Raw genomic sequence first — 108,631 nt, 5'->3', positions numbered from 1 at the left:
ACACGGAACGTTGCGCTTTGCGGTGAGTTGTTAGTGAAGTTCACAAACGAGGGTGCAACGATGAAAACCATGACATGCAAAGAACTCGGCGGAAAGTGTGATCAGAAACTCACGGCCGGCTCCTGGGACGAAATTGTGAAGATGATGACAAAGCACGTGATGGAAAAACACCCGGACGTGGCCAAGGAAATGGAAAAGATGCACAAACAAGACCCGAAAAAGTGGGCCAAGGAAATGAAACCAAAATGGGACGCGACTCCTGACAAATAGCAGAAACGCCTCCAGCCGGCTTTGTTAGCCATAGAGCAATTCGGGGCCGGATGCGACATCGGAGAGCCTAAACTAAGACGCTTCTCAGGGCTGTAACATGCCGCGATACTTCTTCGACATCTACGACGGCGCTGAGACAACGGTCGATGAGACCGGGGTTGTCTGCAATGCGCTATCTGAAGTGAGCGATCACGCTGTAGACGTCCTTCCGGACATAGCACGAGACGAGTTGCCTGACGGTCCCAATCGGATTTTCTGGGTCAAGGTTCGCGGCGAGGACGGCGAACATGTCTATCGTGCGACACTGGCCCTTTCGTCCGCATGGCTTGTCGACGATACGGACGGCCGCAACCAGCCTGGCGAGGACTTAGCAATCGCCGCATTGAGGCGCACGAGTGCACAGATCAAGGCGATTAGACGCGATTTGGCCGAAGACGGTTTTATGGAGCAAATGCAGGAGATCGACTCCTTGATCGGCGTGGCTCAGCTTGAAACGGATCGATTGCTGAAGAGAACTTCACTTAAAGCGACAAACTAGAACTCGGACTCAGCTATGCGGTTGACCACGCCTTCATCGGCATGCTCTCGACCGGCCAGCTAGGTCACGCTCGACCCACCAGTGTCTCGAACGCTGCTGCGCCACCGACACGATTGATCATTCAAGCGGGGCCGGCAATTTTGTCGCAGCGATCTCATCTCTGAGAGAAGTGATATCTCTTCCTTCGAGCCGCTGGAAAACAGCTCGATCAATGTGCTGGCGATCTCTTGTGCGTCGAGCGACTCATGGTCGAGGGACCCATCCACGCATACTTGATCGAACACGCGTTGAAGGATCGCCATATCACTTGGGTAAAAAGTGGAAGTACCGAGGTAACGTGTGAGCATCTCTTTCGCCTCATAAAGGGGCGAGAGTGCGTTGTTCGCTCTCAATCAGCGGCGCCCTTTACGTGGCCGCTGACGAAGGTGATTACAGCTCGCATGGGCCGGAAGAGTCAATGATCCTAATTCGATATGATCAGCTCCTTCTCCGGCTGGCCCTTGCCGCCTGCCACCGAATAGTTCAGCGAAACCTCGTCCGTGGTGAAGCCCGCGAACGTCTCGCGGATGGTATCCTCCTATTATTCAGGTCACGGTCATACTCGCCTTCTATATTGTCGTACTATATCGGTGTCCGATGGGAACGTAGGATTTGGCATATGGACGCCGCCGACAAGGCAGCACGGATCGTTCGGACGATTAATTGGCCGGGCTTATAGTCCGGTCTTTTTATTGTGTGTGGAACCGGATTTTGAACTGACCCGCTCATGTCTGTCACATCAATGCCTCGCGGGTCGGCTGGTCGGCCGGGTGTGGCGACGGACTCGTGCGCCGATCTGGTGGCGATCTGAGGTTGGCTCAACTGGCGGCTTCCGACGATTGATAACGCGTGACGGCGATGCCGCAAGCATAAGCCTCAGCGTCGACAAGCTTCAAAGCGTTGTCCGGAGCGTTCTTTTCGAAGATCGACAATCCGTCGCCCAACACCGCTGAATTGACGTAGAACTGGAACTCGTCGACCAGCCGCTCGGCAATCAACGCAGCGGCGAAACCTGCCCCGCCGAAGGCGACGATATTGCCGCCCGGCTCGCGCTTCAGCGCCGCGACCTCGGCGGCCAGCGGCAGTTTGGCCATCTCCACATTAGGACCGGTTACGTTGTGACCAGACTTGGAAAAAACGATCTTGCGTATCTCAACGATGCGGTGCGCGAAAGCGAAGGGCGAATTGCGGGGAAATCTCCGCGCTATCTTGGTCCAGTGATCAAGATAGCCCCCAGCGATTTTGCTGCTGAGCACAATGCAATCGGCTTCCTCGAAGAAGCGGTTGAATCGCGCTAGCAGCGCATCCGTCCAGGTCAGTTCCGGGCTCCAGTCCCACACTTGCCATTCGGGGCCTTCCCCAGCACGACCGACGTAGCCGTCGACCGATGTCTGCATGTGAAGGATCAGCTTTCTCATCAGCATTTCTCCGGGTTGCTTACCAGCCAGAATCTAGCCACCGCCTCGGATTGCGCTCGGACGACGCATCGACGCTCCGAGATTACCAACTGGAACTAGCCAATCGGTTAGAAGTTCCCTCGGCGTGGTTGACCAGACTTGCACCGCGTTTGTTGATCCAGACGAGGTGCGATCGTCGCAAGGCTTGCGGTAGCGGGAGACTGTCGGTTGGGGTGCTCGCCCAACCCTTTGCCGTGGCGTTACCGGCCGTGATCAAAACGTATCGAATGGTGTGGTCAGTGAGATTTCCGTCGAACTCGGCATCGATGAGCAAAGCGGCGCCGGCTCCTATAATTAACTCGTTAACAGCCGGCCTCTTCCCTCGCTCTATGCTCGACAACTCAGATCGGCACCACTCAGCTTCAAGGTCGCTGGCTTAGCAAAGTGCGGAAGGCCAACACCAGCGAACTCGAGAAGCGGGCGGCGGCTTGAATCGAATCCGTTCAGTAACCGTTGTTCGTCACGACCATATGCTTGTGATGATGCCGACGCCCTGAATCGTAGAACGCCTGCTGATCGTGATGGCGATGATGCAGGCGCTGTCCATTATCGTTGATGATTTTTTCGGCATGGTGGTGGCGGTGGTGATGACCAGTAGAAATGACCACTTCCGCCGATTGAGCAGGAATGGCAAACAGAAGCGCCATGGCGCTGGAAATAATAATCATTTTCATAAGTTGTTTCCTTGGGGCCTATGACGATAGGCATAGTTCAACGCGCCCTTCGTCGATCGGTTCCTCCGACAAATTGAAATCCCAAGCCCACACGCGCTCGCGACGACGTAGGGAGCGCTTACCCGCTGTAGATTCGGATGCGCGCTTGGACGCGACGTTCTGGATGGCATCCTCTTGGGCGCGGCTCGCAATGCCGGAGCCGTCGTTTTTCAGCCTTGGCGCGCGGTGGAGATTACCAGCGATGGCGAGAACCGCTGTCCGGATCACCAGCAAGGACGACCAGGCAGTTATCGTTGCGCCAGTCGTGATTGCCGCGCATGGCTCCTGGGAGCAGGGGAAGCTTCCAACCAATCTCCCAAAAAGCAGTGCGCCTCACGATCCCTTTGGCCTCAAGGCCCATTTCAAGGGAGCTTCGCTTGCCCGAGACTTCATGCCCCTGCTGGTATTTACGGGCGGCTATGGCGGCATGGTCTGGGCAGACCACGACAGGACAGGATGTCGCTGTCATGCTGCGTACGCCGCGATCTGTTGACCAGGCTACGTGAAAACGGCGCGGCCTCGTCGGCAGGCCAAGCCGTTCACGCGCACATCCTCGCTTCGTGTCCTGGTGCAGTTTTCACGATCGGAGGCGCCACGCTCGATGGCGAATGGCTCGCCGCCGGCGGCATCTCCATGGCCTTGCAGTCCAACTGGTTATTCGCCAGCGAATTGGCGAGGTTCGACCGATGGGATCGAGCGGCGCGCATTGCCGCCGGCAGTCGCTATTCAAAAGTCTGGAACACACAATTCGCAACGCGCATTCGCGCCGCCGCTGTGTTGGCATGCATTGCCGTGCTGCCTCACTCCACTGCGGTGATTAAGGCTTTCATCGGTTGGTCCCCAGTAGTCTGACGAGCGGAGCCAGATTGACTGGCAAAACGAAGGTACTGCCAAATCCAAGATGATCGCTCAAATGGTGTTCGATAAGGGCCGGATGAGGAGTCTCCTTGAGCATTGACGTGATCCCGTAGCGGACGAGCGACGCAAATTAACACGCTCGCGCGAGGGAGGTTCCCTGGTGTCTTTCACACTCGGAGAGCTGGTGACCGCTTCGGCTCGCCACGCCGCCAAACGCATCGAATTACATGTTGGAGGCGCGTGGCTCACGCGATTGCCCCGGGCGGTACGCAGGTGTCTGCCTCACTTTGAATTCGGTGACTGGCTTCGCGTCGAGCGATGTCAAATCCGCACTGAATTCAAAATCCGCGCTGAAGTTGGCGAAGCCTCGCTAGCCCCGCAATCGGATTTTGGCTGTGCTCATGACACATGTGGCACGGCCAAATCCAGTCGCATTTCCTTGGCGATCATGAAGCCGGCGGCGAGATAGACGCCTTCGCCGGCATCAGAGGAATGAAGGACAGCTTTCGTGCAGCCGATCGTTCTCAAATAATCGATGCCAGCCTGCACCAGAGCGGCCGCTACTCCGTTTCGCCGGGCCGTAGGTTCGACGAAGACGCTCCAGATATAGCCATGCTTGCGGAAGGACGGCACTGTGACGTCGGGGTAGGGAAGATGTTCGACCTGGCAAGCCAGCGATCCCAAGGGAACTCCGTCCATCTCAGCGAAGAAAGTCGCCAGCGCATAATGCCTACGCCCTGACATGATGAAGTCCAGGGTGACGTCTTCGGCGTCGCCCTTGATGTTGATCGGGTCGACGCCATAGCTTTCCCACAACGCCCGATAGTGACGGATCAAGGTGTGGTCGTCGGCCGGGCTGCCCTTTCGAATGGTGTAAGTCATCGCGCTACAACGCCGGGATCTTCAGGCCGTTCCAACATGTGGCTCCCTCAGATCGGCGGAAATGGCGGAACGATGGCCGGTCGACGCCGTTCTCCATTGGTTGGGACAATGCGAGTGATCGGAGCCGTCATGTCGATAAATGTCGCCGTCTTTGTTGGGAGCCTGCGCAAGGCGTCGTTCACGCGCAAGGTAGCCAATGCACTGATCGAACTTGCCCCGCCCAATTTGCGCTGCCGGCTGGTCGAAATCGGCGATGAAGATCTGGAAGGCGACAAACCGGCGCCTTGGGCGCGCTTGCGGCGCGATGTTGCCGCCGCTGACGCCTTTCTGTTCCTGACGCCCGAATACAACCGTTCGATCCCGGCCTGCTTGAAGAATGCGCTCGACGTCGCTTCCCGTCCCGAGGGCAAAAACGTGTGGGCCGGCAAGCCGGCCGCCATTGTCAGTGTCACGCCCTACAAGCTGGGCGCCTTTGGCGCCAATCATGCGCTTCGCCAGGCATTGGTTTTTCTCAACGTCCCGGCCATGCAGCAGCCGGAAGCCTATATTGGCGACGCCGGCTCCCTGTTCGACAAGGCCGGTAAGCTGACGAACCAGAAGACCAAGGTCTTCCTGGGCAAGTTCCTGACGGCCTTCGAACAGTGGGTTTCGACGCTCCGCGATGCTGGTTCGATTGGCGGCTTCGATGGCTTCATGGCGCAACGCGAAAAGATCGCCGCCGCCTATTCGAGCGGCGACGCGACCTTGCTCGATGCCATCGTCGCCCGGGAAGGAAAAGCCACCTTCTTCCCGCCAACCGGCGGTTCGGTTTCTGGCGCCGCAAAGGTGGCGGCGCGGTATGACAGCGATGCGAAAGCGTTCTCGGCGGGCAATCATACGACGCTGCAGATGCTGCAGGCGCAAGCTTCGCAGGACGTTGCCTTCTGGACTGGCTTCCAGGATTTCGACGGCAAGATTGGCGGACACGCGGCCAAGATGAAGCTGCGCATCACGGAGATATTTCGATGGGACGGTGGGGGCTGGAAGCTGGTTCACCGGCATGCGGATCCTGCTTCATCGCAAAAACCCAAATAACCGGAAACGATGTCGCCTCGCCTTGGTGGGCGACGTTCAAGACAATCCGGGATCCTGCAGCTTGGTCAGTTGTTTCTCAGTTTCATCCACAGCTGTGGCCAGCAGCCTGTCGAAGTCGATCATGGCTTCCGAATGCCCATGGTCGGCGATGGATTTTCGAAGGATGCGAATTGCAAGGATTGCGTCCGCCATCGCCTGTTCGATGCTTTTCACCATGATCTCAGATCCTCGCTTTGCAAACGGCTCGCGGAAGTACGTGCGTCTCGGTCTACTGACAGATTGTACGACAAAACAAACCACATCCCCCTCACCAATTTGATTTTGCAGGCACCATCCTTGGCGCTGGTTGGGATGACCCCCAGGAGCTGGATAGCTTCACCGATGCGTTCGAACATAGGGAACGGCAGGCCGCCCAAAAGGCGCTGCAATGATGCCGGGAAGCTAGTAGTCCCTAGTTGAGATGGAGACCCGCTATGACGTCAAGGCGGCGGCGTGTCAAAGGCCTCTTGTTCTGGCCAAATACGGTTTGGAGCCTTTGCGGTATGCATAGCCGACCCATTCATCGCGCGTCCGTGACTTGATCTCAACCAACGGTCCGCAGAGCATTCTTGTTCCAATGGAACTATCTGAAATGCGGATGTCCTTTTTCCCGCCGCGGTAACAACGGGTGTGATCACAAAGCAAAACTGCAACACGACAGGATTCATTTTCGCTGGTCAGCTGCCAGGAACTTGATGAGTTCTCCGACGAGTTCTTCCGGCGCCTCTTCGGCCATATGATGTCCACAATCGAGCCCACGACCATGCGGTTCGCGCGACCAGGCGCGCCAGACTGCCAGGACATCGCCGTACAATGCTTCCATATCGTCTCGGAGGGACCATAGAACGAGCAGCGGGCAGGCAACACGCCGGCCTGCACGGCGATCCGCCTCATCGTGATCGCGATCGATACCAAGGCCTGCCCGATAGTCTTCGAGCATCGTGTGAACCGTTGCCGGATCGTGGATTGCTGCCCGATAGTCCTCATAGGCTTCGTGGCCCATCTGCTCCGCGGAGCCACCGTACCAGGCATCGGGGTCGGCAAGGATGGCTCGCTCGGGTTTGTCCGGCTGAGCGAAGAAGAACCAGTGCCACCAGTCCTGCGCAAACCGCGCATTGCACCGTTCCAGCGCTTCGACGATCGGCACTCCATCGAGGATGACAAGGCGTTCAATCGCCTCGGGATGATCCATCGCCGCGCGGAATGCGGTGTAGCTGCCTCGGTCATGGCAACAATGGCGAAGCGTTCAAAGCCTAGCTTGTGCATCAGGGCAACGCAGTCCCTGGCTTTGGCGGGCTTCGAAGACCCGGCGTGATCGGGTGTATCGTGTGGTTTGGAGGATTGACCAAAACCGCGAAGATCGGGACAGACCACAGTATGGTTCTGTGCCAGCTGCGGCGCGACGCGGTGCCACGTCGCGTGGGTTCTGGGATGTCCGTGCAACAGCAAGACCGGTGGACCGGAGCCACCATGACGAACGCGCAACGTCGCCTCCGGCAGTTCGATCATCTCCAGCGTGAAGCCTGCGAACATGCAGCCAGTCCTCGGAGTGAGTCAGCATCATCGTGGGGCACCCACAGTCTCAGGGTGTATCACTCATATTCGTCGTGGCGGCGCACCCAACCCTGGCGTTCACCCTTCTCGTTGCGGCCCTTGGGCGTCAGGTCGAGATAATTATAGGCGCCGATCAAGAGATCGCCGCCGCGCGCATAGGACGAATAGGTATGGAAGATGTCGCCGTCTTCATCCTTGATGAAAACGCTGATGCCCGGCGCCTCGCCTTCATGCGTCTTGCCACCTGCTTCGTAGTTGTACATCGTGTTGCCGTCAGCGATGTCTTCCCTGGTGAAGGATACCTGATAGTCGCGGCCTACCCATATGTCGGCTTCTGTGGCCAGCCAGGCGGCGATTCCTCAAAACTTTGCTGCCGCCCATAAGGTGTCTGGTCGAGAAGGGAATAGGCGTCCGTGAGTGCTTCAGTGCCGCGCGCGTAGACTGAGTAGGTGTGGAAAACGTCGTCGTCGAGCCGGAAAAAAACGCTAAGGCCGTGCTCTTCACCCTTCATGCCATTCGGACCCTTCCTTGCCTTCATCTCTGCAAAGTTTCGATAATTGTATTCGATCGGCGCCACGGTCTCGTCCAGGGTGACGTGAAAGTCGTAGTTGAAATCGCTGCCGAATGAAGAATACCAGGGAGCGCCCCACCCCTTTTCCGCTTTGTAGGCTTCGAGTTTGGCCAGCGGGGCGCGAGAAACAAGTGCGAAGGTCGTGTCATGATCGTACAGCGCCGACAGATCGCCCAGGGAGTTCACATAAGAGGTGCACCCCGAACAGCCTTTGTCCCACGCGGGGTCGAACATGAAGTGATAGACAACGAGTTGCCGGCGTCCTTCGAACAAGTCTTTCAAATTCCGCCTGCCGGACGAGGTGTCGAAGACATAGTCCTTTTCGATCTTCACCATCGGAAGCCGGCGGCGTTCGGCATTTATGCGATCGCGGTGTTTGGTGAGCTCTTTTTCATGCGCCTGCAAAACGACCCGCTTGGCGAGCCACTTATCCTGCAATGCGACTGGGGGATGTGGAGTTGTGCTTGTCATCTCAAAACCTCGCGAATGTTCCGTTTTGTCGTGGCTGTCAAATCCCGCCATTGGCCAATTGGCTCACAAGTTGCTTCGTGACCATGGTTCGAAGAGGCTCATCGCAGTCGTGCTTTCGATCACGACGAGAACACGCGTACGGCTATACTTGTGAAGAAGGACGCACTTTCGGTTGATCTTGTGCCCAGCCACATTCGAGTTTGAACGCGCAGCACAAGCGATTGTTCCTGCCGTTCTGCTGGCGGAAATGGCGAAGACCACCGACCGCGTCGTGCTGATCGAGGACACGTGCGAACTCCAGTGTGCTGCGCCCAATCTGGTGGCGCTGCGCACCAAGGATGGTGTCGCCTCGCTTGCCGATCTGGTGAAATCGTCGCTGCGGCTTTGCCCCGACCGCATCCCGATCGGCAAGGTGCGTGGGGCACCTAGTTCTGCCTTGTCCTCGAGGATAGCCTTCTCGCGCGCTTTCATCGCTGCAATTTCCGTACGCAGATCGTCCATCTCTGGTCTTGCCGTCCATCTCTGGTCTTGCCAGTGTTGAGGGCGACCAGACACGCGGCCATTTGCAAGCCTTGTGCGCGGCGCATTGCGATGACTTTTTCAGTTCATCCAGCTTGCGTCGGGCTATTTCGTGCAGCCGCCCGACCCCGCTGAATTTTTCGGGATCAACGCATCAAGGTTTTGCAAGCTGGGTTCGATCTCCCCAAGAGCTTTGTCGTAGGGCATCAGATAGGCGTCGTCCCTCGGTGATGACAAAACCGCGTTGGCCGGTTTCGGCGTCCTGAAGCAACGATGGTACCTTATCCATCGCCGCCAGTGCGGTCATCGAATGCTCGACCATGACATGAGCCTGACGCGCCGCGGCATTGAATTCGTAGGTGACGACACAACTGATAGCGAGCGCCACCACTAACGGCATCGATCGCAACATAAAGGCTGGGTGGAGGAGTGCCTTGAGGCGGGTTGCCGCCATGCTTTCTCCAGTGTACGCGAAGTGCTTTGGCAACATAGCGCGCATGGCTGAGCGAGACGAGCAGCACGGCAAGCGTGGGCACGTCTGAATGGCATTCCCTCGACGCGGCATGTTTTGGCCGGCGCTTGCAACTCGTCGGTTTCCGACCGCGGATCCGTGAGCGCCGACGGGCGATGGGAACTGGGGAGTATTCGCGACCACGTTGTGCCTCAGCGTCAAGCAGAATCCAAATCTTGTCTTCGACTCGCAAACGACCTCTCATGCATGGAAGCCCTCCAGTGCATTCGCTGCCAGCCAGTCGGAACAGGAACCGCTGGCTGTCCGGCGCGTTCCAGAGGATGCGAATCCGTAAATCCCAAACCCGATCGCGGTGCAGGCAACCAGAAGGAGCGAGCCGTGGTTGAAGACCTCAAGACCAAAACGAATGACGCGCGTCAGGGCGAAACCAGTGGCCACATGAGATGGGTTTTAGGAATATCGTTAGCTGCGGTGGTCGTCGGCTTTTCCGCAACTTATTTCTGGACCCGCTTTGCATAGCACACAACCCGCCGCGCTATACCAATTGGAGATTTTTCAATGGCCAACACCCATCCAAGGACCACCGCATTTCCGACCAGGAAGCTTTGCGCATTGCCGAGCGGACCGACGTGTCCCCACAGCAGGCCGTTGCGGCACTGGAGTATCAGGCGCGATCGGTGGCTGGCGATGGCTCGCGGCTCACAATCATGTTCAAACTGCTCCGCCGTCCGCCCGCTGGAGGTCCATCAGCCAAGGTTCGCGCTGGGCGTCCAAACCTGATGGGTTGATGTCGCTAGGGGCAAGATTAAGAGCGCCGAAGTGACATGGCGCCAATAGCGTGTCGCTTCTCTAAATTGATGTCCAGGGGATGAGTGTTTGCGACAATCGGATCGCCGCGAACGACGATGTCTTGCAAGAGATACTGCATGCTGCAAAGCTCCTCAGTGTTAGAACTCACGGATATGGACATCGCTCATAGATCCATCCAATTCCTTGCCCGACGGAGATGTAGGGGCGCCGGTTCTGCCAGCGGCCTCCGCAAGCGCTCATGATTTCATTCCCCGACGCCACGAAGCCCCCAAGCCGGCACTCGTGCCCCGATATTGGCGGGCGTGCGCTGTGGTCGGTTGATCGCGGCGTGTCCCCAATCATCGGCACGGCAATCCACAATGGCGGTCATGTCCGCGAGGAAACGCTTGAGTTGATGGCACTGGCGTACGACGAACGCCTGCGCGAGGAAGATCCCTTCACGGACATGGTGATCCGCGACGTACCCAACCGCGTCGTTTTCCATCGTTCGCGCTTTGAGATCGATCTTAATCGCGAGCGCGACGGCGCAGTGTATCTGACGCCGGAACAGGCGTGGGGCCTCAAGGTGTGGCGAGTGGCGCCGCCAAGCCAAATCGTCGAGGGTTCGCTGCGGGTGCACGACGCGTACTATGCGATGCTACGGCAGATGCTGAGCGGCATCGAAGCAGACCATGGCCGCTTCGTCCTCCTCGACATCCACAGCTACAACCATCGCCGCGCCGGGCCGGATGGGCCCCCTACCAATCCGGAGGCCGCGCCCGACATCAACATCGGCACCTCCTCAATGGACCGCGCCCGCTGGGCGCATATCGTTGATCCTTTCATCGATGCCCTCCGCGCCTTCGTGTTTTGCGGCCGACGGTTGGATGTGCGCGAGAATGTTGCCTTCCAGGGCCGTGGCGAACAGACGCGTTTCGTGCATGAGAATTTCCCCACGACCGGATGCGCCATCGCCATCGAATTCAAGAAGTTCTTCATGGACGAGTGGACGGGTGAGCCGGATCTCGAAGCCTTGGCGGCGATGCGAGCGATGATCACGGCAACGCTGCCGTTGCTTGAGGGGCGATTGCTGACCGTACCATGAACAAAGCCGCCGCCAAATCCGATCAGGCGTTGTTGGCCGATATCCTCGCCGCACTCGAATCCGGACAGCCCATCCGCCGCGATCTGGGAAATGGCGGCCGGCTGCACATCGACAGGCCGTTGCCATTTCTGTGCGTGCATATGACGCGACGAAACGACTCGGCCGCCCGCGACGTGGTTTCCGCAAGCGCATCATATCTGATCGCGCGCAATCTGCGTACCGCCGCGATGATAGCCGACGCTGTCGGCGCGGCCATGACCAAGCGCTTCGGTGCGTTCGTGCTGCTCGATATCGGCGAGTTGGAGCGCGACCGGATGAGCGGGGATGCACCCTATCTGCCGCCCTTCGAGGTCTTCCTGACGGCTTCGCCGGAGCCTCCCGTGCAGGCAGCGCTGTCAGCGCTTGCGGCGGGAATAGAAGGCGTCGACGCTAGGTTCCGCCGGCCGCGGATCGAGCGCCTGGCCGGCGACCAGCACGCGAAGCTTGCCCGGCTGCTGCCGAAATTCCCCTGTGTGACCCTTCGCTTCGCGCCGATCTACCGGGTGCCGGAATCCGACGCGATCTATCCCGAACTGCGCAAGCGGTTGATCGCCAATATGGTCGACGCCGGGCTTCAGGCTATGGCCGCGTACGTCACGGCTACCAAGGCAATGGCGCTGTCGACCCATCGCTCGCTCGGCCGGCGCGCGTTCGTCAATGCCGTCAGCCGCGCTGACAAGGCGATGGACGAGATCGCCACCTCGTTCGACTTCCTGCTCGCAGTGACGCCGATCAATGCTGGCGCGGCCTGGGCGGAGTTCAAGGCGGGCGGCTTCGCGAAAGCGCCGCGCTTTCTCTATCGTCCGCTGACGGTTCAGGTCGAGTTTCAGAAGAGGGCGCTATTCTCGATCGGGCTCGACCATTTCGAGGATCCGGTCCTGCTCGATCTCTATCGCGAGAAACAGCAGGAACTGGATCTGCAACTGTCGATGCTGACAGCTCGCGAAACGCCGCGCTTCCTCGAATTTAGCCGGGCGCTCTACGGCCCTGTCGAGCCGTCCTTGCTGGAGGCCGCAAACGATATTCTCACCGCGACTGCCCGCAAGCGCGTCGCAAAGCCTGGCGACGATGACGTGGGTTCGGCCTTCGTGGAACGCAAGGCGCTGGCGATGATCAATGGCTATACCGGCCAGAATGGAGACTTCGCAGCCATTGTCGAGATGCGCGACGATCTGCCGGCCGGACTGATGGTCTCCAACGGACGTCTGCTGATTGCGCGCAGCACCGTGATGTCGCGCGGGCGCGTCGAGGCGCTGCTCAGCCATGAGGTAGGAGTGCATCTGCTGACCTATTTCAATGGCTCAGCGCAGGGGCTGCGGCTGTTCCGCTCGGGGCTTGCCGGCTATGAGGGTGCGCAGGAGGGACTAGCCGTGCTGGCGGAGTTTCTGGTGGGGGGCATGACCGTGGCGCGGCTGCGCCTGATCGCCGCCCGCGTCGTTGGCTGCGCCGCGATGCTGGATGGCGCGAGCTTTCCTGAAACCTTCGCCTCGCTGGTGCGCGAGCACGGCTTTGCCGAAACCCAGGCATTCAACCTCACTTTGCGGCTCTATCGGGGCGGCGGTTTGGTCAAGGACGCGATCTATCTGCGCGGACTGCTTGAAGTGCTGCATCATCTGCGCAGCGGCGGCTCGCTCGATCCGTTCTGGATGGGTAAGATCGCCGCCACCCATTTCAGTGTCATGCAGGAATTGAGCGCACGCGGCCTGCTCAAGACGCCGCAGTTCAGGCCTGCTTTCCTCACTCACCCGCAGGCCGAGGCACGCCTTGCCTCCGCTCGCGCCGGTCTCAGTCCCATCCAAATGCTGGTCTAGGAGCCTCCCATGCGCATCGCATTCTTCGTCAATTCGATCGAAGGTGAGACCCCGATCTACACCACCACCTTGCTGGCGCTGGCGGCGCTCGGCCGCGGGCACGACATCTGTTACGTCACGCCCGGCGATTTCGTTCTACGGCCCGACGACAGTCTGATGGTGCGGGCGCTGACCCTGCCGGGAGCCAGCTACAAGAAAGCCGAGACCCTTCACAAGGACCTGCAGGGGGACAAGACGGTCATTGAAACCATCGACGTGGCGGATATCGACGTTCTGTTTCTTCGCAACGATCCATCGCTGGACGCCGCCGAAAGGCCCTGGGCCGCGCAGGTCGGAACCATGTTCGGGCGGCTTGCAGCGCCACGCGGCGTACTGGTAGTCAATGATCCGGACGGGTTGGCCGGGGCGCAGAACAAGCTCTATTTTCAGGACTTTCCGGCGATCGTGCGGCCGACCACGCTGATATCGAAGAACATCGAGGAAATCCGCGCCTTCATCGACGATCAGCGCAAAGGCGTCATCGTCAAACCTCTGCAGGGGTCGGGCGGCAGGCACGTCTTCAAGATCACATCTCCAAAGGATGCCAACCTCAACCAGATCTTCGAAGCGGTCAGCGGAGAAGGTTATCTCATCGTCCAGGCCTTCATCCCGGAAGCCGCCGAAGGCGATATCCGATTTTTCCTGATGAATGGCCGGCCGCTGCGACGGGAGGGCAAATACGCAGCCTTTCGCCGTGTGCCCGCCAAGGGCGAAATCCGGTCCAACATCCATGCCAATGGGACGCCACAGCGGGTCGACATCACGCCTGAAATTCTCGCCATCGCCGAGACGGTGCGGCCCAAGCTCATCCATGACGGCATGTTTCTGGTGGGGCTCGATATCGTCGGATCAAAGATCCTTGAGATCAACGTCTTCACCCCAGGCGGGCTCGACAACATTTCGCAAATGTACAAGACCAACTTTTCCGAAAGCGTCATCGCGGCGCTGGAGGAGAAGATCGCCATGCGCGCGGCCTATGGGCGCTCGGTGACCAATCGGGAGTTGAATACGCTTTAGAAACAGCATCGCCGCCGTTGCTGATGCAGCAATGCTTAGCGTCACGGTACGCGGTACCGAATGTGGACACCTTTTGCTTTGCACCGGTTCCGCGCTGGTTTTCAGCAAATGGTACTATGGCAGGCTGTCGCTTGGAGTTTTTTGTCACGGTGGAGAGTTAGTATCGCGATTGGGCGCGGGGAGGCGGCAGCATGAAAACTAAATCGGCAAGTCCGGTCGTCGGGCCATCAAAGCCACGGCTGCTCGGTTGTGCTGGGACCCGTCTGATCACTGGCGCATCTGATGATGATCCCAGCGGCCTCGCGACCTATTCCCAGACCGGCGCACAGTTCGGGTTCGGCCTAACCTGGACCATGCTGTTCACCTACCCGCTGATGTCGGTGGTGCAGGAAATCAGCGCCCGTATTGGGCGAACAACCGGGCGCGGCATCGCCGGTAACATGCGCGTTTTTTATTCCAATTGGCTCCTGCTGTCGGTCGTCGTGCTGCTGCTCCTCGCCAACATCATCAACATCGGCGCCGATCTTGGCGCCATAGGGTGATGCCCTGAAGCTCATCATCGGGGGGCCAGCTCTCCTCTACGTCGTGCTCTTCGGCGCTATCTCCGTCGTGCTGCAGATCTTCCTCAAATACAGCCACTACGTCTCCGTTCTGAAGTGGCTGACCCTGTCCCTGTTCGCCTATTTTGGCATGGTGTTGTTTGTGCACGTGCCGTGGAACGAGGTCGCGAACGGCCTGTTCATTCCCAGATTCACGCTCGATGCGCCGTTCTGGACCGCGGTGGTCGCGATTTTCGGCACGACCATCAGCCCTTACCTGTTCTTTTGGCAGGCTTCACAGGAGGTTGAAGACCAGAAGGCAAAACCTCTGCGCGAACCCCTCAAGAAAGCACCGGAACAAGTCGAAAACGCAATTCAGCGCATTCGGCTGGATACCTACGTCGGCATGGCGTTTTCCAACATTGTCGCTCTCGCGATCATGATCACGGCTGGCGCTACCCTTCACGCCAAGGGCACTACTGACATCGAATCTACCAGCCAGGCGCCGAAGCGCTCGGCCGGTCGCCGGCGTGTTCGCGCTCGCCATTTTCGCAGTGGGCGTCATTGGGACAGGGGCTGCTGGCAATCCCGGTCCTCGCCGGCTCGGCTGGGTACGCGTTGGGCGAAGCCCGTAAGTGGCCGGTGGGGCTCGAGCGCAAGCCATTGCAGGCCAAAGCTTTCTACGCCACGATCGCGATCGCCACGCTGATTGGCGCGTGCCTCAATTTCACGCCCATCAACCCCATCAAGGCTTTTTATTGGAGCGCCGTGGTCAATGGCGGCGTCGCGGTGCCTGTCATAGCGGTGATGATGCTGATGACGGCGCGGAGCGACGTTATGGGCCGAGTGACTGTGCCGCTGGCCATGCGCTGGATCGGCTGGCTGGCAACCGCCGTGATGGTGGCGGCGGCGGCGGTGATGATTGTCCTGCTCTTCGTTTAATTTGCCCGTTGGCCGTCAAGCACTTTTGCGCTTGCGCGTCCAGCCGTTAGAGGATGTAGCCTGCTTCCGCGGGGCGGGGCGGCGCTGGACAGCTTCGGTCAAAACCATAGCAGTGACGCTGCGCACGCTGACCCTCGGCAAGCCGCAGGTTACCGACGTGCCGTGAGGATGCGCGGGCGGTCAAAGGCAGTCACCTTCCACGTTTTCGATCCGAAACACATCGAGGACGTCCTTGATCGTGACCTGCCAAGCGTTTGGAGGGAGGAGGAGGCGCAGGAAGTTGCAGAGAACAGGCGACGTGGTGCCAACAAGGCCGCCCTAACGCGTGCGGGCAAGGGCAGCGGCGAGGTTCGCGTTTCCAGGAATAACCGGAAAGATGACGCTCCCCGGCCTAAGTTGACGGGCTGGGACGCCTTCGAGGACGAGGGACTGCTGCGCTAACATTGGCCTTGACCGGGGGGTCATTCGTTCGTTTGCGAACCGAGCGTTGGCGTTGGCTCACCCGGAACGCCGACGCCCGAGAAGGCTGGCAAGCAATTTTCGGCCGCCCTTGCGCGGGACAAGATCAATATCGCTGACAAGCTTTGCCCCACCCTTGCGCCGCTCCAACGTGATCTTTCGGCTGTGGTAGGCTTCCAACTCGACCCGATGCGCAACACTGATGATGGTGACCTTCGGCAATTCGTGGATGATGGTCTCCATCATTTTGTCCTGGCTCTTCTCATCGAGTGCTGCCGTCGCTTCATCCAGCACAATGATGTCTGGAGCATGCAAGAGGAGGCGCGCAAACGCGAGCCGCTGCTTTTCGCCACCCGATAGGGTTTGGTCCCATGGCGCATCCTCCTCGATCCTGTCTCTCAGATGACCGAGTCCCACCTTGTCGAGGGCAGCCTTGATCTCGTCCAGCGTCCAGTTGTCGGCGGCGCCGGGATAGGCCGTTGCACGGCGCAGCGTGCCCGAGGGGATGTAGGGACGTTGCGGCAGCATGAACATTCGCTTGTCAGGATGGAAATTGACGCTGCCGCCGCCCCACGGCCATAGGCCAGCGATGGCCCGCACCAGTGTGCTCTTGCCCGAACCGGATTCGCCGGCGACCAGCACCCGCTCGCCCGATTCGATCACGACCTCGGTCTCCCTGACCACGGCTGTGCCGTCGTCGAGCGACACGGAGAGATTTTTCAGGCTGAGCATTGCGTCGCCTTCGGTTTCGCCGTGGCTGATGCGTCCCAGAGCTTGGCTCTGTTCCGCGCGCTCAAGCCCGTCGAGCGACATCATCAGCGAAGCGATGCGCCGCGCCGAAGCGTTCCAATCGGCGAGACGCGGGTAGTTGTCGACCAGCCATCCGAACGCGCCCTGCACGATGGCGAAGGCGGAGGCAGCTTGCATGACCTGTCCAAGCGTCATGCTGCCTTCGAGAAATTTTGGAGCACAAAGCAAGACCGGCACGACCGGCGCAAACAGGCTCGATCCCTGCGACACCAGAGCCGTGCGCATGTGCTGGCCCGTAAGCAGTGCCCATTGCTTGAGCACATGGCCAAAAGTGTTGTCGATGCCGCTGCGCTCCTCCTCCTCGCCGCCGAGCAGTGCGATGCTCTCGCCGTTTTCCCGCACGCGCGACAGCGTGTAGCGGAATTCGGCTTCCACCTGATTCTTCTCCTCGGAGAGCTCGATGAAATGGCGGCCGATGACCACCATCGAGGTGGAGGTGATGGCGGCATAGATCACGGCCGTGACGACGAGGAAGCCGGGAATGGTGACATTCGAGCCTCCGATCGGCAGGGTGAGCGCGCCGCCGATCGTCCAGAGCACCACGATGAAGGTCGAGGCCGAAAGAAATGCCGAAATGACACCGGCGATGAAATCCACGGGCGACTCCGTGGCAATCCGCAAATCTTCCGCGATGCGGGCTTCGGGGTTCTGGTGGTCGCCGCTGATGAGGTTCAACTGATAATAGCGGCCGTTAGCCAGCCAGCGTCCGATGACCGAAGTGGTAAGCCAGGAACGCCAGCGGCGCTGAATGGTCATGCGAATGAAGACTTGCGCAACGACGAGGCTTGCGTTGCCAGCCACGAGCGGCAGGAAAACGACGCTGAGGAAATAGACCGTGTGGGCATTGCGTTGCTCGATTGCGTCGAAAATTGCGCGGTTCCAGACGTTGATCCCATACTGGAAACCGACATTGATGCCGATCAAGGCCAACAGGCCGATTGTGCAAGGCCAGGCGAGCCGATCGCCGTGCCGGCTCCAGTAGCCGCGCGAGCTGATCCAGAACCGCTTCAGCAGGTATTTCTTGCGCGCCTGCTCGACCTGCTCGGGCGTCATCTTCGGATCGGGTTCGATGGCATCAGGTGGCGGCATGGCCTCGCCGAGCACGTCGGACGCGATTTCGACAAGGGGCTCTGCCTGCAGGCGCGGCTTCTTGTTACCGCGTGGCTTGGCGCTGTTGGCCGGTTTCGGTTTGGATTTAGCTTCGGACATTCGGCCGATAACGGCTTAGAAATCAAAAGGTTTCATGATATCCGCTCAAGAAGGCGAATAGACCGAGGCTATGTCTGGCCTGGGCCGATCGAAGGTCTTCTTGAGGATCGTGCTGAGAAGTTCGCCGCCGACCACCGATCGCGCCAAGGATCGCTTGGGTCTCTATCCGGCACGCCTGCCCAAGGCGAGTCCGACATTCCACCGTTTTCGGAACTGGCGAAGATGGTTGGACAAACGAAAGAGCCGTACAACGATCAGAGGTAACGACAACGATGGCTCAACTTCGGTGACGGCTTACATCTCGCTGTTCTGAATAATTCCCGCTTCGCCATCCTGAATATGCGTGCGCGAGACCGTTGACCTTTTGAGCCGGACGCCCTGGCCGCCATGGATCGTCTCGCCATCACTCAGAAAGGCAACCCCAGTTCGAGCGCCGATCGCATCGCAACCAGCATGTCGCCGGCCGGAATGCGCTTGCCCTTCTCGAAATCCCGAACGGTTCCCTCGCTGACCTGCGCTTTGGCGCCAAGCCTGGCTTGTGACCAGTCCAGCAGGGCCTGCGCCGCTCGGCATTGCTCCACAGTCAATTGGGTCACAAACTTCTCCTCAAGCGGCTCTGTGCGCGCTTGGCCTAAGCGACCTTGCGCTTCGAGGTGCTCTTTTTAGGTGTCTTTAAGCCCTCCTGTTTGAGGCTCTTCTTGAGTACCTCGGCCAGATTGATGACATTTTCTTTCGGCTTGGGCACCGCCTTCGGTGGCGACTTGCCCTTGCGCTTCGCGTCAATCATGGCAATCAGCGCATCTTCGTAGGTGTCCTCGAATTTCGAGGGATCGAAAGTGGTCACCTTTTTGTCGATGAGCATGCCGGCGATTTCGAGCAGCTCAGGATCGTATTTCGCCTTGGTCAGACCATCGAAGACACTCTCCTCGGAGACCATCTCATTGTGGTTTCGCAGCTCGGTCATCACCATGCCCTTGCCATATGGCTGGATCACAACTTCCCGGCCGCGCTGATAGAGCACGATGCAGGAGCGGGCTGTGACGCCCTTGCTCTTCATTGCATCGCGGATCACTCCGTAGGCCTCGACGGCCGCGCCGTCGGCTGGAATGAGGTAGTAGGGTTTTTCGAGATAGCGAGTATCGATCTCGTTGATCGCTACAAACTCACCGACCTCCAGCGTGTGATCCGACGTGAGCTTGAGCGCCTTGATGTCGTCGGGCTCGATCTGAAGGAACTCATCCTTCTCGACCTCGAACCCCTTCACCTGGTCCTCGGTTTCGACGGTCTTTCCTGTCTTTTCGTCAGCATAGACACTTTTGACGGGAAGGCCGTCCTTGCGGTTCAAGATCTTGAAATGGATCTTCGAGGCCTCGCTGGTGGCACCGACAATCTTCACGCCACATGTGACCAAACCAACTTTCAAGAAGCCCTTCCAGGCAGCACGCGGCGCGACCATTTTGTTCATCCTTTTTCTGGTCAGGGCAAACGAGTTTCGGTTCAAATCGTTCCTCAAAGGGGCAGGTGTAGCCGGCTCGTTCCACAAAGGTCCGCCGGAGGCTGGACGTCCGATTGCTGTGCGGTGATTGTGGTGATCACTCAGATAAGGTGCTTAAGCAGCCGTTTTGTCGCGGCAAGGATCAACTTTTTCCTCGGATGCACGTTGTGCCCAGCAACCGAGGAGACAGCCATGCCCACTGGGACAAAAACCGACACCTCCAAGACCGTACAAAGGCAGCTGCGAATCCAGAACAAGGTGGATGCTGATGATCGGGCCAAGTCGAAATCGAAACCGGCCGGCGCGATGCAGGCCGGTGCGCGAAAATATCCGGCGCCGCCGTTTCCAAAGCAGCATCACCCGAAACCCGGCCAAGAAGCAGAGATCAAACCAGCTCCGCTCTACGATGCGCCGTTCTGGCGTGGCTCTGCTAAGCTCGAGAGCAAGATTGCCCTGGTCACAGGCGGCGACTCCGGTATTGGGCGAGCAGTCGCGGTCCTTTTCGCACGCGAGGGCGCCGATGTTGCGATTGTGTATTTATCGGAGGATGACGACGCGGAGCTGACGAAGCAGGCGGTTGAGGCCGAAGGCCGCCGCTGTATCATTGTCCGCGGCGATGTTGCGGACCGTGCTTTTTGCCGCAAAGCTGTGGCCAATACGGTCAAGCAACTGGGAGGGCTCGATGTCCTCGTCAACAACGCAGCCTTCCAGGTGCATTCGACCGATTTTGCCGACCTGACGGAGGAGCATTTCGACACCACCCTGAAGACCAACCTCTACGGCTATTTCCATATGGCCCAGGAGGCGGTCGCGCATATGAAGCCCGGATCGGCGATCGTCAACACCGGTTCGACAACGGGGATCAACGGCTCGAAGGAGCTGATCGACTACTCGATGACCAAGGGTGGCATTCACGCCTTCACAAGGGCCCTATCGGGCAACCTCATCGACAAAGGCATTCGCGTCAACGCGGTCGCACCCGGTCCGGTTTGGACGCCGCTCAACCCCTCGGAGAAGCAGGCCAGTTCGGCTCCAACCACACCACCATCCTGACCCAGGACGGCAACGGCAACATCGCCGCCGGCGTGCAGGTTGGCCACGGCTGCGATGCCAACGTCAGCCAGGGCGGCAGCGGCAACGTCGCCGCTTTCGTCCAGGCCTGCCCGTAGACAGCAGTGCCGGCCGGGTGGCCGCGGAACGATTTCGCGGCCACGGCCACCGAACGCCAAGGAGACGAACCATGCCCCGCATCGTCAAGCATTCCCGCTCCGTCATAACGGCACTCGCCCTGGTCTTAGTCTCGGCCGGCGCGCTGGCGACCATGGCCACCGCCGACCAGTCCGTCGAACCGGTGCGCTGCGAGATCCGCGCCACGCCGCAAGGCGGCATGGTCTCGCTGGAGGCGCTCGCCCATGCCGACAGAAACGTGAGCGGCACCTATTCCTTCCATGTCGAAAGCGCCGGCCGGTCCGGCGGCACCAATATCGAGCAGGGCGGCGCCTTCAGCGCCGCGCCCGGCAAGCCTGCCACGCTCGGCGCTGTCACGCTCGACGCGAAGGGCGCTGTCTTCGACGCCAGGCTCAAGGTCACGGTCGATGGCAAGAGCATCGGCTGCGCCGAGCGGGTCGGCGGCGCGACCTGATCGCATCGCTAGATTTACGAACAGGGCGTCGGCATTCGGCGCCCCTTTCTATGTGGGCCAAGCGAGGAGAAAAAATGACTGAACGACAGCTGAACGACCGATTCCAGCAGGGTTCAGCCACGAGATGAGAAGGTTGGCCATAGGCTGAGGCAGCCGGAAAATGGAGATCAAGATGACCCGCAATATGTTCAAAACCCTTACCGCCGCTCTCGTTGCCGGCGGCATCGGCCAGGCGGCGCTGTCCGCACCGGCTTATGCGGGCGGCTGGGTTTCGGTGACATTTGCTCCTGACAACGCCCGCGACGCCGGCGCCCTGGCGACTGGCCTGCGCGTCTATTCGCTCTATCGCGGCCTGCGCGGCGCCAGCATCCGCCAGTTGGGACACGGCAACGCCGCCGGCATCGGGCAAAACGGCGGCGGCAATCTGGGCATCATCCAGCAGGAGGGCAACGGCCATTCCGCCACCCTGCAGCAGAACGGCAATGACAACGCCTACGGCATTTTCCAGTTCGGCAGAAACACCGACGCGAATGTTGTTCAGAACGGCGATGGCGGCGGCGGCGCCACCTTCAGCTACGGTTGGTAGCAGGCGAAGACCAATCGAGACTTGGCCCGGAGATTATCGTTGCGCGTCGCCAGCGGCTCGCTTGCCTGTGGCGGCTCAGCGCCGACCTCAAGGGGCCTCCTCGCTATCCAACTTGGAGCATGAAGGTGCACCTGTTGAAGCCCTCGGAATTGCTCGAACGGGGGTTGCTGATTCTTGGCGCGCTTCATCCATGCCTCGCAAGAGCGATTGCGCGCGAATGCGCCGAGCAACCCAGCAAAGTCTTGTCGGAAAAGAGACATTTGCCGCAATATCATTTCAATGATGTATCGATTTGTGAAGCGACATCCTAATATTCGCCATCATTTAGGTGTCGCTTATAAGGCGTTAGAATCCGCACCTGATTGCAAACGACGGTCGGGGCAAAAGAGTAGGGAAGGATAATTTCATGAGCTTCAAAACTGCCTGCTTCGGCGCACTTGCTTTCACCATTGTCGGCGGCGCAGCGCTTGCCGGCGCGCTCGACGAACCCAAGATGATGGCGCCGTTCTACACCGACGCGAGCATGAAGACGATGAAGCCGGACGCCGATATGAAAAAGGCCTGGGCGGGCATGGCTAAGGCCGATCAGGCCAAGATGATGAAGGAATGCAACGACGCGGCGATGAGCAAGCCTCATGCCCAGTTCTGCGAGAAATTGAAGGCACTCGGCGGCTCCAAATAAGCCACGGCATTCGCTAACAATCTGGTGGCGGGCTATGTCCCGCCATCATCATGTCAGGCCGATTTCTTCTGACGTCCGCTGGACACCGATTCGTGGATTGGCGCCTTGAGTATTGCCTCATCTGGCGGCCCTGGCCTGCTCGATCAGGAGCTTCGTCGATGCAAGGTCCGTCGCGCCCGGGAAAATCTGATCGCCGACGACAAAATGTGAGCCTGTCCGGAGTCTAAGCAGTGCTGCCTCGAATGGGCCGCATCAGAAGGATCGATTGAAGCGAATGTCGATTAGAAGCGTGACGCGGCGTGATCTGGCGTGCCCGACGGGTATGGAGCGGGATCATTGTGGATCAAGAACGCTATGACCAGAACCACCATATCTATCAAATACTTGCGCGCCCATCGCGGAGAGTTGGGGCCGTGATCTGGGGTCTGTACCGAGTGACCGCTTGTGATCTTCCACGCTTGGGCATGATCGCATTTGCACAGTACCCTGACGTCCCGATCGACCACGGGTTCCGAACGCTTATCTTTCTAGCTCACGCCCTGGGAACAGCTTGAACGGCTTCTCTGCTACTTCGGCTGAGGCGCTTCGACGCGAGATTCACATGAAGGGTAGGGGCTGCCTAATCACCTCTTTATCAATACTTCACCATAGGGACAACGGTCTCGGAACCTTTCTGATTGATACGGACTTCTGGGATTCACTGCGAATCCAACCAAATGAAGGGCCTCCGCATGAAAGTCACTGCAGCAGGTATCGACCGCATCAAGATCGGCAACGCGGACGCGAGCGGCCAAGGCGCGCAATTCGTCGTTTGGCTTTATCTTCAGGTCGACGAAGGCGGCACACAGACCGGTCAGGAACTGGTGGTGTCCGTGCCGTACGACGCGCATATGACGTTCGACGATCTCGCCACCCAGGCTTTCGAGAAGGCGCACGCCATGCTTCGCGCCTGCTGCGAGATAGATCAGTCCATGTGGTGGAAGCAGTTCAACCGTAGCCTGGCGCCGCTGCCCGAATGGACATCGGGTGCGCAGTAGCTGGCAGACGCCCGAAGCAATGGATGAAATTCAGGAGGAAACCAGCTCCTCACAATCCTTCGCCGGTTTTCGGCGCGCGTTCTTCCGGGTGAATGGGCTAGGCGCTTGCGTTAGCGTCAATTAGGGTTGGCCAATGGCACTATGGTGTAAGCGGACTCGCGGGGAGGGCCAAACTGAATGCGCCCCATAAGGTAGGCAGCTGGGCGACGAGGTCTGACACCGTCACCGCAGACTTTCTCGTCGGACCCGATGGAGCCTTTGAAAGGCTCAGACGCCTATGACGGCTTTGCACCTCATGTCTGCCGTAGGGGTAAGCTTGCCGTTGCCCGAAAGCAGACATCGTCGGCGAATGGGCGAAGGAGGGCTTCGAGGTAAACCTAACGCAGTTCCTGGATGACAAGGCGATTCTGGCGGATCGTATTAGAGAGCGCGCGCCGGCAGACCTGTTCTTCCGCCAGCCCGCGTCCTCATAGTTTACTGGGCCATCAAAGTTGCGCCTCGCAGCGCGCCTGAGAATGGTCCGCTTACTGACAAAGAGCTCGCCCCAACATATAGCACCTCGGCTTGCTACGGCCCGTAGCGCAGGGGTGGTCGCTTCATTGAGGCAACGGCGCGACCGACGTTCACTATCATCAATCGCGGCACGAGTTTGGCTGCAAGGCTCGTCACCCCCATCAATGTTCTGCTCGATGCCAGCGACGTCGCCTTGACCATGAGGGTGAATTCATACCGTATGCTGGCAGTGCAAGGCCATTGACGGCCCCACAAGATGTAAGTGCCTTCGTGGATCAAGATTCCACGCTTGCCAAACAGGCGCGCGTTTCTCGAGTCAGGTGGCAAGAAATTGCGCAAGCCGTGTTGGCAGTTTGAGAATCGGCCGATATGCCGCGCAACAATGCCGGCAAGACAAGCTGAGAATGATGATCTGACGCAATATGCAGGGCGCAAGAGGAATAGCTGTGACGCAGAAAGGGATCACCCTCAAGGACGTTGCCGCCGCCGCCAATGTGTCGCGCGCCACGGCCGCGCGGGCGCTCAACAGCTACGGCTATGTCGGCGATGAGACGGCGCTTCGTGTCATGGAAGCCGCCGAAAAACTGGGGTATCGCGGAAACCTTGTCGCGCAAGCACTTCGCGGCGGACAGTTGCCGATCGTCGGCTTCGTGCCGGGCGATATCCAGAATCCCTTCTTCGCCCGAATCGCGCACGACATTGAGGTGGAGCTGCGCAAGCATCGCCACAATCTGCTGATCGCCAGCAGTGAGGAGAATGTCGAGCAGGAAAAGGAATTGCTGGAGAGCCTGCGCGCGCTCAGCATCCGCGGCTTCATCCTGGCGCCGACGTCAGCGACCGACAGCGAGCACATCCTGCAGTTGGCACGCGAGGGCTTGCCGGTCGTGCTGATCGACCGCGTCGTCAAGGACCTGCAATGCGACAGCGTGGTCGTCGACAATGAGGGCGGCGCGCGCGAAGCCGTCGATTACCTCGTCGCCAATGGTCATGATCGAGTCGGCTTGTTGCGGGACGAATCACGCATCTTCACCGCGCAGGAACGCCTTGCCGGCTACCAGAATTCGCTGCAATCGCACGGCATTGACCTCGACGAATCACTAATCAGCGTGTCGCGCTCGACGGTCGAGCATGCCGTTGACGCCACCATAAGGCTGTTCAGCCGCCGCAACCGTCCGACAGCCCTGTTCACGGTGGACAGCCTGATGACCCAGGGCGCTCTTCTCGGCTTGCGCTCAATGGGTCTTTCAATCCCGCATGACGTGTCGCTGGTCGGCTTCGACGACTTCAATCTCGCCACCTTCACCGACCCGCAGATCACGGTCGTGGCCCAGCCAATCTCCGAGATCGGACCGCTGGCAGCCAAGCTTCTGCTCGAACGGTTAGCCGGCAAGAAGATCGCGCCGCGTCATATCCGGTTCCCGACCCGCCTCATTGTACGCGGCTCGGTCGCACAACTGCACAGGCGCTGACCGCACCAGAGTCTTTCACTTTTCGACAGATTTAATCGCGAGGGGACTTGCCAACCGCGAAAATGCGTGTTCATTATCGCCGTGTGAGATCGGTCTCACATTGATCAGGATCGATCAAAGACTGGTTAGACGGCGCATCGACGCTTGCGCCTGGGCAGAGGCTCTGCCGCATCCGTTTACAAGGAAGAACTACATGCTGAATTTTGATAAGGACCGCTTCATAAGGATCCAGAGCGGTGCCGTCTCCATCGCTGGCGAGGCACGCGCGCTGATGCGCACGCTGCTTGCTGAAGGCGTCGAGCGGCTGTTTTTCATGGGCACCGGCGGCGTGCAGCTTCTGACGCTTCCCGCGATCGAGCTGGCGAAGCGCTATTCCACATTTCCGGTGAGCGCCGAATATCCGGCCCAGGTCGTGCTCGATCCGCCGGCCGGTCTCGACAACAAGGCTGTTGTCGTCATCCCGTCGCTGTCGGGCACGACCAAGGAAGGCGTCGAACTGATGGCTTTCCTCAAGAAGCGAGGCGTACGCACCATCTCGCTCACCGGACATTTGGACACGCCGATCGCGCGGGAAGCAGACCACAATTTCACGAATTTTGCCGAGGACGACACCTCCTCGGAGTCATTCTACCTGCAGACGCTGCTGATCGTCCTGGCGCTGCTGGCCGAGCGCGGCGAATATGACGGTTTCGACGCGGCTGTCGCCGAACTCCAGCTGCTGCCGGGCTTGCTCGCCGATGCGAAGGCTGCCTTCGAGGGCAAGGCCGCCGAGCTGGCCGCGACCATCAAGGACGAGACCTATCACATCTTCACCGGCGCCGGCTCGGTGTGGCCGGAGGCAAATCTATTACGGCATGTGCATCCTCGAAGAGATGCAGTGGATCCGTACCCGCCCGGTGCACGCCGCGGACTTCTTCCACGGCACGCTCGAGCTGGTCGAGCCCGGCGTCAGCGTCTTTGTGTTCAAGGGCGAGGACGCCCTTCGCCCCTTGGCCGACCGGGTCGAGAACTTCGCCAAACGCTACACGGACCGCGTCCGCACGCTGGATGCGGCCTCGGTCAAATTGCCGGGCATCTCCCAGCAGGTGCGCGGCATGATCTCGCCGGTCCTGCTCGCCACCTTGCTCGAGCGGCTGAGCGCGCATCTCGAGGTGCTGCGCAACCACCCGCTGACGACACGTCGCTACTACAAACGCGTTGAATACTGATCCCCTCTCACCTCTGAAGGAGCTGCTTATGAAACGTTCGCTGCAAGTCGTGGCGGTCACAGTGGCCGCGGTATCATCATTGGGGTTGTCGATGGGCGGCAGTTCCGCCGCTTCGGCCGCAGTCACTGCCGACCCCAACACCAAGGTCGAGTATAGCGGCACGCTGTCGATCCTGACCAAATTCGGGTTGCAGCAGCTGTCGCCATACTTCGTCAGCCTGGCGCAGGACTATGAAAAGCTCCATCCGGGCGTGAAGGTGGAACTCATCCAGGAGAGCGACGACAGTGTGAAGGGCAAGACGAAGACGCTGGTGGCTTCGAACTCGCTACCCGATGTCTACTTCTCATGGACGGGCAGCTGGGGTGCAAACTTCGTGCGCGGCAACCGCGCCGTCGACCTGAGCACGGTCATCGGTCCCGACAGCGACTGGGGCAAGACGCTGTCTCCGGCGGCCGTCAAGGCGTTCGAGTACAACGGCAAGCTCTACGGTATCCCGCTTTATCAGGATGCCAAGTTCATGGGCTACAACAAGCAGATCTTCGCCAAGCTCGGCCTGAAGGCGCCGGCCACTTTCGAGGAACTGCTGACCAGCTGTGATGCCATTCGCAAATCCGGCGCGACCCCGGTCTCGCTGGGGAACAAGGAAGCGTGGCCGGCAATCCACTTTGCGGGCCAGCTGCTGGCCTACAATGTGCCGCAGGCGACATTGGAACGCGACTTCGATCCGGCCACCGCCGAATACAGCGATCCAGGCTATGTCGCGGCGCTCAAGCAGTTCAGCCAGCTTGTTGAGCGCTGCACCGATGGTGCCGGCGTCAACGGCACATCCTATGCCTCGGCTCTCCAGGCCTTCACCAACGCGCAGTCGGCCATGTACTATCAGGAGATCATCGAGTTCGATCAGGCCGCCACGTCAGACTCGGCGCTGAAGCCCACTGATTTCGGGTTCTTCAGACTGCCCGTGCCCGATGGCGCCAAGGGTGACCCCAAGTCTATCGAGGGCGCGCCAGAGGGCTACATGATCAATGCGGCGTCGAAAAACATCCCGCTGGCAATTGATTTCATGAAGTTCGTGACCTCGAAGGAAAACGCGCAGGTGCTGTCCGCGCCGCCCTATGGCCAGCCGAGCGCCACCATCGGCGGCGCTTCGGAATCGAACATGAGCGTGGCTGTGGTCGATGGTCTCAAGGATATCAACGCGGCCTCGTACCTCATGCCCTGGTTGGACACGGCCAACCCGCCGCGCGTCGCCGCCGTCTGGCTGTCCAGCCTGCAGGCGCTGGCTGGCGGTTCGATGACGCCTGAGCAAGTGATGGACGAGGTGCGCAAGGCCGCATCCGCGGCCAAATAAAGCAGACAATGGCAAGGGCATCGGACACAATGGAAAGCGGCGCCGTCATTCGCGGCGCCGCCAGGCCGCGAAGGCCAAACGGCCTGCGGGCTCGCTTCGGCAATCTGTTGTCGTTCCGATGGGCGGCGATCGCGCTGATCCTCATCGGCTGGTTCGTCTACTATCCGATCGTAGACAACTTCATCGTCAGCACGACAGACCAGGACATCTATACCGGCGAGGTCACCAATGTCGGTCTCGCCAATTACGACCGGCTTCTGCATGACCCGATCGTGCTGGTCGCGCTCTGGAACAACTGCCTCTACGCCATCATCTCGGTCGTCTTCCAGGTCTTCGGCGCGTTCCTGCTGGCGGCCATCATCGAGGATCTGAGGAGCGAACGCTGGCGCCGCTTGTGGCGCGCCGTCTATTTCGTGCCCTCCGCCATCTCGATCACGGTGACCGGCCTACTGTTCTATTTCATCTACCAGCCGCAGATAGGCTTGCTGGATGCAGCGCTCAGCCGTATTGGTCTCAGCCAACTCGTGATGCCCTGGCTCGGCAACGAGCACACCGCCATCTACGCCATCATCGCCATGAGCCAATGGCAGGGGTTTGGCTACTCGACGCTGCTGTTTGCCATCGCGATCCAGAAGATTCCGCGCGACCTCTACGACGCCGCCACCATGGACGGCGCCGGTCCGCTCCGGCGACTGTGGAGCATTACCTTTCCGCTAACGCGGGAAATGACCGGGCTGATGATCATCGTCACCATCACCGGCGCGTTCCAGGTGTTCAACGAGGTCATGGTCATGACCGCGGGCGGCCCGAACAACAGCAGCCAGGTCCTGGGCACATGGCTCTACCAGAAGGCCTTCATCGAGGACAATTTCGGCTATGGCTCCGCGATCGCCGCCGTCATCTTCGTATTGACCATGCTTACCGGCGCGGCACAGCTCTGGTACACCAAGCGTCGGCGGGTTCAGCTATGAGCGCGACAGTTGCAGTCGGGCGGGCCCGGCACGTCAACGTGTGGTCCGTCATCGCCAGGACATGCCTCTATTCGTTCCTCGTCTGCCTCGGCGTCGTCGTCATCTATCCATTGATCTGGATGGCGCTCAGCGGCTTCAAGGACAATGCGCAGATCTTCGGCGACCCCTTCGCCTTGCCTGCCCATTGGTCGTGGAACAACTATGTCCAGGCGTGGAACCAGGGCGTTCGCGGCTATGTCACAGTCTCTGTCCTGGTGACCGTCACTTCCGCCATATGCACGGTTCTGATCAGCGCGTGGACCGCCTTCGGCCTGACCCGGACCAAGATGCCGGCGAAGCCGCTGGTCGTTGCCATCGTGCTGGGCGGGTTGATGCTCAGCCCCACCGTGGCGATCATTCCGCTGGTGAAGATGCTGCAGGCGCTCGGTCTCTACAACACCTATTGGGCGCTGATCATTCTCTACACCGCGTTCCGGGTGCCGTTCACCACCTTCCTGATCCGGGCCTACATGCTGGATCTGCCAGGAGATATCGACGAGGCAGCGACGATGGACGGCGCCAGCGAAGGCCAGATCTTCTGGCGCATCACCCTGCCGCTGTGCCGGCCGATCATCATCTCCTGCGTCATCCTGCACGTTCTGTTCGCCTGGAACGAATATCTGTTCGCCATGATCTTCACGAGCGGCAGCGATGTGCAGACGCTGCCGGTTGGCCTCACCTCGATCATGGCAACGCACGGGACCAACTATGCCGTGGTGTTCGCCGCCATGACGATCTCCGCCCTGCCCATCGTCATCGTGTTCTTTGCCGCACAGCGCTACTTCATTCGTGGCCTGTCCGAAGGCATCGGCAAGTAGCAATCCCCCGAGAGGAACCTTCATGCCGCAGCTTGCCTTTCATCAGCTGATTGGAGCCGATCTTTGCTTTCCGACCATCCGGGTGTCGGCATGACCCGGCCAAAACTCGTCGCCGTCGGCGACAATTGCCTGGATGCCTACCTCACCAACGGCCTGCTCACCGTCGGCGGCAACGCGCTCAATGTCGCCGCGCAATGGCGGCGCAATGGTTGGGCTGCCCGTTATTTCGGCGCCGTCGGCGAGGATCCCGAAGGTGACGTGGTGCTTGCCGAACTGGCTGATGTCGGCCTGTCGCCGGACGATGTCGAACGGCGTCACGGCGACACTGCCGTCACCTTGCTCCGCGACGAATCCGGGGATCGGAAATTCCTGCACGAATCCTTTGGGGTCGGCGAGAACTACATGCCGGCGTCGGAGCATTATCCGGCGGTCATCGCCGCGGCCGACTGGGTGCATCTCGGCACCAACGCCAACAAGGACCTTGTCCGCCAACTGGTCGCGGATCATGTGCCGTTCAGCATCGACGTCTCGACGGCGCATCTGATGCTGCCGCTCGAAGGCGTGCCCTTGCTGTTCGCCTCCGGCCCCGACGACGTCGATCAACCGGTCGAGCCGTTGCTCTCCGCGCTCAGGGCCGCAGGCGCAGGTCAGGTGGTTCTGACCTGCGGCCGGCGCGGCTCCTACTTCGACGATGGCACGAGCGTCGTGCATGCGCCGGCGACGCTTGTCGATGTCGTGGATACGTGCGGCGCTGGCGACAGTTTTATCGCCACGTTCCTGACCGGTTTCCATTTCGATGGCCTTCGCGCTTCGGAAGCGTTGCACAAGGCTTCGATCGCGGCGGCGCAGACCTGTACCCATCTCGGCGGGTTTCCGCAGAAGCCGCGTCCCATCCCGGAATGGCTGCCGGCCAAATATGCGAGCTTTATCACCGACGCCCAGGGAGCCTGACCGTGACGACCCTTCGTTTGCGACAGCCGGCGGTGGCGCTGCCGTCCGACCGGTCGTTCTGGCTGCAGGATATCGGCGCCGACACCGCGACCGAACCATTACAGGGAAATCAGCGGGCCGATGTGGTGATCGTCGGCGGCGGCTATACCGGGCTGTGGACGGCGCTGCGCATCCGTGCGCTTGCTCCGGAAACGCGGGTCATCGTGCTTGAAGCGGACCTCTGCGGTTCTGGAGCGTCTGGCCGCAATGGCGGCCAGGTCCACTCGTGGTTCGCCGAGCTCGACCAGATCAGCGCCGTCGTCGGCCTCGAAGAAGCGCGGCAACTCTGTGCCGACACGGTGGCGTCGATCGCGGAGCTGAAGGCGCTGCAGCAAAACGGCACGATCGATATGGATCTGCGGCTCGACGGATGGCTGTGGACCGCGAGCTCGATTGCCCAGGAAGGCGCATGGGAGCACGCCGTTGCCATGAGCGCGGCGGTGGGAGAGAACCGTTTCAGGCCGCTGACGGCCGAGGAGATCGAACGCCGCACAGGTTCATCCGCGTCCTATGTCGGCGTCGTCGAAACCAATGCCGGCACGGTCCATCCGGCAAAGCTCGCCATCGGATTGCGCAACCTGGCATTGGCGCGCGGCGTCATCATCCATGAGCGCAGCCCGGTCCTCGACGTCGAACCCAGCAAGATATGCACGGTGCGCACGGCACGGGGCATGGTGCGGGCCGAGAAGGTCGTCCTTGCCGCCAATGCCTGGCTCTCGGCCCTGCCGGAACTGCGCCGCCATCTCTACGTCGTCGGCAGCGAGGTCATCGCCACTGCCGCCGTGCCGGAACTGCTCGACAGCATCGGCTGGCGCGATGGCGCCTCGATCTGCGATTCCCAGGCCCAGGTGCTATATTACCAGCGCACTACCAAGGGCAGGGTCGTCTTCGGCCGCGGCAGCGGCAACGTGGCCTTCAGCGGGAATTTCGGCGCGAGCTTCAACCGCAGCCCGGAGCATGGTCGCGACAATGTCCGGGAACTGCAGCGGGTATACCCGGCGCTGCGTGGCGTGGCGGTCGAATACGACTGGTCAGGCCCGATCGACTGCGTGCCCGAACACGTTCCCGTTTTCGACCACCTGCGCGATCATCCCAACATCTTCTACGGCATGGGGTTCAACGGAACCGGCATTGCGCAGACGCCGATTGCCGGACGCATCCTGGCCAGCCTTGTCCTGGAGCGCAAGGATCGCTGGAGCGCCAGCAGGCTGGTCGGCATCGAGCGGCGCATGTCGCTGCCGCCCGAGCCGTTTCGCTACCTCGGCGCCAAGCTCGTCCGCAGCGCGGTGCGCCGCAAGAACGAAGCCGAGATCCGCAACCGCAAGGCGGACAGGATCACCAATCTGCTGGCCGGGCTGAAGCCGGGCCGCCGCAAGAAATAGGCGAGCATCTTGCTCAGCGTCATGCAATCGAGGAGAGCACAATGGCCGATCTGACCCTCAGGCAAATCAGGAAGTCCTACGGCAGTGTCGACATCCTCCACGGCATCGACCTCGACATAAGGTCCGGCGAGTTCATTGTCTTCGTCGGCCCTTCGGGTTGCGGCAAGTCAACCTTGCTGCGGTCGATCGCGGGGTTGGAGGAAATCACCTCCGGTGACCTGTGCATCGATAGCGAAGTGGTCAACGACGTGCCGCCGTCGAAGCGGGGCATCGCCATGGTCTTCCAGTCCTATGCGCTCTATCCGCATATTACGGTCTACGAGAACATGGCCTTCGGCATGCGGATCGCCAAGGTCGGCAAGGCAGAGATCGATCAACGGGTGAAGCAGGCGGCGGAAATCCTGCAGCTGACCAGATATCTTGATCGTCTGCCCAAGGCGATGTCGGGTGGTCAGCGCCAGCGTGTTGCCATCGGCCGCGCCATCGTGCGCAATCCCAAGGTGTTTCTGTTCGACGAGCCGCTGTCGAATCTGGACGCAGCGTTGCGCGTCGCTACCCGCATCGAGATCGCCAAGCTCAAGGAATCGATGCCGAACACGACGATGATCTACGTCACCCACGATCAGGTCGAGGCGATGACGCTCGCCGATCGCATCGTGGTGCTGAAGGACGGTCATATCGAGCAGGTCGGCACGCCGATGGACCTCTACAAGAGACCCGGCAATCTGTTCGTTGCCCAGTTCATCGGCTCGCCGGCCATGAACATCGTGCCAGCCAGGATCGAGACTGCGGGCGAGATAACGGCGATCAGCCATATTGGCGCGAACAAGGTCAATGTGCCCTTGGCAACAGCGGCATCCGCCAGGGGAACGGCGGTGAGCTTCGGCGTGCGGCCCGAAGATCTGTTCATCGTCACCGGGTCCGATTTCCTGTTCGAGGGAAAGGTCGACTATGTCGAGCAGCTCGGCGAGGTCCAACTGGTCTATGTCGATATCGGCCGCGCCGACCTACCGCTGGTAACCAAGCTGCCCGGCAATGTCGAGGCAACGCGCGGAAGCGTGGTGAGGCTGTCAGCGCATCCGCAGGATCTGCACCTTTTCGATGGCGGCGGCCGCTCACTCCGGCATGAGGAAGTCGCTCTCCTATTGGATTGATGATGGTCTTCGCGCAATGCATCGCCTGAATGCTTGTCGCGCATGGCGCCCACATTCTCGACACGTCAGAGCTGTCACCCAAAGACAGGCTTCCTGCGGTTCTTCGACGTATGCCGGCCAAATGCTGAGACCTGTCGCACTACGTCCCAATGGCCTCGGTTCATGTTCGACAGGTGAGGGCCCTACACGGGTACTTTGGCCCGCAAGCCGCGCGGGGCAGTCGCGATCGTAGGCAGAAACCGGCGCTGGCACGCATTTCGCAACCATAGCGCGCCGCTTATTGCCTGAGATGGTCAACGGCTGCGCGACAGCGCGCCGCCTACATGATCTGGGCTCCCTGGGGCCGATGGGCAGATCGGCGGTCGAACTCCGCCTCTTCCACTTCGCGACCGTCTTAGGGGTGATGCCGTAGCGCTTCGAAAGCGTCCTCACGCTCGCTTGACTATGCCGTTTCGCTCGACGGACCGCCTCCGTCGTCGTGGCGCTTCCGTGCAGAACTTGGCCCATTCGGACGACAATGGTGAACCATCAAAGCATGGAATCAAACACGCAACTCTTCCGTCATCGGTTCTAAACCGGTGGGAACGGTCGGCCTTGCCCCTTCACAGGCGGGCCCACTGAGCCTCTTTCGATGATCCCGGTCGGCAGAATGAGCCTTTCGGGCGGTCGTGTTTCGCCCTTCAGCCGGCGAATGAGCAGTTCCGCGACGCTTTTTCCAAGCGCATAGACGGGCTGGTCGACGACCGTAATGGGCGGGGTGGTGACGCTGGTCCAATCCGCGTCATGGAAGGTGATGAGCGAAATGTCCTGGGGAATCCTCAGGCCGCGCTGGCGGATGACCCTGAAGATCTCCAGCGCTATGAGGCTGTCGGAAGCAAGGATCGCCGTCGGCCGATCAGGCCCGGACAGCAGCTTTTCGGCGAGCCTGCGCGTTTCGTCGGGACTTGTTGCACCAAGGCGAACATAACGTTCGGGCCTATCAATTCCGGCGTCTCGGCACACAGTGAGGAAACCGTCGATACGCTCGCGAACCGATGAGGTGTAGATTTGCCCGAGGTCGCGGTATTCATGCCCCTCGGCGTCGACCGCGGTGACATAGGCGATGTTGCGGTGGCCGGCGTCCGCAAGGATGCGGGTCGCCCGCATGGCGATGCCGCGATCGTCGACCGTGACCGTATCGACGTCCAGATCGGGCAGCGCCCGGTCAAGCAGGGCAAGCGGTCGGCCTGAACGGTGGATGTCTCGCAGATGCGAGATATCCCGCGATTCCGATGGCGTGACGATCAGCCCGTCGACGCGCTTGCCGATCAACAGCCGCACAGCTGCCTTTTCCACCTCGATACGCTCGCCGGAGTTGGCCAGAATGACGTTGAATCCGGCTGCCCTTGCCGCATCGCTGATGCCGCGCACCGCGAGGCTGAAGAACGGGTTCTCGATGTCGCCGACAACCACCCCGATGATGCCGGACCTGCCGGTCGTCATGCTCCGGGCCAACTCGTTCGGACGGTAGTCCAGTGTCTTGGCGGCGGCCATGACGTCGGCGCGGATCGTGTCGCTGACGACGCCGTATCCGCCGAGCACGCGCGCGGCGGTCGCTTTCGACACGTTTGCCGCGCGGGCGACGTCGCTGACAGTTATCGACCGGGTTTTGGACGCGGTTCTTTTCATCGGATGAACGACTACAAGAGTTGTTGACGGAAGATCAATCTGGCGGTAACGATTATCAAAGAGACCGGTCTCACGCAATAAGAGACCGGTCTCTTTCGAAAAAATGCGGAGCCAGGAGACGTGATGGCAGCCTGCAGTGCAAGCCGCTGTCGTGGCGGCGGACGATGTGAGGCGTGAAATTACGGGCTCAACGTAAATGCCAAGAAGAACAGACCTTCAGAGTGGAGAGAAGACATGAGCAGGATTGGAATTCTCAAGTCGTTGATGTCGCCGGTACAGGCCGGCGCAATGGCTCTTATGGTTGTGTGCATCGGAGCAGGTTTGGTTTCGCGGGCTGCTGCCGCGGATGACAATCCCTATGGCCTTATCGATGCGAAGGTCATCAGCGTCGGTACCATGGGAGACGCCAAACCCTACGCTTTCACCCAGGCGGATGGCACGTTCACGGGGTTCGACATTGAATTCTTCCGGAATGTCGCAAGCCGCCTTGGATTCAAGCCGGATCAGGTGATCTTCACCGGTCAGGAATTCTCGGCGCTGATGCCTTCGGTTGCCAATGAGCGCTTCGACGTGGCGGTCGCGGCGATCGGCACGACAGGTGCGCGCAAGAAGACCGTCGACTTTTCCGACGGCTATCTCGCAGGCTATCTCTCGGTGCTCACCGCCGACAAGGCGATAAACTCGGCGGAGGGGCTCAAGGGCAAGCGTCTTGGCGTCGTGCAGGGTACGCTGCAGGAAATCTATGCAGCGAAGAATTTTGTCGGAACCGATCTCGTCAAATTCCCCGACAACAACTCCGCCGTGTCCGCGCTCAACAATGGAACCGTCGACGCGCATTTCCTCGATTACGAGGCCGCGAAGCAATATGGCGAGCGTTATCCGGGGCTTACGATAGCGGTCAATATTCCTTCCTTCGACGCGCCCGCGGGCTTCGTCGTGCGCAAGGGCAACGACAAGCTTCGCAATGCGCTGAACACTGCCCTGCATGCGGCCATGCAGGACGGCACCTGGAAGACACTTTATGAAAAGTGGTTCCCCGGCTCGCCGATGCCCGACGAATATCTCCCCAAGAAGTGACCGCACCAGCCGCCGTCCGTGATGGCCGGCGGCTGGAAGACACTGTTGCGCCTGATTTCTGGACGGCGCGAATAGCGCACGCGAATAGCGCTATGGAAAAGGGGATCGAATGAACTGGCTTGAAAACCTGCGCCGAAGTTTCCTCGACTGGCAGGCCATGGCTGACGTCCTGCCGAGCATGATCACCATCGGATTGAAGAACACCTTGATTCTTGCCGCCACTTCCACGGTGCTCGGCGTCATTCTCGGCATGATCCTTGCGGTCATGGGCATTTCGCAATCGCGCTGGCTGCGCATTCCGGCCCGGGTCTACACCGATATTTTCCGTGGCCTTCCGGCGATCGTCACGATTCTGCTGATCGGCCAGGGCTTCGCCCGCATCGGCCGTGAAATCTTCGGGCCTTCGCCCTATCCGCTCGGCATCCTCGCCCTCAGCCTGATCGCCGGCGCCTATATCGGCGAAATCTTCCGCTCGGGCATCCAGAGCGTCGAGCGCGGGCAGATGGAAGCCTGCAAGGCGCTCAGCATGAGCTATGGGCAGGGCATGCGCCTGATCGTGATCCCGCAGGGCATCCGCCGCGTCCTGCCGGCTCTGGTCAATCAGTTCATCGGCAACGTCAAGGATTCGAGCCTCGTCTACTTCCTCGGCCTACTCGCCTCGGAGCGCGAGATTTTCCGTGTCGGTCAGGACCAGGCGGTGGTCACCGGAAACCTCTCGCCATTGCTTCTGGCCGGCGTGTTCTATCTCGTCATCACCGTGCCGTTGACCCATGTGGTCAACTACATCGACAACTCGCTGCGGGTTGGAAAGCAAAAGGCCGGCCTCGTCACCAGTGGTCTTGCCGAGGTGAGCGAACTGGAAGGCGCCATTAGCAATTCACCTTCGGAGACCAGTCCAGAAGGCAGCTCGGCGCTTCCCCGGTTCAAGGGCGGCAGTCTCGCCATCAGCAATCTCGATATGGCCTACGGCGATCTCGCGGTACTCAAGGGCGTCAGCCTGACGGTCAAGCCGGGGACGGTCACTTGTGTCATCGGCCCGTCAGGTTCGGGCAAGTCGACCCTGTTGCGTTGCCTCAACCGCCTGGTCGAGCCCAAAGGTGGCGATGTGTTGCTCGATGGCGCGAGCATCCTGGCGATGAAGCCTGAGAAGCTGCGCCGGCGTGTCGGCATGGTATTCCAGCAGTTCAACCTGTTTCCCGACCACACAGCCCTGGAAAATGTCATGCTGTCGCTGACCAAGGTAAAGGGCCTTCCGGTGCAGGAGGCCGAGCGCATCGCCGAGGCGCGCCTTGCCGATGTCGGGCTAGCTGCCCGCAAACACCATCGTCCCGGCAGCCTATCCGGTGGCCAGCAGCAGCGTGTGGCAATCGCTCGTGCCCTGGCAATGGACCCGGAGGTCATCCTGTTCGACGAGGTGACCAGCGCTCTCGATCCCGAACTGGTGAAGGGCGTCCTCAACCTGATGGCGGACCTTGGCCAGCGCGGCATGACGATGGTCGTCGTCACCCATGAAATGGGCTTTGCCCGCAAGGTCGCCGATCAGGTCATCTTCATGGATGAGGGCCGCGTCATCGAGGCAGGCACGCCCGCTGCGATCTTCGACACCCCGAAAAGCGCGCGTCTGAAGCACTTCCTTGCCGAAGTGCTTTGATCGCACCATCGCTTGGCCCCTGAGACGCATGGAAACCAAGACGCCTTCGTCCCGGCCGCCCCATCCATCCTCCACACAGTGAAAGAATATTCCATGGCTACCTCACATCCGGTCTCAAAGGTCGTCGTTGTCGGGGGCGGTATCTTCGGTGTCTCCTCGGCCGTTCATCTTGCAAGGCTCGGCATCGAAACCGTCCTGGTCAATGGTGGACCGCTCGCCAAGGGTGCGTCCGGCCGCTCGCTCGCCTGGCTCAATTCCGCACGCAAACGGTCTGCGGAGTATCATTGCCTGCGCATGATCGGCATTGACCGCTACCGGACGCTGTCGGCGAGATATCCGGATGCTGCATGGCTGCGTTTCGACGGTGGCCTGACATGGGATGCGGACAACGCCGCGAACGAGATCGTGGAGGTCTTCGCCCATGAAAAAATTCTCGGCTACGACGCGCAGCATTTGTTCGCAGGCGCTATCGCGTCAGTCACGCCGGGCATCGATGCAAGCGCTGTCACGCCCCAGGGCGCGATCTTCAATCCTGGCGAAGGCTGGGTCGACCTGCCGTCGCTGATCGAGATATTGATTGCCGAATTCGTGGAGCGCGGCGGGCAACTGGTTACCGATGCCGGAAACGCTGCGGTCACGGTCGTCGACGGTCGTGCAACCGGCGTAACCACGACAAGCAGCATTAGCTTTGCCGCCGACGCGGTACTGCTGGCGACCGGCGGTGATGTGCCGCGAATGGTTGCTGACGCCGGCAAGCATATCGCCGACGGGACGCCGATCGCGCTGCTGGTCAGGACCAAGCCGGTCAACTTGCCCCTTCGCGCCGTGCTCAACACGCCGCGCGTTGCCATCCGACCGACGCCGGACGGAGCCCTCGCGCTCGATTCCGCCTGGTCGGAAGAAGAGGTGGTCGTCAATTCGGACGGCACTTATAGCGTGAGGGCTTCGACCGTTCAGGGGCTTCTCGATGAAGCCTCGAAGGTCCTCGAGGACCATCCGAAGCTGGAATTGGAAAGCTACGGTGTCGGCCCCAAGCCGATTCCCGGAGACGGCGAGCCGGTATTCGGCCAGTTGAAGGGCATCAAGGGATACTACGTCGCCTTCAGCCACAGCGGCGCGACGCTTGGCCTGATCGCTGGCGAATTGCTGGCCGGCGAGATTGCCACCGGGAAAGAGCACCCACTCCTTGCAAACTTTCGGCCATCTCGGTTTTCTTGAGGATCGTTGCAAAATCTGAACTACACGCTGGCGTCGTTGAATGTCCGAACCATCTGCTCGTGAAACCCGCTCCAGGTCCAAAAGCAGACTGGCAGCAGGTCCAAAAGCAGACTGGCAGCTCTCGGCCCAAATTTCAGTCATCCCGATCAGGCTAGGCCGCTCCTGGGGCAATGTGGGGCAGGGAAGGGCGCATGTCTTGCCCCGACAACGCCCCTCATAGGACACTTTCTAAATTTGCCTTCTATCACCCGTCGGACGACGGTTGGACGGGCCAAAGTGAAACCGGAAAATCCATGATTTCAGGTGGAAATTGGATCGAAGCGTGACCCATCGTGATCCACACTGGTCGTAGGTGTCGAGCGGGATGTTTGTGGATCAAAACGCGATGGATAAAATCTTCATATATATCAAATACTTGTTGCCGATGATGGAGAGCAGGGGCCGTTAACTGGGACATGTATCCGGCGACCACTCGTGACTTTCCACTCTTGGGCACGATCGCATTCGCTCAGTACTCTGACGTCCCGATCAACCATGGATTCCGAACGCTCATCATTCTCACTAACGCCGCTCAGAACGCCTGAACGGCTTCTCCGCTACTCTGGTGCAGACGGCTTTCCAGCGGCAGTGTGCGTGTGGACCTGCAGACGACGAAGATCGATTTGTCCCAGCGATCCAGTTCGCTGCTCGGGTAGAGGATTGCCTTGCCGATCTTGAGGTACGAGGGTCCGATCCGCAAGTAACGCCAGTTTCGAAGCGTCCCTTCGCTCAGCTGTCCGCGGTAGCGAGCGATGACTTCTTCAGGGGTGAGGTAGTTCGGGCCGATACAGGCACAATAGGCCTTAGCAGGGTCGTGCAACAGCTTGTTGGGCATCTGCGGCCCTCTTGGCGCGACGCGGACGTCCGTTGATCGCCACCGAGGCGAAGGCCGACAATTGATCATCAAGCCGTGCTAGTTTGGAAGCTCCGTATAAAACGCTCCAGCACATCATCGACATCCGACATCGACAGGCAAAGTGGCGGACACATCCGGATAACGTTCCGATAGGGACCCGAGCGGCTCGCAACGAGGCCGTTGCGTCGGGCCACGTGGTCGAGATCGGCGGCATGTCTCCCGCCGGGTTCGCCGGCGAGGCGACGGAAGTCTTCCATGAGGCCCCGCGTCCCGCCCGTAAAGATCAAGAAGGCCGGCAAGGACGTCGACGACAGTTGGCGCGTTCTACTCGCCAATGTCCGCACGCCCCGCCACAATTACGGCGACTTCAGGGCGCTCATCGCCGCGATCGATCTCGGCGAACGCCGCATGATCGATCTGGTCCGCAAACATGGCGTCGAGAGGTTCCGCGAGACCGTTGGCGACCTGCTCGACTATTCGGAGCGCCGCATGCGCGCCGAGATCGCCAAGATCCCCGACGGGCGCTAAGCGATCAAACCATTCACGCAAGTGAACGGCCCTCAATGGGTCGTGCGAGCCCTCAAAATAGCAATTCAAATCCTGCAGCAGTGACCGGCCGGCCGAACAGAAATCCTTGCCCGAAATCGCAGTCCATGTCGCGCAAGAGCGTGCGTTCCACCTCTGTCTCTATTCCCTCGGCGACGACATGAAAGCCGAGTTCTCTGGAAATCCTGATGATCGACTCAATGATGACCCGCTTGGATCGGCTTTGCGCTAGCCCTTTGACAAAGCCGCGATCGATCTTGATTTCTGTGAGGGGGAAATCTTCGAGATAGCGCAGATTTGCCTAACCGGTACCGAAATCGTCGATCGATAGACCGACGCCCAGTTCGCGCAGATGTCTCATGATCGACAGCATTTCCGCAGAACTCTCGACCATCAAGCTCTCGGTGAGCTCAAGCTTGATCCATGCGGCATCGGCGCCGCTGGCCGTGAGCACGTCGGAGACAAATTTCGGCATGTCGCGAAGCTTGAACTCGATCGGCGAAACATTGAACGAGAAGACTATCGGCACTTGTCGGTCTCTGTTCACGCGCGCGGCAAAGTCCGCGACGGTGCGAAGACCACGGGCGCCAATGTCGAGTATGAGACCCGTGTCTTCGGCATGGCCGATGAACTTGTCCGGCGACTGAATCCCAAACAGGCCATGGTGCCATCGCAATAGGGCTTCAGCACCGACAATAGTTCCCGTGGAGAGGTCGACCTGCGGCTGGTAGTGAAAATCGAACTCGTCATGTTCCAGGGCCTGCTGCATTTCGCTGGTCATGCGCAGTCGGTTGCGGGCGCGCCGGTCATCCTCGGAACTGAATGCGCAAACATCGAGGAAGGCGTTCAACTTCGACCGATGCAAAGCGGCACCGGCATGACGAACCAGTGTCATCGCGCCCGCCGTGTGGTTGCCGACGACATAGCCCATTGCGAAACGAATGCTGATCGTAGCGCCGGCAACGAGATACCGCGGCGCCAGTGCCGGATCGTTTCAATTGTCGCTCGGGCCTCGTTGGCATGCCCAAGCGGCTGGGCGAGCGCAAACTCTTTGGATCCCGTGCGGCAGACCAGTGCTGCGCCGGTGTTGGTCAGGCGTCGGGCAATCTGCATCAACACCTGGTCGCCAACATCATATCCGTAGCCTTCGTTGATGTCATGGAAACGAGCCATGTCGATCTTGGCAAGTAGGATCGGCCGTTGCTCGGCACGCAGGAGGACGTCGACGTCCTCGACGAAGGCATATCTGTTAAGCACCCCGGTCAGCAGGTCGGTGCGGGTGCTCTGGGCAATTTGATCGGCAGCAGCTCTGCTTGCCGTCACGTCCCGGATAAGTCCGATGTAGTGCGTCGGCTCGCCACCAGTGGCACTCATGGCCGCGAGATAGAGCTCGTTCCAGAACCTGCTACCGTCCTTGCGGTAGTTCTTCAGCGTGACCGCAACATCCGCACGGCGGGCGATTGCGTCGCGGATGGACTGGATTTCAGGTTGAAGGCGATCGCTGCCTTGCAGGAAGCGGCAGTTCCTCCCTATCAGTTCGTCACTAGAATAGCCGGTGATGTCCTGGAATGCGCTGTTGACGTAGACGAGCGCCATACCCCTTTCACGCAGGTCGCTGATGGCCACACCATCCCTCGATAGATCGGGCAGCCTGACCTTGATCGCTTCCGGCAGGCCGGAGCAGAGGTGTTCTTGGCGCGGGTTGGCGGCCGGAGTAGAGCGGATCAGGCTGCCGAACCCGGCCTTGAAAATCTCTGTCATGTTGGTGCCACAGCTGATAGTCTCTCCGGAGATGCACGCCCCCATAAATGGCCAGCTACCGCGCACATTCTACTGGCACGATCATCAGGTTCCGTAACGGAATGGTCGACGTAGCGTGGGGCCGCGTCGGCTGCGACCGATTTAGTGGGTCAGTGAAGTATTCGTGTGCATCCGGAAAGCGGCATCGACATGAGCGATGAGCCTGCCTATGCGCCCCGCAAGTCCGGCATCCGCGTCATGGGCGAGATGTCCTGGGGGACACATATCTGCGCCTTCTACGAAGCGGAACAGGACCTGCTCGACACGAACGCCTCCTATTTCGCGGCTGGGCTGGAGGACAACGAATTCTGCATCTGGGCGGTCTCCGATCCGATCGACGCAGTGGCGGCGAAGGATACGCTACGGCAGTCCATTCCCGACATCGACGCACGCCTGGCTGCCGGGCAGATGGAACTGATCCCCGGCACTGACTGGTACCTTCAAGGCGGGGAGTTCGACCTGCAGCGCATTACCGGCGGCTGGAATGAGAAGCTGCGGGCGGCGTTGGCAAAGGGCTATGCCGGGATGAGGGTGAGCGGTAACGCATTCTGGATCGGGACCAGCCACTGGAAGGAGTTTTGCCAGTACGAGCATGAACTCGACCGGTCACTGGCGGGCCAGAAGATGGTCGTGCTGTGTACTTATGCCCTGTCGAAAAGCAGGGCCGTGGACCTGCTCGACGTCGCGCGCGCCCACCAATTCACCATCACCCGGAGAAAGGGCGAATGGGAATTTCTGGAGACGCCGGAGCTCCAGTACGCCAAGCAGGAAATCAGGAAGCTGAATGGCGCACTGGATGTCCTCTCGGACACCGGCCATGCCGTTTTCACAGCACGCGAGCGTGTCGTGCTCGCCCAGATCGTCAGGGGTTATTCGAGCAAGGAGATTGCCCGTACCTTAGGAATTGCCCCGCGAACCGTGGAATTCCACAGGGCCAATCTCCTCAAGAAAACCAACACAAGAAGTACGGTCCACCTCTTGCGGATCGTTCTCGGCGAGTAGCACAGCCCAGAATTGCACCTGCGATGGGAAGCTGGATCGGAGCCTGCGCCCAGCGCGTGGTAGCCGGACTTGCGCGGCCTGCGAGTGCTGTCTTAGCGGCGGCGATGAAACAGCGCTATGCGATACGTTTTTCGGATGTGTCCTATGGGGGAACCGACATGGCCGACCGTAATTTCTCAGATGACTTTCAGCCATGCGAGGTGGCGCAACGCCTCGTCGTCGGGCGACCGACGAAACCGGCTCGCCCGGGAGGAAACTCTCCTCGATGATCTGCAGCTTCTGTTCGGTCGTCCAGTGTCGGCGGCGTGCCTCGCCGGTGATCAGTTCAATCCATCGATAATCGTCAGTCGATGTCGTCGGCAAGAACATCGCGCATGAAGCGCATCATGTGGCGGAACTGATCGCCACACGCCGGCTGCTAGAGCCGATCGTCTATCACCTGGCTGCCGAGAACGGGACGAAGGAGGAATTCGACCGGATTGACGATACGATCCGGCTGATGGACCTGCATATCGCCGATCCGAAGATGGTGTGGCGGGCCGACGGCATGTTCCACAGGCGCATCGCACATGCCGCCCGCAACCCGATCCTGCTGCGGGCGATGTCGGGCATCTATCGCCAGCTCAGTCCGTTGCGCGGTGCGCTTGACAATGACGAACGGCATGCACGACACATGATCGCGGTGCACTCTCGGCTTCTGGATGCCATGCGCGCCCGCGACCATGAGCGCCTCGAAGTGCTGCTGCGCCAGACCTTCGTCGATCTCGAAGCAGAATTCAAAGTGGACGCACCCTACAGCGTGCGCTGGGTCTCCGCCGGCGATGCGAAGACTCCGTCCGGACGCGGCAAGACGGGACCACCAAAGCTCTAGCGGCCGGCGGGTCTGCCGAAGCCGGACAGACTCATACCCCGGACCCTTTGCCTTGCGCGGCTTTCCCCGCCGCGCATGCACCCCGAACTTTGTCCGCGGACACAATCGAAAAACGGAAGGAAGAAACATGGAACATCTCAAATACGACCAGCTCCAAGTCCTGGTCGCGGCGACTGATAGAGAGCTTGGCGAGGCAGCGGCCGAGGATCTGGCAAGCGTGGTGAAGGCAGCGCTGGCCAAGAAGCCGGAGATCGCCATCATCATGGCGCTGGGCGCTGCGCAGGATGCCTTCTACACGGCCTTGCGGGCGCGCACCGACATCGAGTGGTCGCGCATCACCGTGCTCCACGTCGACACCTATATGGGTGTAGCGGAAAGCCGGGCGGAAAGCGGTGCCTCGCGCATGCGCAAGCACCTGCTCGACCACGTCAAGCCGAAGGCGTTCTTTCCGATGCAGGGTGATCATACGCCGGTCGAGGAGGAACTGGCTCGTTATACCCAACTCTACAACGAGCTCGACCCGGTGCTGTGCGTGGTCGGCATCGGCAACAGCGGCCACCTTGCCTTCAACGATCCGCCCGCCGATTTCGACACCAAAGATGTTATCCGCGTCGTGGCGCTCGATGAGATGACGCGCAATCAGGTCAAAAGGGCCGGCATCTTCAAGACGCTCGAGGAGGTGCCGTATTATGGTCTTTCGCTGACAATGCATGCGCTGCTCAAGACGAGCCGCGTGCTTGCGCTGGTTCACGATGCCGACAAGGCGGGCGTGATCAAGCAGCTTCTCGAAGGCCCAGTGACGTTCATGTGCCCGGCATCGCTGCTGCAGAAGCAGCCCCATGCCAAGCTCTATCTGAACCAGCCGGCGGCGTCACTTCTCGACAGACGCGGCTGATACGGCCACGTCGAGCATCGAACAGGCCCATCATCCCTGAGAGTATGGGATGAGCGCCAAGGGGCAGGCGGGCGCCTGGAGAGGCGCCCGCCGCGCCAGGGAAGACCGCGAATCGATCGGCTGAGCCCTATTCTTTTCGGGGGAGGATTGACAAGATATCGATTTCTAATAGCCTGAAATCGATATCTGAGCGAGGTATGAGCGTGAGCTTCACCTTTCCTTCGGGGCTTGGCAACCAACCCGCGCCGCTGCTTTCAGGCAAGCCTCGCGCGCTTGGACGTGGCAAGCGGCTCGTTGTCACCGGGGTCGTGATCGCGCTCGGGCTGGCGCTGACAATCCGGATCGCGACAAGCGGTGCGATCAACTGGTCCGTGGTCCGGAGCTTCTCATTTCATGCAGCCATCCTCGACGGGCTCTGGATGACGCTGGAGCTCACCGCACTGTCGATGGTGATCGGCGTGGTTCTCGGCACGCTTCTCGCAGTAATGGCCATATCCCGCTATCCGGCGGTGAAGGCGGCCTCGCGGCTCTATGTCTGGCTGTTTCGCGGCACGCCGCTGCTGGTCCAGCTCATTTTCTGGTTCAACATCGCGCTGGTGTTTCCGGTCATCGGCATCGGTCTCTGGCAGATCCCGATCAACAGCCTGGTGACGCCCTTCGCCGCCGCCCTGCTGGGACTTGGCCTCAACGAAGCGGCCTATATGGCGGAGATCGTCCGCGCCGGCATCAATTCCGTCGACAAGGGCCAGAGCGAGGCCGCGGTCAGCGTCGGCCTGACCGACACGCAGGTGATGAGCCATATTGTCCTGCCCCAGGCGCTCAAGGTCATCACGCCGCCCACGGCCAATCAGACGATTGGCATGCTGAAGAACACGTCGCTGGTCTCCGTCATCGGCGCCCAGGAGCTGTTGACCAAGACCGAGGACATCTACGCCCGCAACTTCCAGGTCATCGAACTGCTGATCGTTGCGTCGCTTTGGTATCTGGCGCTCACCACCGTCGCGTCCGGCTTCCAGTACTGGCTTGAGCATCGCCTTGGCGACGGTTCCGCGCCCAACCTCGCTCTCAAAGTTGAGGTCCAGTCATGACGGTCTCCGTGCTTCAGCCCATGGCCGGGGCCGGCGGGTTGTCCAGCCCTCCGATGCTGAGCGCCCGCGAGATCCGCAAGTCTTATGGGACCCATCTCGTACTTTCGGGAATATCGCTTGACGTAGCCCGCGGCGAGGTCGTGTGCATCATCGGACCTTCCGGTTCGGGAAAGAGCACGTTTCTTCGCTGCCTCAACTTCCTCGAGGTGCCGGATGGCGGCGGCGTCTGGGTGGACGGCGTGCGGATCGGTTGCCAGGAGATTGACGGCATCCTGTGGGAGGTTCCCGCGGCGATGTTCGCGAGGCAGCGGGCGACCATGGGCGTGGTCTTCCAGCGTTTCAACCTGTTCGGACATCTCTCGGCCGAGGAGAATGTCGCGCTTGCGCTGAGGCTTGTCTTGCGCCTGTCCCGGGCAGAGGCGCGGGAGCGCGCGATGGGCGTGCTGTCGTCGGTGGGCATGGAACGTTTCGCCGGCCATCGCCCCTCGCAACTGTCCGGCGGCCAGCAGCAGCGGGTGGCAATCGCCCGCGCCGTGGCCATGCAACCCAAAGTGCTGCTTTTCGACGAGCCAACGTCGGCGCTCGACCCGGAGCTCGTCCATGAGGTTCTGTCGGTCATGAGCGAACTCGCGGCCAAGGGCATGACGATGATCGTCGTCACGCATGAAATCGGCTTCGCGCGCGAAGTCAGCGATCGCGTTGTGTTCATGGATGGCGGACTCGTAGTGGAGCAGGGGCCATCCGAGCAGGTGCTCTCTCATCCCGTGGAGCCACGCACCCAAGCGTTCCTGTCGAAGATCAAATGAGGTCAGCTGTGCCTGCTTCGCGGGCGCCGAACAACGGTGAGGTTCACAATGTCGGCCAAGAAGATTGCGGTTGTCGGTGTCGGCGCGATGGGGAGCATGGCGCTATGGCAGCTTGCCAGGCGCGGCCACGACGTCACTGGCTTCGACCGCATGGGTGTGCCGCATGACACCAGCGCTCATGGCGCGGAATCGCGGATATTCCGGCTCGCTTATCGCGAGGGCGCCGAATACATCCCTTTGCTCAAGCGGTCGCTGGCATTGTGGACCGAGCTTCAGGCCGGTTCGGATCGCAAGTTCCACTATCCGATTGGTTGCCTTTACATCGGTGAACGGGGCGCAGACTGGTTGTTGGGAACGATCGATGGCGCGCGCGAGCACGATGTGCGCCATGAAGTGCTTGACGAACAGGCCTTGCGCAACCGCTTCCCGCAACACCGCCTGAGCGGTGGCGAGTTCGCGCTTCTCGACCTCGATGGCGCGCTACTCCGTCCGGAGCTGGGCGTCAGGGCGGCCGTGCAGGCGGCAATCGCCGCCGGCGCGACGCTTTACCAAGGCTGCGGGGTGGAGCGCGTCAGACCTGGGTCCCGCGGTGTCGAGATCACCAGCAACGGGCAGACGCAGTTGTTTGACACCGCCGTGGTCACCTGTGGCGCGTGGGGCGCGCGCATGATCGAAGGGCCGTCGCCGCATTTCACCGCACGGCGGCTCGTGGGGACCTGGTTCGGTGTCGACGATACCGCGGCATATCTTCCGTCGCGCTTTCCGGTCTGTATTCGGCGCACGTCAGAAATCGATTACTCTGGCTTTCCTTGTCTCGATGGCTGGACCGTCAAGATCATGCCGCCGGTCAATTATCTCAGTGATGTGGATCCGTCGGCCGTCGACCGGACCGTGTCCTATGCCGATACCGCGATCATGCGGCAAGTCGCCCAGACCCTGCTCGATGGCGTTGATGCCGAACCGGTGCGATCCGGCGTCTATCTCGACGGTTTCACCGCCGACAATCATCCGGTCATCGATTTTCATCCCGAGAGCAACCGGGTGATCCTTGCCGCCGGCTTCTCCGGTCACGGCTACAAGATGGCGCCGGCCGTCGGAGTGGCGATAGCCGACCTCGTCGATACCGGTGGCGACAATTACATCCGCCACCATTTCTCAGTTCACCGGCCTGCGCTCAAAGCTGCGTGACCGATGCCTGCTTTTAAGTCGGTCGGGTTCCGGCCGAAAAACAGCCGTGACAAGCGGCAAACCAGAGGAGAACGCAATGAGCATGCTTTTGAAGAACGTACTGTCGAAGACCGCGCAGACGGTCGCGCTGGCGTCGGCACTGCTTTGCAGCACATACGCCGCCTTGGGCGAGGAACTCAAGATCGGGCCGAAGGGGGAGGCACTGACCGTCACCGCTTCGCCGAAACTGGCGGCCAAGGTTCCCGACGCTTTCAAGGGAGCCAGTTTGAAGATCGCGACCGATCCGAGTTCGCCGCCCTATACCTACTACCAAGCGGACGGCCAAACGCTGGTCGGCTCTGACATCGACCTCGGCAACGCCATCGCCGCCAAACTCGGACTCAAGGCCGAATGGGCGGCCGTGAAATTTCCCGGCATCATCGCCGCCATCGAGGCCAAGCGTTTCGACACCGCCTTGACCGGCATGGGCGACACGCCGGCGCGTGAGCAGAAACTCGATTTCGTCGACTATTCGACTGACGGCAACGCCATCGTCGTGCTCAAAGACAATCCTCTTGGCATCAAGAAGATTGGCGACCTGTGCGGCAAGCACGTTGCGGTGCTGCAGGGCAGCGTCATGCAAGGCCTCGTCGAGAAGCAGAACGGCAGCTGCTCCGACAAGATCGACATTCAGGTCTTCCAGGACGTCAACCAAGCCCTGCTGCAGGTTCGCACCAAGCGCGCCGATGCGACGATGTATCAATATGGCGTGGCCGCTTACGTCATCCAGACATCGCCGGACGCCGCGGGGCTCGAGGTGCTGGCCTTTGAGCAGTACGGCACCGGATACAACGCCATGCCGTTCCGCAAGTCGGACGCCGCGCTGCGTGACGCAGTGCAGGCCGCGCTCGCCGAGATGAAGTCGGACGGCAGCTACGAGAAAATCCTGACCGCCTGGGGGATGCAGGCCAACGGGCTCGACAAGGTCACCGTCAATGACGGCCTGCGCTTCAACCAGCCCAGCAACTGACGGCGACGCACCGCCGATCGGTTCCGATCAAGGAGAAAGACATGGCAATCCGAGTTTTGTATTGTGGAGACACGCAGGCCGAGACGCTCATCACGGCTAAGGGCATGGATACGTTCATCCACAATTACTATCGGGATTCTGCGAGCGTGTTGCGCGAAGCGCTCAGCCCGCGCCCCGGTATCGCGCTTACCCACATGCCGGCCGACAAGATCCGCGCCGAATTTCCGATGACGCCGGAAGAGTTCGCCAAGTGGGATGTGATCATCCTCAGCGATGTCGGCTACAACAACTTCGCGTTGTTGCCGGGCAATCGCGAGCGAAAGGTTCCTATGGGGCCTGACCGCATCGGCAATTTCCGCAAATGGGTCGAAGGCGGCGGCGGCTTGATCATGGCGGGCGGCTATACGACGTTCTCAGGGATCGAAGGCAAGGGCATCTGGGGCGGAACGCCCATAGAAGCCGTGCTGCCAGTGACCTGCGACCGGGGCAACGACGACCGCATCGAAGTTCCGGAGGGTGCACAGCTCGACGTGTTGTCGTCGGACCATCCGATCCTGAAGGGCGTGGCCTTCGACAAGGAGCGCATCATCCTTGGTTACAACAAGGTGTTTCCCAAGCCCGACTCGAAAATCCTGATGACGGTCCGTGACGACGTCTTCATGGCCGTCGCCGAATTCGGCAAGGGCCGCTCCATTGCCTACACGACCGACCCTGTCTATCACTGGTGCGGAAATCTTCACGAATGGGCCAATTACGGCCTGTTGTGGGAACGCATGGCAAAGTGGGCGGCCCGCGAAATTTGACGCGGGCATGGTGCAAAATCCTGTCCGGCCGGTCCGGCGCGTAGCCGGCCCGGCCACTTCACAAGAGACAATGAACAGCAGAGATCGGCTTCCGACCGCCACTATCTACGATGTCGCCCGGCACGCCCAAGTGTCCGCGGCGACGGTGTCGCGCGTGGTCAACGGGCTGAAGGTGCGCGAAGACCTGGCCGAGCGCGTCCATGCCTCGGTTTCCGAACTGGGCTACAGGCCGAGCCGCATGGCGCAGCGCATGCGCACCTCGACATCGCATCTTTGGGCCTTGATCGTGCCCGACTTCGAAAACACCTTCTTCACCCGCCTTGCGCGCGGGCTGGAGCATGTTTGCCGGCCGAGCGACACATGCGTGTTCATCGGGAATTCGGACGACGATCCCGAAAAGGAGCGCCACTATCTCGATGTGGCCCTCGCCGAACGGGTCGGCGGCGTCGTCATCGCGCCGTCCTCCGACGCCACCGATCTCTCGGACCTGGCGGCCGCCGGAATTCCCGTGGTGATCGTCGATCGAGCCGTGCCGGGACGTGCATACGACACGGTGCTGACCGACAATTTGGCGGGTGGCTCGCTGGCGGCCAATCATCTCAAGGCCGCGGGATATCGCAAGGTCGTCTGTATCGCGGGGCCGCCGAACCCCACAAGCGGGGCGCGGCTGCATGGCTTCATCTCGAATGCGAGCCGGTCCGATTTGCTGGTTATCCAGGAAGTCAGGCACGGCAACAACCGCGTCGATGGAGGCTACAATGTGATGCGGCAGTTGCTGGAGCACCGGATCGACTTCGATGCTGTGTTTGTCACCAACAACCTTATGGCGGTTGGAGCGATAAAGGCGCTTGATGACTTCGCGCCAGGACGTCGCGATAGCATAGGTTTCGTCGGATTCGATCTCAATGAGATTCCGCTTCTGGCCGGCAAACACATAGCGTCCATTGACCAGGATCCGCACGAGATGGGGCGCCTGGCCGGCGAGCGAATTCTGCTGCAGCAACGCAATGAAAGCGTGCCGGGTAATGTGATAGAACTGATGCCTTCACTGGCCACCTTGCGATGGCATCTGTGATTCCGCAGCTATGTCAGTGTCGACCGGTATAAATCGGTTGACCGGATCACCAGTCGGAAAGCTCGTTGGCACGTCCGCTCTTGATGCAATGTCTCTTTCAACGAGTGACGGTTGGCCACATTTTGGGCGTTCAGTAGCGTTCTCAAAAGTTGCCGAGGTGCGAAATCGCCGCCGAGGACGCCTTCGCGATGGATTGCATTTGCTTCCTTCCACGTCCGGCAAGCCAGAGTGAAGTAAGTCCCTAATTTCAGAGGGGATTTAGGTCGATGCGTGACACATTGTGACCCAGAATGCCCGTGGGGTATCGAATGGGATCTTTGTGGATCAAAACACTTCGACTATATTCGTCATATATATCAGATACTTGTGCCGGGATCTTGGGGGACCGGGGTCGTTAACTGGGGCGTGTATTGAGTGACTACTTGTGATCTCCCACGCTTGGGCATGATCGCATTTTCTCAGTACCCTGACGTCCCGATCAACCACGGATTCCGAACGCTCATCTTTTCTCGCTAGTGCCACTCGGGACGGCTGAACGGCCTTTCTACTACTCTGGTGCAGACGTCCTTTCGAACGGCAGATTGCGTGTGGGCCTGCAGACAACAAGGATCGATCTGTCCCAGCGATCGAGCTCGCTGCTTGGGTAGAGGATTGCTTTGCCGATTTTGAGGAATGAGGGCCCGATGCGCATGTAGCGCCAGTTGCGAAGCGTCCCTTCGCTCAGCTGTCCGCGGTAGCGAGCGATGACTTCTTCAGGAGTGAGGTAGTTCGGGTCAGACACAGGAGTTATAGATAGCAGGCTTGTGCAACAGCTTGGTGCATGGCTAGGCGAAAGGAACAAGCTCAAGCTCAAGCTTAGCGGCCTCTTTCACCGGCCACCATGTCGCGGCTTGGCGCCACCCGGCGGCAGGCGAGGGGACCGGCATAGGCGACCGCCAAAGGAACATGTGGGTCGTTGCAAGTGGATCTGCTGCTAGAGGCCTGGGTGCGAAGCTTCGAACTCGGCGGACTTTTGGAGCGCGCGCACATAGGGTAGCGCCCCGCCGTAAGGCTTGGCGGTTTCTTCAAGCGCAGAACGAATTCTGCGATCTTTCGCAAATTCCAAGAGTTCTTGTGAACGCCGCTTAGCGATCAGTTCCCGGTCCCCGGGGTCTACTCCTGCGACCCAAGTGCAACAAAGTGTTCGCTAATCCATTCGCGTAAAATCGCGTTTGCATTTTGGTTCATCGTCCTTTCCTCAATGAGGCGGGCAGCAAAGCACTGAAAGTCTAGTCTCACAACCGATCAGCCTAGTCATATCCTCAACCGTGGCGCCTGTCGGCACGGTGCCGACGGAGAGTGCGGCCCTGGCGATACCGCCGCATTTTCGGGATCAAGCGTCCACTAATACCAACGGTCATTTTGATTGACCGACGTGTGCCCAGTCCCGCATTCCGATGGAGTTTATAGTCTCAGGTTGCGTGAGGAGTTTTCGCCAAGCCTCGCACGCTGCGTCGATGATGGCGTCGTAGCCTTCGAAGACGCGGTTTGAGAGCCAGTTGGCGCGCAGCGGGACGGAAGGAAGATGAGCGTGATGTTCTTGGGAACTTCGAGCTTTGCGGTGGTGTGCCAGCCGGCGCGATCGAGCAGCAGCATGGCGTGGGCGCGCCTGGCGACATGGCGGCTGATCTCGTCGAGATGAAGTTGCATGGCCTCGGTGTCGGCGAAGGGCAGCGCCAGCCCTGCTCCTATGCCACGTGCCGGGCAGATGGCGCCGAACAGATAGGCGCTTTTGTAGCGCTGGTCGGCCGGTTGACGGGGCCGCGTGACCCGCCTTGCCCATTGCCACACGATGCCATTCTTCTGGCCGATGCGGGCTTCGTCCTGGAACCAGATCTCGACCGGCTTGCCTTTGGACAGGTCGGCGAGGTGCGCGCTCAACGTGCGCGGGAAGTTTTTTTATACGCCTCGACTATCTCGTCGTCCTGGCCCGGATGACGCGGCCGGGCGCTGATATGGGAGAAGCCGAGTTCCTTCAGAAGCGTCCCGACGTAGCGCTCGTGATAGTCGACGCCGAAGCGTTCCTTGATGAGCTTCTGGAGATCGACACGCCGCCAACGCACGACCCCGTCGACGGCGTTGTCCGGGCCCGTCTCGACGATCCCAGCCAGTTCCGCTTTCTGCACCGCGGACAGGCGCGGCTCAGGGCCCCCGTTCCAGGCATCCTTGAGACCGTCCGGACCAGCGTCGTTGAAGCGATGCACCCAGTCCCGCAGCGTCTGCCGATCCATACCGCCGACCCGCGCCTCATCCTCACGGCTCATCCCGTCGAGAGCCGCTGCCAGCGACAACAGCCGACGGCTCTGCTTGCTATCCCTCAAACTCTTGGCCAGCCGTCGAAGTTCGGCTGCCGAATAGTCCGTCCGCATCTCGATCGCTGATCCCATGGCGCGAATCTCCTCTCACGCCAAAGAATCATGAAATCGAGCAGGCCGGAATCCCCCGAGAGTCAGCCGTCAAAGCCGTTGGTATTACTCCCCGGAGGTCCGCGTGCATCTGACACGGCATGCCCGTGAAATAGCGCCAAGCAACGTCCCCTTTCATACAGCCTCCAAACCCACTGCCTTAATTGGACAATGGTTTTTTCAGAGGGCTCGCGTTTTGCATCTAACGCGACCTCCACTTGGAATTCGATGTACAATTACGATCTAGAGCGGTTCTCAGCTAGGCGGGATAGGCGTTGACCATACCGTCGCAACTCAGTCTCCAAACGGAACTGGAGCGCTGCCTTCAATTCCTCAGCAGTGCCGATGCCGTTGCTGAAAAGCGCCATGATTATGCCTGCAGCCTGGTCACACTCAGGCGTGCTTGGCTCTATGCCAGCCTCACGGCAATACACGATCAAACCTTTCGGGCAACGAGTTCCTCTTCGATCTTTGCGCGGTTGTTTCCATACTTTTTTACCAGCCTGAGGGCATCAGCTCGTTCGAGATGGTGCTTCTTCATGAGATACCCGACTTCATAGTCTTCGCCACCGTCGACCCGTGCTCTGTCTTGCGGACCACGCTTTGACTTGTCGTCTGCCATGACAACCTCCATGGGCGATCGCCTCGCCCAAACCTGTCAAGGATAATCCTCTAATCGACGGGGACAAGGACGTAGTCCCCAACCATGTCGAAACCGCACAACTCCGCGGTCGCAGGGATAAGCCGATCCCTTGCGGGGAACGCTTTGCTCGTCCGCCGTTCGAAGCGTTGAGGTCTTCTGGGCTGGTACACGTTCTTGCGGCCGTGGGAGTAAACTTTCCGCGCGACATCACGAATGGAGTCCCGTGACTGTGATGGAAAACGACAGCCGCTCAGACGGATTTATCTCCGCTCACGACTTTGACATTCTGTGCGACGCCTTCAAGGCTTCGGTCGAGGAAGGACAGGTAACCAAAGCGCACAGGATTCAGCACGCCAAGGATCTGGTGCGCGAACTCACCGGCCAAGAGAACGCCGACAAACACCTGATTAGCCGGATGATGCGGGTTTGCCACGCTACCCAGCCGTAGGGGAATGGCGGGCCTACTTGGGTTTGGTAGGCCGCTTCCGTTCCTTCGCATCTTCAACGCCTCAGTAGAGCCGGACGGGTCATGGACGATCTATCATGTCTTCATCGGGGCACCGGCAGATATGGGAAGCCGATCCATGGCTGGGCTCAGCAAAACAGATGCCACTACCAGAATGATAATTCTGAACGCGCAATGCGAAGAGACGCAAGGCCGGGAGCCTGCAACAGACGTTCGCTACGCGGTTCTTAACGGCTTGAGGCTCCTCTGCGCGCGGCCGAATTGCATGTGTTGAACAGAACAAAATTCCGTGCTGTTCGGGGCGTCGGCCTTTTTCGAAGGCCCGGAAATTCGGGCTTTCTGGCCTTGTCTTATGAACAGTCTGGCACTTCCCCCGCGCTGGATTCGCCGAAAAGGCGTGAGGGGGCGGCACAAAATTGCGAAATCGTCTGCCCCGGCGATATTTCGAGACACGACATATTTCGCCGCCGTCATGCCAGAGCCTGGCGGACATCGGGATCGTCCAGTGTCTGGTCGAGCGTCCGGCGTGTGCGCTCGATGATCGCATCGATGTCGGCGTCGGTGCAGCAGAGCGGTGGTGCATAGCCGAGAACCCCGTGCGCAAAGGCACGGATGATGAGGCCGTTGTCCCACGCCCTGTCGAAGATGCGCCGTGCCGGCATCGCCGACGCCGGAAGCGGCGTCTTCTTTTCCTTGTCGACCACCAGTTCGATGGCGGCAAGCATGCTGCGGCCGCGCACATCGCCGACAAGCGGATGGTCGCTCAGGCCCTCCAATCCCGCCATCAGGCGGGCGCCCGCCTTGATCCCATTCTCCAGCAGGCCGTCTTCATAGAGCTTCAACACCTCGAGCGCGACGGCCGCGCTGACGGGATGGGCGGAATAGGTGTAGCCGTGGCCGACGGCCGAAGCGCCCGCGCCATCAGCGATGACATCGTAGACATGATCCGCCATGAATACGGCGCCCATTGGAACATAGCCCGAGGTCAGCCCTTTCGCGGTCGTCATGAAATCGGGAACGATGTCCTCATCGGTGCAGGCGAACAGGGGGCCTGTGCGGCCGAAGCCGGTGATCACCTCGTCGGCGATGAACAGGATGCCGTAGTCCCGGCAGAGTTCGCGCATGGCCTTGATCCAGCCTTTCGGCGGGACGATGACGCCGCCCGAGCCCTGGATCGGCTCGGCATAGAAGGCGGCGACCCGTTCCGGCCCGATTGCCTCGATCTTGGCCTTCAGGTCGGCGAGCGATGCGGCGATGATCGCGCTGCCGTCCTCGCCGACCGGGTTGCGATAGGGATAGGGGGAGGGAATCTTGTGCTGCCATTCAAAGGGAATGCCAAAACCGGCGTGAAAGGCGGGCAGGGCGGTCAGACCAGCGCCGACCACCGACGACCCGTGATAGCCCTGCTCGATGGAAATGAACTGGTCACGCTGCGGCTCGCCTTTTGCATTCCAGTAGTAGCGGACGAAACGGATCGTGCTGTCGACCGCGTCCGACCCGCCAAGCGTGAAAAAGACGTGATTGAGGTCGCCCGGCGCGCGCTCGGCCAATTCAGAGGCGAGCCGGATGGCCGGCTCCGAACCGAGGTCGAAATAGGCAGTGGCGTAGGGAAGCTCGCGCATCTGCCGGGCCGCCGCCTCGACGATGCTGTCGTGGCCGTAGCCGGCGTTGACGCACCACAGCCCCGCGAAGCCGTCGACGAGTTGCCGGCCGGACGCTTCGGTCACGATCGCGCCCTTCGCCGATTTCAGCACGCGGACGCCGAGCGCCTCATGGCCGCGATATGACGCGACCGGATGAATGAGATGGGCGCGGTCGAGTTCGATCAGGGAATTGGCGAGCATTGTTGTTCTCCGACTAGCCTAGCGCCTGGTTGGCGAGGGCGTAAATTTTTGACCTGGCCTGTTCCGCGACCGTCTTGGGCGGACGGTCCATGGCCACGCCGCCGCCAACATGGACGAGGCCGATTTCCTCGAGCCAACCGGCAATGCCGGTCACGCTGCCGGTATCCACCCGCAGGAAGGCGCCGGGGCGCGACGCGGCGAAGTAGCCGATCAGGGCCTTCGCCTCGTCGGCGCTTCCCGCGATCACCGGACCGATCACCTCGCCGCGTCCGAACGGGCGGATCGCGGCATAGGCCTCGATGGCGCCGTTGCGGCTGATGACCGCGAATTGGCCGCGCTCTGCCAGCGCATCGATCAGAGCTTCACGGTCGGCGCCATAGGCGTCGCGGTCCAGCGCCTTGATTTCCGGGAGATCGGTGGTGCCTGCGGCTTCCACGCCGTCGGGCGCACCAAGCTTGGCAACGCTGCCCTGGTGCTGCAGGATCGTGCCGGAGGGCACGAAGCCCAGCTTCTGATAGAGAGGCATGCCGTCCACCGTCGCAACGAGCCGCAGCGGCCGGTCCTCGGCAAGGGCGAAGGCCTGTTCCATCAGCCGGCGCCCAAGGCCTTTGCCCCGCACATTCCTGTCGACGATCACCATGTTGATCATGGCGCAGTCGACGCCATAGGGCGTGACCAGGATGGTTCCGGTGACTTGGCCGTGGCCGTCAAGCGCGACCACGCCGCTGGAGAGCTGCAGCGCCATCTGCCAGTCCTGCGAGCGATGCGGCCAGTTCTCCTGGCGGGAAAGCGCCACCGCGCCCTCGATATGGTCAGGTTCGAAGGCCCGAAGTTCAATCTCGTCCTGTTGCATGAGGCATCCTTCAATCTGCCATAAGTCTCGACCATCGGCGCGCCGCAGATCGTCTGAAGGCGTTGGTCTCGGCGGTATCTTTCGCCGTAGCGCGACGGGTGCGCCGCATCTTGTGCTGACACCGGCCGCGGTGGAGGCGCTTCACGCCGCGCGCGGCGCCGCAATCGGCAGGCAAGATGCTACAGCGTGCCAAACCGGATGGCGGATACGGAACTTTCTGCTTTCGGGAGCGCGATTTCGGTCAGGTGGGTCGCTGCCTGCCGTCCTATGATGAAATACGTCCCAGCGCGGATATGCTTCCACCGGAGATCGACGGACATGGCTTCCTTCAGGCCCAAATACATCACCTTCGACTGCTACGGCACGTTGATCCATTTCGCGATGGCGGAAGCGGCGCGCGACCTCTACGGCAGCCGGCTCGACGAACCGCAGATGCAGGAATTCATCAAGAATTTCTCTGCCTATCGGCTCGACGAGATCATGGGCGACTGGAAGCCCTATGCTGATGTTGTCCACAACGCGCTCGAGCGCACCTGCAAGCGCAACGGCGTTGCCTTCAGCGCCGACGACGCCAGAATGGTCTATGAGCGCGTTCCGACCTGGGGGCCGCACGCCGACGTTCCGGCGGGCCTGGCGAAGGTCGCCAAGGAAATTCCGCTGGTCATCCTCTCCAACGCCATGAACACGCAGATTACGTCCAATGTCGAGAAGCTCGGTGCGCCGTTCCATGCCGTCTACACGGCTGAGCAGGCGCAGGCCTACAAGCCCCGTTTCAAGGCGTTCGAGTACATGTTCGACAGGCTGGGCTGCGGCCCCGAGGATATCCTCCACTGCTCGTCTTCGTTCCGCTATGACCTGATGTCGGCGCACGATCTCGGCATCAAAAACAAGGTCTGGGTCAATCGTGGCCACGAACCGGCCAACCCGTATTACGGCTATGTCGAGATATCAGACATTTCGGGTCTTGCGGGCGTGGTTGGGCTCTGAAACAGGCGGATTGCCGATGAAGTTGGTCTCCTACTGGCACGACACCGCCCCAGTCTTTTCCGGCGGGGCGCAAGGCCCGGTCGAGGGGCACTACGATGCCGCCATCATCGGTGGCGGCTTCACCGGCCTTGCCGCCGCGCACCGGCTGGCGAAGGCCGGCGCCAAGGTGGTCGTGCTGGAGGCTGAGCGGGTGGGCTGGGGCGCATCCGGCCGCAATGGCGGGCATCTCAACAACGGTCTTGCCCACGGCTACCTCTCGGCCAAGGCGGAACTCGGCAAGGAACGCGCAGTCGCTCTCTATCGCGCGCTGGACGACTCCGTAGATACAATCGAGGCGCTGGTCGCCGAGGAAGGTATCGACTGCAACTTTCGCAGCGCCGGCAAGCTGAAGCTCGCCTCCAAGCCGAAACATTTCGAAGCGATCGCCCGCAATTTCGAGGCCCTCCATACCGAGGTGGATCCGGATACCGCGCTGCTGTCGGCGGCGGATCTCAAGTTCGAGATCGGCTCGCCCTTCCATGGCGCGATGCTGTCGAAGAAGAGCGCCATGATGCATATGGGCCGCTATGTGGCGGGTCTCGCCACTTCAGCCACCCGCCATGGCGCCGTCATCCATGAGAACACCAGGGTGACGGACCGCAAGCAGGCCGGCAGCAGGCATGAGCTGATCACTTCGCGCGGCCGCATCAGCGCCGACAATGCGCTGGTGGCGACCGGCGCCTACACCACGCCGAATTTCAGTTATTTCCGCCGCAGGATCATTTCCGTCGGCAGCTTCATCATCGCCACGCGACCGCTGAGCGACGCCGAGATCGCCGCGACCATGCCGGGCAACCGGACATGCGTGACCTCGATGAACATCGGCAATTACTTCAGGCTTTCGCCGGACAATCGGCTGATCTTCGGCGGCCGCGCACGCTTCTCGGCGACATCGGACCAGCGCTCCGACGCCAGGAGCGGGCAGATCTTGCGGGCGGGCCTTGCGGCGATCTTCCCGCAGCTCGCCAAGGTCGAGATCGACTATTGCTGGGGCGGGCTGGTCGACATGACCAAGGACCGCTTTCCGCGCGCCGGTTATCATGACGGTGTCTGGTATGCGATGGGCTATTCCGGCCACGGCGCGCAGCTTTCCACCCCTCTCGGCATGATCCTGGCCGATGCCATGCTCGGCCGCGAGGACCGCAATCCGCTGAAGGGGCTCGAATGGCCTGCTATTCCCGGCTATTCCGGCAAGCCCTGGTTCCTGCCGATGGTCGGGCTCTACTACAAGGCGCTCGACCGGATTCAGTGATCGCAGATCCGGCCCGGTCGGGCTTCAGCCAAATTGCCTCAACTGAGCCCGCCGATGTGAAAGCTTTTCATCTCGAGATATTCCTCGATGCCGGCTTGCGCCCCCTCTCGCCCGAGGCCGGACAGCTTGACGCCGCCGAAGGGGGCGACCTCGATCGAGACCGAACCGGTGTTGAGCCCGACCATGCCGAACTCCAGCGCCTCGCCGACGCGCCAGGCGCGTTTCAAATTTTCGGTGTAGAAGTAGGAAGCAAGCCCGTAGGGCGTTCCATTGGCCAGCGCGATCGCTTCCTCTTCCGTCTCGAACCGAAAAAGCGGCGCGACCGGGCCGAACGTTTCCTCACCGGCAAGCTGCATCTCTTTTGTGGCGCCGGTCAGCACCAGCGGCGCGACATACTGAGGGCCGTCGGGCAACGCCGGCTTCTCGGTGATGATCGCAGCACCTTTGGCGAGCGCGTCCTTGACGTGGCGGTTGATCTTCTCGACCGCCGCCATGTTGATCATCGGCCCGATGGCGACGCCGGGCTGCGTGCCCGGCCCCACCGTCATGGCGTTGACGCGTGCGCTGAGCTTTGCTGCGAAGGCTTCATAGACGCCGGACTGGACGAGGATGCGGTTGGCGCAGACGCAGGTCTGGCCGCCATTGCGGAACTTGGAGACCAGCGCACCCTCGATGGCGAGGTCGAGGTCGGCGTCGTCGAAGACGATGAAGGGGGCGTTGCCGCCGAGTTCGAGGCTGAGCCGCTTCACGCTGTCGGCCGCGCCGCGCATCAGCAGCGAGCCGACGCGCGTCGAGCCGGTGAAGGAGATCTTGCGGACGGTCTCGTTCGCCATGATCTCGTTGCCGATCTCTGTGGGCATGCCAGTGACGATGTTGATGACGCCGGTGGGGATGCCCGCCCGTTCGGCAAGCGCGCCGAGCGCCAGCGCCGAATAGGGCGTGAATTCGGACGGCTTGATCACCACGGTGCAGCCGGCGGCCAGCGCCGGCGCGACCTTGCGGGTGATCATCGCGTTGGGGAAGTTCCATGGCGTGATGATGCCGCACACCCCGACCGGTTCCTTCAGCACGATGATGCGGCGGTCGGACGTGGGCGACGGGATGGTGTGGCCATTGATGCGGCGCGCCTCCTCCGCGAACCATTTGACGAAGGAAGCGCCGTAACGGACCTCGCCTTTGGCCTCGTCCAGCGGCTTGCCCTGTTCGGTCGTCAGGATCAGCGCGAGATCGTCCAGATGCGCCAGCATCAGGCCATGCCAGGCCTCCAGGAGGGCGGCGCGCTCGGCGTTGGTCTTCTTCTTCCAATCCGCATAAGCGGAAGCGGCGGCCTCTATGGCTGCGCGGGTGTCCGGACCGGCCATATCGGGGACCGTGCCGATCGTTGCCTGGGTTGCCGGATCGATGACGTCGACCGTCCTGCCGGAGCCGGCAGTGACCCATTCGCCGTCGATCAGGCCGGCTTCGCGGAAGAGGTTTTTGTCTTTCAGGTTTTTCATCGAAAACGACCTTGCAATCAGGTGAGCGCTGCGACCACCGTGGCGGTGATGGCGTCCGTGCGGTCCTTGCCGGGGATGGTGCCTATGCCTCTGGTGGTTGCGGCTTCGACCGCCTTCATCACGCGGTCGGACGCAGCCTTTTCGCCGAGATGATCGAGCATCATGGCGCCGGACCAGATGGCGGCGATCGGATTGGCGATGCCCAGATGGGCGATGTCGGGCGCCGAGCCGTGCACCGGTTCGAACATGGACGGCGCCGAGCGGTCGGGATTGATGTTGGCCGAGGCGGCGTAGCCGAGCCCGCCCTGGATCGCCGCGCCGATGTCGGTCAGGATGTCGCCAAACAGGTTGGAGGCGACAACAACGTCGAGGCTCTCCGGCGCCATGATCATGCGCGCGGCGAGCGCATCGACATGATAGCTGGTCACTTCAACGTCCGGATAATCCGCAGCCAGCTTTCGCGCGATCTCGTCCCAGAACACCATCGAATATTTCTGTGCATTGGACTTGGTGACGGAGGCCAGCTTGCCCCGACGCGACCGCGCCTGTTCGAAGCCAAAGCGCAGGATGCGCTCGACACCGGCGCGGGTGAAGATCGAGGTCTCCACGGCGACCTCGTCCAGCGTGCCTTGATGCACGCGCCCGCCGGCGCCCGAATACTCGCCTTCGGTGTTCTCCCGGATGCACAATATGTCGAAGTTTTCCGCTCGCAGCGGTCCCGTGACGCCCGGCAGCAGGCGGTGCGGCCGGATGTTGGCATATTGCACGAATGCCTTGCGGATCGGCAGCAGCAAGCCGTGCAGCGAAACGGAATCCGGCACCTCCGCCGGCCAGCCGACCGCGCCGAGAAGGATGGCGTCAAAGCCGCGCAAGGTCTCGATGCCGTTCTCGGGCATCATGCGGCCAGTCTCCTCGAAGAAGCGGCAGGACCAGCGGAACTCGGTTCCCGCCAGTGCAAAGCCGGAGTGGCTGGCAGCCGTTTCCAGCACCGTCCAGGCGGCGGCGGTCACATCGCGGCCAATGCCGTCACCGGGGATCAGGGCGATCGAATAGGACTTCATCGGCATCTCTTCACAGGCTGATCAGGACGCTCTTGGTCCTGCGGTTGGCGAGATAGGCCTCGCGGCCGAGGTCCTTGCCGACGCCGGAGCGCTTGTAGCCGCCGGTCGGCAGGATATGGTCGCGCGAGCGGCTGTAGCGGTTGACCCAGACGGTGCCCGCTTCGAGCTTTCGCGCGAAGCGGATGGTGCGGGACAGGTCGGCGGTGAACAGGCCGGAAGCCAGCCCATAGGTCGGGTGGCTGGACAGCGCCAGCGCCTCTTCCTCGGTCTCGAAGGTCTGGACGGTCAGGACCGGGCCGAAGATTTCCTCGACGATTGCCGGATTGGCCTGGTCGACATCTGCAATCAGCGTCGGTTCGTAGAAATAGCCTGGGCTGTCCATGACGACGCCACCGGTCAGGCATTCGCCGCCGGCCTCGACCGCGGCCCGCACGATGCCGTCGACACGCGCCCGCTGCCGCTCCGAGATGATTGGCGAATATTGCGTCGCCTCGTCCCAGGTCGGGCCGGGCCGCACCGCTTTCATCTTCTCCAGGATCGCGGCCGTCAGCCTGTCGGCCACACTCTTCTCGACGATCAGGCGCGTGCCGGCCACACAGGCTTGGCCGGCGTTGAAGGTGACGCTGCCGGCAATCGCGGTCGCCGCCTTGTCCAGATCGGCATCGGCAAAGACGATCTGCGGGCTCTTGCCACCGAGTTCCAGCGTCATCGGCTTGACGCCGGTGCGGGCGACATTCTCCATGATGGCCGAGCCGGCGCGGGTCGAGCCGGTGAAGCTGACCTTGGCGATCTCGGGATGGCCGGTCAGCGCCGTGCCGGTCGTCGGACCGTCTCCCAGCACCACGTTTATGAGCCCTGCCGGCAAGCCTGCTTTGATGGCAAGTTGCGCCATGTAGACAGCTGAGAAAGGTGTCATTTCCGAGGGTTTCAGGACAACGGCGTTGCCGGCAGCGAGCGCCGGACCAAGCTTCCATCCGGCCATCGAGATGGGAAAATTCCAGGGCGTGATCGCGCCGACCACGCCATAGGGCTCGCTCATGATCATGCCGAGACTGGCGTCGTCGGTCGGCACCAACTCGCTGCCTTCCTTGTCGGCGAACTCGGCAAAGAAGCGAATCTGCTCGGCGGTCACGGCGATGTCGCCGGCAACGAGCTGGCCGACTGGCCGGGTGGAGCACGGCGCCTCGATCCTCGCGAGCGTTTCGGCCTCCGCCTCAATCAGGTCGGCCCAGGCCTGGAGTGCCTTCGTCCGTTCGCGTGGCCGAACGTTGCCCCAGTTGCTGGACTTCAGAGCCGCCTTTGCGTTTTCCACTGCACGGTCGACCATATCGACGCCGGCCACAGGGCAGGCGGCATATGCCTTGCCGTCCGACGGTCGGCGCATCTCGATCGCTCCCTCGGCCGCGACCAGTTCGCCGCCGATGAAATGGCCGACGGGAAGGGAGACGGTATCCGGGTCGAAGCTCAGGCCCATGGCACCCACTCTGGAATATTCTGCAGGAGCCTAGCGCGGGCAGCAGCGCAGCATGCACCGTTCGGCGATCGGTCGCGGATGATTGTTGTGTGCCGGCGATGACAGACGGCAAAATCTGTTGCGGAGGCCGGCGCCTCCGTGCTCCCGTTACCCTACGGTTACGTAGATCTTGCGTACCGTTTCGATGGTCTTCCAAACCCCGACGAAGCCGGGTTTCATCACGAAGCTGTCGCCGGCGCGGTAGGTCACCGGCTTGCCGCCGTCGGGCGTGATTTCGATCACGCCGGTGAGGATGTGGCAGAACTCGAAAGTCTCCCCCTTGATCGAGCGCGTCTCCCCCGGCGTCGCCTCCCAGACGCCGGTGTGGACGAGGTCGTCCTTGGCCAAGTCCTGCGCCCAGGTCTTGAAGGTGGGGTCGCCGGCAATCAGCCGTTCGGGCAGCGCCGTGGATTCGCGCGGCGGGAAGGCTGGGCTGGTATCGACGGTCTTGAGCAGGGACAAGGGATGGCCTTTCATGTTGGACTTCAATAGCCGCGCGATCGGTCGACGAGCCCGACCGGGTCGAGACCGGCGCGATAACGCCTGATGTTTTCGACAACGGCCTGTGCGGCGCTGCGGGGCTGGGTGATGCTGGCGACATGCGGGGTCAGAATGACCTTCGGATGCGACCAGAACGGGTGGCCCGCTGGCAGTGGTTCGGGATCGGTGACGTCGATCATCGCCGCCGAGAGTTGGCAGCGGTCGAGCGCAGCTACAAGCGCTTCATGATCGAGCTGCGGCCCCCGGCCCGTGTGGACGAGCGCCGCGCCCTTGGGCAGTTTTGCAAACAGGTTGGCATCGAGGAAACCGCGCGTCTCCTCGGTCAGCGGCAGCAGGCAGATCAAAATGTGGCTTGCCGCGAGCATCTCGTTCAGCCCGAGCTCGCCATGATGACAGGTCACGCCCTCGATCTGCCGCGGCGAGCGGCTCCATCCGGCGAGCGGAAAGCCGAAGGGCTTCAGCCTGTCGAGGACAGCTTGGCCGAGTTGCCCAAGGCCGAGCACGCCGACCCGGCGCAACCCGGCCTGGACCTGCGCGATATCTGCCCATTCGCCGGCGCGCTGCTGCGCCAGATAGGCCGGCAGGTTGCGGTGGAGCGCGAGCACGGCAAGCGTCACATATTCCTGCATCATGCGCACGATGCCCTCCTCGATCATGCGCACGATCTTCACGTTCGGAGGCACCGCATCGAGGCTAAGCTGGTCGACGCCTGCGCCGATGGAAAACAGGATTTCCAGGTTCCAGTAGCGGGCGAGGTTATCCGGCAAGGTCCAGCTGATCAGATAACGCACGGCGTCGGGATCGACCGTTGCGGCATCGATCGTGAAGGGGACGTCCGGCAGTTCTTTCGCGAAGGCATTGGCGAAGATCTCCCCGCGCCGCGCATCGGAATTGAACAGGAATGTCATTCCGGTTCCCCTTCAAGCCGCGCAGTAGACGCCCAGCGCCTCGATCAATCGCTGGCAGGTGGCGAGTTCGCTGGTGAGAATGTACTCATCCGGCTTGTGGGCGCGGTCGATGTCGCCGGGGCCGCAGATGATCGCATCGAACCCAGCGGCCTGGTAAAGTCCGGCCTCCGTGCCGTAGCTGACGGCGGCAAGCGGCACCTCGCCGGTCAACGCGCGTAGGTCCCGCTAGTGGCGCGTCTGGCGGCAGCGACATCGCAGGATAGGCGCTCATCGGTGTCCACTCGATACGAAAGCCATCGGCCGCAAGCGCCTCTGCCCGCGCCTTTATAGGTGCGAGCAGGCTCGCCGGGTCGACGCCAGGTATGGCGCGTGCCTCCAGGTCCAGCGTGCAGGTGTCGGGAATGATGTTGACTGATTGTCCACCCGCGACTACGCCCGCCTGCAGCGATGAGTAGGGTGGCTGGAAGGTAGGGTCGAACGGACCGTGCGTCAGCCGGTCGGCTTCGCTCACGACGGCGCCCAGCGCGCCGGCCATGGCATGGATGGCGTTGAGCCCGAGATCGGGCCGCGAGGAATGGCCGGAGCGCCCTTTGATGATCACGCGGGCGGCCGCCTTGCCTTTGTGGCCGCGCACGGCGCGCATGCCGCTCGGTTCGCCGACGATGACGCCGAACGGCTTCGCACAAAGTTCGGGAAGGCGAGCGATTAGGTGCGGCACGCCCCGGCATCCCACCTCCTCGTCATAGGAGAAGGCGAGATGGATCGGCCTGAAAAGGCGCAGCTCCGCCAATGCAGGCACCGCCGCGAGCACTGCGGCGAGAAACCCCTTCATGTCCGTGGTGCCGCGTCCGTAGAGTCGTTCGCCTTCCTTGCGCAGCGCGAAAGGGCTTGAACTCCATTGCGGCTCACTGGCGGGGACGACGTCCATGTGGCCGGACAGGATGTATCCGGGGACGTCGGCGGGGCCGATCGTCGCGAAAAGATTGGAACGGTCGCCTTCCGGCCCGGGCATCACGGTGATCTGCGCCCCGTGTTCCGTGAGATAGGCCTCGATCCAACCTGCGATATCGCCGTTCGGTTTGCCGGCCACCGATGGAAAGGCGACGAGACGGTCGAGGATGTCGAAGACGTCCATTCCAGCCCTCAAGGCATTTTGGGATTTGGCATTCCGGTTCGCCGGGCCAGTGCCGTCAAGGATGTCGGCGTTCTTTCGCGATTGCGTGCCGAAAGCGGAAATGTTTCAGTTGAATCTTGCGTTGGCGCGCGGCATTCGAACAGATCATATTGTTCTGGTTGTTTAGCGTTGGCTGGGGCAGGGGGCGGCCGTTGGGTGTCCCCTCTATTGCGGCAATCTTTCAGAGGCACGAAATTGAAGCCGTCCGAAAGCTTGAAAATCGATGCTTTCTCGATGCGGGTCGGCGACATTGAAGGCGTCGAACTGGACCGGTTGCACGCGCTCTCCCTTTCCGTGGGATGGCCGCATCGGGCCGAAGACTGGCAATTCCTACGCGACGTGGGACAAGGCTTCGTGGTGCTCGATGAGATTGGACGGGTTCAGGGTTCGGCAATGTGGTTCGAGCATGGCGCCGATTTCGCGACCGTGGGGATGGTCATCACCTCGCCGCGCCTGCAGGCGCTGGGGGCGGCGCAATGGCTGATGAAGCGGATACTCGACAAGGTTGGCCGGCGCGATCTGCGCCTCAATGCAACCCGGGCGGCAAGGCGGCTCTATCTTTCGCTGGAATTCCTACCCGAACGGACCGTCTATCAATGCCAGGGCATTGCCCGCGCGCAGACGATAAGCGGATCGACTGAGACGCGGGGTGATATCCGCACCTTGGACGCACGAGATATTCCCTCAGTGATCGCGCTCGACGCGATGGGATTTGGTGTCAGGCGGGCGGCGCTCGTCGAAAAGCTTTTCGCGCACTCGGCTGGCTATGGTCTTTTCAAGGGTGACACGCTAAACGCTTTCGCGCTCTGCCGGCCGTTCGGGCGAGGCCATGTCGTGGGGCCGGTCGTGGCGGAAAGCGACGCCGACGCCGTGGCGATTGTCCGACCGCATGTGGCCGACCATTCGGGATCTTTCCTCAGGGTCGACACTCACATGGACCATGGCGAGTTCGCCGGCTTTCTGTCGCACAGCGGAATGCCTGTTTTCGACACGGTGCTCACCATGTCGATGGGCAAACGCCTCTCCGATTTTGCCGTCGACGGCGCAGTTGCACCGATGACTTACGCACTCGCCAGTCAGACTCTCGGGTAGTTGATTCCAGGACGCGGGCCACCACGGCAGACCACGCCTCGCCGGCACGCTTGCGGCGCCAACGCTGAGAACCGACTTCGAGTTAAGTACGGCTTTTTGCAACGATCCCGGATCAAACGCAGCAGGCCAAACTGGAAGTGTCCCAGCAGGCGGGGGCTGATCAATGTCGGTCATAGATGTAGCCAGGTTTCGATGGTGAAGCGTCGCGGAACCATACGGGACGATACGGGAAGATGTCTGATTTTGGCCCCAGAAAAAGTCAATGAAATCAACCGACCGATCGCTGATCGCCTGCCTTCATTCCGGTGGTTTCACATAAGGCACCCCCACCTGCGTCCTCGATGTGGCTTGTCTGACCGGAGGCCGCCTTCGCTGCGCTCCGTCTCGCTCTAACGCCCGCAACGGCAGTTCGCGACTTTCTTCCCCTGGACGCTGCGCGCCATTCCTCGCGGAACAAGAAAGCCTCGTCCAGCCGCCCTTCACGATGTTTCGGCCCCTACGGGTGCAGGTCGATCGCCTCCGGTCTGTCGACCCCCATCGAGATCCTATGAGTCTGGACAGCGGCCTGCTTTGATACGGCGGGAAGTGTTGTCCCGGACAGGTAGGAGCGGAAAGATGAATCCGAACGAACATGCGAGCACGATGACGAATAAGGAGTTGGATGCGATCTTTGTTTCTGTCGAATTGAGCAAGAAGACTTGGTTGGTGACGTCTATTTCGCCGGGAGCCGGCGAGAAGCTGTCCCGCCACATGGTCGGTGGTGGCGACATTGCAGGCCTTCTGGAGCGCCTCGGTCGGCTGAGGCAGAAGGCTCTTGAACGAACGGGACGATCTTGCCCGGTCATCATCATTCAGGAGGCCGGATTGGACGGCTTCTGGATCCACCGTGTTCTGGAGGTGGAAGGCCACGAGAGCCATGTAGTCGATGCGGCTTCGATCGCAACCTCGCGGCGTAGGCGCCGAGTGAAGACCGACCGGCTCGACGGAGAGACGCTCATTCGGGCGCTGTTGGCCTTCAAGCGCGGCGAGCCGCGGGTCTGCTCGATGCTGCGCGTGCCGTCGCCCGCAGAGGAGGACCGCCGCCGCATCGTGCGCGAGCGCAAGGTGTTGATGGAAGAGCGCATCAGGCATAGCAACCGGATCAAGGGCCTTCTCTTCTCGCAAGGGATCAACGGCTACGATCCTCTACGCCGAGACCGCCGCGAGAGGCTCGAGATGTTGCAGACGGGTGATGGACGCGCGCTTCCCGATCACATGAAGCGCCAGGTGGTTCGCGAACTTGACCGGATGGAGATGTTGCTGGATCAGATCAAGGCGGTCGAGGTCGAGCGGGATGCCATGCTGGTTGAGGAACGGCAATCAGCCCGTGAGGTCGCCTTGCTATCGAAGGTCGTCGGTGTTGGGCCGGAGTTTGCAGCAGTGCTCTGGGGCGAGGGTCTGTTCCGCCACTTCGACAATCGAAGGCAGGTTGCGGCCTATGCCGGCCTGGCGCCTACACCTTGGCAAAGCGGATCGATCGACCGGGAACAGGGGATCGGAAAATCCGGAAACCCGCGTTTGCGGTCGACGCTGCTGGAAATGGCCTGGCTCTGGCTGCGCCACCAACCCGCTTCGCAGCTCAGTCGTTGGTTCAACGAGCGCGTCGCCCAGAATGGCGGCCGCTTCAAGAAGGTCATGATCACAGCGTTGGCGCGTAAGCTGGTCGTGGCTTTGTGGAAATACGTCGGCGCCGGCGTAGTGATTGAGGGAGCGACCTTCCGTCCATGACGACATCAGATTGCAGCTCGGCCCGGGCCTAAGCAGCCCCGCCGGAACCAGGTGGACGACCGCATTGCGGCATGGCTTGAAACGCCGTCATCGAGACTGGTCTCGTCCTCCTGAGCCCTTGCCGCCGCAGGCGGGATTATGGTGCGGCCGCGTATGCGGCGACCGGATGTGAGGTTGATACGTGCACAGGCGCGGATCAGAAAATGGGCTCAGACCTCGGGTTCAAGTGGGGAACAGGCTGGCGCGGGTCGTGTCGAACGTGCTGAAGGGCACTGACAGTCAGTGCCGTTTTCTTTTGCCGATAATGCCGGCGAAGCCCCAGGCGGCCTCTCTTCTGGCTGGTCTGGCGCCGATTCGTCCTTTGCCTGCAACGGCGGCAACCGACCTTCTTCCCCTGCAGCTGCGCTGCATTCCTCGCGAGACAACAAGCTCGGATGCCGCCGTCCTCCGCTGACGCTGCGGCCCATAGGGTGCAGTCGGCCGGATCGTCGCCTCACGACCGCTATCGAGGCCGCATTGGGCGGCTTCGGGCAACAGTCAGGAGATACGACAATGGCTTCCATCGGCACCTTCACCCGCGGCGACGACGGCTCCTTCGCCGGGACGATCCGCACTCTCAACATCAACGTCAAGGCGGCCATTAAGCCCGTGGCCAAGGACAACGAGCGCGCTCCCGACTACCGGGTGACAGCAAATGGCGTCGAACTCGGCGCCGGCTGGAGCAAGACGGGCAAGGACTCGGGCGCCGAGTACCTCTCGGTCAAGCTCGACGATCCGTCCTTCACCGCGCCGGTCCACGCGACCCTGGTCCAGGGCGACAAGGACGAACACAAGCTCATCTGGTCGCGATGACCGGTCAAGGGCGTCCCGCTACCGGCGGGGCGCTCGCCTTTCCACCCACCACTCTCGGCGCGAAAAGCGCCTTGACGAGTGGCTTCTCATGTGAGGTCGCGATGGGCGCGACCCGAGAAACCAAAGGAATGAGACAATGGCTACACCCCGCTCGCAGCGTGAGGATCGGCCAATTCACACATCGCATCCAGAAAAGATCGCTTCATGATGCCCTCGTCGCAATCACACCATCGCCTCGTTCGGAAACTCCGCGAGGCAATGGGCAGCACGATCTGCAACACGCTCGACGATGCACTCGTCGTCGAGATCATGCTGAATCCGGACGGACAGCTCTTCGTCGAACGGATCGGCGAGCCGATCACGCAAGCAGGCAGGTTGGCCCCACAGGCGGCCGAGACGATCATTGGCACGGTCGCTCACGCACTCGGAACGGAAGTGAACCTCAACCGGCCGATCATCTCCGGCGAATTGCCGATCGGCGGCCATCGGTTCGAGGGGCTGCTCTCACCGGTGGTCGCGGCGCCCGTCTTCACGATCCGAAAGCGCGCCACGCGGCTTTTCCCGCTCGACAGCTACGTGCGCGACAAGATCATGACCGAGTACCAGGCGTCGGTGATCCGAAACGCCGTCGAGAATCGGATGAATATCATCGTTTCCGGCGGCACGGGGACGGGCAAGACCACGCTCACCAACGCGGTAATTGGCGAGGTCGTCAGCCTGACGCCAGAACACCGGCTGGTCATTCTGGAGGACACGGCCGAGATTCAATGTGCGGCTGAAAACGCAGTCGCTCTCCATACGACCGATGCCGTCGACATGAGCCGGCTGCTCAAATCCACGATGCGTCTGAGGCCGGATCGGATCATCGTTGGCGAGGTTCGCGACGGTGCCGCACTCACCCTGCTGAAGGCGTGGAATACCGGCCATCCCGGCGGTGTCGCCACAGTCCATGCAAACAGCGCGCTTTCGGCGTTGACCCGCCTCGAGCAACTGACGGCCGAGGTCAGCTCGAACCCGATGCCCGAAATCATCGGCGAGGCGGTCGACATGGTGGTCTCCATTGAGCGCACGCCGAAGGGCCGTCGCGTTCGTGAACTGCTGGTCGTCGAGGGCTATCGCGACGGTCGGTACCGCATCGAATCCCACGGCAGCGAAGAGGGGCAACGCCATGTCGCGTAAGGCGATCAAAATTTCTCTTGGATTGACTGGTTCATTTGTCTTGCTGGCCGAGCCCGCATTCGCCTCAGGCGGAGGGGGCGGACTGCCTTGGGAAGGCCCGCTTCAACAGATCCAGCAGTCTATCAACGGACCTGTCGCCGGCACGATCGCACTCGCAGCCGTGGCGATCGCCGGCGCTATGCTGATCTTTGGCGGCGACTTGAACGATTTCGCACGGCGGCTGGTTTATGTCGTGCTCGTTGCCGGCATCCTTCTCGGCGCCACGCAGATCGTCGGGCTATTCGGCGCTGGCGGCGCATCGATCGGCGCGCCCATGCAGGCGCCCATCGAGGGAAGGGCGCTTGAGCCTTCAGCGGCTCGCACCGATGGCTGAGCGCGTCAGCCACCTCCACCGCGTCAGGATCCATCGCGCGCTTTCCCGGCCGAACCTCTTGTTCGGCGCGGACCGCGAGCTGGTGCTCGTGACGGGCCTGACAAGCGTCATCCTCATCTTCGTCGTTCTGACCTGGTTTTCCGCGCTGTTTGGCATCGCGATCTGGATAGTCATCGTCGGGATACTGCGCATGATGGCAAAGGTCGATCCTATGATGCGGACCGTCTATCTGCGCCACATCCGTTACAGGCCTCACTACCGGCCGACCTCCACGCCCTGGCGGGCTTACTAAGCAGGGGGTCGGTCATGGTTGCGCTCGGAAAATTCCGGCATGCCGGTCCATCGTTCGGACCTGCTTCCCTAGAGGCCACGCGGAAGGATTTGCTCCGCTACGAACGCGCGCATGAGCTCGATGTTCTGTTGCCGGTTGAGTTCAACGGGGAGCGCCAGATCCATCTCGCGCATGAACTGCGCATCGGCCCGCTTCTCGAACGCCTCGACGGCATTCCAGAGGGCAGCGGAAGCACCTGTCGCGTCGCGCCCGTCGATCAGGGTTCGCAGCCAAGCAGGCGTTTCCTCGGGCAACGCGAACTCGGAATGGGCAAGCCCCTTCTTGTTCGAATAGTCGGCGACACGCGCCTCCGCCTCGATCTCCATCCGCGCGCAATGCCGGTACGCGGCGGACGCGACCGCGCTCCGACCTTCTCCGCGACCGATGATCTGCGCATGCAAGTGATAGATCGCCATCCGGTTTTCTGGCTCCCGCCGGGAGCACACCGTCGCCCAAGCGACGTATAAGTGCGCCCTTCAATCCTCTCTTCGTTCAGCGGGATACTGCGTCGGCACTAGCCTTGGCACAGCTTCGGAAATCCGCAGGTGCAGGCATCGGCTTCATCGTCATGATCGGGCTTCTGAAAACGAGCGTCATGAAGGAGCGCAAACATCATGAGAAAATCATCGTCGAAGATCCGCCAGGAGATCGAGCGCCTGCACGATCAACTGAAGGCTGCCGAGACCAAGGAGGCCGAGCGGATCGGCCGCATCGCGGTCAAGGCCGGTCTGAGCGATATCGAGATCGACGAGACTAAGCTCGCGGACCTTTTCGCAGAGATTGCCGGACGATTTCAGTCGGGAAGCGAGAAGCGCCGGCAGGCCGCGCCGAAGCCGCCTCGGCCTCCTGAAAGCGATGCTTGAGCGGACTATGAACATGCAGCGCCGGGAGTCGTCGAAGGAGCGCAAGCGCGACACCCGCGAGAAAATTCAGCTTGGCGGATTGATCGTGAAGGCCGGCCTTCGCTCGGCCGATCGCGCGGTGATCCTGGGCGCCCTTGTCGATCTGTCGCGACGCGTGGACAACCAAAAAGAATGGGCGCGCCTGCGCGCAATCGGAAAGGCTGCCTTTGGCAATGACATGGAAGAAACTCGTGCTCACGATCGCGCCGGCAGCGCTTATGATCGCAACCCGGTGGGGCCTGACAGGGATTGAGAACTGGCTGGCTTCGTTCGGAACATCACACGCCGCCTACCTGTTTCTGGGCAAGTTCGGGCTGGCGCTTCCCTACGCTACGGCGGGTGTCGTCGGACTTGTCTTTCTGTTTGCCGCCGCCGGCTCGGCATCGATCAGGTCGGCGGGCCTCAGTGCGTTTCTCGGCGCGATGCTCGTGGTTGTTATCGCCGTTATCAACGAAGGCGGCAGGCTCCTTTCATTCACGGATCGTGTCGCCGAGGGGCTGTTATCCTATGCCGATCCGTTCACAATCGGCGGCGCGACGATCACGCTGTTCGTCGGCGTCTTTGCGCTCCGTGTTGCCCTGCACGGCAACACGGCCTTCGCGTCACCATCACCAAAACGCACCATCGGCAAGCGCGCCATCCACGGCGACGCCGACTGGATGACATTGACCGAGGCAGCGGGACTCTTTCCGAAAGAGGGCGGCATCGCCGTCGGGGAGCGCTATCGCGTCGATGGCGACACGGTTGCGGCCAGCCCATTCAAGGCGAGCGACAAAGAAAGCTGGGGAAGTGGGGGCCGGAAATCGCTGCTCTGCTTCGAAGGCGACTTCGGATCGGGTCACGCGATTGTCTTCGCCGGGTCCGGCGGTTTCAAAACGACTTCAGTGACAATCCCGACCGCGCTTCAATGGACGGGTGGACTGGTGGTTCTCGACCCCTCAAATGAGGTCGCGCCGATGGTCGCCGCGCATCGCAAATCGCGCAACCGACAGGTCCATGTCATCGATCCGGGACGCGACGGCACCGGCTTCAACGCGCTCGACTGGATCGGCAAATTCGGCGGCACGAAAGAGCAGGACATCGCCGCGGTCGCATCCTGGATCATGACGGACAATCCGCGTATTGACGCCGGGCGAAACGACTTCTTTCGCGGCTCCGCGCAGCAGCTCGTCACCGCTCTGATCGCGGACGTCTGCCTCTCCGGGCACACACCCTCAGGCAACCAAACGCTGCGCCAGGTCCGGACCAATGTTGCCGAGCCGGAACCAAAACTGAGAACCCGGCTGCAGGAAATCTACGACTCGTCGCAAAGCGCATTCGTCCGCGAGAATGTCGCCCCCTTCATCAACATGACGCCGGAGACGTTCTCGGGCATCTATGGCGCCGCCTCAAAGGAAACGCACTGGCTTTCCTACGAGAACTACGCCGCGCTCGTCTCGGGCAGAAGTTTTGCGACCGACGAGGTTGCAGCGGGCAACACCGATATCTTCATCAACCTCGACCTGAAGACGCTTGAGAACCATCCGGGCCTTGCGCGCGTCATCATCGGCTCGCTGATGAATGCCATCTACAATCGTAATGGCGATGTCGAAGACCGCACCCTCTTCCTGCTGGACGAGGTGGCCCGCCTTGGCTTCATGCGCATTCTCGAAACCGCCCGTGACGCAGGCCGCAAATACGGCATCAGTCTCCTGATGCTGTTCCAGTCGATTGGCCAGATGCGCGAAGCCTATGGCGGGCGCGACGCCTCCTCGAAATGGTTCGAGTCCGCGTCGTGGATATCATTCGCCGCGATCAATGATCCTGAAACAGCCGAGTACATTTCGAAGCGTTGCGGCGACACGACGGTCGAGGTCGGACAAACCAGCACGTCCTCGCGGATGAACGGAACGTCGAGAACCCGCTCGAAGCAACTCGCCCGACGCCCGCTGATCCTTCCACACGAAGTCATGCAAATGCGCACCGACGAACAGATCGTCTTCACCGCCGGCAATCCGCCGCTGCGCTGCGGCCGCGCGATCTATTTCCGGCGCAAGGACATGACCGACCGAGTCGGGGCGAACAAGTTCGGCCCGAAAAAGAAATGACATGGCCAGTTGGCCAAGGACTTCTTCCCCAAGGAAGCTCCGGGGCTTCTCTTCGGCGCAGTTTGGATTGCGCGTTCAGCCCCTCCGCCTCGCCGCCGGCAACGCCGGCGGCGGCCCTTCGGGCAGCAGCCTCAATGGTTATGCATCAAAAGACTCTGATTAGAATCAGCATATCTATCTGAGGCCGTTAAGTGGGGGGTGAATCGACTGACCACGCTGATCTTCCATTCTTGGGCATGATTGGATTTGGTCAGTATCCTGACGTCCCCGGTCAATCACGGATTCATATTCGCTCTCGATCCAGCCGACGCTGTTCGGCGGTGTATCGCTCATCCGCAACTGGGGACGGATCGGAACGAACGGCCAAGTCAAAGTCGAGACCTTTGATGAGCCGCAAGAGGTCGACGGCGCATTCATCCGGCTTGAGCGCGCAAAGCGACGGCGAGGTTACGTTGACCCGATTGCTGCCGCCGCCGATTTACCCCGGTGAATGTCTTGCGGCGTGCGATGAACTCGCGCAGCAGCGGCAGGAAAAATGCCTTCCTGAACCGACCGATCGGCGACTCAGGCTCCAGTTGGCATTCCTAATTCTCCGCATGGCTAAAGACGACAGCGCCGTCATCCTTGCGAACTTCAACCGACACGATTCCATCATCACCCTTTCGGGTCTGGAACATAGCGATTGCATGGTCTTTGGCGGTCTTCTCGGCGTCGAAGGTCACCTTGTCGACGATGCCCTGTCTTCCGTACCAGATGACAGTGTAGGCCATTGTTGCTCCATGACTAACCTTCGCGGGATCTGTCAGAGCCGGCGGACAGGCGCGGGATACTGTGCAACCAGATCGTCGACCGTCAGGAGGGTGATGCCTTCCACGATCGACTGTGCAATCAGGATCCGATCGAACGGATCCTTGTGGATGGGCGGAAGCCCGTCCACGGCAACGGCATGCTCGCTCGTGATCGCCAGTTCATGATAACCGTTGTCAAGCAATCCACGTCGAAGCAGCCGCGGATCGACAGTAAAGTCGGCACGGCCAAGAGCTCGCTTGATGGCGACTTCCCAAAGGCTCGCCGCACTGAACACGAGATCATTGTCGGGATTCTCGATTTCAGCCATGGCCGCAAGCGGAAGCTGATCAGGTTCAGCGGCCGCCCAGAGCAGGAGATGTGTGTCCAGCAGCAGTTTCATACATCGCCGCCAAACAGCTGCTCGATTTCGTCACTTCCCATCCGATCAAAATCCTTCGGGACAGAAACCTTACCGGCCATAAAGCCGACACGGCGCGCTTCACTGGCGTCGAGCGCGTCTATGGCGACCACCTTGACCATCGGCTTGCCGGATTTGGCGATGATGAATGGCTCACCCTTCGCTGCCCTTTCGATGAGGCGCGACAGGTGCGTCTTCGCCTCATGAATATTGACCGTGTGCATTTGCCTCTCCTAAACTTAGTCCATTTGACTTAGTCTATTTGATGCGCTCTTTCAAGAGCGGTCCGCAAGCAGTGCGCTGAAGATCCCGCCTTGCGGCGGGACCTTCAGACGGAGGCGTCAGTCCCGGGTGGGCCGCGACCAGATCATCTGGAGGCCTTCCTCGCCTTCCACCTCGATCAGGGTGGCGTAGATGGGAGCGGGGAAGCTCGAGTCGTCCAGCTTGACCGAGAGGTAGTCGCGTTCCGTCTCCTTCGAGGTCTTCTGCCAGGCGGCACCGAACTCGACATTGCCGGCGAGGACGCGGAAGTCGGGAGCCTTGTCGCTGGTGCGTTCTGCGCGAACGATCTTGGCCTTGACGTTGAGGTTGAGGGTCTTGATCGTCCCGTTGAAGCCGTTGCCGGTGGAGGTGAAGGTGCCGATGGTAGCCCACGAAGAATGGTTCGGAGGCCTCCGGCCTAACGCGATGGATGTTCTCAGGCGTGGCGGGAATGATGCCGGCGATCGCGATGGTGTTTCCGATCGGGTGCGGCGCGCCGAGCCGGTTGAAAGGCAGCCCTGCCCGGCGAAGGATCTTTTCGAATCGGAGGTCAGTAACGGTCGCGACCTCCGAATAACCATTGGCCAAGGACCATTCGAGAATGCCCGCGAACAAGACCATCGTCGCCTTGTGAAGTCCTCGTGCCGCGTTTCTCACGCCAAGTTCCGTGTCCACGCAAAACCGGGAACTTTCAATCACCCCGGGATGACACGGCATTGGTTCGCCATCGAGAAGGGCCGGAAACGTCCGGCCAAGCATCGTTGGCCCGGAGCCCGGGAGAAGCCGGGCGCACCCGACCACCTCGCGGAGATCGTCGGTTACGGCGAGGAGGTAGGTCGGATCGAGCGCGTCGTACTCATCTGTTTCGCGCCCGAATTTGACCGTTACATTCCAGTTGAGGCGTTGACTGAATACGCGTGCCCGTAGCGCGTGCATTCGATCAATGAGCCTGTCCCCTATACTGTTTTCGCCATTCCGGACCGTGACAACCCGCATGCCATTTTCTCCCTGCTACTTCGATGGCGCGAAAAAAACAGGGTTCGAGCAGGCGGGCTATTACGGGTTTCCGAAGGTCGTCCAGATTGCGAAATCCACAGGAATGACCGGTCCTCTAGCGGTGGTTGTATTTTGGAGGTTGATCTCACTCCTCGGAACTTGAATAAGAGAAACACCTTTTTGCGGCTGGGGCAGCACGAAGGAGAATTGATGAAATCTCTGAAGCCACAGTTTGAAATACTGCGGGACTGGTTGAAATTAGCGCCGGACAAGGCAGCGATCGATCAGGCTTTGCGTAGATTCGCAAATGCCCAGGGATTCGAATGGTTCACCTATCTGTCGGTCCACGAGGCTGACGTGTATGGCATGTCGAACTATCCGGTGGAGTGGCAGAAGCATTATCTCGAGAGCGACCTAGCCAAGGTCGACCCTGTCGTCGAAGCCGTATCCCCTAGGCGCGGCGCCTACTCCTGGTCAGAGAACGGTTTGCCCGTTCCAGCAAGAAAGTCTCACCGCAAGTTCTTTAGCGAAGCCCGAAATTTTGGCATCCGTTCGGGGATTTCTATCCCGATATTCGACGGGTTCGGAAGGCGTGCGCTCTTCACGTTCTCGTCCCGTGAGCGGAAACCCGACACCACCATGCTGGCGGACGGATATTCCGTTCTGACACTTGGTGCCTTCGTCGATGGCTATTTGCAGAGCCGCAGCGACCACGGGCTGATGAGGGCAGCGCCCTCCCCTTTGACGAGTTATCAGCTGGAATGCCTCGCATGGCTTCTGCAGGGGAAGACCAACGACGATATCGCTGCACTTCGCAACGTCAGTCGGCGGGCCGTCGAGTTTCAGCTGCAGAACATTCGTCGAAAGCTCAACGTCGTGACCACCTACCAGGCCCTCGGCATCGCGATAAAGCGCAAGTGGATCTAGGCTCGCGGACAGATACTCCTCGCTAACATGCGCTGGCGGAGGGTCCCGCTGAACGCCTGGTTGACGCGTCGCAGGCTCGGCGCCCACGTCAATCCAGCGCGCGCAAATAGCGGACTGGCCGACCATCGGTAATCCGGTCACCGGCCGTCGCGATCGAGTTCGCGTCGATACCGAAGTGCCGGTAAAGATCATCGATCGTCCCCGACTGGCCAAAGTGCTCGACGCCGAGGCTGCGCGTGCGGTGCCCATGGACCGAACCGAGCCAGCCCATTGATGCTGGATGGCCATCGGTAACGGTGACGATCGCGCAATGGGGTGGCAGATCGACAAGCAGCCTTTCGACGTGGCCTCTGGCATGGACGAGGCCGCGCTCGCGTGCGCGACTTGCCGCTGTCCAGCCCGCATTCAATCGATCCGCGGAGGTCACGGCCAGCAGGCCGACATCGCGACGGTCCTCAGCCATCATGCCGACCGCTTCGATGGCTTCTGGTGCGACCGCGCCGGTATAGGCGACGATCAATTCGGCATTTGGACCCGGACGCCGCAACCAGTAGCCGCCGTCGACGATGTCCTGCTCGAGCTCCGGCGTCATGGCGCGAGCAATCTGCTCGACCGGACGTGTCGAGAGCCGCAGGTAGACCGAGCCGCCGGTCTCGTCGCGCAGCCAAGTGCGCTCCGACAGCACGGCATCGCCGTCGCGCTGCATATAGTCGAGTGAAAAGCGCATGATGACGCTCAACTCGTCGACGAAGGCCGGCTCGTAGGCGGCGAGCCCGTCCTGCGCCATGCCAATCAACTGGGTGGCTATCGACTGGTGCGCGCCGCCCTCCGGCGCCAGCGTGACGCCCGACGGCGTGGCGACAAGCAGGAAGCGGGCGTCCTGGTAGCAGGCGTAATTGAGTGCATCGAGGCCACGCTGGATGAACGGATCATAAAGCGTGCCGATCGGCAGCAGCCGCTTGCCGAAGATCGAATGCGATAGCCCAAGCGCTGACAGCAGGATGAACAGATTGTTTTCGGCAATGCCGAGCTCGATATGCTGGCCGGAGGTGCCGAATTCCCATTTCTGCGCCGAGGCGATGCGCTCGTTGCGGAACGTATCCGCTAGCGATTCACGGGCGAAGAGGCCGCGCCGGTTGACCCATGGACCGAGATTGGTCGAGACGGTGACATCCGGAGATGTCGTGACGATCGCATCGGCGAGCGGCCCGCCGGCGCGCGCAATCTCGTCCAATATCCTGCCGAAGCCGACCTGGGCGGAGACGCTGCCCTTGGCTTCCGAGACGAGCCGGTCGGGCACCAGGATGCGCTGGGCATGCCGGCGCCGCTGGCCCTTTACCGCGAATGGCACTGCGTCGAGCAAACGCCGCAGGTCCAGCTCGTCGACATCCAGCCCTTCGAAGGTTTCCCATTCGTGTCCTTCCCTGACGGACATCGAGGCGCGAAACAGCGCCATCTGGTCCTTGGTCATCAGGCCGGAGTGATTGTCCTTGTGTCCGGCAAGCGGAAGGCCGAAGCCCTTGATAGTATAGGCAATGAAGCAGGTCGGCCGGTCATTGCTGCGTGCCGCCGCGAAGGCTTCGAGCAGGCTTGGCAGATCGTGACCGCCGAGATTGGTCATCAACGCGGCAAGCTCCGCGTCGGAGCGTCGGTCAAGCAGTGCTTTCAGACCCGGCCGCTCGCCGATGTCGGTGAGCAGGCGCTTGCGCCAGGCGGCGGCGCCCTGGAAGGTCAGCGCGGAATAGAGCTGGTTCGGGCAGTCGTCGATCCAGGCCTGCAGCGCGTCGCCGCCTGGCTCGGCGAAAGCGGTTTGCTGGAGCGATCCGTATTTGAGGATGACGACGTCCCAGCCGAAATTCCGAAATATGCTTTCGAAGCGCTCCCAGAGGCCCTCGCGCACCACGGCATCGAGGCTCTGGCGGTTGTAGTCGACGATCCACCAGCAATTGCGCAGACCGTGCTTCCAGCCCTCCAGAAGCGCTTCGAAGATGTTGCCCTCATCCATCTCGGCGTCGCCGATCAGCGCCACCATGCGGCCCTCGGGGACGCTTTCGTCGCGGGCGCGCAGGTAATCCTGCACCAGCGAGGCAAACAGTGTCTGCGCGACCCCTAGCCCGACGGAGCCGGTGGAGAAATCGACATCGTCGATATCCTTGGTCCGCGACGGGTAGCTCTGCGCACCGCCAAAGGCGCGAAACTGCTCAAGCTTCTCCCTCGTCTGGTTGCCGAGGAGATATTGGATGGCGTGAAACACCGGTGAGGCATGCGGCTTTACAGCCACGCGGTCCTCCGGCCTGAGCGCGGAAAAGTAGAGCGCGGTCATAATCGTCGCGAGTGAGGCCGACGAAGCCTGGTGGCCGCCAACCTTCAATCCGTCGGTGTTGTCGCGCAAATGATTGGCGTTGTGAATTGTCCAGGCAGACAGCCACAGCACCTTTTTCTCCAGCGCCGAAAGCGCCTCCAATTCCCGTTCGTCCAAGCGCCAAGCCTCCTGGTGAAACCGATCGAAATCATAGAGCTGGGGAAAAGCTGATTGTCGCTAAACTTGCCCTATTTCGACAGTTGTTTTAGCTGGTTTGGTCAATATCAATGATGGGAGTGACGTTCTGTGCCAAAAAGCCAACTTGACGAGATCGACCGCAAGATCATCGCAGCGCTGCAAGTCGACGGCAGGATGACGGCGCAGCAGCTTGCCGACCAAGTTGGCCTTTCGGCCTCGCCCTGCGCGCGACGGGTCCGCCTTATGGAGGACAGGGGTGTCATCACCGGCTATGCCGCGGTTATCGATCAGGACCTCGTTGATCTGCCCATCTCGGTATTCGCGTCGATCAAGCTGGAGCGGCAACGCGAGAACGAGCTGGAGCGGTTCAACACGGCGATCGCGCGCTGGCCGGAGGTTGTCGACTGCTATCTGATGACCGGCCAGCGTGACTATCTGCTGCGCGTCGTGGTGCGCGACCTGCACGCCTATGAGCGCTTCCTGAAGGAAAAGCTGACGCGACTAGACGGCGTCGCGTCCATCGAATCCAGTTTTGCGCTTGCCCAAATCAAGCGGTCGAACCGGCTTCCGATAGAGGCGTGAATCTATGGCGCCTCGCTGACGATGTTAGTGCTCAGCATGCTTCAAAATGCACGCGATCGCACGATTGGCGCGCACTGGTCGGCTCAGCCTTGTCTGCGGCAATCCAGTTCAGAAAAAACCGTGCACCAGAAGCGGTAGTCGCCTGTGCGGCCATCGAAATGTGCTGTCAGAGCGCAATGTGCTGCAGCAGTCGCCGCGCTCGATCCATAGAGCTCAATAGCTGCTTGCGCCGCTGCATCTGGATCAGCCAGTTGCCAGAGTGTCAACTCGCCAATGCCTGCACTGCCGGCACGGACATGATCGGAGTGAATTTTTCGCATGCCAACGGCTCCCGCGGGTTGGTCCGGCGAGGGCAGCGACGCGCTGCGAGGCCGGACGTTGGGAACCCACGCGGAGTGAGCCACGATCAAGGGCGTTACGCCCAGGATATTTGTCGTGTCGTCCCTGGCCTTGGGCAGCTTCGGGGGGCGGTGATAGACACCCGAAGAAGCTTGCGCAGAGGCAATTTATTGCAGAGCGCTGTTCTGAATACAACCGGTGTCGATGAGCGCGAGGATGACCAGTTTAAGCTAGCTGGTGAATTGTAAGCCGGGAGGAACAGCCTTGGCGATCTCGCATAGACGAGTCGTGCTCGGTCGGTGCCATAGGACTTCTGCGCTTGTCCGTGATCCATCGGCAGCCCAAATCAGACATGTTACGGGTTACTGAAGCTTTGCGAGACGTTAATTCCATCAGCCTCGATGGTCAGCGTCTCGTTCAATTCTGAACCCGTAGCTTCGACGGACCGGGTAAATCCTACTAATTTTGCCCCCGGATCGTTGGGAGCTTTATTTTTGTCAACGTTATCAATAAAATTAAAAGAATTGGTGGCAACCCAAAACTTTTTATCTGCTCTAACAGAGCCCCAGGTATTAGTGTTTTTTACGTGCTTGCGCACGTAGTATGCATTGGTTTCTGCATAGTACCAAAAAACAGACAAATGAAGCGCGCTGTCGAATTGGTCGCAGCCGCCATTCGGCTGTAGTACGAGCCAACCCCTAGAAATGTATGAATTATCATAGCCAGGCTGGGCGTACGCCATGGAAAAGTAAACGGTCTGAGAAAATTGATTGCAAATCTTGATTTCAGCATCCGCTCGTTCGGAAAACGTTGCCAAGAGAAGGGCTAGCAACACTGGCCTCAGCGCGGACATCCAAGCACCCATCGCGACGGACTATTTCGATAGAATCCTACCCTCTTTGCTGCAAGTCAAGATGCCGAAGTTGTGCCGCTTCTACCGGCTCGCTGGCCAGATACGCGGAACATACTTCGCTGCCCCAAGACTGATCGCGGAAGCGCCGCCTAGGCGCTCCCATCTGTTTCGCTTTCCTCGTCACCATCCGAACCGGCAGGTAGGCGTTGGTTTTCCAGCCACTCGCGCAGCACGATCCGAATGAGGTCCGCTCTGGCGATTTTCATCTCGGCAGCGATCGAGTTGAGGGCGTCTTCTGTCGCCGGCTCAAGCGACACGCTAGCAACGTTTCTGAGCATTAATGCGGCCCGACGAAGGATGATCTGCAGATCCGCACTCGACATGTCTGCGACCCGCTCGGCGGCACTTTCAAGCTCTTGGGCGATGGAAAGGCGCGTCATGTCGATGTCCGTTTCAGTTTCGCGCGATGGTCGCGGACATAGATTTCGATTTGATTTCCACGCGCGTTTCTTGCGAAGTCTGACCAGTCGCTAGAAATGCCAAGGGAGGGCTGCATGGCAGACGACGAAAAGAAGAAGCCGCATATCCGACTGGCCGTCGAGAACGACAAGAAGACGGTCGACAGATCTTGGCAAGGCATGAGATCGAATGGCCGCTCCGCGAACTCGCTGCGAACATCATGCGAGTGTCCCGGGGCGCTGGTGATCCCCACAGGGTGATGCTTCAGTGTTTGGCGGTTGTCGACGGCGCCAGATGGTACCACGACAAATAACACGGCTCACCACAGTCCCGTCGAACTTCAGGAAGCGTTGCCAAGGGATCTGTCCAGATCGATCGTCGTCATTCGCAAATCGAAGGCCCGACGCTTGATCGCATCCACAAGAGCATCGCCCGTCGGAACGGGTGGGCGCTTGGCGATGTTGATCTTCTTGTAAAGCAGCCGGTTAGCGACCTGGGCGATGCTCAACCCTAGCTCCCCTGCCATCGTCCTTCGATCGCTGCCTTCCGCTGCCAAACGCCGCAGCTTGGCGTCCTGGGGCATCGTCCAGATGTGCTGTAATTTGTCCGGTATCAGGCCGCACCTCTTTGCCATGTTCCTGATCGCGCGCTCAGTGCGATGCGGGAGATGTTTCCGCAACAATTCAACATCGGGCCAGTGCTTGCGGAGCAATTCGCCCTCGATGAATGTCCAAGTGTCATCCCGGCGCACAATGCGAGCGCGACGGAAAGTAGGGAAATTACCGTGCATCGTTATCTCCGGTTCCATTCACCCACCGCTTCGATAAATTGACGCAGGCCGACACCACGTGCAGCGCCTTTTTTCAGCACTTTCCGACTTCCACAGGCTGGGAAAATTCGACGGGAATTGAGTGAAGGCAACAAAAGGTGATTTGAGTTTCCCATGACCCGCATATCCTTCGCCGAAGAGCTTGAGAGCGCCGCTGAACGTATTGCGGACGTTTCGCGGGCGGATCTGCAGATCATCCTTCGTCGGGCCGCATTAATGCTCAGAAACGTTGCTGGCGTGCCGCTAGAGCCGCCTACGGAAGACGCGCTGAACTCCATCGCCGCTGAGATGAAGATCGGCCGGTCCGACCTCATTCAGATCGTGCTGCGTGAATGGCTGGAAACGAATGCCTATCTGCCGGTGCGCCATATCGACGAGGAAAGCGAAACCGACGGGAGCGCGTAGCTGGTGCCTTACTTCTGCTGGCATCCCGAGACAGGCTGTAGCGATGACCAACGCTGACATCATTACCCGATCTCCAATCATGAGCGCGCGCCTGGTGGAACGACACTCGCGCGGCTACGGGAGACTCTGATCGCGGCTGGCGTTGAGTTCATCCCCGAGAATGGCGGCGGCGCCGGGGTAAGATTGCGGAAGTCATGAGCATCATTCCAGAGTGGGGTCTATTGTGACGAGGGCGGCCATCTGTCTGTTGGTTGTCGCGGCGGTATCTTCCGGGACCGCTGAAGCTGAAACGCTGAGAGAAGCCTATGACGCTTGTCTTGCAGCCAGCATCCCTAAATTCGAGCATGTTTGTGGCCGTGCAGACTTGATAGCGAGGGACGTAATCTTCGAGTGCAGTCCGCAACTTCTGGCAATTTTGCGTTCGATGCCGCTTGCCGACGATGAAAATCAAAAGGTCGTGGCTGATCTGTTGAAATTTCGGCTTCAGCATCCCTGCGAAGTAAATTAACGCCTCCTCATCTTCGGCGTGATCTCCGCCACCCACCCCAAGTTTGTTGATTTCGCTCGCTCCATTGCGTGTCTGAACGGACAGCACAAGGAACTTCCCATGGCTTCGATCGCAGGCTCCTAACCTACCACTTGCGGTCGACCTTATGCTGGGCAATACTGCCCCCTTGGGGGGAACTATAGCGTTGTTGGGTGGACAGCATGCCAATCTATGTTGTTGCTGAAATGCACTATGATCGCGTGATTAGGTCTCAGGCGGTCGAAGCGACTAGTCCTGCTCTAGCCGCATCGGAAATGAATGCCAGCAAGACCGTCTTTAAACGATGGGCGAAGGATTGGATTCGAGTGACTGATGAGGGTGGCGGGCAAGTATTCGCCTACTCTATTGCACGGCTAAAGAACCCGGGTTAAGCGCTGGCCCAGAGCCTCTCGCGACCATGACGCTCGCGGCGACAGCCTGGCCCGCGGCTACTTTTGCGGCCTTGTAGTCGCCCTCCCATGGCAACGTGTTAAAGTCCGGTTGATAGTCACCTTCGCGATAAAGGTTCTCCGCAACGTAAATGCCTTTCACCCCATCCACCACACATGCCCAAGGCGGGTTTCCCGGGCATCGGTAAAGGCCCACTGCTGCCATCAGTGCTTTCTCCGTGAAACGCACCTATCTCACTCTAAGACATCGTCCTACGAACCCTTGCTAGTGTCGCCCTCCGTTCTGATGAAGGCGCCCACGGGCGCTTGGCGTCTTCCGAAGCAATCGGTCTCGTCCCGCTTTGGCACGATTTGATTGGCATCTGAATTGCTCATTCAGACTCGCCAGACTTAAGGCCGGAGCGCAGGCGAAGGAGGGGATGACAATGAGTTTAGCCGAAAACTTGTCTGATGTTGCGTTCACATTCGATTGTCCGGATTGCTCGCATCCGACCGTAAGGAAGGGCTCCGCGCTAAGAACGATCGCGCACTTTAGATGCGAAGGGTGCAAGGCAAAAGTGCGGATCACTTATTCGCAGAAGCTAGCGATCTTCGAGAGGCATGGCCGTCTAGCCAATCGATAGCAGTCCACCACATCCTCATCTGGCCGCCGGGCGCAGCACTGAAATGGGGTCCATGCCTTAACCGTTTATTCAAATCGTCTAATGTAAGATTTCATCCATCATGTGCTTCTCCATTCTGCTTTTTGGTTGGGCGGCATTCTTCGGTTGGGATTTTGCTACCAATGATGGCAAATTCACAACTGGCCTTGGTATGCGTTTTTTCCACCTAATCCACCTGTCAGGGCTTTTGTGAGATAGAATCGGGCCGGGCGCCGCCATGTTGCGCTTCGCGCACGGAGTGCCCATTTCGACGCTCGCGAGATGCGTTCAACAGCAGTTCGTAGGGTGGCAAACCGAACTAGCGTCTCGCAGCAAAGCCCGCGCCCCTCTGGCGGAGAGAGCGCGGGCCGATCGGAGGCCCGATCTTCGGCAGGGTGATGGAGGGCATCACCTTGCCGCACGCACCAAACCTTTAGAGACGGCTAATGTTCCGTCAAGGCGGTGGTTTGTCACTCGTCTTTCCAGATCACGCGTTTCTCCCACCTGATCTCGACTAGACGACGGAACCGGATGGTCTCTAGCTCTTGCCCGACCGGGTGAAATAGCTCGGCGTCCATATATTCCTTCTTCTTGCATTTCTCGCAGCGCACCTTTGCGCGCACCTGGTCGACGGTGACGTTGCCGATCACCTCCCGCAATTCCAGCGGTTTGTAGAAGCGCTTGATATTGCAATGGCCACAGCGGATGCGGGCCACCTGCCCCGCATTGTGGGCATGCGTCAACGTCCATGGGATGCCCTTCGGCCACTTTTCTGGTTGTTCCGGCATCCCTTGAAATGAGGAACATATTCCTGTCCCGTCAAGAGGGATTGACTCCTGTGTTCTCATTTTGTTCACTGTTGGCAGGAAGACCACAGGAGGTGGACATGCCACTTCGCTTGATGATCGAGAATGCAACGCCGGAAGAACTCGCCCGCGGGATAGCAGCCGCGGCGGCGGGTTTTGCAAATTCCGGATTTTCCTACAACGATGCCATGAGCGGCGTGCTCGCCGTCGAACTGTGGGAAATGAAGGGATGTCCGGACGACACGGCTCCAAGTGCAGACCAGGATTCGGCAGCCGGTGTCTGGTTCCAGGCAGAGCGCGCCGCGTGCGAAGCCTGCTGCGCCGGATGGCCCGATGAAAAGGTCGTCTGGACCAGGGCTTTAGGGGTCGGGTCGGCGGAGCCAAAGGTGAAAACAGCCAATCTGGCGACGTGGCCGGAACGGCAGAAGCTCTATCCCGACATCATTCAACGCCTCGAAACAACCAGTGGTCCAGACCGTCAGCTCGACATCGACATCTGTTATGTGATGGGCTGGGTCAGTGAACCGGGCACGACGCAAGAGGCGGCCGAATTGGGCTTACCCTACCTTACCAGCAATCTGGCCGAGGTTGCCGGCATCACCGAGAAATCCCTTCAGGGCTGGACAATCGAGATCGACCAAGAGCCTTGCGATGCTCGCATCATCGATCCGCAGCGCGAAGACGATGAGGACAGGAGCGTGGCCGCATGGCGCTATTTTGACGGACGGCTCTACATGGACAAGCCACCCGCCAACACCGCGATTGCCCTGACGCTGGCCGCCATGCGTCTGCAGGCTGACAGTTTCTTCGAGGCGACATGGTAACCCGCAGCCGCGTCACGCCGTCGCCATCCGTCATCGACAGGGAGTGGCCGCACCAGGTCGCGCTGCCGGATGACATCTGCACCGATCGGAACTTCACCATGATCGCGAAGTTCTGCCAGGATCGAGGGCTCAGATTCCATCTGCGGAGTGTCCAGGCGACTTGGCCGGATGGCAAATATGAGAATTATCGGGTCCACTGCTTCAGCGACGATGCAGCGGCGCGGGCCTTCCGAGATCACTTTGACGGCGTGAAATTCGATCCGAAGCGAGATCGGGAAAATGGGAACGTGAAGGGCGTCTGGCGCCGCACCGGTGAATACAGACAGATCCTCGAGATGGGACCGCTCAGCGTGCCCGAGATCCTGCGCCACTAAGGGAAAGACATGTGCAATCTCTACAACATCACCACGTCGCAAGAGGCCATTCGCCAGTTTACAGGCGCCCTGCGCGACATTCTGGGCAACATGGAACCGTCGATCGACATCTACCCGAACAGGCCCGCCCCGGTGGTTCGCAGCGCGCTTGACGGACAACGCGAGCTCGCCAACCTCCTTTGGGGGATGCCGACCGAGCCCGATCAGATCAAGGGCAATGCCGACTCCGGCAGGCAGAACATACGCCAGCCAAACTACTCGTATTGGCAGCAGTACGTTGGCGTTGAACACCGCTGTGTCGTGCCCGTGACGAGCTTTGCGGAGCCCAGCCCCGTTGACGTGAAGGACCCCGAGACGGGCGTCAAAAAGAACTACTGGTTTGCCATCAATGAGGACCGCCCGTTGTTCTTCTTCGCGGGCCTGTGGACGCCATGGCACGGGGTCCGCAAGGTGAAGGACGGTCCAGGCGATCACGAGGTCTACGCCTTCCTGACGACCGCGCCCAACAGCCTCATCAAGCCTATCCACGAAAAGGCCATGCCGGTGATCCTGACCACGCAGGAAGAGACCGAGACTTGGCTTACGGCGCCGTGGTCGGAAGCGAAGCGGCTACAGCGCGCCGCGCCGGACGATGCGCTTGTGATCGTCGACAAGCCGGCAACCCAGATCAAGTTCCCGCAACCGGCTCCAACACAAGGCTCATTGTTTTAGGAGTATCACCATGGATCACATCGTAATTCTTGACAGTCGCCAAGAGGCCGCCTTGAAGGCCGTGGCCGACAAGTTCATCCGCCTGCACAACGGCGACCCGGTGAAGGCGCTTAAGGAAATGATCGTGCTCAACGGGCACCTTCAGGACGAGCTTGATACGCTCAAGCGCAAAGCGTCAAATTGAAATCGGCCCGCAAATCGCACGCAGCAGAGTTCGCTGCGGCGAAGACCACTCTGCCGATGTCAGAGGCGCCCAAGGATGGCACGCCGATCGTCGCACGCGACCACAAGGGCAGGATCGCGCAGATCCGTTGGTGTCTTCAGCATGAGCTAGAGCCGCACGAACGGCCCTATTGGGGTCGGTGGGATACCGATGTCGAGTTCCACGCTGTCGAATGGGTGCCGACGGAATGGACCATGACCGACATACTGGAAGAGTACGGATGAGCGACGAACCTGCCAGACTTGCGGAAGGCATGACGCCAGCCACGCGCGAGCGAGCGCGGATCGAAAACCACGTCTGCGAGTTTGCTGGATGCGGCAAGCGGGCGCCGTTCGGCTTCGCCCGGCCGAGACAGCCGTCGCACTGGTATTGCCTCGAACACCGTGCCGAAGGCGATCGGCATCTATAGGGAGCAACGATGTCGGACCACGTTCTGCCTGATCAGAAGAAGCCTAAACTGATCGTTGTCGTTGCGTTCGACCGCGGCGAGGATGGCGAACTGTTCACGGCGTACGGCCCGACTGATCAGCAAAGCGAGGACCGCGCAATCCGAACGGCCAAGGCATTGGCGGGAAAGCACGTCGGCGTCATCGCTTGGAGCCGCGATGCCGACCCGGCGCTTGGCGATTATGGGCCGCCGACAGTGCTTTTCACCAATGGCGACGTGCCGGATATGGAATAGCGCTTATTCCGCCACGCCGCCGTCATGGTGCACGATCGCGTCCAGCACGGTTTCATAAACGCTGCCGGTCTCTTCCTCGATCTCGGCGCTGTTGATGCCGATCGCCTTCGCATCGGCGAACAATTTCTGGATCGCCTCGGCAACCGAGATGACATCGGCGCCGACGATGCCCGAAAGATTGTTGCTAAGCCATTGGTCGAGGAAGTTGATGCCGCGCGTGCTCACTGCCCACCCTGTTTCAGAATCCGAGCCTCGCGCACAATCGAAGAATAATAGTAGCCGACCATCGATATCAGGTATCGCACCTGATTCTCCGAAATGCCGGTTTCTCGGGCGACCTTGCGTTCAAATTCGCCTTTCGGGTCGGGTATTTTCGGTTCGTCAGCCATCAGTCGAATCCACGCTTGCAGGTCAAGCGTCCGAAATCGACTAGCGTTCCTTTCGGCTACGAAGATTTTTCAGCCGGCTAGATTTTAGGCGGTCCACGTCGTTTGATCGGAGCACCCTTCGGGGCGGGGGCTGCATCCGCAAGCGCTGCTGGCGATAAGAGCCCGCCAGATCGGCGGCGGGCTCGTCCGTCTTCCTACCTTCAGCGGCGCGAGATCAGCAGGCACAGTTGGCGCAGGTCGCGGTCGTAGGTGTCTTCGCTGCCCAGTACGTCCGCGCAGCGCTTCTTCAATCGGGCCAACTTGCCATCTGACATGTCAACGACGGCGCTCGGCAGGTTGGGTCGGGCAACTTTGCTCGGATTGCTTGGATTCGAGGTGTCGCTTGGAATCGAGGCAACGGGTGCCGATGGATTGGAGGGGTTCGAAGGGTTGGCGGGGTTTGTTCCGCCACCGATGCCTACGCCGACATCGACGCCGATACCGCTCGTACCGCCAACGTTGGCGCCAAGTCCGGCAGTGACGCCGCCTGTACCTCCGGCATCCGCGCCTGCTCCTGCTCTGATGCCGCCGGTGCCACCCACGGCAGCACCAAGCCCGGCGCTGACGCCATTGCTACCGCCAACAGAGGCGCCCAGCGGCCGTGCCAGCAATCGCGATCACGGCCGCGAGTATTAGCTTCCTCACTGTGTTACCTCCATCGGTTCGATCGTGAATAGCGCAGACTCTGGCCGACTCGTTCCTTTCCTTCCGCAGTTTTTAAAACTGGAGTGGTGGTCCCGCTTCAACGCTTTATGGCCCACATGAAAAAGCCCGCCACCATGAGGCAGCGGGCCCTTCGCCGCGTGCCGGCGGTCAGGACTTCTTATCGCCGTTTGGATTTGGTACCGGTGCCTCTCGCACATCTCGCGGTGGCGGATCGACATGTTTACGCTCTGACGGTGCTTCCTCGTCATGACGACGGACAGGCGTCTTCTCGGGGTCGGGCCGCTTTGGTGGCGGATCTTTGATTTTGTTTGGCATGTCCGCTTCCTCCCTCCCTGAAAACCGGCTCGCCGCTCTCTTGTTCCCGTCGTGCCCCGTAAAAAGCCGGCTGCCCTTTGCAAAAGTGCTGGAACAGGATCAAGATGGAACGTTAGAAATCGGCATTTTTGGGAGGGAGTGTCATGCCTGGAGTTTCGGAACTCTTCTTTAAGACAGCTATTGTGTGGCTCATTTTGGGGATCGGCGCCGGCTTGCAAATGGCCATCTCGGGCGATCACGGTGCGTTTCCGGCGCATGCACACATCAATCTGCTCGGATGGGTCACAAGTGCAATATTTGGCGGCTACTACGCCCTTAACCCGGCAAAGGCAGCGCGGAAAATCGCGATGGTCCACTACGGCCTCTATACGGTCGGGTTGGTGGTGATGCTGCCAGCGCTGTATCTGATGCTGCATGGAGGCTATACGGCGCTCGAGCCGATCGTCGCTGGCGGGTCACTGATCGTGGCTGCTGCCGTGGTGGTATTTGCTTTCGTAGTTTTCTCAAGCGGAACCGTGCGATCGGTGTCGGGGTTATCGCCCGCCGCACGCTGAATCGGCGGAAGTCGTTCAAGCGACGAGGCCGCCACCGTGAGGCAGCGGGCCTTGAGAGGCGGCCGGCCAGGCGCTAGCCCGCAATCGCCCTCACGTCGGCAATGATCGATGCGAGGAGATCATTATCATCATACGTGCCGGACCAGGTGTCGTTCACCCGGATCTTGACCATCATTCCTGTCGGCGTGCTGACACGTGTGCGCAGAATTTTGCGAGTATTGGCGTCGGCGGCCTCAGTCAGCTTCTCCAATTTATCTTCGGCCGTGCGCACCAGTTTTGTGCGCCCTCGCGTTTCGAACTCCTCAACCCGATCGGCGGCAGCATCCATCAGGGCGTACGCGGCCTTGAATTCGGCATCGAGGCGTAACAACTCGGCATCCCCGGTCATATCGCACCACCTTTCGCGTGGCGCAGGATGGAAGCGGCTATCTGTCCGTGCCAGTCGAGGCCGTGCTCAAAAGCCAGCTTGTCCATTTTTTCGTCGCCGGCGCGGTCCCATTCCGCTAAGGCCTGCGCCTTGATTACAAGACCCTCCATGGTCAAATCAGGGGTGGCCATGATGGCCGCGACATGTTTCTCCAGCGCGCGCTTAAGTCCGTACGCCGACAATTTTTCGTGCTCGGCGTGAGCTTGCGCCTTCACTGCCGCAAACTTGGTTTCGTATGCGACCGCAGTTGCCAGGAGTTTTTTCAGCCGGTTGATCTCATCTTCGGCGATGAGGCAGTCAGCTACCGAACCGGCCTTTTTCGTGCCCCATTTTTGAAAATATCGGCAAGTCAGTTCGAAACTGCCGATCTGAACTTGCTGGGCGGTTGGCCATAGGTCTGACGGAAGAGCCTCGAGAAATGCGAGGCATTTTCAAACCCAACCTCGATAGCGATCTCGATCATCGGAGCCCTGGTCTGCATGAGGAGATACTTCGCCCGCTCCAGACGCACCCTTGTATAAACAACTGCCGGAGAACTCTTTGTTTTCTCCATGAAGAGGCGCTCGAGTTGCCTTCGGGACAGTCCAACCAGGGCCGCCAATTTGGGAATGGAGATTCTGTTCTCAACATGGTTCTCCATGATGATGAGCGCCGCCTTGAGCCTGGGATCGTGGCTCTCGATGGAAAGCGGCCTGCGCGGCTGGATGTCCGACGCCGAGCGCGCCTTCTCGATCTGCAGCACTTCGAGTGCGTTTGTCTCGGCCTCCCTGCTGATATGGCGCCTGACGATCGACGCCGCCATATCCGCCGCGCTGCTGCCCCCGGCACATGATCCCCTGGTGCGGTCAAGATTGAACAGACGGTCCGCCCTGACCGCGTGATCCGGGAAGCGCTCGCGGAAAGCCTGAAAGTGGAGCCAGCTGACGCAAGTCTGATGGTATTTCATAAGACCAGCCTCTGCCAGGATGAACGTTCCCGTGCAGACCCCAATCAATGGAACCTTCGCAGCGGCGGCTCTCTTGAGGTAGCTGACTGTCTCGCTGTCGACCGGGAACTCGCTGTTCAGCAGCCCGCCGACGACGACGATGTAGTTGAACTCACCCGGGTCCACGAAATCCGATGTCGGGGCAACCTGAACTCCGCAACTTGAGGTGATCAGGTTTCGGGTGCTCGCCAGGAGCTGCCAATCGGCGAAAACCCTGCCGGATTTGTCGGTCTCGTCGCTCGCCAATCTGAGCGTATCGACGAACAGCGCGAACGCCGAAAGGGTGAAGGAGCGAGCCAGAACAAAGCCGATTTTCAATCGGTCAATCTCCGGAACGTCATTGGCCGTTTTCATGATTGTCTCAACCCGTGCTGTCGAAACTGTTTCCCGCTCGCAACAATGGCAGCCGCTGGTGTTCCCTCATAGCCTGCGAACGACGCGACCGTCGCAGAACAGTGTCGTCGCGAACGCCGGTTCCAGCCAACGCATCGCCGATCGTGCTCAGGCGGCCAATGTCACCATGCGCTCGGCTTCGCCTACTTGATCTGGAATCCGTGGGCCAACGGGTCGCGATCGTCCACGAATATCGTGTTGTGGCCGATGATCCGTGCCCAACCGCTGACACTGGGCTTGATGCCCTTGAAGGAACCGATATCGGCCTCCGCCTCTATGCGGCCCTCGAACACGGTGCCGATCAGGCTTTCCTGGCGGAAGCTGTCGCCGACCTTCAGTCGCCCCTTCCCATGGAGTTGCGCCAGGCGAGCTGAAGTCCCGGTGCCGCCCGGCGAGCGGTCGATCGCCTTGTCGCCGTAGAACACCGCGCCGCGGCCGTCGGCATTGCCGCTTGAGAGCGCGTCGCACCAGATGGCGTGGTCTACGCCGCGTATCCTTTCATCTTCGGGATGAACTGGATCGCAGATGGGTGCGAGCGCTTCGCGAAGACCGCGGCTGAGATCCACGACGGCGCTCGCCGACATGCCGTCCAGGCCCTGCCATGACTCCTGCGGCTCGACGACAGCGTAGTAGTTGCCGCCGTAGGCGATGTCGACGACCAGCCGACCGAGACCGGGGACATCGACGGCGACGTCCGCGGCATGCAGATAGCTGGCAACGTTGAACATCCGCACGGAGTCCACGAACTCGCCCGGCTTCTCGTATTGGATATCGACCCTCCCGGCTGGAGTTTCGATTGACAATTTGCCGGGGACGCGCGGCGTGACAAGGCCTTCTTCGATTGCGGCGGTCACCAGGCCGATCGTGCCGGCACCGCACATAGGCAGGCAGCCGCTGACTTCGATGAAGATCACGGCGAAGTCACAGTCCTCACGGTAGGCAGGATAGATGATTGCGCCCGACATGATGTCGTGCCCGCGCGGCTCGAACATCAGCGCCTGCCGGACCCAGTCATGGTCGCGTACGAACAGCTCCCGCCGCTCGGCGATGGGAATATGTGGCAGCAAGGGGCCACCTCCCGCGACAAGGCGCACCGGATTGCCACAGGTGTGGGAGTCGATGCAGAAGAAACTGCGGCGCATGGGAATTCCTTTTGCGGTTCAGGCGGGCTTTGCTGCGCCAGGCGCCTGGCTGCGCTGCAGCACGCCCCTGGAAACCCGGTCGAGGAGGATGGCGACGGCGACGATCGACAGGCCGGCCCGCAGGCCTAGGCCCATCTCCATCCGCGTCAATCCCCGCGTCACTTCGGCGCCGAGACCGCCAGCTCCGACGAGGCCCGCCAGGACGACCATAGCCAGCGACGAGAGGATGCACTGGTTAAGGCCGACCAGCAGTGTCGGGGTGGCCGAAGGGATCTCGATCTTGAACAGGATCGACCGCGGCGAGGCGCCGGTGGCCTGGCCGAGCTCCAGCAGGTCTTTCGGCACCTGGTTGAAGGCGAGCGTTGTCAGGCGCAGCATCGGCGGGATGCCGTAGACGATCGTGGCGATGATTGCCGGAACGCGGCCGAGGCTGAAGATCATGACGGCGGGAATGAGATAGACCCATGGTGGCACGGTCTGCATGATGTCCAACACGGGTCGGATCGCGGCCTCGAACTTGCGGTAGCGTGATGCCAGGACGCCAAGCGGGAACGCGACCGCGACGGAAATGATCACCGCCACCGTCACCAGCGCAAGCGTCTGCATCGAAGCGGTCCAGAAACCCGCCAGCAAGCAGAATGTGAGCGCAATGGCCGTCACCACCGAGACCCTGACGCTGACGAAGAACGCGGCGAGAAGGACAGCAATGACGATCGTCGCGTAAGGCGGCGGGTAGAGCAGGGCGGTTTCGATGCCACCCAGCACCGCCTCGATCAGCTTGGTCACGGCATCGAAGAACGGATGGAAGTTCTTGTTCAGCCAGTCCACGGCAGGGGCGAGGTAAGCGCCCGGCGAAAACTGGAGCAGATCAGGATTCATCGTGCGTCTCCCTTGGCGCGGCGCGCCACGCTCTGCGTAAGCCTGTCGAGCACCATGGTCAGGATAACGATCGCTATCGCGGCGTTGATCGACGTGGCGATGTCGAGCGTGCGCACCGCCGAATAGATTGTCTCACCCAGACCGCCAGATCCGACGATGCCGGCAATGACGACCATGCCGAATGCCATCATCAGGCATTGGTTGATCCCCGCCATTATGCTCGGGATGGCGAAAGGGAGCCTGATCTTGGTAAACATCTGCCAGGGTGTCAGGCCGCTTGCCTGGCCAAGCTCTATGAATTCGTACCCGTCATTGCAATTGCGGTGCCAAAGCAAGCAATTGACCCATCGCGGGTCAGGAACTGGAGACCATCCGGGTTCCGGCGCTTGGTCGAGATCACAGAGCCATCAACACCATCGCGCAAGAACTTCGCTCGCATCGCGCGGCACAATAGTGTCGGACAACGTCCCTTTCCAGATCAGAACAAGCCGGATCGAAGTGAAGGGGTACTCACGCCTTCTTCGCGAACGCCCAGACCATCAGCGGGTATTCCTCGTCGTTGCTCAGGTCGCGCCACAGGCCGTAGGCGCGCACGGGACCGCCGATATGGGCCCTGGCGCAGGCCTTGTTGCCCCAGCCGTGGACCTTGACGTTGGCTTCGGGGAAGCCGCCCTCGACCATCAGCTGCTTCAGGCCGGCGGGGGTCCATCTGTTGTAGTCGTGCGGCCTGGCGTGCACCCTGAACAGAAACGGCGTCGCCACCATGGCCCAGCCGCCGGGCCGGGTCATGGCGTGGATGTTCTGCACCGCCGCCAGCGGCCGCGGCACATGTTCCAGCACCTGGTCGGCGATGACGATGGAATATTGCTCGTCGGTGCGGTCCTTGCAGATGTCGAAGTTGGGGAAATCAACCGACCGGTAGTTGGGGCACATCGCTCGCCAGTAGCGGTTCCAGCCGGGCGAGATCTCGATAACATCGGAGGCTTTGCGATTGCCCGCTTCGAGGAAGACCGTGAACGCCTCGATCTGGCGGATGCGCAGCCAGTTGCGGGAATCGTAGCCAAGCAGCCGTTTCGCCACCTGTTTGCCGCGGTTTTTCAGGGTGCCAGCAAGGCTTGTCGTCGTCATAACGACCTCCAGAATCCCGCCGCATCAGCTCCATAGCACCGTGATATGCGCAAAAGATGACATAGCGGCGCCGCCTCCCGGCGACACTGGCTGAGCAGGCGATGCCTGCATTTCAGAACATCGCGCTGCCCCTCAACCCCCTGCCGGGACCTTCTCCCCGTTCTACGGGGAGAAGGGGCTACTCAATAATTGCCGTTGTAATAGCGGTCGTCGCAAGGCGCGGTGTAGATGCGGCCGTCGCGGTCCTGGTAGCGGCACATCTGTTCGCCGCGCCGTTGCGGTTGCGGGGTGGTGGCCGAGCCGACCACCGCGCCGAGCAGGGCGCCGCTGGCCGCACCAATGACGGTGCTCTTGGTGTCGCCGCCAATGGCCTGGCCGACGAGAGCGCCGCCGGCGCCGCCGATCAGCGCGCCGGTTCCGGCTCGCTGCTGGCCCTCTGTCTGTGCGCAGCCTGCGAGTGCCGCAGTCATCAGCACGGCGGCAATGGTTTTGTGAAAGTTCATGTGAAGTCTCCCTTGAAGGCCTGAAATCCCTATGGATCGCCACGTGCGGTCGCATTGCGGCGGAATGGGGGCGCGCTTTCTCACGAAGTGAGTCATGGTTTCCCGCTGGTTGAACAATATTGTCTTCGGGCCGGAAACAAGGCTGGCGGCACAAAGCAGCCCATTCAAAATAAACTGTCCATAAATCCGTAACCAAACGGCAGGCGGAATCTCGATAGATTGTCGGCTAAAACTTTGTGCTGGCACGAAAAACGATGGACAGAGATCCTGGCGTTCTGAAGGCTTCCGCATCCAAGCCAAAAATCCGCGCGGCGCAGTATCTAAGGATGTCGACCGACCTCCAGACTTATTCCATAGAGAACCAGAAAGATGCGATCAGCGACTATGCCGACATCATGGGCTACGACATCGTCGCTACCTATGAGGACGCAGGTAAAAGCGGCCTGCAGATAAACGGGCGCGCTGGGCTGCAACGCCTGCTGGCGGACATAGAAGCAAAGCGTGCTGATTTCGAAACGGTCATTGTCTACGATGTGAGCCGTTGGGGCCGTTTTCAGAACATCGATGAAAGCGCCTCCTACGAATACCGATGCCAGATGGCCGGTGTGAGGATCGAGTTTTGCGCCGAGCAATTTGCGAATGATGGCAGCATTGGGTCAGATATGCTCAAGGTCATCAAACGCAGTATGGCCGCCGAGGCGAGCCGCATGCTGTCGCAGAAGGTCTTCATCGGTCAAAGCCGAATAGTCAAGATGGGCTTCCGAGGAGGCGGATACGCAGGATACGGCTTTCGGCGCCTGCTGGTAGATGCATCACGGAAGCCGAAAGCCATCCTCAAGCCGAGGGAGTGGAAGAGCCTGGTAACGGATCGGGTAATCCTTGTGCCTGGGCCGGCGGAAGAGATTGCAATCGTCCGTTGGATATTCAAGCAGTTTGTAAAGGGCAAGCTGGAGGTCGAAATCGCAAGAGCATTGAACGAGCGGGGCGTGGTCACAGACCTGAACCGTCCGTGGACGACCGCTTCGGTGCGTGGGATCGTGACCAACGAGCAATACATTGGCAACAATGTATGGAACCGGACATCCGAGAGGCTGCACCGCAAGCGGGTGAGAAATCCTCCGAGCGAATGGATTCGCGCCGAGAATGTGTCCGAGCTGCTGGTGAGCCGAAGGCTTTTCAACCGCGCGCAAGCTGTCGCAAAGGCACGACCTGTGCGCATCAGCAACGACCAGATGCTAGTAGACCTTTCCAATCTTCTCGAAAAGCGAGGCTGGTTATCGGGCTCGATCATCAACGCTGACCCAGGCTGCTCGACGAAACGCCTTTATATCCATCGCTTTGGAAGCCTTCAGGCGGCTTATAGGCTGGTCGGATTTGAGGCCTCGCTGAATTACCGGCATTTCAACATCAACAACGAGCTTCATCGGCGCCGGCTGGAGATCATCAAGAACCTTGTGGCCACGATCGGCCAGGCTGGCGGGCTTGCTCACTATGACCCCAAGACCGATCTTGTCAGCGTCAATGAGGAATTCACCATCGCGATATCGATAGCGCGCTGCCGCCCCTCGACTTACGGATATCCCCATTGGCCATTCCACAAACGGCAGCGGGCGGATCCCGAAGTGTCGGTTTTGATCAGGATGAAGCCTGATAATGTTACGGTTCGCGACTATGTGATCGCCCCAGCATCGGAGGCGCAACGCGCAGCGCCTATGCTCTCCCCAAACAACGGTGTGCGCCTTGATGCCTTCCTTTTCCAGTCGCTGGATCCTTTGGTGGAGATGGCAAGGCGGGCGCCGCTCGAGGGGAGCCCATGGGGATGACCCAAGCCGAAGGCTATCCCATTCTAATGAGCAACCGACACGCAATCCATCTGACCGGCGATTTACGGGAGTCCGCGAAACAGCTTCATTCATACGTGTTTCTGAAGACCTACAAATGCCAGAGCGAACGAATGCGGCGCTTCATCCGCGAGGCGAATGCGTCGCGAGAGCGCCTGGAGAGCATCGCTGACGGCCTCCACCCGCCGCTGGTTCTTGACGCTTTTCGCGCGCTGTTGAAGGCGGAGGGCTTTGCGACGATGCCACGGGCACTGGCGGATAGAATTCTGGGCGAGCGGCCGACTGCACCCATTGCCAAGAGCCACGCCGCAGCCGCGAGCCAGCAGCTTGTCGGAGGGATTTGCGCGGAAGTCCTCGACCTTTTGCAAGATTGCGTCGTGCCGCCGAAAATGTTCGGCCTGCTGCGGAAAGTGGCACCAAGCCGGCAGGTCAGGATAACACAGCTGATGATCGCGTTGAAAAGGGTGAAGCTCGATTGCGCAAGGGTCTTCATCGCACTCACGCCGCAGTCACAACTCGCAGACCCTTCGACCCTCCGGAAGCAGTTCGTAGGCATCAGTGCTGCCCAGCTGGCGGCGATGGAAACCGAGTTTGCCCAATTGAGCGACCAGTTTCTGATCACGGCTGAGCGCCACGGGTTGTGGAACCTCGAATATGTGACGGCACGAGGGTACCTCAGCCGGCTGATGGATAGCCCCAAGGCTGTACGGTACCTGGCTCATCATTTTCCAAAGCAACTCGCTCAATTCCAAGGGGTCTTGCCGCAGCCGGCGTGAGCAGGCGCCTCACTGGTTCTGCTTCGCGCACCGCGGCGACGGCGAGCGCTACCTTTTGGGGAGATGGCGATTAAGCTCGGCAACAGCAGGCGCGATAGGCGGCTTCTTTTTCTCGACCGGCAAGCGAGGCCACCAATCCGGATTTGTTGATGCGGCGCTCGATCTGGTAAAAGCTGACGAAGCTAACGGGGATCACAACCACGAAGAGGGAAAGCCACAAGACCCACTCGTTTACTTTTCCGGTGAGGCCCAATTGCACATAACAGGCGGCCATTATCGCGAACAAAAGCTGATGCCACAGATAAAGCGAGTAGGATGCGTCCCCGAGGCGAATCCATGCCTTTGAAAATGTCCACATCTGCCTCATCTCGATGGCGAAGAGCCCATAGACAATGAAACCGCTCGGCAGGCCAAAACACACAGTTCGCCACATCGGAGGGAGTGCCCAGGCGGCGTTGGGATCATTGAGATGGTAGTAAACCGCCCCTGCGAACAGTCCGCAAACTCCAATGGCGAGCGAGGTTACCGCGTACTCCGAGAACTTCCTTTCGGCCAGGAAGGCGACGGCGATACCGAAAGCGAACTCCAACACGATCGGCGGCATGAAGACAGACGGCGTGTAGATTCCGGCCGCCCATACGTAGACTACACCGGAGAACCAGAGCGTTAAAACAGCCACAATGCGACGCGGGAACAGCAGAATTCCCAAGGTACACATGGTGTAGAAAACCATCTCGTATTGCAGGGTCCAAGCCGCCAGAATTCGGTTGTTCGGCTGGTCAATGAGCAAAGCTAAAGCGTGTCGCGATTTAAGGGATTCAGGATTCCCATAGATTTGAGTTCGTGATTCATTGCGGCTGAAAGGAGACCGCGATGGGCAAGCCGCTACCGCTTGAGTTGCGTCGGCGTGTTGTTGCGTATGTCGATGAGGGACATGGTCACCGCGAGGCTGCGCGCCATTTCCGCGTTTCGCCTCGCTTTGTGAACAATCTGATCAACCTGCGGCGGCAGACCGGTTCGCTTGAAGCGCGTCGGCAGGGCCATGTGGGCGGCGGCAAGCTTGAGCCGCATGCCGAGTTTGTCCGCTCGCGGTTGGCCGAGACCGGCGAACTGACGCTAGATGAGCTTTGCGTCGAGCTGGAGGTGCGCGGGGTGAGCGTGCACCGCTCCAATGTCGGTCGCCTGCTCAATCGCCTTGGGCTCAGTCATAAAAAACTCTACTGGCCAGCGAGCAGCAGCGGGCCGACGTGCGCCAGGCGCGTGAACTGTGGATCGGGCGGCGAAAGCGCTTCTTCAACAAGGCTTTGGCGCGGCTGATCTTCATCGATGAGACGTCGACCAATACCAAACTGACCAAACGCACCGGCTGGGCGCCGAAGGGCGAGCGCTTCAGGACGCATGCGCCATTCGGCAAATGGCAGACGCAGACCTTCATCGCCGGGCTGCGATGTCACGGTCTTGTCGCGCCGTGGATCGTCAACGCGCCGATGAATGCCGCCATCTTCGAACGCTACGTCGAAACGCAGCTCGCTCCCGAACTGTCGCCCGGCGATGTCGTCATTCTCGATAATGTCGGCTTCCACAAGAACGAGCGCGCTGCCCAACTGGTTCGCCAAAGGGGCGCATGGCTCCTGTTCCTGCCGCCATACTCACCCGATCTCAATCCGATCGAGATGGCCTACTCAAAACTCAAGGCGCGGCTGCGAAAGAAGGCGGCCAGAACTTTCGATGCCCTCTGCGACGCTCTCGGCGATATCTGCCACCTGTTCGAGCCAGCCGAATGCAGAAACTTCTTCAAGGCTGCCGGATATGAGGCCAATTAATCGCGACACGCTTTAGCTTCCACCAAGGTTGCTGCGCCATCCCCGCCGGGGAGAGGTCTGCCCACGTCATTGCCAGCGTGGCGATTGCAAACGCGATCCAGTAGACAGGATAAATCCGAAACACGCGCCGCACGACGAACTCTCGTAAGGCTCGCAACATCCCTGTGCTCTCGGCGCCTTTCCCCAATCGGTCTGCGGACAAGAAGACGACGAAGCCAGAAATCACAAAGAACAGATCGACGCCAGCTGGCCCGATAGCGCCAACGAAGACCGGAGACCAGTGAGCCCGCATCGGCACGAGAGGCCAAAAAGAGTGCGAGAACACCACCATCAAAGCCGCGATGGCGCGAAGACCCTGAATGTTCTTGTAAATCATTTGCGGAGTGGGATATCAGCCCTCCGTTGACGCGGCAATCATCAATCCCAGCTGATGTCGCCAATCCGAGCAAACTTGTTTGTCGAGTCGACGCCGTAGATATTACCTACGCCGGCCGCCGTGAGAGAGCCGGCATTTGCGGTCGAGACGGGCTGTTCTGAAAGCTGATCGACCGGAATGAGGTTCTGCGAGCCACAACGAAGAGCCCCGCCAGGTCGAAGCCAGCGGGGCGAATGTGAGGGTGGTGAGTAAATTGCGGGTCGCGAGTGAGATCGCCGCCGACTACTGCGGTTGCTTTTCGTTCTCAGCGGCGCGGAAGCCCGAGGCGGTTGCATCGGACTCGCAGATGTAGGCGCCCTTTTTTGTGTTCCCGTAGTTCCTGCTCCCGGCGAAGTGGAAAATCTTCGACTTCAGGTTCACCCACACCACAATGCCGGCCGGGCAACGAGCTTTCGCCTGCCCCTCGGTCGCGAACTGGTTGGCACCCGTCGGTGTGGCGGTTGCAGATGGTGCCGGCGCGTTCTTGGGCCGAGTTGTGGTGGTGGCCGGTGCCGTCGTTGTGGTTGGCGCCGGCTTCGAGGGCGTCGGGGTTGTGGTTGTGCTCTGCACGCCGGGAATCACTTCGGTTCCGGCTCGGCACGCAGCAACGAATTCCTTCTTGGTTTCGCCAGATCCTTTGATCGCGTCCTTGTTGGCTGCGTACTCAGCATCGCAGGCTTTTGCCGTTTTCACGGTCCCGGCCGCAGCCGCGTTGTTGGTCGACGCCGGAGCCGTTTTCTTGGCGGGAGCAGCTGTGGTGGCCGGCGCTATGCCGCCAGGGATGACCTCGGTGCCCGCGCGGCACGCTGCAATGAAATCCGCTTTCTTCTCACCAGAGCTCTGAATGGCGGGTTTGTTGGCAGCGTATTCGGCATTGCATTCTTTGGCGGTCTTGGTCGCAGCCGTTGCCGCGCTCGGCGCAAGCGCCAGAATGGCCGCAACAGTTGCAATTGAAAACATAGGGGCAAACTGCAATCGCATCGCAAACTCTCCCGTTCCATCGGGGGTTCGAGGCCCCCTATTAAGCTGCCGAAACGCAAAGGGTCAGCTGCTCGCCACAGCTATAGCTAACTGGATTGGCCTGAGCGACTTACGGATTCGTAAACAACTGGAACGGCCGCCGATGGTGCTTTTCACCAATGGCGACGTGCCGGATATGGAATAGCGCTTATTCCGCGACACCAGCATCATGATGGACGATTGCGTCCAAGACGGTTTCGTAGACGCTGCCGGTGTCTTCCTCGATCTCGGCGCTGCTGATGCCGATCGCCTTGGCGTCGGTGAACAATTTCTGGATCGCCTCGGCAACCGAGATGACATCGGCGCCGACGATGCCCGACAGATTGTTGCTCAGCCATTGGTCGAGGAAGTTGGTGCCGCGCGTGCTCATCGAGCCATAAGCTCGCCGAGGCTACGGTTCCAGGCAGGAGTTTTGCTGAAACGGTTCCGGAACCTTTAGCGCGGCCGCGTGTTCGATCCGCTGGCGCACGGGAGGAACTACCTTGGCGGTAAAAGAAAAGCAGCCTGCTTACGCGATCTACAGCCCGCCAACGAAGGGCTTGCCTTTCCTGGCGGTCGTTTTAGCACCTAATGGGACCGTGACTGCAAAGCAGTTCTCTACTGCTGACGAGGCCTCGGATTACAACAGCCGCTTGGCCAAGTCGCGCCATGGAGGAACCACGCATTGACTGTTCAGCAGCACGGATCTCATTCCGAGGGCGCTTGCATCCGTACAGAAAGCCCCGATGCAGTATGCTCCGCAGCGGGGCTGCCTTGGGAGGACTGGTGAGGGGAGTTGTGCCAGTCGCCACCAAAATGATTGACCGCGAACTTTGTCTCGCAGCTTCCTAACGGCGCGCGATCAGCAGGCACAACTGGCGCAAGTCGCGATCATACGAACCCGAGTTGCCGAGTACGTCGGCGCAACGCTTCTTCATCCGCGCAAGTTGGCTGTCCGACATCTGGGCGACCGTTGCCGGCAGACGGCTGGGGTTGCTCGGATTGGCTGGGTTGCTGGTAGTTGACGGATTGATGCCTCCCACGCCCACGCCCGGGCCGACGCCAACGCCTACCCCGTTTGTTCCGCCGACCGTGGCACCGAGCCCGGCGTTAACGCCGTTTGTTCCGCCAACGGAGGCGCCAGCGTTAACACCATTCGCGCCGCCAACGGCAGCACCAAGCCCGGCGCTGACGCCATTGGACCCGCCGACATTGGCACCTGCGCCGGCATTGACGCCATTGCTACCGCCAACAGAGGCGCCCAGACCGGCACTGACACCGTTGGAGCCGCCTACATTCGTGCCAGCACCAGCATTCACGCCGCCGTTGCCGCCTATGGAAGCACCTGCCCCGACGCCGATGCCGCCGCTACCGCCAACGGAGGCTCCAACGCCAGCGTTTACTCCACTAGCGCCGCCAACTGATGCGCCGGCGCCGACGCCAATACCAGCCGCGCCAGCCGGGAAAGATAATGCAATTGCCAATACGCTGCCGGCCAAAGTCTTGACCAGACTTTTGTTCAGGGAATACATGCGATTCTCCTTGGTTGCCTTTAACAGCCGTGAGTGACTGTACAAGACCAACTTGCGAGCGGCATATTAGACGCAGCTGCTAAAACCATATTCGGTAAGATGGTTTTCTAGGCCTCAAGGCGCAGCGCAGAATTTGATTCAAATTCCGAGAAAAAAGGCCTGCCAGACCGATACGGGCGGGCGAGGGTCTGGATGGCCACGAATCAACCCAGCATGGATCAACGAGCGGCGAAGGGGGTTGGTTGCAATTGCGATTGCGGGCCGCCAGCCAGAAGCCGATCTCCATATAGAGAAGGACCGCGAAGGGGTTTATCAACACCCGAATGCAGTTGCATTACCACGACTGAAACAATAAAGCCCGCCGGCCGGAGCCAGCGGGGCGAATGTGGGCTTGGTGAGTAAATGCGGGTCGCGAGTGATCGCCGCCGACTACGGGGTTGCTTTTCGTTCTCAGCGGCGCGGAAACCCGAGGCGGTTGCATCAGACTCGCAGATGTAGGCGCCCTTTTTTTTGTGTTCCCGTAGCTCCTGCTCCCAGCAATCGCCGCAGCGATGGAAACCGGCGTCATCTTCGCCTGGTCGTCAAGCCAATGACCGATGGCCAAGACCACATCAGCATCAATGTTTCGAGGCAGTTCCCGCATTGCTTCCCCCACCGGAAATATTGCGCGGCGGGAGCCCGCTGGCAAGCCTAACTCTTGCTGACCCCGGCTTCGTCGACCTCCGCTTCCATCTGGTCACTCACAGGCTTGGCCTTGCCAGTGCCGGCGATCGGCACGCCATCAAAGCCCTGCAGCCATGCGTCGGCAAATTCCTGCCAGTATTCGGGCACGCCCCGCTCTTTGCCGTCCTTGCGCGCCTGTGCGCCATACATCCACGCGTAGGTGACGCGCTCCTGGTCCTTCTTAGCCACGGCCATTGTCGTCTTCCTCTCGAAAATCCTACAGCGAAGCGTGCCGCAAATTCTCTTCGCCGCGCAAGTGCTTCACGCGGCCGATCAGGCCCGGCTTGACCCATTGCGCACGATCCGACCGATACGCTGGGCGAGGCGTTCGGCTTCAGGAAATTGAGCGCGATAAACCGTCCTTACCGCTATGTCGCCAGGGGATCAGTGCTTGCCCGAGTCCTCCCCGCTCATCAGCAGGTGAATCTCGCTCCCCGGAGTAAACTCCCCGACGGTCGATTTCAGAAGCCGTAGGGCACCGGGCAAATCTTGGGCGTCGATCCTGCGCTTCATTTCGTCGAAGATGCGCACGATCAGCGCTCCCTCGATCGACCGTGGAGATGCGGCCAGGATCCCCGACGCACCGGTCCCCCTCAAGGTTTCCTTGTTGTCGAAGAGTTCCTCGTAAAGCTTTTCCCCAGGCCGAAGCCCGGTATAGACTATCTGAATGTCGGTGTCCGGGCGGTGCCCCGAGAGACGGATGAGATTTCGAGCAAGATCCACGATCTTCACCGGCGAGCCCATGTCTAGAACGTAGATTTGGCCGCGCTCCTGTTGCCGCTCCCGGCTATGCGCCGCCGCCTGCAGGACGAGGAGGCAGGCTTCCGAAATTGTCATGAAAAAGCGTTCCATTTCCGGATGGGTAACTGTCACAGGGCCGCCGGCCCTGATCTGCTTCTCGAACAGCGGGACCACGGATCCGGCCGAGCCTAGGACGTTGCCGAACCGAACGGTGACGAAACGTGTGCCGTTGACCGCCGAGTCCAGATCCATCGCCTGGCAGAACATCTCCGCCATCCGCTTGGTCGCGCCCATAACGCTAGAGGGATTCACAGCCTTGTCGGTCGACACCATAATCATCGTTGAGACGTTGGCACGAAGCGCGGCCTCAGCGACATTACGCGTCCCGATCGCGTTGGTGAAAAGGCCTTCAAGCGGCTGAGCCTCAACGATCGGCACATGCTTGAGTGCTGCTGCGTGGAAGAGCACGTCGGGCCTATGGCCGGCAACGATTCTGTTGACGGCGTCCTTTTCGCGCACGTTGCAGAGGGCAGCATGCAACTCGAGGCTCGGGCGGATGCCAGCGAGTTCAGTCTCGATAGAGTAAAGAAGGTGCTCGCTGGCGTCCACGAGAATGAGGCCGCGTGGGTTCAGGGCCGCAACCTGTCGTGCCAGCTCGGATCCAATCGAACCGCCCGCGCCGGTGATCATGACGGTCCTGCCCTCGATCATCGAGGCGATCTTGAGCGCATCAAGTCTAACGGGCGGCCGATGCAGCAGATCTTCCAACTTGATCGGACGCGGCTCAATTTCAGCATCGATGCTTTGCATATCGAGAAGGTTCGGTAGCTTCAGGATTTCGACTTTCTGCTGTGCCGCAATCTCAACCAACGCCTCGATGCTGGCGTGCCGTTGATAATCCTCGCGGGAACGCGTCAGGATGAGCGCTTCGGGTCGCCGCCCCTGTGCCTCAAATCGATCGAGGATCTGCGGCAGTCTTTCCAGCGGACCCAACACTGGAACCCCGCGAATAGAACGTCCGGTCCTGCGACTCCGTTCGTCGATTATCGCAAGGATATTGAATGACGCATTATTTCTCTCCTTAGTGGCCCTCAGGAAGGCGTCGGCGTTGTCGGTGGCTCCAACCAGCAGCACGAACTTACAGGTGCCGCGATCGAACAAGCGACCGGTGTCGTGGCGATTACGATAGAGCCGATATGCGGCACGCGGCCCGGCTAGCAACAGGATCAGGAAGGCCCAGGCGATCAAGATCGAAGAGCGGGGAATCGAGCCCAGTCGATACAGCAGGAATTGGGCCACTGTGAAACTAGCGACGGACGCGCTAGCAGCATAGGTGATTGCTAGGAGATCCGAGAGCGACGCATAGCGCCAAATACCACGGTTCAGGCCAAACAAGAAACCGACGCCGCTGACAATAAGCCCGAATAGAGCCGCCGCACCAAGGAAATACGTCAGGCTTTGAACGACAATATCGAAATCAAACCTCAAAACGAGCGAAAGCAACATCGCGACAGCACCCATTATGCCGTCGTGAGCCAACGCCAAGCCCCGCAATACTAGCGGCCGAGAAATCCTCCAAGACCGAGTAGTATTGTCTCCGGTATCAACACGCTCTCGCCGTTTGCGTTCTGCCGCAGACACTAGTGTAGACCTTTAATAAAAGGGGCGATCATTCGCCGACGTCCAATTTCCAAACAGCCAAGGCTCGGTCGCTCGGAGTCGCAGTATAGGGCTCTGGCGCTGACATGTGCCAGCAACTTCTGATAGATCTGGGATCGGTAGCCGTCGAACTTGACCTCGTGAATCCAGTCGTCGCCTTCGGGAGGCTGCTCGACAAGGGTTGGCATCAAGGGCGCGACGAATTTCAAACGCATGCACGGAACCCACCCAAACCGCGATTCAATTAGCTTGCGCTGAATTGGTTCCCAAAACGCAAAAAGCCCGCCCCAGCGTGAGCCGAGACGGGCGGATCATATTGCTGGCGTCGGGAAAATGGTCACGCAGGCCACGGCACAGCGAGAGTGCGGGCGATGACCAGATCAGGAGGATGGAGCTTTGGCATGGTTTCGCTCCTGTTTGCCGGGGACCGCCGGCGCGGTGTTGGTCATCCGCCTCGCAGCATCCGCCAGATGTCATGCCAATACGCAGTGACAAGGGATGCCAGCGCGGCGGCGGCCATGCCGGTTACACCAAGGGCGCCGAGCCCCATGAGCTTCCACCGCGTGACTTCGGCGGTGACTTCCTTCACGGTCGTCATGTCGGCATTGAGCTTGCTGACGGCGGTTTCGGTGGCAGTGACCCTCTCGTTGCGGGTTGCGTGATTACCAAGCCAGATGGCGAGATAAAGACATTTCAACTCCAAGCCGTCGATGCCCATATCATCGATGCGGCCGACGAATGGCGAGATGAAGGAAGCGCCGGCCTTGGCCGCCAGCAGCGCCTGGTTGGCCGAAAAGCACAGCGTGACGTTGACCATGCGGTGCGGATCGTCTTGCAGGCCCTCAGGCCGTCCAGGGTCAGCGGCACCTTGATGCAGACATTGTCGGCGATCTTTGCCAGCACCCTGGCCTGTTCCATCATCTCGGAATATTCGGTGGCGGTGACTTCAGCCGATACCGGGCCCTTGACGATGTCGCAGATCTGTCTGGTGACCTCGGCAATCTTGCCGCCGGATTTCAGGATCAGCGACGGATTGGTGGTAACGCCATCGAGCAGCCCCAGATCATTGAGCTCACGGATGTCCTTGACATCGGCCGTGTCGACAAAAAATTTCATGGCGGTCTCCTGCGTTTGCAATTGATGTTGAGGTGGTTTTGACCAGTGCCGCTTCGCGCCAAACAAGCGTTTCGTTTCGCCGAAAGCCCGGAGGGAGGCCGGGGTAACGACACTGGTCAAAC

The 108,631-nt window shown here is 60.5% G+C and carries 114 protein-coding genes and 16 pseudogenes; 69 read left to right on the top strand and 61 right to left on the bottom strand.

The annotated features are described in order from the left end of the window. Window positions 1–60 precede the first annotated feature (60 nt). The gene (locus BPNPMPFG_RS42510) at window positions 61–270 is read left to right on the top strand and encodes a DUF1059 domain-containing protein (protein WP_258599281.1); all 210 of its coding nucleotides are present in this window, start codon (window positions 61–63) and stop codon (window positions 268–270) included. A 97-nt stretch (window positions 271–367) separates the two neighbouring features. Next, window positions 368–808 (top strand): DUF6894 family protein, encoded by a 441-nt coding sequence (locus BPNPMPFG_RS42505; RefSeq protein ID WP_258599280.1) that lies wholly within the window; start codon window positions 368–370, stop codon window positions 806–808. Between the two features lie 857 nt (window positions 809–1,665). On the opposite strand, the gene BPNPMPFG_RS42500 is transcribed toward BPNPMPFG_RS42505, so the two are convergent. After that, window positions 1,666–2,265, bottom strand: coding sequence for a dihydrofolate reductase family protein (locus BPNPMPFG_RS42500; RefSeq protein WP_258599279.1), 600 nt, complete (start codon window positions 2,263–2,265; stop codon window positions 1,666–1,668). A gap of 482 nt (window positions 2,266–2,747) precedes the next feature. Continuing rightward, window positions 2,748–2,978: a hypothetical protein gene (locus BPNPMPFG_RS42495; protein ID WP_258599278.1), complete on the bottom strand. Its 231-nt coding sequence runs from the start codon at window positions 2,976–2,978 to the stop codon at window positions 2,748–2,750. 145 nt (window positions 2,979–3,123) lie between these two features. Here BPNPMPFG_RS42495 and BPNPMPFG_RS42490 point away from each other — a divergent pair, with 145 nt between their 5' ends. After that, the gene (locus BPNPMPFG_RS42490; RefSeq protein ID WP_258599277.1) at window positions 3,124–3,510 is read left to right on the top strand and encodes a hypothetical protein; all 387 of its coding nucleotides are present in this window, start codon (window positions 3,124–3,126) and stop codon (window positions 3,508–3,510) included. Then, window positions 3,474–3,869 carry a hypothetical protein gene (locus tag BPNPMPFG_RS42485; protein WP_258599276.1) on the top strand — a complete coding sequence of 132 codons (396 nt, stop codon included), beginning with the start codon at window positions 3,474–3,476 and terminating at the stop codon, window positions 3,867–3,869. The genes BPNPMPFG_RS42490 and BPNPMPFG_RS42485 overlap by 37 nt, the downstream gene beginning before the upstream one ends. A 405-nt stretch (window positions 3,870–4,274) precedes the next feature. On the opposite strand, the gene BPNPMPFG_RS42480 is transcribed toward BPNPMPFG_RS42485, so the two are convergent. Next, window positions 4,275–4,757 carry a GNAT family N-acetyltransferase gene (locus BPNPMPFG_RS42480; protein WP_258599275.1) on the bottom strand — a complete coding sequence of 161 codons (483 nt, stop codon included), beginning with the start codon at window positions 4,755–4,757 and terminating at the stop codon, window positions 4,275–4,277. Window positions 4,758–4,886: 129 nt separating this feature from the next. Here BPNPMPFG_RS42480 and BPNPMPFG_RS42475 point away from each other — a divergent pair. Further along, window positions 4,887–5,408 (top strand): annotated as a pseudogene (locus BPNPMPFG_RS42475) (NADPH-dependent FMN reductase); the annotation flags it as partial. A 42-nt stretch (window positions 5,409–5,450) separates the two neighbouring features. Continuing rightward, window positions 5,451–5,831, top strand: coding sequence for a YybH family protein (locus BPNPMPFG_RS42470; protein WP_258599544.1), 381 nt, complete (start codon window positions 5,451–5,453; stop codon window positions 5,829–5,831). Window positions 5,832–5,867: 36 nt separating this feature from the next. Here the strand turns inward: BPNPMPFG_RS42470 and BPNPMPFG_RS42465 are convergent, their stop codons facing one another. The 4 genes and pseudogenes from BPNPMPFG_RS42465 to BPNPMPFG_RS42450 form a co-directional block, all read right to left on the bottom strand. Next, window positions 5,868–6,047, bottom strand: coding sequence for a hypothetical protein (locus BPNPMPFG_RS42465; protein ID WP_258599274.1), 180 nt, complete (start codon window positions 6,045–6,047; stop codon window positions 5,868–5,870). 487 nt (window positions 6,048–6,534) lie between these two features. After that, window positions 6,535–7,403, bottom strand: a pseudogene (locus BPNPMPFG_RS42460) (alpha/beta fold hydrolase). Window positions 7,404–7,462: 59 nt separating this feature from the next. After that, window positions 7,463–7,735 (bottom strand): annotated as a pseudogene (locus BPNPMPFG_RS42455) (DUF899 family protein); the annotation flags it as partial. A 5-nt stretch (window positions 7,736–7,740) separates the two neighbouring features. Further along, window positions 7,741–8,517, bottom strand: a complete 777-nt coding sequence (locus BPNPMPFG_RS42450) for a DUF899 domain-containing protein (RefSeq protein ID WP_258599273.1) — start codon at window positions 8,515–8,517, stop codon at window positions 7,741–7,743. 184 nt (window positions 8,518–8,701) lie between these two features. Here BPNPMPFG_RS42450 and BPNPMPFG_RS42445 point away from each other — a divergent pair. Continuing rightward, window positions 8,702–8,905: pseudogene (locus tag BPNPMPFG_RS42445) on the top strand (ATPase, T2SS/T4P/T4SS family); the annotation flags it as partial. A 234-nt stretch (window positions 8,906–9,139) separates the two neighbouring features. Here BPNPMPFG_RS42445 and BPNPMPFG_RS42440 read toward each other — a convergent pair. Then, window positions 9,140–9,439, bottom strand: coding sequence for a CHASE3 domain-containing protein (locus BPNPMPFG_RS42440; RefSeq protein ID WP_258599272.1), 300 nt, complete (start codon window positions 9,437–9,439; stop codon window positions 9,140–9,142). Window positions 9,440–9,835: 396 nt separating this feature from the next. Between BPNPMPFG_RS42440 and BPNPMPFG_RS42435 the strand changes: the two genes are divergently transcribed. From BPNPMPFG_RS42435 to BPNPMPFG_RS42415, 5 genes and pseudogenes are all read left to right on the top strand, one after another. Then, complete coding sequence (locus BPNPMPFG_RS42435; RefSeq protein ID WP_258599271.1) at window positions 9,836–9,976, top strand: hypothetical protein; 141 nt, start codon at window positions 9,836–9,838, stop codon at window positions 9,974–9,976. Window positions 9,977–10,505: 529 nt separating this feature from the next. After that, window positions 10,506–11,351, top strand: a complete 846-nt coding sequence (locus BPNPMPFG_RS42430) for an N-formylglutamate amidohydrolase (RefSeq protein WP_413776979.1) — start codon at window positions 10,506–10,508, stop codon at window positions 11,349–11,351. Further along, window positions 11,348–13,201, top strand: a complete 1,854-nt coding sequence (locus BPNPMPFG_RS42425; RefSeq protein ID WP_258599270.1) for a flavohemoglobin expression-modulating QEGLA motif protein — start codon at window positions 11,348–11,350, stop codon at window positions 13,199–13,201. Before BPNPMPFG_RS42430 ends, BPNPMPFG_RS42425 begins: the two co-directional genes overlap by 4 nt. 9 nt (window positions 13,202–13,210) lie before the next feature. Then, a complete protein-coding gene (locus tag BPNPMPFG_RS42420) occupies window positions 13,211–14,257 on the top strand; it encodes a glutathione synthetase (protein WP_258599269.1) in 1,047 nt (348 codons plus the stop codon). Window positions 14,258–14,448: 191 nt separating this feature from the next. Then, window positions 14,449–15,738: pseudogene (locus BPNPMPFG_RS42415) on the top strand (NRAMP family divalent metal transporter). Between the two features lie 498 nt (window positions 15,739–16,236). Here the strand turns inward: BPNPMPFG_RS42415 and BPNPMPFG_RS42410 are convergent. The 3 genes from BPNPMPFG_RS42410 to ku form a co-directional block, all read right to left on the bottom strand. Next, on the bottom strand, window positions 16,237–18,216 hold the full coding sequence (locus BPNPMPFG_RS42410; RefSeq protein WP_258599268.1) for an ABC transporter ATP-binding protein/permease: 1,980 nt from the start codon (window positions 18,214–18,216) through the stop codon (window positions 16,237–16,239). 407 nt (window positions 18,217–18,623) lie between these two features. Beyond that, entirely contained in the window at window positions 18,624–18,812 is a 189-nt protein-coding gene (locus tag BPNPMPFG_RS42405; protein ID WP_258599266.1) for a helix-turn-helix domain-containing protein, read from the bottom strand. A gap of 35 nt (window positions 18,813–18,847) precedes the next feature. Then, window positions 18,848–19,759 (bottom strand): non-homologous end joining protein Ku, encoded by a 912-nt coding sequence (ku, locus tag BPNPMPFG_RS42400; RefSeq protein WP_495885017.1) that lies wholly within the window; start codon window positions 19,757–19,759, stop codon window positions 18,848–18,850. Window positions 19,760–19,903: 144 nt separating this feature from the next. Here ku and BPNPMPFG_RS42395 point away from each other — a divergent pair, with 144 nt between their 5' ends. From BPNPMPFG_RS42395 to BPNPMPFG_RS42330, 14 genes and pseudogenes are all read left to right on the top strand, one after another. Next, window positions 19,904–20,764, top strand: a complete 861-nt coding sequence (locus tag BPNPMPFG_RS42395; RefSeq protein ID WP_258599538.1) for an SDR family NAD(P)-dependent oxidoreductase — start codon at window positions 19,904–19,906, stop codon at window positions 20,762–20,764. Continuing rightward, a pseudogene (locus BPNPMPFG_RS42390) lies at window positions 20,728–20,880 on the top strand (curlin); the annotation flags it as partial. The gene BPNPMPFG_RS42395 and the pseudogene BPNPMPFG_RS42390, both read left to right, overlap by 37 nt. Window positions 20,881–20,951: 71 nt before the next feature. Beyond that, a complete protein-coding gene (gene csgH, locus BPNPMPFG_RS42385; protein WP_258599265.1) occupies window positions 20,952–21,353 on the top strand; it encodes a curli-like amyloid fiber formation chaperone CsgH in 402 nt (133 codons plus the stop codon). A 172-nt stretch (window positions 21,354–21,525) separates the two neighbouring features. After that, entirely contained in the window at window positions 21,526–21,939 is a 414-nt protein-coding gene (locus BPNPMPFG_RS42380; protein ID WP_258599264.1) for a curlin, read from the top strand. A 406-nt stretch (window positions 21,940–22,345) separates the two neighbouring features. Continuing rightward, complete coding sequence (locus BPNPMPFG_RS42375; RefSeq protein ID WP_258595488.1) at window positions 22,346–22,621, top strand: hypothetical protein; 276 nt, start codon at window positions 22,346–22,348, stop codon at window positions 22,619–22,621. 716 nt (window positions 22,622–23,337) lie between these two features. Further along, on the top strand, window positions 23,338–23,658 hold the full coding sequence (locus BPNPMPFG_RS42370; protein WP_258599263.1) for a hypothetical protein: 321 nt from the start codon (window positions 23,338–23,340) through the stop codon (window positions 23,656–23,658). Between the two features lie 935 nt (window positions 23,659–24,593). Further along, a complete protein-coding gene (locus tag BPNPMPFG_RS42365; RefSeq protein ID WP_258599262.1) occupies window positions 24,594–25,640 on the top strand; it encodes a LacI family DNA-binding transcriptional regulator in 1,047 nt (348 codons plus the stop codon). A gap of 193 nt (window positions 25,641–25,833) precedes the next feature. Next, window positions 25,834–26,848, top strand: a pseudogene (locus tag BPNPMPFG_RS42360) (SIS domain-containing protein). A gap of 28 nt (window positions 26,849–26,876) precedes the next feature. Next, window positions 26,877–28,199 (top strand): ABC transporter substrate-binding protein, encoded by a 1,323-nt coding sequence (locus tag BPNPMPFG_RS42355; protein ID WP_258599261.1) that lies wholly within the window; start codon window positions 26,877–26,879, stop codon window positions 28,197–28,199. A gap of 8 nt (window positions 28,200–28,207) precedes the next feature. Next, entirely contained in the window at window positions 28,208–29,170 is a 963-nt protein-coding gene (locus BPNPMPFG_RS42350; protein WP_258599259.1) for a carbohydrate ABC transporter permease, read from the top strand. Further along, window positions 29,167–30,027, top strand: coding sequence for a carbohydrate ABC transporter permease (locus BPNPMPFG_RS42345; protein WP_258599258.1), 861 nt, complete (start codon window positions 29,167–29,169; stop codon window positions 30,025–30,027). The genes BPNPMPFG_RS42350 and BPNPMPFG_RS42345 overlap by 4 nt, the downstream gene beginning before the upstream one ends. Window positions 30,028–30,117: 90 nt before the next feature. Continuing rightward, a complete protein-coding gene (locus BPNPMPFG_RS42340) occupies window positions 30,118–30,978 on the top strand; it encodes a PfkB family carbohydrate kinase (RefSeq protein WP_258599536.1) in 861 nt (286 codons plus the stop codon). A gap of 2 nt (window positions 30,979–30,980) precedes the next feature. Next, the gene (locus BPNPMPFG_RS42335) at window positions 30,981–32,399 is read left to right on the top strand and encodes an NAD(P)/FAD-dependent oxidoreductase (RefSeq protein WP_258599257.1); all 1,419 of its coding nucleotides are present in this window, start codon (window positions 30,981–30,983) and stop codon (window positions 32,397–32,399) included. Window positions 32,400–32,440: 41 nt separating this feature from the next. Next, entirely contained in the window at window positions 32,441–33,553 is a 1,113-nt protein-coding gene (locus BPNPMPFG_RS42330; RefSeq protein WP_258599256.1) for an ABC transporter ATP-binding protein, read from the top strand. 324 nt (window positions 33,554–33,877) lie between these two features. On the opposite strand, the pseudogene BPNPMPFG_RS42325 reads toward BPNPMPFG_RS42330, so the two are convergent. Together BPNPMPFG_RS42325 and BPNPMPFG_RS42320 are read right to left on the bottom strand one after the other, a co-directional pair. Then, window positions 33,878–34,060 (bottom strand): annotated as a pseudogene (locus BPNPMPFG_RS42325) (IS481 family transposase); the annotation flags it as partial. Window positions 34,061–34,123: 63 nt separating this feature from the next. Beyond that, window positions 34,124–35,221 carry a LacI family DNA-binding transcriptional regulator gene (locus BPNPMPFG_RS42320; RefSeq protein WP_258599254.1) on the bottom strand — a complete coding sequence of 366 codons (1,098 nt, stop codon included), beginning with the start codon at window positions 35,219–35,221 and terminating at the stop codon, window positions 34,124–34,126. A 234-nt stretch (window positions 35,222–35,455) separates the two neighbouring features. On the opposite strand from BPNPMPFG_RS42320, the gene BPNPMPFG_RS42315 reads away from it, so the two are divergent. From BPNPMPFG_RS42315 to BPNPMPFG_RS42300, 3 genes are all read left to right on the top strand, one after another. Beyond that, on the top strand, window positions 35,456–36,298 hold the full coding sequence (locus BPNPMPFG_RS42315) for an ABC transporter substrate-binding protein (protein ID WP_258599252.1): 843 nt from the start codon (window positions 35,456–35,458) through the stop codon (window positions 36,296–36,298). A gap of 109 nt (window positions 36,299–36,407) precedes the next feature. Continuing rightward, a complete protein-coding gene (locus BPNPMPFG_RS43070; RefSeq protein ID WP_319946068.1) occupies window positions 36,408–37,949 on the top strand; it encodes an amino acid ABC transporter permease/ATP-binding protein in 1,542 nt (513 codons plus the stop codon). Window positions 37,950–38,042: 93 nt separating this feature from the next. Continuing rightward, window positions 38,043–39,167, top strand: coding sequence for an NAD(P)/FAD-dependent oxidoreductase (locus BPNPMPFG_RS42300; protein WP_258599250.1), 1,125 nt, complete (start codon window positions 38,043–38,045; stop codon window positions 39,165–39,167). Window positions 39,168–39,738: 571 nt separating this feature from the next. Here BPNPMPFG_RS42300 and BPNPMPFG_RS42295 read toward each other — a convergent pair. Next, window positions 39,739–40,041 carry a helix-turn-helix domain-containing protein gene (locus tag BPNPMPFG_RS42295; protein WP_258599249.1) on the bottom strand — a complete coding sequence of 101 codons (303 nt, stop codon included), beginning with the start codon at window positions 40,039–40,041 and terminating at the stop codon, window positions 39,739–39,741. 276 nt (window positions 40,042–40,317) lie between these two features. Here BPNPMPFG_RS42295 and BPNPMPFG_RS42290 point away from each other — a divergent pair, with 276 nt between their 5' ends. Beyond that, window positions 40,318–40,590: a hydantoinase B/oxoprolinase family protein gene (locus BPNPMPFG_RS42290; protein ID WP_258599247.1), complete on the top strand. Its 273-nt coding sequence runs from the start codon at window positions 40,318–40,320 to the stop codon at window positions 40,588–40,590. Window positions 40,591–40,642: 52 nt separating this feature from the next. Here BPNPMPFG_RS42290 and BPNPMPFG_RS42285 read toward each other — a convergent pair. Both BPNPMPFG_RS42285 and BPNPMPFG_RS42280 read right to left on the bottom strand, forming a co-directional pair. Continuing rightward, window positions 40,643–41,377 (bottom strand): annotated as a pseudogene (locus tag BPNPMPFG_RS42285) (EAL domain-containing protein). A gap of 122 nt (window positions 41,378–41,499) precedes the next feature. Continuing rightward, window positions 41,500–42,414 (bottom strand): PAS domain-containing protein, encoded by a 915-nt coding sequence (locus BPNPMPFG_RS42280; RefSeq protein WP_258599245.1) that lies wholly within the window; start codon window positions 42,412–42,414, stop codon window positions 41,500–41,502. A gap of 144 nt (window positions 42,415–42,558) precedes the next feature. Between BPNPMPFG_RS42280 and BPNPMPFG_RS42275 the strand changes: the two genes are divergently transcribed. Beyond that, on the top strand, window positions 42,559–43,410 hold the full coding sequence (locus tag BPNPMPFG_RS42275) for an MEDS domain-containing protein (protein ID WP_258599244.1): 852 nt from the start codon (window positions 42,559–42,561) through the stop codon (window positions 43,408–43,410). A gap of 201 nt (window positions 43,411–43,611) precedes the next feature. Here the strand turns inward: BPNPMPFG_RS42275 and BPNPMPFG_RS42270 are convergent. Next, a pseudogene (locus BPNPMPFG_RS42270) lies at window positions 43,612–43,779 on the bottom strand (transposase); the annotation flags it as partial. A 19-nt stretch (window positions 43,780–43,798) separates the two neighbouring features. Between BPNPMPFG_RS42270 and BPNPMPFG_RS42265 the strand changes: the two are divergent. The 8 genes from BPNPMPFG_RS42265 (at window position 43,799) to BPNPMPFG_RS42230 (ending at window position 51,145) form a co-directional block, all read left to right on the top strand. After that, complete coding sequence (locus tag BPNPMPFG_RS42265; RefSeq protein WP_258599243.1) at window positions 43,799–44,281, top strand: FadR/GntR family transcriptional regulator; 483 nt, start codon at window positions 43,799–43,801, stop codon at window positions 44,279–44,281. A 127-nt stretch (window positions 44,282–44,408) separates the two neighbouring features. Beyond that, window positions 44,409–45,176 carry a 6-phosphogluconolactonase gene (locus BPNPMPFG_RS42260; protein ID WP_258599241.1) on the top strand — a complete coding sequence of 256 codons (768 nt, stop codon included), beginning with the start codon at window positions 44,409–44,411 and terminating at the stop codon, window positions 45,174–45,176. Between the two features lie 203 nt (window positions 45,177–45,379). Beyond that, window positions 45,380–46,264 (top strand): amino acid ABC transporter permease, encoded by an 885-nt coding sequence (locus BPNPMPFG_RS42255; protein ID WP_258599240.1) that lies wholly within the window; start codon window positions 45,380–45,382, stop codon window positions 46,262–46,264. Further along, window positions 46,261–47,070 (top strand): amino acid ABC transporter ATP-binding protein, encoded by an 810-nt coding sequence (locus BPNPMPFG_RS42250; RefSeq protein ID WP_319946067.1) that lies wholly within the window; start codon window positions 46,261–46,263, stop codon window positions 47,068–47,070. The genes BPNPMPFG_RS42255 and BPNPMPFG_RS42250 overlap by 4 nt, the downstream gene beginning before the upstream one ends. Before the next feature lie 48 nt (window positions 47,071–47,118). Then, on the top strand, window positions 47,119–48,258 hold the full coding sequence (gene solA, locus BPNPMPFG_RS42245; RefSeq protein ID WP_258599239.1) for an N-methyl-L-tryptophan oxidase: 1,140 nt from the start codon (window positions 47,119–47,121) through the stop codon (window positions 48,256–48,258). A 76-nt stretch (window positions 48,259–48,334) separates the two neighbouring features. After that, the gene (locus BPNPMPFG_RS42240; RefSeq protein ID WP_258599238.1) at window positions 48,335–49,267 is read left to right on the top strand and encodes an ABC transporter substrate-binding protein; all 933 of its coding nucleotides are present in this window, start codon (window positions 48,335–48,337) and stop codon (window positions 49,265–49,267) included. A gap of 41 nt (window positions 49,268–49,308) precedes the next feature. Next, window positions 49,309–50,070: a glutamine amidotransferase gene (locus BPNPMPFG_RS42235; protein ID WP_258599237.1), complete on the top strand. Its 762-nt coding sequence runs from the start codon at window positions 49,309–49,311 to the stop codon at window positions 50,068–50,070. Window positions 50,071–50,140: 70 nt separating this feature from the next. Beyond that, entirely contained in the window at window positions 50,141–51,145 is a 1,005-nt protein-coding gene (locus BPNPMPFG_RS42230; protein ID WP_258599235.1) for a LacI family DNA-binding transcriptional regulator, read from the top strand. A gap of 547 nt (window positions 51,146–51,692) precedes the next feature. Here BPNPMPFG_RS42230 and BPNPMPFG_RS42225 read toward each other — a convergent pair. From BPNPMPFG_RS42225 to BPNPMPFG_RS42215, 3 genes and pseudogenes are all read right to left on the bottom strand, one after another. Next, entirely contained in the window at window positions 51,693–51,926 is a 234-nt protein-coding gene (locus BPNPMPFG_RS42225) for a helix-turn-helix domain-containing protein (RefSeq protein WP_258599234.1), read from the bottom strand. Between the two features lie 615 nt (window positions 51,927–52,541). Then, window positions 52,542–53,571: pseudogene (locus tag BPNPMPFG_RS42220) on the bottom strand (IS630 family transposase). 454 nt (window positions 53,572–54,025) lie between these two features. Beyond that, window positions 54,026–54,211 carry a DUF3606 domain-containing protein gene (locus BPNPMPFG_RS42215; RefSeq protein ID WP_077380219.1) on the bottom strand — a complete coding sequence of 62 codons (186 nt, stop codon included), beginning with the start codon at window positions 54,209–54,211 and terminating at the stop codon, window positions 54,026–54,028. A gap of 253 nt (window positions 54,212–54,464) precedes the next feature. Here BPNPMPFG_RS42215 and BPNPMPFG_RS42210 point away from each other — a divergent pair, with 253 nt between their 5' ends. Next, window positions 54,465–54,680, top strand: a complete 216-nt coding sequence (locus BPNPMPFG_RS42210) for a hypothetical protein (protein WP_258599231.1) — start codon at window positions 54,465–54,467, stop codon at window positions 54,678–54,680. 488 nt (window positions 54,681–55,168) lie between these two features. On the opposite strand, the gene BPNPMPFG_RS42205 is transcribed toward BPNPMPFG_RS42210, so the two are convergent. Continuing rightward, the gene (locus BPNPMPFG_RS42205) at window positions 55,169–56,542 is read right to left on the bottom strand and encodes an aspartate aminotransferase family protein (protein ID WP_258599230.1); all 1,374 of its coding nucleotides are present in this window, start codon (window positions 56,540–56,542) and stop codon (window positions 55,169–55,171) included. A gap of 13 nt (window positions 56,543–56,555) precedes the next feature. Next, window positions 56,556–57,395 carry a GNAT family N-acetyltransferase gene (locus BPNPMPFG_RS42200; RefSeq protein WP_258599229.1) on the bottom strand — a complete coding sequence of 280 codons (840 nt, stop codon included), beginning with the start codon at window positions 57,393–57,395 and terminating at the stop codon, window positions 56,556–56,558. A gap of 318 nt (window positions 57,396–57,713) precedes the next feature. Here BPNPMPFG_RS42200 and BPNPMPFG_RS42195 point away from each other — a divergent pair, with 318 nt between their 5' ends. Continuing rightward, window positions 57,714–58,382 (top strand): haloacid dehalogenase type II, encoded by a 669-nt coding sequence (locus tag BPNPMPFG_RS42195; RefSeq protein WP_258599228.1) that lies wholly within the window; start codon window positions 57,714–57,716, stop codon window positions 58,380–58,382. A gap of 16 nt (window positions 58,383–58,398) precedes the next feature. Further along, a complete protein-coding gene (locus BPNPMPFG_RS42190) occupies window positions 58,399–59,673 on the top strand; it encodes an NAD(P)/FAD-dependent oxidoreductase (protein WP_258599227.1) in 1,275 nt (424 codons plus the stop codon). 38 nt (window positions 59,674–59,711) lie between these two features. Here BPNPMPFG_RS42190 and BPNPMPFG_RS42185 read toward each other — a convergent pair whose 3' ends face one another. The 6 genes and pseudogenes from BPNPMPFG_RS42185 to argE all read right to left on the bottom strand — a co-directional run bounded on the left by BPNPMPFG_RS42185 (window position 59,712) and on the right by argE (window position 66,287). Next, on the bottom strand, window positions 59,712–61,169 hold the full coding sequence (locus BPNPMPFG_RS42185) for an NAD-dependent succinate-semialdehyde dehydrogenase (RefSeq protein ID WP_258599226.1): 1,458 nt from the start codon (window positions 61,167–61,169) through the stop codon (window positions 59,712–59,714). A 17-nt stretch (window positions 61,170–61,186) separates the two neighbouring features. Next, a complete protein-coding gene (locus tag BPNPMPFG_RS42180; RefSeq protein WP_258599225.1) occupies window positions 61,187–62,230 on the bottom strand; it encodes a tartrate dehydrogenase in 1,044 nt (347 codons plus the stop codon). A 10-nt stretch (window positions 62,231–62,240) separates the two neighbouring features. Beyond that, a complete protein-coding gene (locus BPNPMPFG_RS42175; protein WP_258599224.1) occupies window positions 62,241–63,704 on the bottom strand; it encodes an aldehyde dehydrogenase family protein in 1,464 nt (487 codons plus the stop codon). A gap of 147 nt (window positions 63,705–63,851) precedes the next feature. Then, window positions 63,852–64,205, bottom strand: coding sequence for a cupin domain-containing protein (locus BPNPMPFG_RS42170; protein WP_258599531.1), 354 nt, complete (start codon window positions 64,203–64,205; stop codon window positions 63,852–63,854). Window positions 64,206–64,228: 23 nt separating this feature from the next. Further along, entirely contained in the window at window positions 64,229–65,152 is a 924-nt protein-coding gene (locus tag BPNPMPFG_RS42165; RefSeq protein WP_258599222.1) for a 2-hydroxyacid dehydrogenase, read from the bottom strand. 12 nt (window positions 65,153–65,164) lie between these two features. Next, window positions 65,165–66,287 (bottom strand): annotated as a pseudogene (gene argE, locus BPNPMPFG_RS42160) (acetylornithine deacetylase). Window positions 66,288–66,560: 273 nt separating this feature from the next. Here argE and BPNPMPFG_RS42155 point away from each other — a divergent pair. From BPNPMPFG_RS42155 to BPNPMPFG_RS42130, 6 genes are all read left to right on the top strand, one after another. Continuing rightward, complete coding sequence (locus BPNPMPFG_RS42155; RefSeq protein WP_258599529.1) at window positions 66,561–67,418, top strand: GNAT family N-acetyltransferase; 858 nt, start codon at window positions 66,561–66,563, stop codon at window positions 67,416–67,418. A 615-nt stretch (window positions 67,419–68,033) separates the two neighbouring features. After that, window positions 68,034–69,185 (top strand): IS110 family RNA-guided transposase, encoded by a 1,152-nt coding sequence (locus BPNPMPFG_RS42150; RefSeq protein ID WP_258599220.1) that lies wholly within the window; start codon window positions 68,034–68,036, stop codon window positions 69,183–69,185. A 552-nt stretch (window positions 69,186–69,737) separates the two neighbouring features. Next, a complete protein-coding gene (locus BPNPMPFG_RS42145) occupies window positions 69,738–70,037 on the top strand; it encodes a DUF736 domain-containing protein (protein WP_258599219.1) in 300 nt (99 codons plus the stop codon). A gap of 207 nt (window positions 70,038–70,244) precedes the next feature. Further along, entirely contained in the window at window positions 70,245–71,216 is a 972-nt protein-coding gene (gene trbB, locus BPNPMPFG_RS42140) for a P-type conjugative transfer ATPase TrbB (protein WP_258599528.1), read from the top strand. Next, window positions 71,206–71,589 carry a TrbC/VirB2 family protein gene (locus BPNPMPFG_RS42135; protein WP_258599218.1) on the top strand — a complete coding sequence of 128 codons (384 nt, stop codon included), beginning with the start codon at window positions 71,206–71,208 and terminating at the stop codon, window positions 71,587–71,589. The genes trbB and BPNPMPFG_RS42135 overlap by 11 nt, the downstream gene beginning before the upstream one ends. Continuing rightward, window positions 71,582–71,881, top strand: a complete 300-nt coding sequence (locus BPNPMPFG_RS42130; protein ID WP_258599216.1) for a conjugal transfer protein TrbD — start codon at window positions 71,582–71,584, stop codon at window positions 71,879–71,881. The genes BPNPMPFG_RS42135 and BPNPMPFG_RS42130 overlap by 8 nt, the downstream gene beginning before the upstream one ends. Window positions 71,882–71,949: 68 nt before the next feature. Here BPNPMPFG_RS42130 and BPNPMPFG_RS42125 read toward each other — a convergent pair whose 3' ends face one another. Next, window positions 71,950–72,336: a MobA/MobL family protein gene (locus tag BPNPMPFG_RS42125; protein WP_258599215.1), complete on the bottom strand. Its 387-nt coding sequence runs from the start codon at window positions 72,334–72,336 to the stop codon at window positions 71,950–71,952. A gap of 198 nt (window positions 72,337–72,534) precedes the next feature. Between BPNPMPFG_RS42125 and BPNPMPFG_RS42120 the strand changes: the two genes are divergently transcribed. The 4 genes from BPNPMPFG_RS42120 to BPNPMPFG_RS42105 all read left to right on the top strand — a co-directional run bounded on the left by BPNPMPFG_RS42120 (window position 72,535) and on the right by BPNPMPFG_RS42105 (window position 75,399). Then, window positions 72,535–72,783, top strand: coding sequence for a TraC family protein (locus tag BPNPMPFG_RS42120; RefSeq protein ID WP_258599214.1), 249 nt, complete (start codon window positions 72,535–72,537; stop codon window positions 72,781–72,783). Between the two features lie 7 nt (window positions 72,784–72,790). Then, the gene (gene traD, locus BPNPMPFG_RS42115; RefSeq protein WP_319946066.1) at window positions 72,791–73,075 is read left to right on the top strand and encodes a conjugal transfer protein TraD; all 285 of its coding nucleotides are present in this window, start codon (window positions 72,791–72,793) and stop codon (window positions 73,073–73,075) included. Further along, a complete protein-coding gene (gene traG, locus BPNPMPFG_RS42110; protein ID WP_258599213.1) occupies window positions 72,996–74,909 on the top strand; it encodes a Ti-type conjugative transfer system protein TraG in 1,914 nt (637 codons plus the stop codon). The genes traD and traG overlap by 80 nt, the downstream gene beginning before the upstream one ends. A gap of 274 nt (window positions 74,910–75,183) precedes the next feature. Beyond that, on the top strand, window positions 75,184–75,399 hold the full coding sequence (locus tag BPNPMPFG_RS42105; RefSeq protein ID WP_258599526.1) for a WGR domain-containing protein: 216 nt from the start codon (window positions 75,184–75,186) through the stop codon (window positions 75,397–75,399). Window positions 75,400–75,493: 94 nt separating this feature from the next. Here BPNPMPFG_RS42105 and BPNPMPFG_RS42100 read toward each other — a convergent pair whose 3' ends face one another. The 5 genes and pseudogenes from BPNPMPFG_RS42100 to traI form a co-directional block, all read right to left on the bottom strand. After that, window positions 75,494–75,679: a hypothetical protein gene (locus BPNPMPFG_RS42100; protein WP_258599212.1), complete on the bottom strand. Its 186-nt coding sequence runs from the start codon at window positions 75,677–75,679 to the stop codon at window positions 75,494–75,496. A gap of 32 nt (window positions 75,680–75,711) precedes the next feature. Further along, window positions 75,712–76,098: a type II toxin-antitoxin system VapC family toxin gene (locus BPNPMPFG_RS42095; RefSeq protein ID WP_258599211.1), complete on the bottom strand. Its 387-nt coding sequence runs from the start codon at window positions 76,096–76,098 to the stop codon at window positions 75,712–75,714. Beyond that, on the bottom strand, window positions 76,095–76,340 hold the full coding sequence (locus BPNPMPFG_RS42090; protein WP_258599210.1) for a type II toxin-antitoxin system Phd/YefM family antitoxin: 246 nt from the start codon (window positions 76,338–76,340) through the stop codon (window positions 76,095–76,097). Before BPNPMPFG_RS42090 ends, BPNPMPFG_RS42095 begins: the two co-directional genes overlap by 4 nt. Window positions 76,341–76,457: 117 nt before the next feature. After that, on the bottom strand, window positions 76,458–76,805 hold the full coding sequence (locus BPNPMPFG_RS42085; protein ID WP_258599525.1) for a DUF736 domain-containing protein: 348 nt from the start codon (window positions 76,803–76,805) through the stop codon (window positions 76,458–76,460). Continuing rightward, window positions 76,777–77,373, bottom strand: a pseudogene (traI, locus tag BPNPMPFG_RS42080) (acyl-homoserine-lactone synthase); the annotation flags it as partial. The pseudogene traI and the gene BPNPMPFG_RS42085, both read right to left, overlap by 29 nt. Before the next feature lie 210 nt (window positions 77,374–77,583). On the opposite strand from traI, the gene BPNPMPFG_RS42075 reads away from it, so the two are divergent. Beyond that, window positions 77,584–78,300, top strand: a complete 717-nt coding sequence (locus tag BPNPMPFG_RS42075; RefSeq protein WP_258599208.1) for an autoinducer binding domain-containing protein — start codon at window positions 77,584–77,586, stop codon at window positions 78,298–78,300. A gap of 88 nt (window positions 78,301–78,388) precedes the next feature. Here the strand turns inward: BPNPMPFG_RS42075 and BPNPMPFG_RS42070 are convergent, their stop codons facing one another. Next, on the bottom strand, window positions 78,389–80,779 hold the full coding sequence (locus BPNPMPFG_RS42070) for a thiamine pyrophosphate-binding protein (protein WP_258599206.1): 2,391 nt from the start codon (window positions 80,777–80,779) through the stop codon (window positions 78,389–78,391). Window positions 80,780–80,908: 129 nt separating this feature from the next. Between BPNPMPFG_RS42070 and BPNPMPFG_RS42065 the strand changes: the two genes are divergently transcribed. Beyond that, a complete protein-coding gene (locus BPNPMPFG_RS42065) occupies window positions 80,909–81,382 on the top strand; it encodes an Lrp/AsnC family transcriptional regulator (RefSeq protein WP_258599205.1) in 474 nt (157 codons plus the stop codon). 83 nt (window positions 81,383–81,465) lie between these two features. On the opposite strand, the gene BPNPMPFG_RS42060 is transcribed toward BPNPMPFG_RS42065, so the two are convergent. The 3 genes from BPNPMPFG_RS42060 to BPNPMPFG_RS42050 all read right to left on the bottom strand — a co-directional run bounded on the left by BPNPMPFG_RS42060 (window position 81,466) and on the right by BPNPMPFG_RS42050 (window position 83,014). After that, window positions 81,466–81,702, bottom strand: a complete 237-nt coding sequence (locus tag BPNPMPFG_RS42060) for a Y4oE-related protein (protein WP_258599203.1) — start codon at window positions 81,700–81,702, stop codon at window positions 81,466–81,468. A 374-nt stretch (window positions 81,703–82,076) separates the two neighbouring features. Beyond that, entirely contained in the window at window positions 82,077–82,574 is a 498-nt protein-coding gene (locus BPNPMPFG_RS42055; RefSeq protein ID WP_258599202.1) for a DUF1036 domain-containing protein, read from the bottom strand. 149 nt (window positions 82,575–82,723) lie between these two features. After that, window positions 82,724–83,014: a hypothetical protein gene (locus BPNPMPFG_RS42050; protein WP_258599201.1), complete on the bottom strand. Its 291-nt coding sequence runs from the start codon at window positions 83,012–83,014 to the stop codon at window positions 82,724–82,726. 114 nt (window positions 83,015–83,128) lie between these two features. Between BPNPMPFG_RS42050 and BPNPMPFG_RS42045 the strand changes: the two genes are divergently transcribed. Continuing rightward, entirely contained in the window at window positions 83,129–83,293 is a 165-nt protein-coding gene (locus BPNPMPFG_RS42045) for a hypothetical protein (protein ID WP_258599200.1), read from the top strand. 80 nt (window positions 83,294–83,373) lie between these two features. Here the strand turns inward: BPNPMPFG_RS42045 and BPNPMPFG_RS42040 are convergent, their stop codons facing one another. Continuing rightward, window positions 83,374–83,823 (bottom strand): hypothetical protein, encoded by a 450-nt coding sequence (locus BPNPMPFG_RS42040; protein WP_258599199.1) that lies wholly within the window; start codon window positions 83,821–83,823, stop codon window positions 83,374–83,376. Window positions 83,824–83,976: 153 nt separating this feature from the next. Here BPNPMPFG_RS42040 and BPNPMPFG_RS42035 point away from each other — a divergent pair, with 153 nt between their 5' ends. Next, on the top strand, window positions 83,977–84,267 hold the full coding sequence (locus BPNPMPFG_RS42035) for a hypothetical protein (RefSeq protein ID WP_258599198.1): 291 nt from the start codon (window positions 83,977–83,979) through the stop codon (window positions 84,265–84,267). A gap of 148 nt (window positions 84,268–84,415) precedes the next feature. Here the strand turns inward: BPNPMPFG_RS42035 and BPNPMPFG_RS43590 are convergent, their stop codons facing one another. Together BPNPMPFG_RS43590 and BPNPMPFG_RS42025 are read right to left on the bottom strand one after the other, a co-directional pair. Continuing rightward, a complete protein-coding gene (locus tag BPNPMPFG_RS43590; protein ID WP_413776978.1) occupies window positions 84,416–84,862 on the bottom strand; it encodes a hypothetical protein in 447 nt (148 codons plus the stop codon). Between the two features lie 1,452 nt (window positions 84,863–86,314). Then, window positions 86,315–86,587 (bottom strand): hypothetical protein, encoded by a 273-nt coding sequence (locus BPNPMPFG_RS42025; RefSeq protein WP_258599197.1) that lies wholly within the window; start codon window positions 86,585–86,587, stop codon window positions 86,315–86,317. Between the two features lie 143 nt (window positions 86,588–86,730). Between BPNPMPFG_RS42025 and BPNPMPFG_RS42020 the strand changes: the two genes are divergently transcribed. The 7 genes from BPNPMPFG_RS42020 to BPNPMPFG_RS41990 are packed head-to-tail and all read left to right on the top strand — an operon-like array spanning window position 86,731 to window position 89,464. After that, window positions 86,731–87,474 carry a hypothetical protein gene (locus BPNPMPFG_RS42020; protein WP_258599196.1) on the top strand — a complete coding sequence of 248 codons (744 nt, stop codon included), beginning with the start codon at window positions 86,731–86,733 and terminating at the stop codon, window positions 87,472–87,474. Continuing rightward, window positions 87,468–87,848, top strand: a complete 381-nt coding sequence (locus BPNPMPFG_RS42015) for a hypothetical protein (RefSeq protein ID WP_258599195.1) — start codon at window positions 87,468–87,470, stop codon at window positions 87,846–87,848. The genes BPNPMPFG_RS42020 and BPNPMPFG_RS42015 overlap by 7 nt, the downstream gene beginning before the upstream one ends. Window positions 87,849–87,857: 9 nt before the next feature. Further along, window positions 87,858–88,559 carry an SOS response-associated peptidase gene (locus tag BPNPMPFG_RS42010; RefSeq protein ID WP_258599194.1) on the top strand — a complete coding sequence of 234 codons (702 nt, stop codon included), beginning with the start codon at window positions 87,858–87,860 and terminating at the stop codon, window positions 88,557–88,559. A 10-nt stretch (window positions 88,560–88,569) separates the two neighbouring features. Next, complete coding sequence (locus tag BPNPMPFG_RS42005; protein ID WP_258599193.1) at window positions 88,570–88,743, top strand: hypothetical protein; 174 nt, start codon at window positions 88,570–88,572, stop codon at window positions 88,741–88,743. A gap of 56 nt (window positions 88,744–88,799) precedes the next feature. Next, window positions 88,800–89,006 (top strand): hypothetical protein, encoded by a 207-nt coding sequence (locus BPNPMPFG_RS42000; protein WP_258599192.1) that lies wholly within the window; start codon window positions 88,800–88,802, stop codon window positions 89,004–89,006. Further along, entirely contained in the window at window positions 89,003–89,191 is a 189-nt protein-coding gene (locus BPNPMPFG_RS41995; RefSeq protein WP_258599190.1) for a hypothetical protein, read from the top strand. The genes BPNPMPFG_RS42000 and BPNPMPFG_RS41995 overlap by 4 nt, the downstream gene beginning before the upstream one ends. A gap of 9 nt (window positions 89,192–89,200) precedes the next feature. Next, window positions 89,201–89,464 carry a hypothetical protein gene (locus BPNPMPFG_RS41990; RefSeq protein WP_258599189.1) on the top strand — a complete coding sequence of 88 codons (264 nt, stop codon included), beginning with the start codon at window positions 89,201–89,203 and terminating at the stop codon, window positions 89,462–89,464. 3 nt (window positions 89,465–89,467) lie between these two features. Here BPNPMPFG_RS41990 and BPNPMPFG_RS41985 read toward each other — a convergent pair whose 3' ends face one another. From BPNPMPFG_RS41985 to BPNPMPFG_RS41975, 3 genes are all read right to left on the bottom strand, one after another. Beyond that, on the bottom strand, window positions 89,468–89,689 hold the full coding sequence (locus tag BPNPMPFG_RS41985; RefSeq protein WP_258599188.1) for a DUF768 domain-containing protein: 222 nt from the start codon (window positions 89,687–89,689) through the stop codon (window positions 89,468–89,470). Further along, window positions 89,686–89,853 carry a hypothetical protein gene (locus BPNPMPFG_RS41980; protein WP_258599187.1) on the bottom strand — a complete coding sequence of 56 codons (168 nt, stop codon included), beginning with the start codon at window positions 89,851–89,853 and terminating at the stop codon, window positions 89,686–89,688. The genes BPNPMPFG_RS41985 and BPNPMPFG_RS41980 overlap by 4 nt, the downstream gene beginning before the upstream one ends. A 200-nt stretch (window positions 89,854–90,053) precedes the next feature. Further along, window positions 90,054–90,503 carry a hypothetical protein gene (locus BPNPMPFG_RS41975; RefSeq protein WP_258599186.1) on the bottom strand — a complete coding sequence of 150 codons (450 nt, stop codon included), beginning with the start codon at window positions 90,501–90,503 and terminating at the stop codon, window positions 90,054–90,056. A gap of 513 nt (window positions 90,504–91,016) precedes the next feature. On the opposite strand from BPNPMPFG_RS41975, the gene BPNPMPFG_RS41970 reads away from it, so the two are divergent. Further along, window positions 91,017–91,427, top strand: a complete 411-nt coding sequence (locus tag BPNPMPFG_RS41970; RefSeq protein ID WP_258599185.1) for a cbb3-type cytochrome c oxidase subunit I — start codon at window positions 91,017–91,019, stop codon at window positions 91,425–91,427. 73 nt (window positions 91,428–91,500) lie between these two features. On the opposite strand, the gene BPNPMPFG_RS41965 is transcribed toward BPNPMPFG_RS41970, so the two are convergent. The 8 genes and pseudogenes from BPNPMPFG_RS41965 to BPNPMPFG_RS41930 all read right to left on the bottom strand — a co-directional run bounded on the left by BPNPMPFG_RS41965 (window position 91,501) and on the right by BPNPMPFG_RS41930 (window position 96,884). Further along, entirely contained in the window at window positions 91,501–91,815 is a 315-nt protein-coding gene (locus BPNPMPFG_RS41965; protein ID WP_258599184.1) for a hypothetical protein, read from the bottom strand. Then, window positions 91,812–92,069 (bottom strand): hypothetical protein, encoded by a 258-nt coding sequence (locus BPNPMPFG_RS41960; protein WP_258599183.1) that lies wholly within the window; start codon window positions 92,067–92,069, stop codon window positions 91,812–91,814. The genes BPNPMPFG_RS41965 and BPNPMPFG_RS41960 overlap by 4 nt, the downstream gene beginning before the upstream one ends. Window positions 92,070–92,203: 134 nt before the next feature. Then, window positions 92,204–93,193, bottom strand: a complete 990-nt coding sequence (locus tag BPNPMPFG_RS41955) for a GlxA family transcriptional regulator (RefSeq protein ID WP_258599181.1) — start codon at window positions 93,191–93,193, stop codon at window positions 92,204–92,206. Window positions 93,194–93,375: 182 nt separating this feature from the next. Next, a complete protein-coding gene (locus BPNPMPFG_RS41950; RefSeq protein ID WP_258599179.1) occupies window positions 93,376–94,374 on the bottom strand; it encodes a 4-hydroxyproline epimerase in 999 nt (332 codons plus the stop codon). Window positions 94,375–94,392: 18 nt separating this feature from the next. Continuing rightward, window positions 94,393–95,253 (bottom strand): ABC transporter permease, encoded by an 861-nt coding sequence (locus BPNPMPFG_RS41945; RefSeq protein WP_258599178.1) that lies wholly within the window; start codon window positions 95,251–95,253, stop codon window positions 94,393–94,395. After that, window positions 95,250–95,555 (bottom strand): annotated as a pseudogene (locus BPNPMPFG_RS41940) (ABC transporter permease subunit); the annotation flags it as partial. The pseudogene BPNPMPFG_RS41940 and the gene BPNPMPFG_RS41945, both read right to left, overlap by 4 nt. Before the next feature lie 208 nt (window positions 95,556–95,763). Beyond that, window positions 95,764–96,381, bottom strand: coding sequence for a class I SAM-dependent methyltransferase (locus tag BPNPMPFG_RS41935; RefSeq protein WP_258599176.1), 618 nt, complete (start codon window positions 96,379–96,381; stop codon window positions 95,764–95,766). 182 nt (window positions 96,382–96,563) lie between these two features. After that, complete coding sequence (locus BPNPMPFG_RS41930; protein ID WP_258599174.1) at window positions 96,564–96,884, bottom strand: YMGG-like glycine zipper-containing protein; 321 nt, start codon at window positions 96,882–96,884, stop codon at window positions 96,564–96,566. Between the two features lie 254 nt (window positions 96,885–97,138). On the opposite strand from BPNPMPFG_RS41930, the gene BPNPMPFG_RS41925 reads away from it, so the two are divergent. Then, window positions 97,139–98,707: a recombinase family protein gene (locus tag BPNPMPFG_RS41925; protein ID WP_258599172.1), complete on the top strand. Its 1,569-nt coding sequence runs from the start codon at window positions 97,139–97,141 to the stop codon at window positions 98,705–98,707. After that, window positions 98,704–99,501, top strand: a complete 798-nt coding sequence (locus BPNPMPFG_RS41920) for a plasmid partitioning protein RepB C-terminal domain-containing protein (RefSeq protein WP_258599171.1) — start codon at window positions 98,704–98,706, stop codon at window positions 99,499–99,501. Before BPNPMPFG_RS41925 ends, BPNPMPFG_RS41920 begins: the two co-directional genes overlap by 4 nt. Window positions 99,502–99,571: 70 nt before the next feature. Here BPNPMPFG_RS41920 and BPNPMPFG_RS41915 read toward each other — a convergent pair whose 3' ends face one another. Further along, window positions 99,572–100,291: an acyltransferase family protein gene (locus BPNPMPFG_RS41915; protein WP_258599170.1), complete on the bottom strand. Its 720-nt coding sequence runs from the start codon at window positions 100,289–100,291 to the stop codon at window positions 99,572–99,574. Window positions 100,292–100,374: 83 nt separating this feature from the next. On the opposite strand from BPNPMPFG_RS41915, the gene BPNPMPFG_RS41910 reads away from it, so the two are divergent. Together BPNPMPFG_RS41910 and BPNPMPFG_RS41905 are read left to right on the top strand one after the other, a co-directional pair. Continuing rightward, window positions 100,375–100,818, top strand: a complete 444-nt coding sequence (locus tag BPNPMPFG_RS41910) for an IS630 transposase-related protein (protein ID WP_258599169.1) — start codon at window positions 100,375–100,377, stop codon at window positions 100,816–100,818. Next, window positions 100,749–101,324: an IS630 family transposase gene (locus BPNPMPFG_RS41905; RefSeq protein WP_258592110.1), complete on the top strand. Its 576-nt coding sequence runs from the start codon at window positions 100,749–100,751 to the stop codon at window positions 101,322–101,324. Before BPNPMPFG_RS41910 ends, BPNPMPFG_RS41905 begins: the two co-directional genes overlap by 70 nt. Here the strand turns inward: BPNPMPFG_RS41905 and BPNPMPFG_RS41900 are convergent. The 3 genes from BPNPMPFG_RS41900 to BPNPMPFG_RS41890 form a co-directional block, all read right to left on the bottom strand. Further along, window positions 101,296–101,700 (bottom strand): acyltransferase family protein, encoded by a 405-nt coding sequence (locus tag BPNPMPFG_RS41900; protein ID WP_258599168.1) that lies wholly within the window; start codon window positions 101,698–101,700, stop codon window positions 101,296–101,298. The two genes, BPNPMPFG_RS41905 and BPNPMPFG_RS41900, sit on opposite strands and share 29 nt — an antisense overlap. Window positions 101,701–101,982: 282 nt before the next feature. Further along, entirely contained in the window at window positions 101,983–102,720 is a 738-nt protein-coding gene (locus BPNPMPFG_RS41895) for a hypothetical protein (protein WP_258599167.1), read from the bottom strand. A gap of 187 nt (window positions 102,721–102,907) precedes the next feature. Further along, window positions 102,908–103,129 carry a DUF768 domain-containing protein gene (locus BPNPMPFG_RS41890; protein WP_258599165.1) on the bottom strand — a complete coding sequence of 74 codons (222 nt, stop codon included), beginning with the start codon at window positions 103,127–103,129 and terminating at the stop codon, window positions 102,908–102,910. Window positions 103,130–103,241: 112 nt separating this feature from the next. On the opposite strand from BPNPMPFG_RS41890, the gene BPNPMPFG_RS41885 reads away from it, so the two are divergent. Further along, window positions 103,242–103,427: a hypothetical protein gene (locus BPNPMPFG_RS41885; protein ID WP_258599163.1), complete on the top strand. Its 186-nt coding sequence runs from the start codon at window positions 103,242–103,244 to the stop codon at window positions 103,425–103,427. A gap of 159 nt (window positions 103,428–103,586) precedes the next feature. On the opposite strand, the gene BPNPMPFG_RS41880 is transcribed toward BPNPMPFG_RS41885, so the two are convergent. The 5 genes and pseudogenes from BPNPMPFG_RS41880 to BPNPMPFG_RS43585 form a co-directional block, all read right to left on the bottom strand. Next, window positions 103,587–104,270, bottom strand: a complete 684-nt coding sequence (locus tag BPNPMPFG_RS41880) for a hypothetical protein (RefSeq protein WP_258599162.1) — start codon at window positions 104,268–104,270, stop codon at window positions 103,587–103,589. A gap of 690 nt (window positions 104,271–104,960) precedes the next feature. Then, entirely contained in the window at window positions 104,961–105,188 is a 228-nt protein-coding gene (locus BPNPMPFG_RS41875; protein ID WP_258599161.1) for a hypothetical protein, read from the bottom strand. A gap of 189 nt (window positions 105,189–105,377) precedes the next feature. Next, entirely contained in the window at window positions 105,378–107,255 is a 1,878-nt protein-coding gene (locus BPNPMPFG_RS41870) for a polysaccharide biosynthesis protein (protein WP_258599159.1), read from the bottom strand. Between the two features lie 245 nt (window positions 107,256–107,500). After that, window positions 107,501–107,608 (bottom strand): annotated as a pseudogene (locus BPNPMPFG_RS41865) (ATP-dependent DNA ligase); the annotation flags it as partial. 230 nt (window positions 107,609–107,838) lie between these two features. Continuing rightward, window positions 107,839–108,509: pseudogene (locus BPNPMPFG_RS43585) on the bottom strand (transaldolase family protein). Window positions 108,510–108,631: the final 122 nt, after the last annotated feature.

The organism is Mesorhizobium sp. AR07 (assembly GCF_024746815.1).
GTDB lineage: Bacteria > Pseudomonadota > Alphaproteobacteria > Rhizobiales > Rhizobiaceae > Mesorhizobium.
The sequence above is the reverse complement of the archived record's forward strand: the minus strand, read 5'-3'. Positions and strand labels throughout refer to the sequence as shown.

What these genes read in the sequence shown, in the direction of transcription:
- BPNPMPFG_RS42510 (WP_258599281.1), top strand. Translation starts at nt 61, where the DNA reads ATGAAAACCATGACATGCAAAGAACTCGGCGGAAAGTGTGATCAGAAA.
- BPNPMPFG_RS42505 (WP_258599280.1), top strand. Translation starts at nt 368, where the DNA reads ATGCCGCGATACTTCTTCGACATCTACGACGGCGCTGAGACAACGGTC.
- BPNPMPFG_RS42500 (WP_258599279.1), bottom strand. Translation starts at nt 2,265, where the DNA reads ATGAGAAAGCTGATCCTTCACATGCAGACATCGGTCGACGGCTACGTC.
- BPNPMPFG_RS42495 (WP_258599278.1), bottom strand. Translation starts at nt 2,978, where the DNA reads ATGAAAATGATTATTATTTCCAGCGCCATGGCGCTTCTGTTTGCCATT.
- BPNPMPFG_RS42485 (WP_258599276.1), top strand. Translation starts at nt 3,474, where the DNA reads ATGTCGCTGTCATGCTGCGTACGCCGCGATCTGTTGACCAGGCTACGT.
- BPNPMPFG_RS42480 (WP_258599275.1), bottom strand. Translation starts at nt 4,757, where the DNA reads ATGACTTACACCATTCGAAAGGGCAGCCCGGCCGACGACCACACCTTG.
- BPNPMPFG_RS42470 (WP_258599544.1), top strand. Translation starts at nt 5,451, where the DNA reads ATGGCGCAACGCGAAAAGATCGCCGCCGCCTATTCGAGCGGCGACGCG.
- BPNPMPFG_RS42465 (WP_258599274.1), bottom strand. Translation starts at nt 6,047, where the DNA reads ATGGTGAAAAGCATCGAACAGGCGATGGCGGACGCAATCCTTGCAATT.
- BPNPMPFG_RS42450 (WP_258599273.1), bottom strand. Translation starts at nt 8,517, where the DNA reads ATGGCGGGATTTGACAGCCACGACAAAACGGAACATTCGCGAGGTTTT.
- BPNPMPFG_RS42440 (WP_258599272.1), bottom strand. Translation starts at nt 9,439, where the DNA reads ATGGCGGCAACCCGCCTCAAGGCACTCCTCCACCCAGCCTTTATGTTG.
- BPNPMPFG_RS42430 (WP_413776979.1), top strand. Translation starts at nt 10,506, where the DNA reads ATGATTTCATTCCCCGACGCCACGAAGCCCCCAAGCCGGCACTCGTGC.
- BPNPMPFG_RS42425 (WP_258599270.1), top strand. Translation starts at nt 11,348, where the DNA reads ATGAACAAAGCCGCCGCCAAATCCGATCAGGCGTTGTTGGCCGATATC.
- BPNPMPFG_RS42420 (WP_258599269.1), top strand. Translation starts at nt 13,211, where the DNA reads ATGCGCATCGCATTCTTCGTCAATTCGATCGAAGGTGAGACCCCGATC.
- BPNPMPFG_RS42410 (WP_258599268.1), bottom strand. Translation starts at nt 18,216, where the DNA reads ATGTCCGAAGCTAAATCCAAACCGAAACCGGCCAACAGCGCCAAGCCA.
- BPNPMPFG_RS42395 (WP_258599538.1), top strand. Translation starts at nt 19,904, where the DNA reads ATGCCCACTGGGACAAAAACCGACACCTCCAAGACCGTACAAAGGCAG.
- csgH (WP_258599265.1), top strand. Translation starts at nt 20,952, where the DNA reads ATGCCCCGCATCGTCAAGCATTCCCGCTCCGTCATAACGGCACTCGCC.
- BPNPMPFG_RS42380 (WP_258599264.1), top strand. Translation starts at nt 21,526, where the DNA reads ATGACCCGCAATATGTTCAAAACCCTTACCGCCGCTCTCGTTGCCGGC.
- BPNPMPFG_RS42375 (WP_258595488.1), top strand. Translation starts at nt 22,346, where the DNA reads ATGAGCTTCAAAACTGCCTGCTTCGGCGCACTTGCTTTCACCATTGTC.
- BPNPMPFG_RS42370 (WP_258599263.1), top strand. Translation starts at nt 23,338, where the DNA reads ATGAAGGGCCTCCGCATGAAAGTCACTGCAGCAGGTATCGACCGCATC.
- BPNPMPFG_RS42365 (WP_258599262.1), top strand. Translation starts at nt 24,594, where the DNA reads ATGCAGGGCGCAAGAGGAATAGCTGTGACGCAGAAAGGGATCACCCTC.
- BPNPMPFG_RS42355 (WP_258599261.1), top strand. Translation starts at nt 26,877, where the DNA reads ATGAAACGTTCGCTGCAAGTCGTGGCGGTCACAGTGGCCGCGGTATCA.
- BPNPMPFG_RS42350 (WP_258599259.1), top strand. Translation starts at nt 28,208, where the DNA reads ATGGCAAGGGCATCGGACACAATGGAAAGCGGCGCCGTCATTCGCGGC.
- BPNPMPFG_RS42345 (WP_258599258.1), top strand. Translation starts at nt 29,167, where the DNA reads ATGAGCGCGACAGTTGCAGTCGGGCGGGCCCGGCACGTCAACGTGTGG.
- BPNPMPFG_RS42340 (WP_258599536.1), top strand. Translation starts at nt 30,118, where the DNA reads ATGACCCGGCCAAAACTCGTCGCCGTCGGCGACAATTGCCTGGATGCC.
- BPNPMPFG_RS42330 (WP_258599256.1), top strand. Translation starts at nt 32,441, where the DNA reads ATGGCCGATCTGACCCTCAGGCAAATCAGGAAGTCCTACGGCAGTGTC.
- BPNPMPFG_RS42320 (WP_258599254.1), bottom strand. Translation starts at nt 35,221, where the DNA reads ATGAAAAGAACCGCGTCCAAAACCCGGTCGATAACTGTCAGCGACGTC.
- BPNPMPFG_RS42315 (WP_258599252.1), top strand. Translation starts at nt 35,456, where the DNA reads ATGAGCAGGATTGGAATTCTCAAGTCGTTGATGTCGCCGGTACAGGCC.
- BPNPMPFG_RS43070 (WP_319946068.1), top strand. Translation starts at nt 36,408, where the DNA reads ATGAACTGGCTTGAAAACCTGCGCCGAAGTTTCCTCGACTGGCAGGCC.
- BPNPMPFG_RS42300 (WP_258599250.1), top strand. Translation starts at nt 38,043, where the DNA reads ATGGCTACCTCACATCCGGTCTCAAAGGTCGTCGTTGTCGGGGGCGGT.
- BPNPMPFG_RS42295 (WP_258599249.1), bottom strand. Translation starts at nt 40,041, where the DNA reads ATGCCCAACAAGCTGTTGCACGACCCTGCTAAGGCCTATTGTGCCTGT.
- BPNPMPFG_RS42290 (WP_258599247.1), top strand. Translation starts at nt 40,318, where the DNA reads ATGAGGCCCCGCGTCCCGCCCGTAAAGATCAAGAAGGCCGGCAAGGAC.
- BPNPMPFG_RS42280 (WP_258599245.1), bottom strand. Translation starts at nt 42,414, where the DNA reads ATGGGGGCGTGCATCTCCGGAGAGACTATCAGCTGTGGCACCAACATG.
- BPNPMPFG_RS42275 (WP_258599244.1), top strand. Translation starts at nt 42,559, where the DNA reads ATGAGCGATGAGCCTGCCTATGCGCCCCGCAAGTCCGGCATCCGCGTC.
- BPNPMPFG_RS42260 (WP_258599241.1), top strand. Translation starts at nt 44,409, where the DNA reads ATGGAACATCTCAAATACGACCAGCTCCAAGTCCTGGTCGCGGCGACT.
- BPNPMPFG_RS42250 (WP_319946067.1), top strand. Translation starts at nt 46,261, where the DNA reads ATGACGGTCTCCGTGCTTCAGCCCATGGCCGGGGCCGGCGGGTTGTCC.
- solA (WP_258599239.1), top strand. Translation starts at nt 47,119, where the DNA reads ATGTCGGCCAAGAAGATTGCGGTTGTCGGTGTCGGCGCGATGGGGAGC.
- BPNPMPFG_RS42240 (WP_258599238.1), top strand. Translation starts at nt 48,335, where the DNA reads ATGAGCATGCTTTTGAAGAACGTACTGTCGAAGACCGCGCAGACGGTC.
- BPNPMPFG_RS42235 (WP_258599237.1), top strand. Translation starts at nt 49,309, where the DNA reads ATGGCAATCCGAGTTTTGTATTGTGGAGACACGCAGGCCGAGACGCTC.
- BPNPMPFG_RS42230 (WP_258599235.1), top strand. Translation starts at nt 50,141, where the DNA reads ATGAACAGCAGAGATCGGCTTCCGACCGCCACTATCTACGATGTCGCC.
- BPNPMPFG_RS42215 (WP_077380219.1), bottom strand. Translation starts at nt 54,211, where the DNA reads ATGGCAGACGACAAGTCAAAGCGTGGTCCGCAAGACAGAGCACGGGTC.
- BPNPMPFG_RS42210 (WP_258599231.1), top strand. Translation starts at nt 54,465, where the DNA reads ATGGAAAACGACAGCCGCTCAGACGGATTTATCTCCGCTCACGACTTT.
- BPNPMPFG_RS42205 (WP_258599230.1), bottom strand. Translation starts at nt 56,542, where the DNA reads ATGCTCGCCAATTCCCTGATCGAACTCGACCGCGCCCATCTCATTCAT.
- BPNPMPFG_RS42200 (WP_258599229.1), bottom strand. Translation starts at nt 57,395, where the DNA reads ATGCAACAGGACGAGATTGAACTTCGGGCCTTCGAACCTGACCATATC.
- BPNPMPFG_RS42195 (WP_258599228.1), top strand. Translation starts at nt 57,714, where the DNA reads ATGGCTTCCTTCAGGCCCAAATACATCACCTTCGACTGCTACGGCACG.
- BPNPMPFG_RS42190 (WP_258599227.1), top strand. Translation starts at nt 58,399, where the DNA reads ATGAAGTTGGTCTCCTACTGGCACGACACCGCCCCAGTCTTTTCCGGC.
- BPNPMPFG_RS42185 (WP_258599226.1), bottom strand. Translation starts at nt 61,169, where the DNA reads ATGAAAAACCTGAAAGACAAAAACCTCTTCCGCGAAGCCGGCCTGATC.
- BPNPMPFG_RS42180 (WP_258599225.1), bottom strand. Translation starts at nt 62,230, where the DNA reads ATGAAGTCCTATTCGATCGCCCTGATCCCCGGTGACGGCATTGGCCGC.
- BPNPMPFG_RS42175 (WP_258599224.1), bottom strand. Translation starts at nt 63,704, where the DNA reads ATGGGCCTGAGCTTCGACCCGGATACCGTCTCCCTTCCCGTCGGCCAT.
- BPNPMPFG_RS42165 (WP_258599222.1), bottom strand. Translation starts at nt 65,152, where the DNA reads ATGACATTCCTGTTCAATTCCGATGCGCGGCGCGGGGAGATCTTCGCC.
- BPNPMPFG_RS42155 (WP_258599529.1), top strand. Translation starts at nt 66,561, where the DNA reads ATGCGGGTCGGCGACATTGAAGGCGTCGAACTGGACCGGTTGCACGCG.
- BPNPMPFG_RS42150 (WP_258599220.1), top strand. Translation starts at nt 68,034, where the DNA reads ATGAATCCGAACGAACATGCGAGCACGATGACGAATAAGGAGTTGGAT.
- BPNPMPFG_RS42145 (WP_258599219.1), top strand. Translation starts at nt 69,738, where the DNA reads ATGGCTTCCATCGGCACCTTCACCCGCGGCGACGACGGCTCCTTCGCC.
- trbB (WP_258599528.1), top strand. Translation starts at nt 70,245, where the DNA reads ATGCCCTCGTCGCAATCACACCATCGCCTCGTTCGGAAACTCCGCGAG.
- BPNPMPFG_RS42135 (WP_258599218.1), top strand. Translation starts at nt 71,206, where the DNA reads ATGTCGCGTAAGGCGATCAAAATTTCTCTTGGATTGACTGGTTCATTT.
- BPNPMPFG_RS42130 (WP_258599216.1), top strand. Translation starts at nt 71,582, where the DNA reads ATGGCTGAGCGCGTCAGCCACCTCCACCGCGTCAGGATCCATCGCGCG.
- BPNPMPFG_RS42125 (WP_258599215.1), bottom strand. Translation starts at nt 72,336, where the DNA reads ATGGCGATCTATCACTTGCATGCGCAGATCATCGGTCGCGGAGAAGGT.
- BPNPMPFG_RS42120 (WP_258599214.1), top strand. Translation starts at nt 72,535, where the DNA reads ATGAGAAAATCATCGTCGAAGATCCGCCAGGAGATCGAGCGCCTGCAC.
- traD (WP_319946066.1), top strand. Translation starts at nt 72,791, where the DNA reads ATGAACATGCAGCGCCGGGAGTCGTCGAAGGAGCGCAAGCGCGACACC.
- traG (WP_258599213.1), top strand. Translation starts at nt 72,996, where the DNA reads ATGACATGGAAGAAACTCGTGCTCACGATCGCGCCGGCAGCGCTTATG.
- BPNPMPFG_RS42100 (WP_258599212.1), bottom strand. Translation starts at nt 75,679, where the DNA reads ATGGCCTACACTGTCATCTGGTACGGAAGACAGGGCATCGTCGACAAG.
- BPNPMPFG_RS42095 (WP_258599211.1), bottom strand. Translation starts at nt 76,098, where the DNA reads ATGAAACTGCTGCTGGACACACATCTCCTGCTCTGGGCGGCCGCTGAA.
- BPNPMPFG_RS42090 (WP_258599210.1), bottom strand. Translation starts at nt 76,340, where the DNA reads ATGCACACGGTCAATATTCATGAGGCGAAGACGCACCTGTCGCGCCTC.
- BPNPMPFG_RS42075 (WP_258599208.1), top strand. Translation starts at nt 77,584, where the DNA reads ATGAAATCTCTGAAGCCACAGTTTGAAATACTGCGGGACTGGTTGAAA.
- BPNPMPFG_RS42060 (WP_258599203.1), bottom strand. Translation starts at nt 81,702, where the DNA reads ATGCGAAAAATTCACTCCGATCATGTCCGTGCCGGCAGTGCAGGCATT.
- BPNPMPFG_RS42055 (WP_258599202.1), bottom strand. Translation starts at nt 82,574, where the DNA reads ATGTCCGCGCTGAGGCCAGTGTTGCTAGCCCTTCTCTTGGCAACGTTT.
- BPNPMPFG_RS42050 (WP_258599201.1), bottom strand. Translation starts at nt 83,014, where the DNA reads ATGACGCGCCTTTCCATCGCCCAAGAGCTTGAAAGTGCCGCCGAGCGG.
- BPNPMPFG_RS42045 (WP_258599200.1), top strand. Translation starts at nt 83,129, where the DNA reads ATGGCAGACGACGAAAAGAAGAAGCCGCATATCCGACTGGCCGTCGAG.
- BPNPMPFG_RS42040 (WP_258599199.1), bottom strand. Translation starts at nt 83,823, where the DNA reads ATGCACGGTAATTTCCCTACTTTCCGTCGCGCTCGCATTGTGCGCCGG.
- BPNPMPFG_RS42035 (WP_258599198.1), top strand. Translation starts at nt 83,977, where the DNA reads ATGACCCGCATATCCTTCGCCGAAGAGCTTGAGAGCGCCGCTGAACGT.
- BPNPMPFG_RS42020 (WP_258599196.1), top strand. Translation starts at nt 86,731, where the DNA reads ATGCCACTTCGCTTGATGATCGAGAATGCAACGCCGGAAGAACTCGCC.
- BPNPMPFG_RS42015 (WP_258599195.1), top strand. Translation starts at nt 87,468, where the DNA reads ATGGTAACCCGCAGCCGCGTCACGCCGTCGCCATCCGTCATCGACAGG.
- BPNPMPFG_RS42010 (WP_258599194.1), top strand. Translation starts at nt 87,858, where the DNA reads ATGTGCAATCTCTACAACATCACCACGTCGCAAGAGGCCATTCGCCAG.
- BPNPMPFG_RS42005 (WP_258599193.1), top strand. Translation starts at nt 88,570, where the DNA reads ATGGATCACATCGTAATTCTTGACAGTCGCCAAGAGGCCGCCTTGAAG.
- BPNPMPFG_RS42000 (WP_258599192.1), top strand. Translation starts at nt 88,800, where the DNA reads ATGTCAGAGGCGCCCAAGGATGGCACGCCGATCGTCGCACGCGACCAC.
- BPNPMPFG_RS41995 (WP_258599190.1), top strand. Translation starts at nt 89,003, where the DNA reads ATGAGCGACGAACCTGCCAGACTTGCGGAAGGCATGACGCCAGCCACG.
- BPNPMPFG_RS41990 (WP_258599189.1), top strand. Translation starts at nt 89,201, where the DNA reads ATGTCGGACCACGTTCTGCCTGATCAGAAGAAGCCTAAACTGATCGTT.
- BPNPMPFG_RS41980 (WP_258599187.1), bottom strand. Translation starts at nt 89,853, where the DNA reads ATGGCTGACGAACCGAAAATACCCGACCCGAAAGGCGAATTTGAACGC.
- BPNPMPFG_RS41970 (WP_258599185.1), top strand. Translation starts at nt 91,017, where the DNA reads ATGCCTGGAGTTTCGGAACTCTTCTTTAAGACAGCTATTGTGTGGCTC.
- BPNPMPFG_RS41965 (WP_258599184.1), bottom strand. Translation starts at nt 91,815, where the DNA reads ATGACCGGGGATGCCGAGTTGTTACGCCTCGATGCCGAATTCAAGGCC.
- BPNPMPFG_RS41955 (WP_258599181.1), bottom strand. Translation starts at nt 93,193, where the DNA reads ATGAAAACGGCCAATGACGTTCCGGAGATTGACCGATTGAAAATCGGC.
- BPNPMPFG_RS41950 (WP_258599179.1), bottom strand. Translation starts at nt 94,374, where the DNA reads ATGCGCCGCAGTTTCTTCTGCATCGACTCCCACACCTGTGGCAATCCG.
- BPNPMPFG_RS41945 (WP_258599178.1), bottom strand. Translation starts at nt 95,253, where the DNA reads ATGAATCCTGATCTGCTCCAGTTTTCGCCGGGCGCTTACCTCGCCCCT.
- BPNPMPFG_RS41935 (WP_258599176.1), bottom strand. Translation starts at nt 96,381, where the DNA reads ATGACGACGACAAGCCTTGCTGGCACCCTGAAAAACCGCGGCAAACAG.
- BPNPMPFG_RS41930 (WP_258599174.1), bottom strand. Translation starts at nt 96,884, where the DNA reads ATGAACTTTCACAAAACCATTGCCGCCGTGCTGATGACTGCGGCACTC.
- BPNPMPFG_RS41925 (WP_258599172.1), top strand. Translation starts at nt 97,139, where the DNA reads ATGGACAGAGATCCTGGCGTTCTGAAGGCTTCCGCATCCAAGCCAAAA.
- BPNPMPFG_RS41920 (WP_258599171.1), top strand. Translation starts at nt 98,704, where the DNA reads ATGACCCAAGCCGAAGGCTATCCCATTCTAATGAGCAACCGACACGCA.
- BPNPMPFG_RS41910 (WP_258599169.1), top strand. Translation starts at nt 100,375, where the DNA reads ATGGGCAAGCCGCTACCGCTTGAGTTGCGTCGGCGTGTTGTTGCGTAT.
- BPNPMPFG_RS41900 (WP_258599168.1), bottom strand. Translation starts at nt 101,700, where the DNA reads ATGATTTACAAGAACATTCAGGGTCTTCGCGCCATCGCGGCTTTGATG.
- BPNPMPFG_RS41895 (WP_258599167.1), bottom strand. Translation starts at nt 102,720, where the DNA reads ATGCGATTGCAGTTTGCCCCTATGTTTTCAATTGCAACTGTTGCGGCC.
- BPNPMPFG_RS41890 (WP_258599165.1), bottom strand. Translation starts at nt 103,129, where the DNA reads ATGAGCACGCGCGGCACCAACTTCCTCGACCAATGGCTGAGCAACAAT.
- BPNPMPFG_RS41880 (WP_258599162.1), bottom strand. Translation starts at nt 104,270, where the DNA reads ATGTATTCCCTGAACAAAAGTCTGGTCAAGACTTTGGCCGGCAGCGTA.
- BPNPMPFG_RS41875 (WP_258599161.1), bottom strand. Translation starts at nt 105,188, where the DNA reads ATGGCCGTGGCTAAGAAGGACCAGGAGCGCGTCACCTACGCGTGGATG.
- BPNPMPFG_RS41870 (WP_258599159.1), bottom strand. Translation starts at nt 107,255, where the DNA reads ATGGGTGCTGTCGCGATGTTGCTTTCGCTCGTTTTGAGGTTTGATTTC.